This is a genomic window from Kitasatospora sp. NPDC008115 (genome assembly GCF_042957205.1).
GTDB lineage: Bacteria > Actinomycetota > Actinomycetes > Streptomycetales > Streptomycetaceae > Kitasatospora.
The window spans coordinates 55,814-167,640 of record NZ_JBIBHU010000007.1 but is presented as its reverse complement, the minus strand read 5'-3'; the positions used below and the strand labels follow the sequence as shown (position 1 = coordinate 167,640).

At 71.7% G+C, this 111,827-nt stretch carries 108 protein-coding genes, 1 tRNA gene and 1 pseudogene (1 of these 110 cut by a window edge); 19 read left to right on the top strand and 91 right to left on the bottom strand.

Going from position 1 to position 111,827, the window contains the following annotated elements; all coding sequences use genetic code 11:
- Both ACFZBX_RS11990 and ACFZBX_RS11985 read left to right on the top strand, forming a co-directional pair.
- On the top strand, window positions 1–534 hold the 3' portion of the coding sequence (locus ACFZBX_RS11990; protein ID WP_391533272.1) for a PspC domain-containing protein. Its footprint begins 981 nt before the window's first position; 534 of the gene's 1,515 nt are visible here — the last part of the coding sequence; its start codon lies off the left edge, out of view; its stop codon occupies window positions 532–534.
- Window positions 531–746, top strand: coding sequence for a hypothetical protein (locus tag ACFZBX_RS11985; protein ID WP_391533271.1), 216 nt, complete (start codon window positions 531–533; stop codon window positions 744–746). Before ACFZBX_RS11990 ends, ACFZBX_RS11985 begins: the two co-directional genes overlap by 4 nt.
- A 159-nt stretch (window positions 747–905) precedes the next feature.
- On the opposite strand, the gene ACFZBX_RS11980 is transcribed toward ACFZBX_RS11985, so the two are convergent.
- The 8 genes and pseudogenes from ACFZBX_RS11980 to ACFZBX_RS11945 all read right to left on the bottom strand — a co-directional run bounded on the left by ACFZBX_RS11980 (window position 906) and on the right by ACFZBX_RS11945 (window position 13,279).
- Window positions 906–1,346 carry a ubiquinol-cytochrome c reductase iron-sulfur subunit gene (locus ACFZBX_RS11980; protein WP_391533393.1) on the bottom strand — a complete coding sequence of 147 codons (441 nt, stop codon included), beginning with the start codon at window positions 1,344–1,346 and terminating at the stop codon, window positions 906–908.
- A 33-nt stretch (window positions 1,347–1,379) separates the two neighbouring features.
- A pseudogene (locus ACFZBX_RS11975) lies at window positions 1,380–1,979 on the bottom strand (DoxX family membrane protein); the annotation flags it as partial.
- 202 nt (window positions 1,980–2,181) lie between these two features.
- The gene (gene guaA / locus ACFZBX_RS11970) at window positions 2,182–3,777 is read right to left on the bottom strand and encodes a glutamine-hydrolyzing GMP synthase (RefSeq protein WP_391533270.1); all 1,596 of its coding nucleotides are present in this window, start codon (window positions 3,775–3,777) and stop codon (window positions 2,182–2,184) included.
- A 1,029-nt stretch (window positions 3,778–4,806) separates the two neighbouring features.
- Window positions 4,807–6,384: a hypothetical protein gene (locus tag ACFZBX_RS11965; protein ID WP_391533269.1), complete on the bottom strand. Its 1,578-nt coding sequence runs from the start codon at window positions 6,382–6,384 to the stop codon at window positions 4,807–4,809.
- Between the two features lie 305 nt (window positions 6,385–6,689).
- Complete coding sequence (locus ACFZBX_RS11960; protein ID WP_391533268.1) at window positions 6,690–8,480, bottom strand: GMC oxidoreductase; 1,791 nt, start codon at window positions 8,478–8,480, stop codon at window positions 6,690–6,692.
- A 68-nt stretch (window positions 8,481–8,548) separates the two neighbouring features.
- A complete protein-coding gene (locus tag ACFZBX_RS11955; protein ID WP_391533267.1) occupies window positions 8,549–10,192 on the bottom strand; it encodes a succinic semialdehyde dehydrogenase in 1,644 nt (547 codons plus the stop codon).
- Between the two features lie 78 nt (window positions 10,193–10,270).
- A complete protein-coding gene (locus ACFZBX_RS11950) occupies window positions 10,271–12,004 on the bottom strand; it encodes a serine/threonine-protein kinase (RefSeq protein WP_391533265.1) in 1,734 nt (577 codons plus the stop codon).
- A 174-nt stretch (window positions 12,005–12,178) separates the two neighbouring features.
- The gene (locus ACFZBX_RS11945) at window positions 12,179–13,279 is read right to left on the bottom strand and encodes a protein kinase (protein WP_391533263.1); all 1,101 of its coding nucleotides are present in this window, start codon (window positions 13,277–13,279) and stop codon (window positions 12,179–12,181) included.
- Window positions 13,280–13,364: 85 nt separating this feature from the next.
- Between ACFZBX_RS11945 and ACFZBX_RS11940 the strand changes: the two genes are divergently transcribed.
- Window positions 13,365–13,901, top strand: coding sequence for an SHOCT domain-containing protein (locus tag ACFZBX_RS11940; RefSeq protein WP_391533262.1), 537 nt, complete (start codon window positions 13,365–13,367; stop codon window positions 13,899–13,901).
- Window positions 13,902–13,933: 32 nt separating this feature from the next.
- Here the strand turns inward: ACFZBX_RS11940 and ACFZBX_RS11935 are convergent, their stop codons facing one another.
- Window positions 13,934–15,820, bottom strand: a complete 1,887-nt coding sequence (locus ACFZBX_RS11935; RefSeq protein WP_391533261.1) for a serine/threonine-protein kinase — start codon at window positions 15,818–15,820, stop codon at window positions 13,934–13,936.
- Window positions 15,821–16,073: 253 nt separating this feature from the next.
- Between ACFZBX_RS11935 and ACFZBX_RS11930 the strand changes: the two genes are divergently transcribed.
- Window positions 16,074–16,697, top strand: a complete 624-nt coding sequence (locus ACFZBX_RS11930; RefSeq protein WP_391533260.1) for a hypothetical protein — start codon at window positions 16,074–16,076, stop codon at window positions 16,695–16,697.
- A 72-nt stretch (window positions 16,698–16,769) separates the two neighbouring features.
- Here ACFZBX_RS11930 and ACFZBX_RS11925 read toward each other — a convergent pair whose 3' ends face one another.
- The 4 genes from ACFZBX_RS11925 to ACFZBX_RS11910 form a co-directional block, all read right to left on the bottom strand.
- Window positions 16,770–17,897 carry a GuaB3 family IMP dehydrogenase-related protein gene (locus tag ACFZBX_RS11925; RefSeq protein WP_391533259.1) on the bottom strand — a complete coding sequence of 376 codons (1,128 nt, stop codon included), beginning with the start codon at window positions 17,895–17,897 and terminating at the stop codon, window positions 16,770–16,772.
- A gap of 182 nt (window positions 17,898–18,079) precedes the next feature.
- On the bottom strand, window positions 18,080–19,585 hold the full coding sequence (gene guaB, locus ACFZBX_RS11920) for an IMP dehydrogenase (protein ID WP_391533258.1): 1,506 nt from the start codon (window positions 19,583–19,585) through the stop codon (window positions 18,080–18,082).
- A 257-nt stretch (window positions 19,586–19,842) separates the two neighbouring features.
- Window positions 19,843–20,511, bottom strand: coding sequence for an RNA polymerase sigma factor ShbA (gene shbA / locus ACFZBX_RS11915; RefSeq protein ID WP_391533257.1), 669 nt, complete (start codon window positions 20,509–20,511; stop codon window positions 19,843–19,845).
- A 317-nt stretch (window positions 20,512–20,828) separates the two neighbouring features.
- Window positions 20,829–21,440 carry a response regulator transcription factor gene (locus ACFZBX_RS11910; protein ID WP_014136228.1) on the bottom strand — a complete coding sequence of 204 codons (612 nt, stop codon included), beginning with the start codon at window positions 21,438–21,440 and terminating at the stop codon, window positions 20,829–20,831.
- 568 nt (window positions 21,441–22,008) lie between these two features.
- Between ACFZBX_RS11910 and ACFZBX_RS11905 the strand changes: the two genes are divergently transcribed.
- The gene (locus ACFZBX_RS11905) at window positions 22,009–22,335 is read left to right on the top strand and encodes a WhiB family transcriptional regulator (RefSeq protein ID WP_391533256.1); all 327 of its coding nucleotides are present in this window, start codon (window positions 22,009–22,011) and stop codon (window positions 22,333–22,335) included.
- Window positions 22,336–22,440: 105 nt separating this feature from the next.
- Here ACFZBX_RS11905 and ACFZBX_RS11900 read toward each other — a convergent pair whose 3' ends face one another.
- From ACFZBX_RS11900 to groES, 3 genes are all read right to left on the bottom strand, one after another.
- Complete coding sequence (locus ACFZBX_RS11900; protein WP_391533254.1) at window positions 22,441–23,445, bottom strand: LysR substrate-binding domain-containing protein; 1,005 nt, start codon at window positions 23,443–23,445, stop codon at window positions 22,441–22,443.
- Between the two features lie 131 nt (window positions 23,446–23,576).
- Entirely contained in the window at window positions 23,577–25,211 is a 1,635-nt protein-coding gene (gene groL / locus ACFZBX_RS11895; protein WP_391533252.1) for a chaperonin GroEL, read from the bottom strand.
- 116 nt (window positions 25,212–25,327) lie between these two features.
- Window positions 25,328–25,633, bottom strand: a complete 306-nt coding sequence (groES, locus tag ACFZBX_RS11890) for a co-chaperone GroES (RefSeq protein ID WP_014136232.1) — start codon at window positions 25,631–25,633, stop codon at window positions 25,328–25,330.
- A 247-nt stretch (window positions 25,634–25,880) separates the two neighbouring features.
- Here groES and ACFZBX_RS11885 point away from each other — a divergent pair, with 247 nt between their 5' ends.
- Window positions 25,881–26,189 (top strand): hypothetical protein, encoded by a 309-nt coding sequence (locus tag ACFZBX_RS11885; RefSeq protein WP_391533250.1) that lies wholly within the window; start codon window positions 25,881–25,883, stop codon window positions 26,187–26,189.
- A 25-nt stretch (window positions 26,190–26,214) separates the two neighbouring features.
- A complete protein-coding gene (locus ACFZBX_RS11880; protein ID WP_391533249.1) occupies window positions 26,215–27,423 on the top strand; it encodes a methyltransferase domain-containing protein in 1,209 nt (402 codons plus the stop codon).
- Here the strand turns inward: ACFZBX_RS11880 and ACFZBX_RS11875 are convergent.
- The 5 genes from ACFZBX_RS11875 to tsaB form a co-directional block, all read right to left on the bottom strand.
- Window positions 27,399–28,325 carry a polysaccharide deacetylase family protein gene (locus ACFZBX_RS11875; protein WP_391533247.1) on the bottom strand — a complete coding sequence of 309 codons (927 nt, stop codon included), beginning with the start codon at window positions 28,323–28,325 and terminating at the stop codon, window positions 27,399–27,401. The two genes, ACFZBX_RS11880 and ACFZBX_RS11875, sit on opposite strands and share 25 nt — an antisense overlap.
- Window positions 28,326–28,423: 98 nt before the next feature.
- Window positions 28,424–28,687: a hypothetical protein gene (locus ACFZBX_RS11870; protein ID WP_391533246.1), complete on the bottom strand. Its 264-nt coding sequence runs from the start codon at window positions 28,685–28,687 to the stop codon at window positions 28,424–28,426.
- Window positions 28,684–29,772, bottom strand: a complete 1,089-nt coding sequence (tsaD, locus tag ACFZBX_RS11865) for a tRNA (adenosine(37)-N6)-threonylcarbamoyltransferase complex transferase subunit TsaD (protein WP_391533245.1) — start codon at window positions 29,770–29,772, stop codon at window positions 28,684–28,686. Before tsaD ends, ACFZBX_RS11870 begins: the two co-directional genes overlap by 4 nt.
- Window positions 29,765–30,295 carry a ribosomal protein S18-alanine N-acetyltransferase gene (rimI, locus tag ACFZBX_RS11860; protein WP_391533392.1) on the bottom strand — a complete coding sequence of 177 codons (531 nt, stop codon included), beginning with the start codon at window positions 30,293–30,295 and terminating at the stop codon, window positions 29,765–29,767. The genes tsaD and rimI overlap by 8 nt, the downstream gene beginning before the upstream one ends.
- A gap of 59 nt (window positions 30,296–30,354) precedes the next feature.
- Window positions 30,355–31,011 (bottom strand): tRNA (adenosine(37)-N6)-threonylcarbamoyltransferase complex dimerization subunit type 1 TsaB, encoded by a 657-nt coding sequence (tsaB, locus tag ACFZBX_RS11855; protein WP_391533243.1) that lies wholly within the window; start codon window positions 31,009–31,011, stop codon window positions 30,355–30,357.
- Between the two features lie 185 nt (window positions 31,012–31,196).
- Here tsaB and ACFZBX_RS11850 point away from each other — a divergent pair, with 185 nt between their 5' ends.
- Window positions 31,197–31,829, top strand: a complete 633-nt coding sequence (locus ACFZBX_RS11850; protein ID WP_391533391.1) for a hypothetical protein — start codon at window positions 31,197–31,199, stop codon at window positions 31,827–31,829.
- 25 nt (window positions 31,830–31,854) lie between these two features.
- On the opposite strand, the gene ACFZBX_RS11845 is transcribed toward ACFZBX_RS11850, so the two are convergent.
- The 5 genes from ACFZBX_RS11845 to ACFZBX_RS11825 all read right to left on the bottom strand — a co-directional run bounded on the left by ACFZBX_RS11845 (window position 31,855) and on the right by ACFZBX_RS11825 (window position 37,109).
- Window positions 31,855–32,073, bottom strand: a complete 219-nt coding sequence (locus ACFZBX_RS11845; RefSeq protein ID WP_391533241.1) for a hypothetical protein — start codon at window positions 32,071–32,073, stop codon at window positions 31,855–31,857.
- A gap of 124 nt (window positions 32,074–32,197) precedes the next feature.
- On the bottom strand, window positions 32,198–32,695 hold the full coding sequence (tsaE, locus tag ACFZBX_RS11840) for a tRNA (adenosine(37)-N6)-threonylcarbamoyltransferase complex ATPase subunit type 1 TsaE (RefSeq protein ID WP_380760343.1): 498 nt from the start codon (window positions 32,693–32,695) through the stop codon (window positions 32,198–32,200).
- A 118-nt stretch (window positions 32,696–32,813) separates the two neighbouring features.
- The gene (locus tag ACFZBX_RS11835) at window positions 32,814–34,061 is read right to left on the bottom strand and encodes an alpha/beta fold hydrolase (protein WP_391533240.1); all 1,248 of its coding nucleotides are present in this window, start codon (window positions 34,059–34,061) and stop codon (window positions 32,814–32,816) included.
- Window positions 34,058–35,230 carry an alanine racemase gene (gene alr, locus ACFZBX_RS11830; protein WP_391533390.1) on the bottom strand — a complete coding sequence of 391 codons (1,173 nt, stop codon included), beginning with the start codon at window positions 35,228–35,230 and terminating at the stop codon, window positions 34,058–34,060. Before alr ends, ACFZBX_RS11835 begins: the two co-directional genes overlap by 4 nt.
- Before the next feature lie 373 nt (window positions 35,231–35,603).
- Window positions 35,604–37,109: an NAD(P)H-hydrate dehydratase gene (locus tag ACFZBX_RS11825; protein WP_391533238.1), complete on the bottom strand. Its 1,506-nt coding sequence runs from the start codon at window positions 37,107–37,109 to the stop codon at window positions 35,604–35,606.
- Window positions 37,110–37,289: 180 nt separating this feature from the next.
- On the opposite strand from ACFZBX_RS11825, the gene ACFZBX_RS11820 reads away from it, so the two are divergent.
- Window positions 37,290–37,520, top strand: coding sequence for a hypothetical protein (locus ACFZBX_RS11820; RefSeq protein WP_391533237.1), 231 nt, complete (start codon window positions 37,290–37,292; stop codon window positions 37,518–37,520).
- 41 nt (window positions 37,521–37,561) lie between these two features.
- Here ACFZBX_RS11820 and glmS read toward each other — a convergent pair whose 3' ends face one another.
- On the bottom strand, window positions 37,562–39,418 hold the full coding sequence (gene glmS / locus ACFZBX_RS11815; RefSeq protein ID WP_391533235.1) for a glutamine--fructose-6-phosphate transaminase (isomerizing): 1,857 nt from the start codon (window positions 39,416–39,418) through the stop codon (window positions 37,562–37,564).
- A gap of 99 nt (window positions 39,419–39,517) precedes the next feature.
- Here glmS and coaA point away from each other — a divergent pair, with 99 nt between their 5' ends.
- A complete protein-coding gene (gene coaA / locus ACFZBX_RS11810) occupies window positions 39,518–40,513 on the top strand; it encodes a type I pantothenate kinase (protein ID WP_391533233.1) in 996 nt (331 codons plus the stop codon).
- 74 nt (window positions 40,514–40,587) lie between these two features.
- Here coaA and glmM read toward each other — a convergent pair whose 3' ends face one another.
- From glmM to rfbB, 42 genes are all read right to left on the bottom strand, one after another.
- The gene (glmM, locus tag ACFZBX_RS11805) at window positions 40,588–41,952 is read right to left on the bottom strand and encodes a phosphoglucosamine mutase (RefSeq protein WP_391533232.1); all 1,365 of its coding nucleotides are present in this window, start codon (window positions 41,950–41,952) and stop codon (window positions 40,588–40,590) included.
- Between the two features lie 170 nt (window positions 41,953–42,122).
- Window positions 42,123–42,626, bottom strand: coding sequence for a 30S ribosomal protein S9 (rpsI, locus tag ACFZBX_RS11800; protein ID WP_030300426.1), 504 nt, complete (start codon window positions 42,624–42,626; stop codon window positions 42,123–42,125).
- 46 nt (window positions 42,627–42,672) lie between these two features.
- On the bottom strand, window positions 42,673–43,116 hold the full coding sequence (rplM, locus tag ACFZBX_RS11795; protein ID WP_030055846.1) for a 50S ribosomal protein L13: 444 nt from the start codon (window positions 43,114–43,116) through the stop codon (window positions 42,673–42,675).
- Between the two features lie 239 nt (window positions 43,117–43,355).
- Complete coding sequence (locus ACFZBX_RS11790) at window positions 43,356–45,029, bottom strand: ABC-F family ATP-binding cassette domain-containing protein (protein ID WP_391533231.1); 1,674 nt, start codon at window positions 45,027–45,029, stop codon at window positions 43,356–43,358.
- Between the two features lie 41 nt (window positions 45,030–45,070).
- Complete coding sequence (gene truA / locus ACFZBX_RS11785; RefSeq protein ID WP_391533230.1) at window positions 45,071–45,973, bottom strand: tRNA pseudouridine(38-40) synthase TruA; 903 nt, start codon at window positions 45,971–45,973, stop codon at window positions 45,071–45,073.
- A gap of 80 nt (window positions 45,974–46,053) precedes the next feature.
- Complete coding sequence (rplQ, locus tag ACFZBX_RS11780) at window positions 46,054–46,536, bottom strand: 50S ribosomal protein L17 (protein ID WP_344338005.1); 483 nt, start codon at window positions 46,534–46,536, stop codon at window positions 46,054–46,056.
- 127 nt (window positions 46,537–46,663) lie between these two features.
- On the bottom strand, window positions 46,664–47,686 hold the full coding sequence (locus ACFZBX_RS11775) for a DNA-directed RNA polymerase subunit alpha (RefSeq protein ID WP_030232516.1): 1,023 nt from the start codon (window positions 47,684–47,686) through the stop codon (window positions 46,664–46,666).
- 131 nt (window positions 47,687–47,817) lie between these two features.
- Complete coding sequence (rpsK, locus tag ACFZBX_RS11770; protein WP_014136257.1) at window positions 47,818–48,225, bottom strand: 30S ribosomal protein S11; 408 nt, start codon at window positions 48,223–48,225, stop codon at window positions 47,818–47,820.
- A 72-nt stretch (window positions 48,226–48,297) separates the two neighbouring features.
- Window positions 48,298–48,678 (bottom strand): 30S ribosomal protein S13, encoded by a 381-nt coding sequence (rpsM, locus tag ACFZBX_RS11765; RefSeq protein ID WP_344338008.1) that lies wholly within the window; start codon window positions 48,676–48,678, stop codon window positions 48,298–48,300.
- A gap of 173 nt (window positions 48,679–48,851) precedes the next feature.
- On the bottom strand, window positions 48,852–48,965 hold the full coding sequence (rpmJ, locus tag ACFZBX_RS11760) for a 50S ribosomal protein L36 (RefSeq protein WP_003956441.1): 114 nt from the start codon (window positions 48,963–48,965) through the stop codon (window positions 48,852–48,854).
- Between the two features lie 33 nt (window positions 48,966–48,998).
- Window positions 48,999–49,220, bottom strand: a complete 222-nt coding sequence (gene infA / locus ACFZBX_RS11755; RefSeq protein ID WP_003956442.1) for a translation initiation factor IF-1 — start codon at window positions 49,218–49,220, stop codon at window positions 48,999–49,001.
- Window positions 49,221–49,392: 172 nt separating this feature from the next.
- On the bottom strand, window positions 49,393–49,818 hold the full coding sequence (gene mscL / locus ACFZBX_RS11750) for a large conductance mechanosensitive channel protein MscL (protein WP_391533227.1): 426 nt from the start codon (window positions 49,816–49,818) through the stop codon (window positions 49,393–49,395).
- Between the two features lie 131 nt (window positions 49,819–49,949).
- Complete coding sequence (gene map / locus ACFZBX_RS11745) at window positions 49,950–50,789, bottom strand: type I methionyl aminopeptidase (RefSeq protein WP_380763493.1); 840 nt, start codon at window positions 50,787–50,789, stop codon at window positions 49,950–49,952.
- Window positions 50,790–50,917: 128 nt separating this feature from the next.
- Complete coding sequence (locus ACFZBX_RS11740) at window positions 50,918–51,571, bottom strand: adenylate kinase (protein ID WP_391533226.1); 654 nt, start codon at window positions 51,569–51,571, stop codon at window positions 50,918–50,920.
- Window positions 51,571–52,881 (bottom strand): preprotein translocase subunit SecY, encoded by a 1,311-nt coding sequence (gene secY / locus ACFZBX_RS11735; RefSeq protein WP_344338016.1) that lies wholly within the window; start codon window positions 52,879–52,881, stop codon window positions 51,571–51,573. The genes ACFZBX_RS11740 and secY overlap by 1 nt, the downstream gene beginning before the upstream one ends.
- A gap of 326 nt (window positions 52,882–53,207) precedes the next feature.
- Window positions 53,208–53,660 carry a 50S ribosomal protein L15 gene (gene rplO / locus ACFZBX_RS11730; protein WP_391533225.1) on the bottom strand — a complete coding sequence of 151 codons (453 nt, stop codon included), beginning with the start codon at window positions 53,658–53,660 and terminating at the stop codon, window positions 53,208–53,210.
- Between the two features lie 2 nt (window positions 53,661–53,662).
- On the bottom strand, window positions 53,663–53,845 hold the full coding sequence (gene rpmD / locus ACFZBX_RS11725; protein ID WP_030055835.1) for a 50S ribosomal protein L30: 183 nt from the start codon (window positions 53,843–53,845) through the stop codon (window positions 53,663–53,665).
- Complete coding sequence (gene rpsE, locus ACFZBX_RS11720) at window positions 53,845–54,465, bottom strand: 30S ribosomal protein S5 (RefSeq protein ID WP_391533223.1); 621 nt, start codon at window positions 54,463–54,465, stop codon at window positions 53,845–53,847. The genes rpmD and rpsE overlap by 1 nt, the downstream gene beginning before the upstream one ends.
- A gap of 48 nt (window positions 54,466–54,513) precedes the next feature.
- The gene (gene rplR, locus ACFZBX_RS11715) at window positions 54,514–54,897 is read right to left on the bottom strand and encodes a 50S ribosomal protein L18 (RefSeq protein WP_329885379.1); all 384 of its coding nucleotides are present in this window, start codon (window positions 54,895–54,897) and stop codon (window positions 54,514–54,516) included.
- Window positions 54,898–54,900: 3 nt separating this feature from the next.
- Window positions 54,901–55,440: a 50S ribosomal protein L6 gene (gene rplF, locus ACFZBX_RS11710; protein WP_391533221.1), complete on the bottom strand. Its 540-nt coding sequence runs from the start codon at window positions 55,438–55,440 to the stop codon at window positions 54,901–54,903.
- Between the two features lie 22 nt (window positions 55,441–55,462).
- On the bottom strand, window positions 55,463–55,870 hold the full coding sequence (rpsH, locus tag ACFZBX_RS11705) for a 30S ribosomal protein S8 (RefSeq protein ID WP_030232489.1): 408 nt from the start codon (window positions 55,868–55,870) through the stop codon (window positions 55,463–55,465).
- A gap of 268 nt (window positions 55,871–56,138) precedes the next feature.
- On the bottom strand, window positions 56,139–56,324 hold the full coding sequence (locus ACFZBX_RS11700; RefSeq protein WP_030393303.1) for a type Z 30S ribosomal protein S14: 186 nt from the start codon (window positions 56,322–56,324) through the stop codon (window positions 56,139–56,141).
- A gap of 4 nt (window positions 56,325–56,328) precedes the next feature.
- On the bottom strand, window positions 56,329–56,898 hold the full coding sequence (gene rplE / locus ACFZBX_RS11695) for a 50S ribosomal protein L5 (protein ID WP_030300393.1): 570 nt from the start codon (window positions 56,896–56,898) through the stop codon (window positions 56,329–56,331).
- The gene (gene rplX / locus ACFZBX_RS11690; protein ID WP_030232484.1) at window positions 56,898–57,209 is read right to left on the bottom strand and encodes a 50S ribosomal protein L24; all 312 of its coding nucleotides are present in this window, start codon (window positions 57,207–57,209) and stop codon (window positions 56,898–56,900) included. The genes rplE and rplX overlap by 1 nt, the downstream gene beginning before the upstream one ends.
- 15 nt (window positions 57,210–57,224) lie before the next feature.
- Entirely contained in the window at window positions 57,225–57,596 is a 372-nt protein-coding gene (gene rplN, locus ACFZBX_RS11685; protein ID WP_030393301.1) for a 50S ribosomal protein L14, read from the bottom strand.
- Between the two features lie 102 nt (window positions 57,597–57,698).
- Entirely contained in the window at window positions 57,699–57,971 is a 273-nt protein-coding gene (gene rpsQ / locus ACFZBX_RS11680) for a 30S ribosomal protein S17 (RefSeq protein ID WP_030055826.1), read from the bottom strand.
- Window positions 57,971–58,195, bottom strand: coding sequence for a 50S ribosomal protein L29 (rpmC, locus tag ACFZBX_RS11675; protein WP_049649042.1), 225 nt, complete (start codon window positions 58,193–58,195; stop codon window positions 57,971–57,973). The genes rpsQ and rpmC overlap by 1 nt, the downstream gene beginning before the upstream one ends.
- Window positions 58,195–58,614 carry a 50S ribosomal protein L16 gene (gene rplP, locus ACFZBX_RS11670; protein WP_391533218.1) on the bottom strand — a complete coding sequence of 140 codons (420 nt, stop codon included), beginning with the start codon at window positions 58,612–58,614 and terminating at the stop codon, window positions 58,195–58,197. The genes rpmC and rplP overlap by 1 nt, the downstream gene beginning before the upstream one ends.
- 5 nt (window positions 58,615–58,619) lie before the next feature.
- Window positions 58,620–59,444, bottom strand: coding sequence for a 30S ribosomal protein S3 (gene rpsC / locus ACFZBX_RS11665; protein WP_188301636.1), 825 nt, complete (start codon window positions 59,442–59,444; stop codon window positions 58,620–58,622).
- The gene (gene rplV / locus ACFZBX_RS11660) at window positions 59,444–59,791 is read right to left on the bottom strand and encodes a 50S ribosomal protein L22 (RefSeq protein WP_391533216.1); all 348 of its coding nucleotides are present in this window, start codon (window positions 59,789–59,791) and stop codon (window positions 59,444–59,446) included. The genes rpsC and rplV overlap by 1 nt, the downstream gene beginning before the upstream one ends.
- A gap of 59 nt (window positions 59,792–59,850) precedes the next feature.
- The gene (gene rpsS, locus ACFZBX_RS11655; protein ID WP_030055821.1) at window positions 59,851–60,132 is read right to left on the bottom strand and encodes a 30S ribosomal protein S19; all 282 of its coding nucleotides are present in this window, start codon (window positions 60,130–60,132) and stop codon (window positions 59,851–59,853) included.
- A gap of 11 nt (window positions 60,133–60,143) precedes the next feature.
- Window positions 60,144–60,980, bottom strand: coding sequence for a 50S ribosomal protein L2 (gene rplB / locus ACFZBX_RS11650; RefSeq protein WP_391533215.1), 837 nt, complete (start codon window positions 60,978–60,980; stop codon window positions 60,144–60,146).
- A 36-nt stretch (window positions 60,981–61,016) separates the two neighbouring features.
- Window positions 61,017–61,334 (bottom strand): 50S ribosomal protein L23, encoded by a 318-nt coding sequence (gene rplW / locus ACFZBX_RS11645; protein ID WP_391533213.1) that lies wholly within the window; start codon window positions 61,332–61,334, stop codon window positions 61,017–61,019.
- Window positions 61,334–62,011, bottom strand: coding sequence for a 50S ribosomal protein L4 (rplD, locus tag ACFZBX_RS11640; RefSeq protein ID WP_045937810.1), 678 nt, complete (start codon window positions 62,009–62,011; stop codon window positions 61,334–61,336). Before rplD ends, rplW begins: the two co-directional genes overlap by 1 nt.
- A 4-nt stretch (window positions 62,012–62,015) precedes the next feature.
- Window positions 62,016–62,663, bottom strand: coding sequence for a 50S ribosomal protein L3 (rplC, locus tag ACFZBX_RS11635; protein WP_030055817.1), 648 nt, complete (start codon window positions 62,661–62,663; stop codon window positions 62,016–62,018).
- Between the two features lie 14 nt (window positions 62,664–62,677).
- Window positions 62,678–62,986: a 30S ribosomal protein S10 gene (gene rpsJ / locus ACFZBX_RS11630; RefSeq protein WP_012785157.1), complete on the bottom strand. Its 309-nt coding sequence runs from the start codon at window positions 62,984–62,986 to the stop codon at window positions 62,678–62,680.
- A gap of 405 nt (window positions 62,987–63,391) precedes the next feature.
- Window positions 63,392–65,194 carry a hypothetical protein gene (locus ACFZBX_RS11625; RefSeq protein ID WP_391533211.1) on the bottom strand — a complete coding sequence of 601 codons (1,803 nt, stop codon included), beginning with the start codon at window positions 65,192–65,194 and terminating at the stop codon, window positions 63,392–63,394.
- Window positions 65,195–65,386: 192 nt separating this feature from the next.
- The gene (locus ACFZBX_RS11620) at window positions 65,387–67,012 is read right to left on the bottom strand and encodes a hypothetical protein (RefSeq protein WP_391533209.1); all 1,626 of its coding nucleotides are present in this window, start codon (window positions 67,010–67,012) and stop codon (window positions 65,387–65,389) included.
- Window positions 67,013–67,083: 71 nt separating this feature from the next.
- On the bottom strand, window positions 67,084–67,473 hold the full coding sequence (locus ACFZBX_RS11615; RefSeq protein ID WP_391533207.1) for a DUF2304 domain-containing protein: 390 nt from the start codon (window positions 67,471–67,473) through the stop codon (window positions 67,084–67,086).
- Window positions 67,470–68,159 carry a glycosyltransferase family 2 protein gene (locus ACFZBX_RS11610; protein ID WP_380755220.1) on the bottom strand — a complete coding sequence of 230 codons (690 nt, stop codon included), beginning with the start codon at window positions 68,157–68,159 and terminating at the stop codon, window positions 67,470–67,472. The genes ACFZBX_RS11615 and ACFZBX_RS11610 overlap by 4 nt, the downstream gene beginning before the upstream one ends.
- A gap of 85 nt (window positions 68,160–68,244) precedes the next feature.
- Window positions 68,245–69,594 carry a lipopolysaccharide biosynthesis protein gene (locus ACFZBX_RS11605; RefSeq protein WP_391533205.1) on the bottom strand — a complete coding sequence of 450 codons (1,350 nt, stop codon included), beginning with the start codon at window positions 69,592–69,594 and terminating at the stop codon, window positions 68,245–68,247.
- Complete coding sequence (rfbB, locus tag ACFZBX_RS11600; protein WP_380292229.1) at window positions 69,591–70,568, bottom strand: dTDP-glucose 4,6-dehydratase; 978 nt, start codon at window positions 70,566–70,568, stop codon at window positions 69,591–69,593. The genes ACFZBX_RS11605 and rfbB overlap by 4 nt, the downstream gene beginning before the upstream one ends.
- Before the next feature lie 117 nt (window positions 70,569–70,685).
- Between rfbB and rfbA the strand changes: the two genes are divergently transcribed.
- The 5 genes from rfbA to ACFZBX_RS11575 all read left to right on the top strand — a co-directional run bounded on the left by rfbA (window position 70,686) and on the right by ACFZBX_RS11575 (window position 75,533).
- Entirely contained in the window at window positions 70,686–71,561 is an 876-nt protein-coding gene (rfbA, locus tag ACFZBX_RS11595; protein WP_391533204.1) for a glucose-1-phosphate thymidylyltransferase RfbA, read from the top strand.
- Entirely contained in the window at window positions 71,558–72,157 is a 600-nt protein-coding gene (locus tag ACFZBX_RS11590) for a dTDP-4-dehydrorhamnose 3,5-epimerase family protein (protein WP_391533202.1), read from the top strand. Before rfbA ends, ACFZBX_RS11590 begins: the two co-directional genes overlap by 4 nt.
- 47 nt (window positions 72,158–72,204) lie before the next feature.
- Window positions 72,205–73,101, top strand: a complete 897-nt coding sequence (locus tag ACFZBX_RS11585; protein WP_391533201.1) for a glycosyltransferase family 2 protein — start codon at window positions 72,205–72,207, stop codon at window positions 73,099–73,101.
- Window positions 73,102–73,149: 48 nt separating this feature from the next.
- Entirely contained in the window at window positions 73,150–74,124 is a 975-nt protein-coding gene (locus ACFZBX_RS11580) for an NAD-dependent epimerase/dehydratase family protein (protein ID WP_391533199.1), read from the top strand.
- Window positions 74,125–74,324: 200 nt separating this feature from the next.
- The gene (locus tag ACFZBX_RS11575; RefSeq protein WP_391533198.1) at window positions 74,325–75,533 is read left to right on the top strand and encodes an acyltransferase family protein; all 1,209 of its coding nucleotides are present in this window, start codon (window positions 74,325–74,327) and stop codon (window positions 75,531–75,533) included.
- Between the two features lie 144 nt (window positions 75,534–75,677).
- Here the strand turns inward: ACFZBX_RS11575 and ACFZBX_RS11570 are convergent, their stop codons facing one another.
- From ACFZBX_RS11570 to ACFZBX_RS11535, 8 genes are all read right to left on the bottom strand, one after another.
- On the bottom strand, window positions 75,678–76,088 hold the full coding sequence (locus ACFZBX_RS11570; protein ID WP_391533197.1) for a GtrA family protein: 411 nt from the start codon (window positions 76,086–76,088) through the stop codon (window positions 75,678–75,680).
- Window positions 76,089–76,134: 46 nt separating this feature from the next.
- The gene (locus tag ACFZBX_RS11565) at window positions 76,135–78,546 is read right to left on the bottom strand and encodes a hypothetical protein (RefSeq protein ID WP_391533195.1); all 2,412 of its coding nucleotides are present in this window, start codon (window positions 78,544–78,546) and stop codon (window positions 76,135–76,137) included.
- A 51-nt stretch (window positions 78,547–78,597) separates the two neighbouring features.
- The gene (locus ACFZBX_RS11560; protein WP_391533194.1) at window positions 78,598–79,548 is read right to left on the bottom strand and encodes a glycosyltransferase family 2 protein; all 951 of its coding nucleotides are present in this window, start codon (window positions 79,546–79,548) and stop codon (window positions 78,598–78,600) included.
- Between the two features lie 347 nt (window positions 79,549–79,895).
- On the bottom strand, window positions 79,896–81,089 hold the full coding sequence (gene tuf / locus ACFZBX_RS11555; protein ID WP_391533193.1) for an elongation factor Tu: 1,194 nt from the start codon (window positions 81,087–81,089) through the stop codon (window positions 79,896–79,898).
- A gap of 198 nt (window positions 81,090–81,287) precedes the next feature.
- On the bottom strand, window positions 81,288–83,393 hold the full coding sequence (fusA, locus tag ACFZBX_RS11550; RefSeq protein WP_391533191.1) for an elongation factor G: 2,106 nt from the start codon (window positions 83,391–83,393) through the stop codon (window positions 81,288–81,290).
- 39 nt (window positions 83,394–83,432) lie between these two features.
- Window positions 83,433–83,903 (bottom strand): 30S ribosomal protein S7, encoded by a 471-nt coding sequence (rpsG, locus tag ACFZBX_RS11545; RefSeq protein ID WP_148644378.1) that lies wholly within the window; start codon window positions 83,901–83,903, stop codon window positions 83,433–83,435.
- Window positions 83,904–83,905: 2 nt separating this feature from the next.
- On the bottom strand, window positions 83,906–84,277 hold the full coding sequence (gene rpsL, locus ACFZBX_RS11540) for a 30S ribosomal protein S12 (protein ID WP_014144289.1): 372 nt from the start codon (window positions 84,275–84,277) through the stop codon (window positions 83,906–83,908).
- Window positions 84,278–84,711: 434 nt separating this feature from the next.
- Entirely contained in the window at window positions 84,712–85,320 is a 609-nt protein-coding gene (locus ACFZBX_RS11535; protein ID WP_391533189.1) for a DUF1707 and DUF4190 domain-containing protein, read from the bottom strand.
- A 296-nt stretch (window positions 85,321–85,616) separates the two neighbouring features.
- Between ACFZBX_RS11535 and ACFZBX_RS11530 the strand changes: the two genes are divergently transcribed.
- Window positions 85,617–86,426, top strand: coding sequence for an ABC transporter ATP-binding protein (locus tag ACFZBX_RS11530; protein WP_391533188.1), 810 nt, complete (start codon window positions 85,617–85,619; stop codon window positions 86,424–86,426).
- Entirely contained in the window at window positions 86,423–88,096 is a 1,674-nt protein-coding gene (locus ACFZBX_RS11525; RefSeq protein ID WP_391533186.1) for a transporter, read from the top strand. The genes ACFZBX_RS11530 and ACFZBX_RS11525 overlap by 4 nt, the downstream gene beginning before the upstream one ends.
- A gap of 53 nt (window positions 88,097–88,149) precedes the next feature.
- Here ACFZBX_RS11525 and ACFZBX_RS11520 read toward each other — a convergent pair whose 3' ends face one another.
- Both ACFZBX_RS11520 and ACFZBX_RS11515 read right to left on the bottom strand, forming a co-directional pair.
- Window positions 88,150–90,366: a hypothetical protein gene (locus ACFZBX_RS11520; protein WP_391533185.1), complete on the bottom strand. Its 2,217-nt coding sequence runs from the start codon at window positions 90,364–90,366 to the stop codon at window positions 88,150–88,152.
- Between the two features lie 176 nt (window positions 90,367–90,542).
- Window positions 90,543–91,199 carry a hypothetical protein gene (locus ACFZBX_RS11515; protein WP_391533183.1) on the bottom strand — a complete coding sequence of 219 codons (657 nt, stop codon included), beginning with the start codon at window positions 91,197–91,199 and terminating at the stop codon, window positions 90,543–90,545.
- A gap of 503 nt (window positions 91,200–91,702) precedes the next feature.
- Between ACFZBX_RS11515 and ACFZBX_RS11510 the strand changes: the two genes are divergently transcribed.
- Window positions 91,703–92,944 carry a DUF2786 domain-containing protein gene (locus ACFZBX_RS11510; protein ID WP_391533388.1) on the top strand — a complete coding sequence of 414 codons (1,242 nt, stop codon included), beginning with the start codon at window positions 91,703–91,705 and terminating at the stop codon, window positions 92,942–92,944.
- 67 nt (window positions 92,945–93,011) lie between these two features.
- A complete protein-coding gene (locus ACFZBX_RS11505) occupies window positions 93,012–94,127 on the top strand; it encodes an ADP-ribosylglycohydrolase family protein (protein ID WP_391533181.1) in 1,116 nt (371 codons plus the stop codon).
- Window positions 94,128–94,142: 15 nt separating this feature from the next.
- Here the strand turns inward: ACFZBX_RS11505 and ACFZBX_RS11500 are convergent, their stop codons facing one another.
- The 12 genes from ACFZBX_RS11500 to rpoB form a co-directional block, all read right to left on the bottom strand.
- Entirely contained in the window at window positions 94,143–95,462 is a 1,320-nt protein-coding gene (locus tag ACFZBX_RS11500; RefSeq protein WP_391533180.1) for a serpin family protein, read from the bottom strand.
- A gap of 91 nt (window positions 95,463–95,553) precedes the next feature.
- Window positions 95,554–96,558 (bottom strand): ADP-ribosylglycohydrolase family protein, encoded by a 1,005-nt coding sequence (locus ACFZBX_RS11495; protein ID WP_391533179.1) that lies wholly within the window; start codon window positions 96,556–96,558, stop codon window positions 95,554–95,556.
- A gap of 18 nt (window positions 96,559–96,576) precedes the next feature.
- Window positions 96,577–97,791, bottom strand: coding sequence for a cytochrome P450 (locus ACFZBX_RS11490; protein ID WP_391533177.1), 1,215 nt, complete (start codon window positions 97,789–97,791; stop codon window positions 96,577–96,579).
- Between the two features lie 163 nt (window positions 97,792–97,954).
- The gene (locus tag ACFZBX_RS11485) at window positions 97,955–98,941 is read right to left on the bottom strand and encodes a hypothetical protein (protein ID WP_391533176.1); all 987 of its coding nucleotides are present in this window, start codon (window positions 98,939–98,941) and stop codon (window positions 97,955–97,957) included.
- A complete protein-coding gene (locus tag ACFZBX_RS11480) occupies window positions 98,938–100,161 on the bottom strand; it encodes a protein phosphatase 2C domain-containing protein (RefSeq protein ID WP_391533175.1) in 1,224 nt (407 codons plus the stop codon). Before ACFZBX_RS11480 ends, ACFZBX_RS11485 begins: the two co-directional genes overlap by 4 nt.
- A gap of 14 nt (window positions 100,162–100,175) precedes the next feature.
- Window positions 100,176–100,835, bottom strand: a complete 660-nt coding sequence (locus tag ACFZBX_RS11475) for a VWA domain-containing protein (protein ID WP_391533174.1) — start codon at window positions 100,833–100,835, stop codon at window positions 100,176–100,178.
- A 47-nt stretch (window positions 100,836–100,882) separates the two neighbouring features.
- Window positions 100,883–101,407: a hypothetical protein gene (locus ACFZBX_RS11470; protein WP_391533173.1), complete on the bottom strand. Its 525-nt coding sequence runs from the start codon at window positions 101,405–101,407 to the stop codon at window positions 100,883–100,885.
- On the bottom strand, window positions 101,404–102,792 hold the full coding sequence (locus tag ACFZBX_RS11465) for a methyl-accepting chemotaxis protein (protein ID WP_391533172.1): 1,389 nt from the start codon (window positions 102,790–102,792) through the stop codon (window positions 101,404–101,406). Before ACFZBX_RS11465 ends, ACFZBX_RS11470 begins: the two co-directional genes overlap by 4 nt.
- 188 nt (window positions 102,793–102,980) lie before the next feature.
- The gene (locus ACFZBX_RS11460; RefSeq protein WP_391533171.1) at window positions 102,981–103,721 is read right to left on the bottom strand and encodes an NAD-dependent deacetylase; all 741 of its coding nucleotides are present in this window, start codon (window positions 103,719–103,721) and stop codon (window positions 102,981–102,983) included.
- 119 nt (window positions 103,722–103,840) lie between these two features.
- Window positions 103,841–103,914, bottom strand: a tRNA-Met gene (locus tag ACFZBX_RS11455).
- Window positions 103,915–104,038: 124 nt separating this feature from the next.
- The gene (locus ACFZBX_RS11450; protein ID WP_391533170.1) at window positions 104,039–107,932 is read right to left on the bottom strand and encodes a DNA-directed RNA polymerase subunit beta'; all 3,894 of its coding nucleotides are present in this window, start codon (window positions 107,930–107,932) and stop codon (window positions 104,039–104,041) included.
- Between the two features lie 101 nt (window positions 107,933–108,033).
- Entirely contained in the window at window positions 108,034–111,510 is a 3,477-nt protein-coding gene (gene rpoB / locus ACFZBX_RS11445) for a DNA-directed RNA polymerase subunit beta (RefSeq protein ID WP_391533168.1), read from the bottom strand.
- Between the last annotated feature and the right edge of the window lie 317 nt (window positions 111,511–111,827).

The following is a 111,827-nucleotide window of genomic DNA, read 5'->3' as shown; positions in this document are numbered from 1 at the left end:
GACGGCGGGGCGACGGTGCGGGCCAGTAGCGTGCTCGCCACCGCGCTGCTGGTGATCGGGCTGACCCTGCTGCTCGGCGCCAAGTTCGGCCGGGCCCGCCGGCTGGTGGTCCCGGGCCTGCTGCTCACCATCGCGCTGACCGCGGTCGGCGGGTCCTCGGTCTCGGCGCGCAACATCGCCGGCGACCGCACCTGGACCGTCGCCGCGGCCGCCGAACTGCAGCCGAAGTACGCACTGGGGGTCGGCTCGGCGCACCTGGACCTCCGTGCGCTCGACCCGGCCGGCGCGGCCCTGGCCACCACGGTCGAGCTGGGCGTCGGCGACCTGACCGTGACGGTGCCATCGAGCATCACGGTCAACGTGCGCAGCGAGACCGGCCTGGTCGAGGTCCGCCTCGCGGACCGCGAGGCCGCCAACGACGGCCCGGGAGACCGCACCTACCAGCTGCTCCCGGCGAACGGACAGACATCCAAGGGGACGCTCGACCTCACGCTGAAGGTCGGGCTCGGCAACATCAAGGTGGTCCAGCAGTGAGGAAGCACCAGCTCGACCTGTTCTCGCTGATCGCCGGGGGGCTGTTCACCGCGATCGCGGTGCTCTACCTGGTGGCGGCGGTGAACGACGTCTCGGTGAACGGCCGGATCGTCATCCCGGTGACCTTCATCGTCCTGGGCGTGGGCGGCCTGGCCGGGGCGGTGGCGGCGGCGGTCCGCCGCTCCCGGCCGGAGGAGCCCAGGCAGGACTAGGGCGTGTCTTGCGGATCTTGTCGGATCAGGCCGCGGCGTTGGGGTGCGTGCATCGCAAGGCGGAGGAGGGAGCCACTGCGGAGCATTGGCGACCGACGACAACGCGGCGAGGTGCGTGCCCCGGCGCCGCGGACCCGGCAAAGATCCGCAAGACACGCCCTAGCCCTCCAGCGGTCCCAGGTGGAGGCTGTCGCCCTCCTTGGTGACCCGGTACTTCGGCAGCGGCCTGGTGGCCGGGCCGTTCAGCACCGCGCCGGTGGCCGCGTCGAACCGGGAGCCGTGGCAGGGGCAGTACAGCTGCCCGTCCTTGGGCGCGTCGACCGCGCAGCCGGAGTGGGTGCAGACCGAGGAGAACGCGCAGTACTGGCCCGCCTTGGGCTGCACCACGTAGACCGCGTCGCCGCTGGCCGGGTCCTTGACCTGGGCCGAGCCGCCGACCGGGACGCTCGCGGCGGCCACCGTGACCGGCGTGCCGGCCGGCGCCGGGGCGGCGGACTGCCTGGCCTTCGCGGTGGGCCTGTCCCGCCCGAAGCTCGCGGTCAGCGAGCCGGTGAGCAGCCCGGCGCCGCCCAGCGCGACGGCCGCGATGCCGCCGTCCATCAGGGCCCGGCGCCGGACGTGGTCCTCGCTCAGGCCGCGCCGGCGGTCCCGGGCGGAGCGCCGGGCGAGGTAGCCGTCCACCGAGAGGGACGGGGTTCCGGCCAGCAGCAGCGGCGTCCAGGCCATCAGGTAGGCGAGGTCGCTGCCGAGGTAGTACGGCGAGACGTTCCAGCTGACGGTGAGCCAGAGGGTGAGGCTGATCAGGGCCCCGCCGGCGGCGGCGAGCCGGCCCCAGAGGCCGAGCAGGGTGCCCAGGCCCACCGCGAGCTCGCCGAAGGCGACCAGCAGGGCGAACGGGGTGGGGTGGCCCAGGGCCGGGCCGAGCAGGAAGCCGACCGGGCTGGAGCCCTCGACGGCCCGGGTCTGCGAGACGAACGAGGCCGGGTCGCCGGAGCCGGCCAGGTAGTGGCCGTCGGAGAGCTTGTCGAGCGCCGCGAAGACGAAGGTGACGCCGAGGAAGAGCCGCAGCGGCAGCAGCGCCGAGCGCGATCCGGCCGCCTTCCACCCGGCGATCCGCCCGGCCCGGCCCGCGCCGTCCGGGGTGCCCTGGGCCGGTCCGGCCGCGCCGTCGCCGATCGCCCCCGATCCGGTGGCGCCCGGCCCGGCCGCCACGGAGCTGCTGGCCTCCGCCATTCCCCAACACCTTCCCTCACCGGCCCGTCACCGCCTGACAGGTCCGGACGCATTCTGCCCGCTCGTGAGCGCTTTCGGTGGGAGGGCCCACCCGGGGCCGGCAAACCCGGGGCCGACGAACCACCCGCGCCGCCGACCCCTGGGACGGGGTCGGCGGCGCGGGTGTTCGGAACCGGTCAGGACCGGCCGGGGCGGGGAGTGCTCACTCCCACTCGATGGTGCCCGGCGGCTTGCTGGTGCAGTCCAGCACCACGCGGTTGACGTCACGGACCTCGTTGGTGATCCGGGTGGAGATGCGGGCCAGCACGTCGTACGGCAGGCGCGACCAGTCGGCGGTCATGGCGTCCTCGGAGGACACCGGACGCAGCACGATCGGGTGACCGTAGGTGCGGCCGTCGCCCTGGACGCCGACGCTGCGGACGTCCGCGAGCAGGACCACCGGGCACTGCCAGATCTCGCGGTCCAGGCCGGCCGCGGTGAGCTCCTCACGGGCGATCGCGTCGGCCTCGCGCAGCAGGTCCAGGCGCTCCTTGGTGACCTCGCCGACGATCCGGATGCCCAGGCCCGGGCCCGGGAACGGCTGGCGCTGGACGATCTCCTCCGGCAGGCCCAGCTCCTGGCCGACCATCCGGACCTCGTCCTTGAACAGCTTGCGCAGCGGCTCGACCAGCTGGAACTGGAGGTCCTCGGGCAGGCCGCCGACGTTGTGGTGGGACTTGATGTTGGCGGTGCCGGTGCCGCCGCCGGACTCCACCACGTCCGGGTACAGGGTGCCCTGGACCAGGAAGTCGACCGACTCGCCCTGCTCGCCGGCCTCGGCGATGATCTCGGCCTGCGCCTGCTCGAAGACCCGGATGAACTCCCGGCCGATGATCTTGCGCTTCTCCTCCGGGTCGCTGACGCCCTTCAGCGCGTCGAGGAAGCGCTCCTGCGCGTCGACGACCTTCAGCTGCACGCCGGTGGAGGCGACGAAGTCCTTCTCGACCTGCTCGCTCTCACCCTTGCGCATCAGGCCGTGGTCGACGTAGACGCAGGTCAGCCGGTCGCCGATGGCCTTGTTGACCAGGGCGGCGGCGACCGCCGAGTCCACACCGCCGGACAGGCCGCAGATCGCGCGCTTGGTGCCGACCTGGGCGCGGATCGCCGCGACCTGCTCCTCGACCACGTTGCCGGTCGTCCAGGTGGGGGCGAGGCCGGCGCCGCGGTAGAGGAAGTGCTCCAGGACCTGCTGGCCGTGGTCGGAGTGCAGCACCTCGGGGTGGTACTGGACGCCGTAGAGGCGCGCCTCGTCGTTCTCGAAGGCCGCGACCGGGACCACGTCGGTGGAGGCGGTGACGGTGAAGCCCTCGGGGGCCGCGGAGCAGGCGTCGCCGTGCGACATCCACACCGAGTGCTGCGCCGGGACGCCCTCGAACAGGGTCGAACCGGTGCGCGAGACGGCCAGCGGGGTGCGGCCGTACTCCCGGGCGCCGGTGTTGTCGACGGTGCCGCCGAGCACGGTGGCCATCAGCTGGAAGCCGTAGCACATGCCGAAGACCGGCACGCCGGCCTCGAAGATCGCGCGGTCGAGCCGCGGCGCGCCCTCCTCGTAGACCGACGAGGGACCACCGGAGAGGATGATCGCCTTCGGGTTCTTGGCGAGCATCTCGGCGACCGGCATGCTGCTCGGCACGATCTCGCTGTAGACCCGGGCCTCACGCACCCGACGGGCGATGAGCTGGGCGTACTGGGCACCGAAGTCGACGACCAGGACGGTGTCGGTCTCAGGTGCGGACTGGACGGGGGTAGCAGAGGACACAGACGGCCTTCCGGCAGCGGTACGAAAGGTGTCGCGCGGCGCGCCCTACGGAGGGTGTGCGGCGGGCGACGGGCGGGGGTCTGCCACCGAGTCTACCGGGCTGGCCGGTTTCACTCGTCTGCCCGCCCCGGCGGCCGTGACCGTCGCGGCGCCCGGTTCGTTGCTCCGGGCGGACCGTACGACCCGCGCCGCGCCCGCCAGACGCGCCGCCCAGCCCAGGCCAGGGCCCCGTACGGCACTGCAGGACCACGCGTGGAGCTCACCCCAGTCCACCGGCGCGCGTGGCGTCGTCGCGGAGAACCGGCCCCGGGCCGGGGAGCGGCGCGCCGTGGGACCGCGCACCGGTGCTGCGGCCGGTCAGCAGGGGACAGCGACCCCGGCCGCGACTGGACCAAGGAGGTGGGGCGGCCGGCCGCCGGGGACGCCCGGAGCCGGCCGCCGCACCCGCCGCGATCCCGCCGCGATCCCGGCGCACCCCGTCCGCCGTCCCCGCGCCGCTGTGCACGTCCCCGGTGCGCTCCGGCCAGCGCCATTACGCACCGTGATCATCACTGTCGCGCCTTCGCCGGCCGCCCCGGGCCCGGCACGGCGGGCCCGGCCGCGGGCCGGCCACCGGCCAGGCCGGAAACGGCCTGTACCGAATCATGCCGAATCGGTTGCAGAGCAAGCCCTTCGTCCAGGACGATGCTGAGTGGAGAGGTTCTCCCGGTGGCCGAAGGGTCGCCTGTGGCGTACCGTCCCCATGCCGCCGAGACCCACGGTGGCAACGATTATCACCTCACGCTCCGTGAGCGATGGTCGGACGCGAACATGCGCGCCGGACCGCCGCCGCGACACTGTGCGCCCGCGCGCGCCGGCCCATCCCCGCCGGAGCGACGCCGTGGCGCCATCCACCGGCCACCCTTCCGGACGGCGCCCCTCCCCCGGCGCCGTCACCCAGCACCGGCGCGGCCCTGACGCCGAGTGCTGAGCGACAAAGGGCCCCGTTCCCCCGCGGGGCCCTTTGCCCTGTCCGGGGCCGACCGCACGCTACGGCCGGCGGCTCCAGACGCTGGGGTCCACCGGACCGTCGTCCTCCGGCCGCCGCCCGGCGGGCCGCGGCTCCACGCCCGAACCGATCACGTCCGAACCGATCACGTCCGAGACGACCACCTCCGGGACCGTCGGCGCGCCGGCCGGGAACTCCTCCCCGGCCGGCGCCGGCGCCTCGCCCGGCATCGTCCGCGCCCGGCGGTCGCGGGCCGCCAGCAGCGGCGGCACCGCCAGCGCGCCGACCGCCGCCCAGGCCGCGTTGGCCACCAGCAGCGTCCACGGCACCAGCGCGACCGAGCTCTCGAACCCCGCGTCGCGGCTCCGGCCGAGGTAGTGGACGGTGGCCTCCGAGGAGTCCAGCATCCCGGAGACGAGCATCAGCAGGCTCAGCCCCACCGTGTACACCGCCGCCAGCCGGAGCCGGTCCGCGGCGTCCAGGCGCCGCCGGTACGCCGTCCAGCCGAGCACCGCGGCGGCGGCCAGCGCGAGCAGCCCGGTCCAGCGCCAGTCACCGCCCGCGTCGTGCAGGTCGAAGAAGGAGTACTCGTCCACCTCCCGCGGCCCCCGGTACCAGTCCCCGTCGTCGACCGCCGGGGTGTCGCTGCTGGTCCGGAAGACCGCCCCGGAGCCCAGCCCGAGCAGCATCAGGCCGACGTTGGGCAGGAAGGCCAGCGCGGCGCCGGTCAGTCCGCCGACGGCGTCCTCCTCACCGCTCTGGACCGCGACCACCACCAGTCCGGCCGCCGCCGCGAGCCCGACCGAGAGCGCCAGCGCCCGGCCGGCCGCCAGCCCGGCGACCGCCCAGCCGCGCACCACGCGGTTGCGCCAGGCCGCCCAGCGCAGCGCGTCCGTCCCGTGCACCGCGAACGCGAGCAGACCGGCGAGCAGCGCCGTCCAGCCGGCCCCCTCGGCCCAGCCGGCCGAGGACTCGAAGGTGGTCGCCCGCATCGCCCCGGGGATCAGGTCGATGGCCGCGAATCCGCCCGGGTGCCAGCGGGCGCCGCCGATCAGGCCGAACAGCACCGTCACCGCGGCCGCGACCACGGCGGTGCGCACGGCCTCGCCGGCCGCCTGCCGGCGGGTCTGCTGTTCGCCGGTCCGCTCCTGGCGGCGGCGCGCCCCGACCCGCAGGCCGAGCCAGAGCGCGAGCAGCCACAGCACGGTGACGGTCATCGGCACCGCGCGGATCAGCGTGGCGCTGGTGCCCGCCGACTCGACCGGGCCGCCGGTGTCGACGCCCAGCCGGAACGGCGTGCCGAGGGCGCCGAGGACGATCGCCAGCGCGGTGCCGAAGCGCTCGCCGTAGGAGGGCGGGTCGGCGACGACGGTGTAGGGGAAGAAGCCCCCCGGGGCCGCGACGACGAGTGCGGCCAGCAGCAGTACGGCGGTGGGCGCGACGGCCGCGCGCAGCGCCGGGCGCCAGTCGGCGCCGGTCAGCCAGGTGAGCGCGGCGGGCCGGTCGGCGGCCGGGTCGTACGGCCGCCCGGCGCCCCAGTTCCCCCCGATCGGCGGGGTGGCCGGCGGGGCCGGGGGCAGCACCGGCGGCGGCAGGTCCGCGGGCGCCGCCGGCTTCATGAACGGCGGGGCCGCCGGAACCGGCGGAGCCGGCGGTGGCGGCGGTGGCGGCGGTGGCAGGACGGGCGGCGGAAGCAGCGCTCTCCCGCAGGACGCGCAGCCGAGCGCCCCCTCCGCCGAAGCCGCGCCGCAGGATGCGCAGATGGCCATGGACCGCGTCCCCCCGTCCGAACGAACGATCTCCTGGTCCCCCCAGGGCGCCCCTTTTCTCCCATCGGGTACGGACGGCTGTCAACCGGTCACACGCGTCCGGGGCGCCTGCGGGACATTCCCGGAGGCGCCCCGGAAGGCGTCCGCCGACCGGGTCAGGCCCGCTTCCTCGGCACCTCCGGCACCGCGAGCAGCGGCAGCCGCAGCGCGCCGAACGCGTCCTCCGGCACCGCCGGGGCGGCCGGCGCGACCGGGACGACCCGGCGGTACTCCTCGCCGGGCGCCGGGCGGGTGTCCGGCTCGCCCTTGTTCGGCCACATCGACATGGCCCGCTCGGCCTGCGCCGTGATGGTCAGCGACGGGTTGACGCCGAGGTTGGCGGAGACCGCGGCGCCGTCCACCACGCTGATCCCGGGGTGCCCGTAGAGCCGGTGGTAGGGGTCGACGACGCCGGTCAGCGGGGAGTCGCCGATCGGGCAGCCACCCAGGAAGTGCGCGGTCATCGGGATGTCGAAGATCTCGCCGACGGTGCTGCCGGCGAAGCCGTTGATCTCCTCGGCGAGCGCCCGGGCGCCGCGCTCGGCGGCCGGGATCCAGGTCGGATTGGGCTCGCCGTGGCCCTGGCGGGAGGTCAGCGCGCCCTTGCCGAGGCCCTTCTCCTTCAGCGAGACGGTGATCGAGTTGTCCAGCGACTGCATCACCAGGCCGATGATCGTCTTCTCCGACCACCGGTGCTGGTTCATCGACCGGGCGAAGGTCACCGGGTGCTTCACCGAGTTGCCGAGGTAGCGCAGCCAGCGCGGGACCCGCCCGCCGCCCGGGACCTGGGCGATCGACAGCGCGCCCATCGCGTTGGAGCCCTTGCCGTAGCGGACCGGCTCGATGTGGGTGTTCCCGTCCGGGTGGATCGAGGAGGTGATGGCCACGCCCTTGGTGAAGTCCGCGCGGGCGCCGTACCGCCGGTCGGTGGTCTGCGCGCCCACCAGCGCCTCGGAGTTGGTCCGGGTCAGCTCGCCCAGCCGGACCGAGATCCGGGGCAGGTGGCCGGCCGCCCGCATCCGGTGCAGCAGGCTCTGGGTGCCGTAGGTGCCGGCCGCGACCACCACCCTGGCCGCGGTGACGGTCCGCGCCCCGGCCTTGACCGGGTCGGTGGTCGAGCGGCTGTCCGTGCGCCGGACGTCCACCGCGAAGCCCCCGTCCAGCTCGCGGATCCGGGCCACCGTGGTGAGCGGGTGGATCTCGGCGCCGCCCCGCTCGGCCAGGTACAGGTAGTTCTCGGTCAGCATGTTCTTGGCGCCGTGCCGGCAGCCGGTCATGCATTCGCCGCACTCGACACAGGCCCGGCGGGCCGGACCGGCGCCGCCGAAGTACGGGTCGGCCACCTCGCCGCCGGGGGCCGCCTTCGCCGTGCCGTCGCCGTCCTCGCCGTCACCGAAGAAGACCCCGACCGGCGCCATGTGGAAGGTGTCGCCGACACCCATCCGCTCGGCGGCGGCCCTCAGGTGGACGTCGGACGGGGTGAGGGTCGGGTTGAGCCGCACCCCGAGCATCCGCCGCGCCTGGTCGTAGAACGGCGCCAACTCCTCCTGCCAGTCGGTGATGTGGCGCCACTGGCGGTCCTCGAAGAACGCCTTCGGCGGCACGTACAGGGTGTTGGCGTAGTTCAGCGAGCCGCCGCCGACCCCGGCGCCGGCCAGGATCATCACATTGGCCAGCAGGTGGATGCGCTGGATGCCGTAGAGGCCGAGCTTCGGCGCCCACAGGTAGTTGGCGACGTCCCAGGAGTTCCTGGGCAGCTCGTCGCGCTCGAAGCGGCGCCCGGCCTCCAGGACGGCGACCCGGTACCCCTTCTCGGTCAGCCGCAGCGCCGAGACCGAACCGCCGAAACCGGAGCCGACCACGACCACGTCGTAGTCGAACTCCCGGTCCTCAGTCGAACCCACCATCTGCGCTGCTCCTTCGGAAGTCGTTCACAGGTCCACACAACAGAGGGCCGGCCGCCGCCGGAGGCGCGCTACCGGACGCGCAGCGCCTTCAGCAGCCGCAGCCCGGCGGTCATCACCGCCGCGTACTGGCGGTCGTCCTGGCCGAACGCAGGCGCGATCGGCAGCAGCCGCTGGCCGGCGATCGTCTGCGCCTCGGTGAACCGCAGGATGCCCTCGGCGCCGTGCCGCCGGCCGAGCCCGGAGTCGCCCATGCCGCCCATCGGCGAGCCCGCCGAGCCGTACGCCGCGCCGTAGGCCTCGTTGACGTTGACGGTGCCGGTGCGCAGCCGGGCCGCGACCGCCCGCCCGCGCCGGACGTCCCTGGTCCAGACACTGGAGTTGAGGCCGTACGGGGTGGAGTTGGCGGCGGCCACCGCCTCCTCCTCGGTGTCGAAGCGGTAGACCGAGACCACCGGGCCGAAGGTCTCCTCGCCGCACACCGCCATGTCCGGGGTGACGCCGTCCAGGATGGTCGGCTCGAAGAAGAACGGGCCGAGGTCCGGCCGGGCCTTCCCGCCGGCCACCACGGTGGCGCCGGCCTTGACCGCCTCCTCGACGTGCCGGGTGGTGGTCTCCAGTTGCCGGGCGGAGACCAGCGAGCCCATGTCGGCCCCGTAGGCGAGGCCGCCGCCGAGCCGCAGCGCTCGGGTGCGGGCGGCGAACTTGGCGAGGAACTCGTCCGCCACCGAGCGGTGCACCAGCAGCCGCTCGATCGAGATGCAGAGCTGGCCGGCCGAGGAGAAGCAGGCCCGGACGGCGCCCTCGGCGGCCCGGTCGAGGTCGGCGTCGGCGAGCACCAGCATGGCGTTCTTGCCGCCGAGTTCGAGCGAGACGCCGACCAGCCGCTCGGCGGCGCGCCGGGCGACGTCGCGGCCGGTGCGGGTGGAGCCGGTGAACGAGACGTAGTCGCCGTGCTCGACCACCGCCGGGCCGATCACCGGGCCGTCGCCGATCACGATCTGCCACAGGTCGGCCGGCAGCCCGGCCTCGACCAGCAGCTCGCGGGCCCAGAGCGCGGTCAGCGCGGTCTGCGTGTCCGGCTTGTTGACCACCGCGTTGCCCGCCACGAAGGCCGGCAGGGCGTCGCCGACGGACAGCTCCAGCGGGTAGTTCCACGGCGAGATGTGACCGATCACGCCCTTGGGACGGCGGGCCTCGACGGTCTGGGTGAGCAGCGGAACCGCCCCGAGGTGCCGCTTGTCGCGCAGGTAGGCCTGGGCGGAGCGGCCGTAATGGCGGGCGGCGATGGCGACGGCGAGGACCTCCTCGAAGGCGTGCAGCCGGGCCTTGCCCGTCTCCGCCTGGATGAGGTCGAGCACCTCGTCCTGCCGCTTGATCAGCAGGTCGTGGAAGCGCAGCAGCACGGCGGCGCGGCGGCGGACCGGCAGCGCCGCCCAGGCCGGCTGGGCGCGCCGGGCCAGCTCGTAGGCGACCTCGACGTCCGCCGGGGTGGACCTCGGCAGGCCGGCCAGCCGTTCGCCGGTCAGCGGCGCGACGGTCTCCACCAGGCTGGGCTCACCGGTGGCGGTGATCCCGGAGACGAGCCGGGCGATCAGTGACGGGGGCACGGCCGAGGCGACGGTGCGCCCGCCGCCGGGCGCGGCGGGGTTGCAGCCCGGCGAGCCGGGGCCGGCGGGGTCATGGGCCGTGGTGGCCGCTGTGAGGTCCGTCATAGGGCGCAGCCTAGGCGCTCGGCACCCGCTTCGGTACCCGTCGGTAACTACAAACCGGGCCGGCGGCGGCCCACCGGGTCAGCGGGTCGGGGTGAAGTAGTGCAGCACCGCGTTGAACCGCTGCTCGGCCTCGTTCCACTCGTTGCCCCGCTCCGGGCTGGACGAGTAGATCGCGTAGCTGGTGCCGTCCTTGTCGATGAACTCGGCCTCGATCGCCCGGCGGCGGCCGCCCTCCTTGGCCAGGTAGCTGAACTCCCAGACCGCCCCCTCGTGGCCGTTCACCGCCACGCCGGTCATCCGGTGCTGCTTGTAGTCCTTGCGCGTGGAGACGGTGGTCTCCATCTGCCGCATGTGGTCCAGCGGTCTGACCGACTGGCCCACGGTGACCGCGAACTGCAGGTAGTGCACCTTGTTGTCGGGGCTGTAGTAGATCTGGTTGTCGGACGTGGTGGTGCGCTGCCAGACCGGGGTGGACGCGGGCAGCGGGAAGCGGAAGCCCGCCGGGTCGTCCACCCAGCGGTAGCCCTCGGGCGGTGCGGGCAGGTTGTCGCCGGGCGCGTTCGAGCCGGCCTGGGTCGGCCGGACCACGTCCGTCCCGTTCTCCTGGTCCGCCAGGTAGAGCGCCCCGCCGGCGACCCCGGCGACCAGCACCGCCAGCACCACCCCCAGGACCAGCAGCACTCGCCGGCGTCTGGCCGGCCCGCGCACCGGCGCGTCGGCGTACGCCACCGGCGTGCCCGGAGCGGTGGGCGCCCCTTCGACGCCCTCCCGCACCCCCACGGACGGCACGGTCGACGCCTCCTCGGCCGCGGCCGCCGCCTGACGCGGCACCGTGACCGCCTCGGCCGAAGCGTCCGGGCCGTCCGGACCGTCCGAATCGTCCGGCGCACCCGGCTCGCCCGACCGGTCCACCACGGGCACCGACTGGGTCGGCACCCGCACCGGCGTGACCGGCTTGAACCCCATGGTGTGCCCGGCCTGCACCTCGGCCAGCATCCGGGCCGCCTCGTCCGCGGTCGGCCGGTCCGCCGGGTCCTTGGCCATCAGCGCGGCCAGCACCGGCCCCAGCGGGCCCGCCCGGCGCGGCTCCGGCAGGGGATCGCCGACCACCGCGGCCAGCGTGGTCAGCGGCGAGGTGCGGCGGAACGGCGAGTCGCCCTCCACCGCCGCGTACAGCGTCGCCCCGAGCCCCCACAGGTCGGAGGCCGGGCCCGGCCGCTCGCCCTGCGCCCGCTCCGGCGCCAGGTAGTCCGGCGAGCCGACCAGGTCGCCCGGCCGGGTCAGCTCGGCCGAGCCCTCGTACGTCGCGATCCCGAAGTCCAGCAGCACCGCCCGCCCGGTCCCGTGCTCCAGCAGCACGTTGGCCGGCTTCACGTCCCGGTGCAGCACGCCGAGCTGGTGGCCCCGGTGCAGCGCGGCCAGCACCTGGCCGCCCACCTCGGCGGCGGCGCGCGGCGGCAGCGTGCCGTCCTGGCTGATCACATCGGCCAGCGAGCGGCCGTCGACCAGCTCCATGACGATCCACGGCCGGCCGTCCTGCTCCAGCACGTCGTGCACGGTGATCACGCCGGGGTGCTTGATCCGGGCGGCCGCGGAGGCCTCCCGCTTCATCCGGGCGTGCAGGATCTCCAGTTCCTCCTCGGGGAGGTGGCTGACGGTCAGCTCCTTGACCGCGACCTCGCGGTCCAGCATCCGGTCCCGGGCCCGCCACACCGTGCCCATACCGCCGCGGCCCAGCCGCTCACCCAGCTCGTAGCGCCCGGCCAGCAGCCGCTCCGCCTCGGCCGACTCCGGCCGGTCCTGCGCGCCCATCCGCGACCGCTCCCCCTCATCCACCTGCCGTCACCGCGACGGAGGGCCCGGCGCAGACCACTCGGTGCAGACCACTGAATCGAACAAATCCCACGGACACATTAGGCGCCCCGTCCGCACCCCGGTAACCTCCCCCACCCGCCACGGTGGCGACCATGCTCCCACCAGGCCCCGTCAGCCTGCGAACAGCACCACGGCCACCACCCCGAGGACCAACAGCAGGAATACCCCGCCGACCAGCAGCGGACCCAGCAGCGACGGCGGAACCCGCGGCGGCCCGGCCGGACCGGACGCCTCCGCCCCCGGCCGCTCCGCGTCCGGCGCACCGTCACGTCCGGCCGTCCGGCGCCCCCGGGCCGGTCGGCGCGGCTGCGGCAGCGGCTGCGCCACCCGCTCCTCGGCCACCCGCTCCTCCGCCGTCGGCTCCGGCGCTCCCGCCAGCAGCTCCGCCAGCTCCAGCCGGATCTCCGCCGCGGTCGGCCGCCGCGCCGGGTCGGGCTGCACCAGCCGCTCGACCAGCGGTCCCAGCGGTCCGCAGGCCTCCGACGGCACCCGCCGGCCCTCCCGCACCGCCGTCACCAGCTCCGGCACCCCGCTCTCCGGGTACGGCGCGCGGCCGGTCGCCATCCGGTGCAGGAGCACCCCGAGCGCCCAGCAGTCGCCGGCCGGACCGCCGTCCAGCGGCCAGCGCTCCGCCACCGACCCGACCAGCTCGGCCCTGACCTCGTAGCGGCGCCTGCCGCCGGGGCCGCCCAGCTCCTCGGCCAGCACCTCCTCGGCCACCCCCGGGAGCAGCCCGCCCAGCAGCGCCGCGCCGTCCTCGCAGACCAGCACCGACTCGGCGGTCAGGTTCCCGTGCGTCAGTCCCGCGTCGTGCAGCGCCCGCAGCGCCGCGGCGAGGTCCGCCGCGATCTCCGCCGCCCGGTACGGCGGCAGCGGGCCCTCGGCGAGCACCGCGGCCAGCGGGCGCCCGGCCGGCCGTTCCTCGACCGTCCAGAGCAGCTCGCCCTCGACGAACGCCCCGGCCCCCTGGAGGATTCGCGGATGCCCCGGCGCGGCGGCACCGACCGCCGCCACCCGGCGCACCAGCCGCTCGCCCCGCTCGGACCCGGCGCCGTCCGCGTCCTGATCATCGGTCAGCGGCGCGGGCAGCTCCCACCCGCGCAACCGCACGACGTCGCCGCTGCGCTCGTCCACGGCGACCGTACTCAGCGCCTCCGGACGGTCCGTCAGCCGGTAACGCCCCGCCAGCACCTGCCCCGGGCCCGCTCGCATGCGTGTTCCTCTCCGCTCACCGCCCAAGCCTAGGCCCTGCCCGGCCGCGGGAGACGCCGCGCGTACCCCGGACTACCCTCGGTCCATGGACTGGACCGATCTGATCGACGCGGCCTTCGACGTGGCCGGCAACAGCAGCAGTGACAACCGGGCCGCAGCCCTGCGCTCCGTCCAGGCGAGCGTCGCCCCCGACGAGAAACCGATCGCCTCCACCGCCGGGCGCCACCCCGACCACTTCCGCAAGGGCGTGCTGGTCCTGACCACCCACCGGCTGCTCTTCCTCAAGGACGGCAAGCCCCCGGTTCCGGTTCCGCTCGAAGCGGTCACCGATGCGACCGTCACCAGGACCCGGATCAACGGCGAGGTGCTGCTGGTGGTTGCGCTCACCGGCTCGCACCGTTTCGAGGACGTGGTCAAGGCGGAGGTCTTCGCCGAACAGCTCCGCGCCGCCGCCCGGCTGGCCCGCGAGGCCTCCCGGAAGGCCCTCGCCGCCCCGGCTCCGGCCCCCGCCACCCCTGGCGCCGACCTGCTGGACCAGCTGGAACGCCTCGCCGCCCTGCGCACCGCGGGCGCCCTCACCGACGACGAGTTCACCCGTGCGAAGCAACGCCTGATCGGCTGACGGCCGGGGCCGCTCGGCCCCCTGGGGTCGGTCTACGGAGCCGGCTGGAAGGTGTCGAACGCGGTCTGGCGGACCTCGGCGTTCGCGGCCCAGTCGGCGTCCGGCGTCGTCCAGTAGATCGCGTAGCCGTACTTGGCCGGGGAGCCGGTGACGAAGCCCCGGTTCAGCGAGTGCATCCGCGGGTTGCCGCTGATCCACTCCCAGTCGGCGGCGTTGGTCCACTCCCGGTAGGCGACGGACTGCAGCTGCACCTGCTGGTAGTTGCTCACCTGGCCGCGCAGCCCCGGCTCGGCCTCCTGCCAGGCGCCGAGCGCGCTCGCCCCCGGGGTGGTCGTCCACTCGATCCGCAGGGTGCTGCCGTTGCCCTTGAAGGTGCGGCGGATCGACTCCGAGCTCGACAGCTGGAGCCAGTCGGGCAACACGATCGAGAAGCCGGCCGGGTCCTTGTACTCGTGGTACCCGGCCGGCACGACGGCCCCGGTCGGCGTCGGAGTCGGCGTCGGCGTGGGGGTCGGCGTGGGCGTGGGTGTCGGCGTCGGCGTGTCGCCCGGCGTCGGGGCGGGCTCGGGCGCCACGCTCTCCGCCGGGCCCGATCCCTCCGCAGCCGGGTCCGCCGGGGCGTCGCCCGGCGTGGTGGTGTCCGTGGCCGCCGCCACCGGACCGGTGTTGTTCGTGCCCGCCGCCGTGCCGTCGCCGGACCCGCCGAGCGCCTGGACCAGCGCGACCACGCCCGCGATCAGCAGCAGCACCACCACGACCGTCGCCACGGCCAGCCGCCGCCGGCCGGTGCGCGGGTCCGCGCCGGCCGCCTGGGTGGCGCCCAGCGTCCACTCACTGGTCACCGGCCGGGCCGCCTCGGTGTCCGGTCCCGACGGTCCGGACGGTCCCGACAGCTCCGACGACTCCGACGACTCCGACGGCTTCGCGGCCTCCGCCGCCTCCGCGGGCGCCACCGGCGACTCCCCGCTCCCGGCGTCCCCGGCCCGGCTGCCCACCCGGACCGTCCCGAGCAGCCCGCCGAGCGGCGGCTTCCCGCCGCCCTCCGCGACCGGCACCGCCTGCTCGGTGGTCGACTCGGCCCGCGCGGTCGACTCCGCGACCACCCGCTTGAGCATCGACCGGGTCTGCGAGGCGGTCAGCCGCTTCGCCGGGTCCTTGGCCAGCAGCCCCTCGATCACCGGCCCCAGCGCCCCGGCGTTCGCCGGGGTGGCCAGCTCCTCCGTCATCACCGCCGTCAGGGTGGCCAGCGCCGAGCCCCGGTCGTACGGCGGCCGGCCCTCGATCATCGCGTACAGCGTGCCGCCCAGCGACCACAGGTCGGCCGGCGGTCCGGGCTTCTGCCCCTGGGCCCGCTCCGGGGAGATGTAGGAGGGCGCGCCGACCAGCATGCCGGTGGAGGTCACCGAGGTGTCGCCCTCCACGCTGGCGATGCCGAAGTCGGTGAGCACCACCCGGCCGTCCTCGCCGATCAGCACATTGGACGGCTTGACGTCCCGGTGCAGGATGCCGAGCGCGTGCGCGGCGCTCAGCACGCCGAGCACGTCCAGCGCGATCTCCGCCGCCCGGGCCGGCGCCAGCGGGCCGTCCTCCCGGACCACGTCCGCCAGCGACCGGGACTCGACCAGCTCCATGACGATCCACGGCCGGTCGTCCTCCTCGACCACGTCGAAGACGGTGACCGCCGAGCTGTGCCGGATCCGTGCCGTCGCCTTGGCCTCGCGCAGGGTCCGGACGATCAGCCGGTGCTTCTCGTCCTCGTCCACGCTGGCGTTCATCCGCAGTTCCTTGACCGCGACCGTCCGGCCCAGCATCTCGTCCTCGGCGCGCCAGACGGTGCCCATGCCGCCGCGCCCGAGCACCGCGTTCAGCCGGTAGCGGCCGGCCAGGAGGCGGCCGGTGGAACCCTGCGCCTGGGTCATTCGGAACGTTCCCCCATGTGCTGCTGGCGGTCGTGATGACGGAACGTCGGACCGGCCTCGGGCCCGAACGCCCAAGCCTCCATCATCCCCTGTCCCGCGCGCCCCCGACCACCCGGCCCCCGGCCACCCTGGCACAGGTCCGGCCGGGGGCTGCGGTCCGTGCCCGATCCGTGATCGAAAACTCTGTCGATCCCGCTCCGGGCCCTGCTACCGTGCGGCAGCTCACCGTCTTTCCGGGGGGAACACGACGTCCATGACCGCATCCGCACCGGGCGCTGACGGCCAGTCGGTCCGGCCGCCCACGGCCCCGCACTTCTCGGTCGCACCGGAACCGGAGATCCCGGAGGGGTACGCGGCACCCGGCATGCCCGGCGCCCCGGTGGCCGGTTACCGCCCCGCCGACCCGGCCGCCGCCACCGACCCCGCCACCGCCACCGACGCGGCCGACGGCGCCGGACACGCCCCGGGAGGCCGTCGCCACCGGCACCGCACCGGCCCGGCCGTGGCGCTGGCCGTCCTCGCGATGCTGGCCGGCGCCGCGGCGTTCGGCTGCGCGCCGGCCCGGGCGGAGGCCACCGTCGGCTGGCTGGCCATCGCCCCGGCGGCGGCGGTCGCCTGGCCGCTGGGCCGGCTCGGCGGCCCGAACCGGCTGCTGCCGCCGCTCGGCGCCCTGCTGGCGTCCGGCGCGCTGCTCCTCGGCCAGTTACTGGGGCAGACCCGCAGGCTGCACGCACTGGCCGGCACCGGCTACGGGGAGCTGCTGCACGACGCCCTCCCGCTCTGGCGCGACGGCCGCCGCCCGCTGGACCTGGTCTTCTACGGCATCGCCGTGATCGGCGGCTTCCTCCTCACCCGCCGCGCCGCCACCCGCCAGTAGCCGCCCCGCACGGTTCGGGGCCCCCGCCGCATCGCGCGACGAGGGCCCCGGACCGGAGACGGCAAGGCCGGCTCAGCGGTGGTTGAGCGCCGGGTTGACGGTCACCTCGACCCGCTGGAACTCCTTGAGCTCGGTGTACCCGGTGGTCGCCATCGCCCGGCGCAGCGCGCCGAACAGGTTCATGGTGCCGTCCGGGGTGTGCGACGGGCCGGCGAGGATCTCCTCGGTGGTGCCGACGGTGCCGAGGTCCACCCGCTTGCCGCGCGGCAGCTCCTCGTGGACGGCCTCCATGCCCCAGTGGTAGCCCTTGCCGGGCGCGTCGGTGGCCCGGGCCAGCGCGGCGCCGATCATCACCGCGTCGGCGCCGCAGGCGACCGCCTTCGGGATGTCGCCGCTGTAGCCGACGCCACCGTCCGCGATGACGTGCACGTAGCGGCCGCCGGACTCGTCCATGTAGTCGCGGCGGGCGGCGGCCACGTCGGCGACCGCGGTGGCCATCGGCACCTGGATGCCGAGCACGTTGCGGGTGGTGTGCGCGGCGCCGCCGCCGAAGCCCACCAGCACGCCGGCCGCGCCGGTGCGCATGAGGTGCAGCGCGGCGGTGTAGGTGGCGCAGCCGCCGACGATGACCGGGACGTCCAGCTCGTAGATGAACTGCTTCAGGTTGAGCGGCTCGGCCGCACCGGAGACGTGCTCGGCGGAGACGGTGGTGCCGCGGATGACGAAGACGTCGACCCCGGCGTCCACGACGGCCTTGGAGAACTCGGCGGTGCGCTGCGGCGAGAGCGCGGCGGCGGTGACCACGCCGGAGTCGCGGACCTCCTGGATCCGCTGCTTGATCAGCTCGGCCTTGATCGGCTCGGCGTAGACCTCCTGGAGGCGGCGGGTCGCGGCGGACTCGTCGGTGATCGAGGCGATCTCGTCGAGCAGCGGCTGCGGGTCCTCGTAGCGGGTCCAGAGTCCTTCCAGGTTCAGCACGCCCAGGCCGCCGAGGCGGCCGATGGTGATGGCCTGCTGCGGGGAGACCACGCTGTCCATGGGAGCGGCCAGGAACGGCAGCTCGAAGCGGTAGGCGTCGATCTGCCAGGCGATCGAGACCTCCTTCGGGTCACGCGTACGGCGGCTGGGGACGACGGCGATGTCGTCGAAGGAGTACGCCCGACGGCCGCGCTTGCCTCGCCCGATCTCGATCTCAGTCACTTCGAGCCCTTCTGGTGGTGTTGCTCATGCCCGCCGGGTCACCCCGGCCGCCCCCCAGTATCCCGCACCCGCCTGCCGCCGCACGGCGCCGCCCGCCCCCCGGTCCCCCGGCGGGTGCCGTTCCGGACAGCCCGCGGGGCCCGCCACCCCTCGGTGGCGGGCCCCGCGGCGCGGTACCGGGATCAGCGGCGGGCGCTGTAGTTCGGCGCCTCGACGGTCATCTGGATGTCGTGCGGGTGGCTCTCCTTGAGGCCCGCCGAGGTGATCCGGACGAACCGGCCCTTGCTCTCCATCTCGGCGACGGTGGCCGCGCCGACGTAGCCCATGGTCTGGCGCAGGCCGCCGACCAGCTGGTGCAGCACCGCGGAGAGCGGGCCGCGGTAGGGCACCTGGCCCTCGATGCCCTCGGGGACGAGCTTGTCGTCCGAGGCGACCTCGGCCTGGAAGTAGCGGTCCTTGGAGTAGGACCGGCCCTGGCCGCGGGACTGCATGGCGCCCAGCGAGCCCATGCCGCGGTAGGACTTGAACTGCTTGCCGTTGATGAACATCAGCTCGCCCGGGGACTCCTCGCAGCCGGCCAGCAGCGAGCCGAGCATCACGGTGTCGGCACCGGCGGCGAGCGCCTTGCCGATGTCGCCGGAGTACTGCAGGCCGCCGTCGCCGATGACCGGGACGCCGGCCGCCTGACAGGCCACGGCGGCCTCGTAGATCGCGGTGACCTGCGGGACGCCGATGCCGGCGACCACGCGGGTGGTGCAGATGGAGCCCGGGCCGACGCCGACCTTGACGCCGTCCACGCCGGCGTCGATCAGCGCCTGGGCGCCGTCACGGGTGGCGACGTTGCCGCCGACCACGTCGACCTTGACGGCCGACTTGATCTTCTCGATCCAGGCCAGCGCGTTGTGGCTGTGGCCGTGCGAGGTGTCGACGACCAGGAAGTCCACGCCCGCCTCGACCAGGGCCTGGGCGCGGTCGAAGGCCTCGGCGCTGGCGCCGACGGCGGCACCGACCAGCAGCCGGCCCTCGGAGTCCTTGGCCGCGTTCGGGTACTGCTCGGCCTTGACGAAGTCCTTGACGGTGATGAGGCCCTTGATCCGGCCGTCGTCGTCGACCAGCGGCAGCTTCTCGATCTTGTGGCGGCGGAGCAGCGCCATGGCGTCGACGCCGGAGATGCCGACCTTGCCGGTGATCAGCGGCATCGGGGTCATGATCTCGCGGACCTGGCGGGTGCGGTCCGTCTCGAAGGCCATGTCGCGGTTGGTGACGATGCCGAGCAGCTTGCCGCTCTCGTCGGCGATCGGCACACCGGAGATCCGGAACTTGGCGCAGAGCGCGTCGGCCTCGGCGAGGGTGGTCTCCGGGCCGACCGTGATCGGGTCGGTGACCATGCCGGACTCGGAGCGCTTGACCAGGTCGACCTGGTTGGCCTGGTCCTCGACCGAGAGGTTGCGGTGCAGGACGCCGACGCCGCCCTGACGGGCCATCGCGATCGCCATCCGCGACTCGGTGACCTTGTCCATCGCCGCGGAGAGCAGCGGAATGTTGACGCGCACGTTGCGGGAGACCCGCGAGGAGGTGTCGACCTGGTTCGGCAGCACCTCGGACGCCCCCGGCAGCAGCAGGACGTCGTCGTACGTGAGTCCGAGCATCGCGAACTTCTCGGGTACGCCTGCGGCGTTGTAAGACATTTCGGGGGTACCTTCCGTGGCCGGCTCGATCAGCTCGCGCCCTGGGGGTGGGGGCGCTGTCATCAGCTCACTCGCTCGGACCGCCGAAAGCCCGGTGGCCGTTGGAGGATCCTCCAGGGGAAACCCGTGCGCACCTTCGAAACTTTGGCGACCCGCCCAGGCGCCGATACCCCATGGTACTGGCACCGCGAACGCGCTCTCGTGTGCCCTTGACAACAAAGGCCGGCCGTGAGCCATTCCGCTCGCCGGGGCCTGCCCTAGGAGGACTCCTCGGCGAGCGCCCGCAGCCGGCTCAGCGCGCGGTGCTGGGCGACCCGGACGGCCCCCGGCGACATCCCGAGCACCTCCCCGGTCTCCTCCGCCGAGAGCCCGGCGGCCACCCGCAGCAGCACCAGTTCGCGCTGCCGGGCCGGCAGGTTGGAGAGCAGCTCCTTCGCCCAGGCCGCGTCGCTGCTGAGCAGCGCCCGCTCCTCCGGGCCGAGCGCGTCGTCCGGCACCTCCGGCAGGTCGTCCTGCGGGATCACCGTCGAACCGGGCCCGCGCATCGCGGCCCGCTGCAGATCGGCGATCTTGTGCGCGGCGATCCCGTAGACGAAGGCCTCGAAGGGGCGCCCCTGGTCCTTGTACCGGGGCAGCGCGCAGAGCACCGCGACGCAGACCTCCTGCGCGATGTCGTCCACGTGGTGCCGGGCGCCGCCGGGCAGCCGGACGAGGCGGCCGCGGCAGTAGCGCAGGGCCAGCGGGTGGACGTGGGCGAGCAGCGCGTCGATCGCCGGCCCCTCGCCGCGGACGGCGGCCGCGACCAGTGCGGCGAGCGCGCCGGGCCCGTCGGCCGGATCCGCGTACGCCGGGTCGGGCCCGGGCGCGGAGGGCTCGGCCTCCACCGGGTCCGCCTCACCGGGAGCCCCGGCCACGTCGTCACGCATCGGTCCATGGTGCCTGGTCGCGCGGGAAAACGCGGCACCGCGTCCGGAGTTGTGCACCGGAACGTTATGCGGTGCCGCACCGGTCCGCACCACCGGCCACTCCTGCACCGTCCCGCCTCCCGCCCCACCGCCCGGGGTGGTCCCGTCCGCGGCGCCGTCCGCCGAGTCTCCTGCGGCTGCGTGGTTCGCCGCAGTTCCTGTCCGCTGGTCCCCGAGGTGCTCCACTCCTCCATGGTGCAACCTCGGGACCGTAACGTCACACGCCCCCGCGCGGACAATCGCGCGGAGCGTGCCGGAACCGGCGGCGCCGGCGGCGGTCAGCGGACCAGGCCCCAGCGGAAGCCCAGCGCCACCGCGTGCGCGCGGTCCGAGGCGCCGAGCTTCTTGAACAGGCGCCGGGCATGGGTCTTGACGGTGTCCTCGGAGAGGAACAGCTCACGACCGATCTCGGCGTTGCTGCGGCCGTGGCTCATGCCTTCGAGCACCTGGATCTCACGCGCCGTCAAGGTCGGCGCCGCGCCCATGTCGGGGCTGCGCAGCCGGCGGGGGGCGAGCCGCCAGGTCGGGTCGGCGAGCGCCTGGGTGACGGTGGCCCGCAGTTCGGCGCGCGAGGCGTCCTTGTGCAGGTACCCGCGGGCGCCCGCGGCGACCGCGAGGGCGACACCGTCGAGGTCCTCGGCGACGGTGAGCATGATGATCCGGGCACCCGGGTCGGCGGACAGCAGCCGCCGGACCGTCTCCACCCCGCCGAGGCCGGGCATCCGGACGTCCATCAGGACGAGATCGGATCGGTCGGCCACCCAGCGGCGGAGGACCTCCTCCCCGTTCGTCGCGGTGGTGACCCGGTCGACACCGGGTACGGTCGCGACCGCGCGGCGAAGCGCCTCGCGGGCGAGCGGGGAATCGTCGCAAACGAGAACGGAAGTCATGACCGTCGTCCTCCGCAGCTGATCCGCGTCACGTTGAGCCTCCTGGCTGGTACGAACCTCTCCGACACGGCCGATCGGCGACAGACTCCGTGCTGATCGCCTGAGATTCCCCGCGATCGTTCCCGACGTCCGGCGTCCGCTAACCGCCTCCGCACTTCCAACGACCATCACTCGAATGAGTTACGGCCTTCGGAGTCACCTCCACCACTGTACGTGGCCGACCCGTTACCGATCAGCCGCATCGCGGTGCACACGCCGCACTTTTGCGCAGCTCGCGCGCGGTCGGCGTACAACCCGCACACCCGCGCGGCTCCGCACGCGCCCGTCGGCCACCCGAATGCCACATCCGCGCCCGGCGGTCACCGGCCCGGCGGCCACGCCCACTTTGCCCGTTTTTCGAGCTTTTGTATGGTCATTGACTGTTGTGCCACTCTGTGGGTGACTTGTCCATGGAGTTGCCGTAAGTCATATTTCCAGGTGTCCACACCGCGCCGGACGCCCGCTGCGCCACCGCCGACGCAATCCGTCGGCGAGGCCCGCGGTCGACGACCTCTGAAGGGAATGAGCCATGGCAGATTTCTCCCGACTCCCCGGCCCCAACGCGGACCTCTGGGACTGGCAGCTCTCCGCGGCCTGCCGTGGCGTGGACAGCTCGCTCTTCTTCCACCCCGAGGGCGAGCGGGGTGCGGCCCGCAGTTCGCGCGAGGCGAGCGCCAAGGAGGTCTGCATGCGCTGCCCGGTACGCACCGAGTGCGCCGCGCACGCACTGGCCGTCCGCGAGCCGTACGGCGTCTGGGGAGGCCTGACCGAGGACGAACGCGAGGAGATGATGGGCCGTTCGCGCCACCGCCTGGTGGAGGTGCCGCTCGCCGCGCCGGGCGTGGTCCAGCAGTAGGACACCGGCTTCGCCCCACCGGGGAGAAACGTTTCTTCCCGGGGTGAGGCGCGCCCGGAGCCCGGCCGGGAGCCCGCGCCACCGCGGGCCCGGCGCGCCGACGGGTCAGCGCCCGGCCGCCGCCCCCGCCAGCCGCTCCAGCATCAGCGCCACCGCCGGCACCTCGGCGAGGTCCGGCAGGGTCAGCGCGACCACCTGCCGCACCGCCGGCGCTCCCGAGACGGCGTGCACCGCCACCGGCGCCACCCCGTCGGGGCGCACCGACTCCAGCGCCAGCCCGGGCAGCACCGCCACCCCGAGGCCGGCGGCCACCAGCCCGACCACCGCCGGGTAGTCGTCGGTCGCGAAGTCGATCCGCGGCTCGAAGCCGGCGCCCGCGCACAGCTCCACCAGGTGACCCCGGCACTGCGGGCAGCCGGCGATCCACTGCTCCCCCGCCAGCTCGGCCAGTTCCACCGGCCCGCCGCGCCCGGCCAGCCGGTGTCCCGCGGGCAGCAGCCCGACGAGCGGGTCGTCCAGCAACGGGGTGACCACCAGATCGGACCAGTCGGCTCCCGCGCTCAGCTGCTGGGCCTCCAGATTGGCCTCGGCGCGCGCCTCCCGGGGCATGCCGTGCGCGGGCGCGGGCGCCGGCGCGAGGGCGGATCCGGGGGCCTGCGGGTAGCGGAAGGCGAGCGCGACCTCGCACTCGCCGCCGCGCAGCATCGCCAGCGACTCCGGCGGCTCCGCCTCGACCAGCGACACGCGCACCCCCGGATGGCTGTCCCGCAGCCGGGCGACCGCCGGTGGCACCAGGGTGGAACTGGCGGTCGGGAAGGACACCAGCCGGACCCGTCCGGCCCGCAGCCCGGCGATCGCCGCGACCTCCTCCTCCGCGGCGGAGAGCCCGGCGAGGATCCCGGTGGCATGCTTGAGCAGGACCTTCCCGGCCTCGCTCAGCTGCATCCCGCGGCCCGAACGGACCACCAGCGGGGTGTCCACGGACTTCTCCAGCGCCTTCATCTGCTGGCTGATGGCGGGCTGGGTGCAGCCCAGCTCGCGGGCGGCCGCGGAGAAGGAGCCGGTGCGGGCGACGGCACGCAGGACGCGCAGGTGGCGGGCCTCGATCATGCCCCCAAGATATAAGGGATTCTTTGCAACACGCAAAATTCAACTGATAGTTGAAGAGTGGAACACGCCGCAGGCCCGGCCCGCCACCCCTCGCGGGGCGCGGACCGGGCCTGCGGTCAGTGGCTGCGGCCTCAGTGCGAGTGGCCGTGACCGCCGTGCGAGTGGCCGTGACCGTTGTCGGCCTCCTCCTCCTTCTTCTCCACCACGAGGGTCTCGGTGGTGAGCAGCAGGGAGGCGATCGAGGCGGCGTTCTCCAGGGCGGAGCGGGTGACCTTGACCGGGTCGATGACGCCGGCCTTCACCAGGTCGCCGTACTCGCCGGTGGCGGCGTTGTAGCCCTGGCCCTGCTCCAGATCGGCGACCTTGGAGGTGATGACGTAGCCCTCCAGGCCGGCGTTCTGGGCGATCCAGCGCAGCGGCTCGTGCAGCGCCTTGCGGACGACCGCGACACCGGTGGCCTCGTCGCCGGACAGGCCGAGGCCGTCGTTCAGCACCTTGGCGGCGTGGACCAGGGAGGCGCCACCACCGGCGACGATGCCCTCCTCGACCGCGGCGCGGGTCGCCGAGATGGCGTCCTCCAGGCGGTGCTTGCGCTCCTTGAGCTCCACCTCGGTGGCGGCACCGACGCGGATGACGCAGACGCCGCCGGCCAGCTTGGCCAGGCGCTCCTGCAGCTTCTCGCGGTCCCAGTCCGAGTCGGTGTTGGCGATCTCGCCCTTGATCTGGGCGACGCGGCCGGCCACGGCCTCGGACTCGCCGGCACCGTCGACGACGATCGTGTCGTCCTTGGTGACGGTCACGCGGCGGGCCGAGCCCAGCACGTCCAGACCGGCCTGGTCGAGCTTGAGGCCGACCTCCTCGGAGATCACGGTGCCGCCGGTCAGGACGGCCAGGTCGCCGAGGATCGCCTTGCGGCGGTCGCCGAAGCCCGGGGCCTTGACGGCCACCGCGTTGAAGGTGCCGCGGATCTTGTTCACCACGAGGGTGGACAGCGCCTCGCCGTCGACGTCCTCGGCGATGATCAGCAGCGGGCGGGAGGTGCCGCCCTGGAGGATCTTCTCCAGCAGCGGCAGCAGCTCCTGGATGGAGGAGATCTTGCCCTGGTTGATCAGGATGTACGGGTCCTCGAGGACCGCCTCCTGACGCTCCGCGTCGGTGACGAAGTACGGCGACAGGTAGCCCTTGTCGAACTGCATGCCCTCGGTGAAGTCCAGCTCCACACCGAAGGTGTTCGACTCCTCGACGGTGATGACACCGTCCTTGCCGACCTTGTCGATCGCCTCGGCGATCAGCTCGCCGACCTGGGCGTCCTGGGCGGACAGCGTGGCGACGGCGGCGACGTCGTCCTTGCCCTCGATCTCGCGGGCGACCGACAGCAGGTGCTCGGAGACGGCGGCGACGGCCTTGTCGATGCCCTTCTTCAGGGCGGCCGGGCCGGCGCCGGCGGCGACGTTGCGCAGACCCTCGTTGACCAGGGCCTGGGCCAGCACGGTGGCGGTGGTGGTGCCGTCACCCGCGACGTCGTTGGTCTTGGTGGCGACCTCCTTGACGAGCTGCGCGCCAAGGTTCTCGTACGGGTCGTCGAGCTCGACCTCACGGGCGATGGTGACACCGTCGTTGGTGATGGTCGGGGCGCCGAACTTCTTGTCGATGACGACGTTGCGGCCCTTGGGGCCGATGGTCACCTTGACGGTGTCGGCCAGCTTGTTGACACCGCGCTCCAGCGAGCGGCGGGCGTCCTCGTCGAACTGCAGGGTCTTCGCCATGTTCCCTATTCCCTCGGGGGTGCGGCCGTCGCGGCGGCCGCTCGACTACGTGAACCAACAGCCACGCCCCGGTCCCCTGTCACTAGGGACACGGATCCGGGGCGTGGCAGGACGCTTTACTTCTCGATGATGGCGAGAACGTCGCGGGCGGAGAGCACCAGGTACTCCTCGCCCTGGTACTTCACCTCGGTGCCGCCGTACTTCGAGTACAGGACGATGTCACCCACGGCGACGTCGAGCGGCAGACGCTGGCCGTCCTCGAAGCGGCCCGGGCCGACGGCCAGGACGACGCCCTCCTGGGGCTTCTCCTTGGCGGTGTCCGGGATAACCAGGCCGGAGGCCGTGGTGGTCTCGGCGTCGAGCGGCTGGACCACAATGCGGTCCTCGAGCGGCTTGATGGCAACCTTGCTGCTGGTGGTCACGTCCGAGCTCCCCTTCGGAGATTACGGGGTTTTCTAACGGGTAGGGGCGAACTCGCGCATCTGCCGTCGCGGGGGTCAGACACGCATTCTCGCGTTAGCACTCCCCCGGTGGGGAGTGCTAGGACGACCATAGGCCGCGGTTAGCACTCAGTCAACCAGAGTGCCAACGACGCGCCCGGCGGACCCGTGTTGCGGATGAGTAGCCGTACTCATGTGCGAGGGCGAGCGCGGACCGCAGACTCGGTCCATGACCGAGACCACCGCGCACGCCGTCCCGTCGCGCCACCGCGACCTGCTGCTCGCCCTCGTCACCCTGCCCCTGGTCGGCGGTGTCACCGCCCTGATGGGCTTCGCCGCCTTCGCCGTGCTGCTGGGGATGGCCATGAGCGACGCCTCCGAGCCGCTCATGCTGCTCGCCTCACTGGGCCTCGTCCTTCCACTGGCGCCGGCCGTCGTCGTCGCCCGGCTCACCTGGCGGGCCGGCCGGCGGCTGACGCCCCTCGCCGCGCTGCTCGCCCCGTTCACCGCGCTCCTCTGGTTCCAGCTGCCGGTCTGACGGTCCGGGCGGCGAGAATGGGCCCGTGGAGAACGACGACCTGCGGCCCCTGCTGACCGACCGGGGCCAGGCCCTGCTCGCCGAACTGCGCGACTTCGCGCCCGGGGAGGAGCTGGCATTGGCCACCCGGCTGCGCAAGGAGCACCCCGCCGAACTGGTGTCGGCCGCCTTCGGGCAGGCCCGGCTGCGGCAGCGGGCCCGGGCCAAGTTCGGCGCCGACGCCGACCTCATGTACTTCACGCCCAACGGCGTCGAGCAGTCCACCCGGCGCGAGGTCGCCGAGTGGCGGGCCCGCCGGTTCGCGGACCTCGGGGTGAAGCGGCTGGCCGACCTCTGCTGCGGGATCGGCGGGGACGTGCTGGCGCTGGCCCGGGCCGGCGTCGAGGTGCTCGCCGTCGACAAGGACCCGGCCGCCTGCGCCGCCACCGCCGCCAACGCGGCCGCCCTGGGCCTGGCCGACCGGGTCGAGGTGCGCTGCGCGGACGTCGCCGACGTGGACGTCACCGGCTTCGACGCGGTCTTCACCGACCCGGCCCGGCGCACCTCGCGCGGCCGGGTCTTCGACCCCGAGGCGTACGCGCCGCCGCTCTCCTGGGCGATCGAGGCCGGCCGGCGCACCCCGGTCGGCGCGCTGAAGGTGGCCCCCGGCATCCCGCACGAGGCGGTGCCCGCCGACGCCGAGGCCGAGTGGGTCTCCGACCACGGCGACGTCAAGGAGGCGGTGCTCTGGTTCGGCACCCGGGCCGAGCGCCCGCACCGCGCCACCCTGCTGCCGCAGCGGGCCAGCCTCACCGGCGGCGACCTGCCCGACCCGCCGGCCGGGCCGGTCGGCCGCTACCTGTACGAGCCGGACGGCGCGGTGATCCGCGCCCACCTGGTCGCCGAGGTGGCGCAGCGGGTGAACGGGCGGCTGATCGACCCGAAGATCGCCTACGTCACCTCGGACGAGCTGGTCGACACGCCCTACGCACACGGCTTCGAGCTGACCGACGTGCTGCCGTTCCACATCAAGCGGCTCAAGGCGCTGCTGCGCGAGCGGGGCGTCGGCACGGTGGTGATCAAGAAGCGCGGGATGGCGATCACCCCGGAGGAGCTGCGCCGCCAGCTGAAGCCGGCCGGCCCGAACACCGTCACGGTGATCCTCAGCCGCACCGACCACGGCCCGCTGATGATGCTCGGCCGGCCGGTGACCGGCCCGGCCGCGGCCGTTCAGGCGGCCGGCGCCTCGATGTAGTCCTCCAGCCGGGCCACCGCGAAGCCCTGCTCCTGGATCCTGGCCAGCAGCTCGCCGAACATCTGCGTCATCGTCTCGCCCTTGAGGTCCTTCGGGCCCCGGAAGTGGGCGAGCACGATGTCGCCGGGCCGCAGCTTCCGGTCCGCCGCCTGGTACTGCATGTCGTGGATCTGCATCGACTCGCGCCACAGCACGATCGCCCCCGGCCCGCACTGCCGCACCACGGCGTTGAGCGCCGGCGTGTGGGCGCCGTCGCCGTACGGCGGGCGGAACAGCAGCGGCGGGGTGCCGTACTGCCGGGTGAGCGCGTCCTGGGCGTCGCAGACCTCGGCCTTCTGCTTCTCCGGGGCCGCCCTGCTCAGCTGGGCGTGGCCCGAGGTGTGGTTGTGGACGTGGTTGCCGAGCGCCTGGAGCCGCTTGAAGTAGCCGTAGTCGTCCTTGACGATGTCGCGGGTCAGGAACATCGAGACCGGCACCTTGAGGTCGGTCAGCATCTCGACGAACGCCGGGTCCTTCTCGGCGCCGTCGTCGATGGTGAGGAAGACCACCTTGTCGTCGGTCCTCACCTCGCTGAACACCGGGACCGGTCCGGTCCGCCGGAGCTTCACCGGCTTGTCGGCGGGCGCGGGGGGCGCCGGCGGCAGCGGTGTGAGGTTCCACTTGGCCCAGGCGGCGGCGTCGCCGGCGGCCGGGGCGGGGGGCGCGCTCGGCGGCGGGGTGGGCGCGCCCTGCGGCCGCGACGGGGCGGCGGACCGGGCCGGGTCGGCGGTGCCGCCCGGTGCCGTCAGGGCGGCGGAGGCGGCGCCGCTGTCACCCCCGCCCGCGCACCCGGTGGCGGTGGCCAGCAGGACCGCCGCCCCCACCGCGTACGCCGTCGTCCTGCTCCACCCGTAGCTGTTCACCGCGCCGTGCTCCCCGTTCCGTCCAGCGATCGCGCTGGTTAGCACGGTAACGGTCGGGCGTTCGGTTCCCGGTCGGGCGTGCGAACGACTACGGCGGGCTACTCCACGTGCTCGCTGGTGAAGGACCAGCGGTGCACCGGACGGCCCAGCAGGTCGGCGGGCGGATCGGCGACCGGCACCGGCTCGCCGGACCACCAGGTGATCAGCAGCACCCTCTCGCCGGGGGCGGCGAACAGCTCGGCGCGCAGCAGTCCGGGGCGGCCGCGCAGCGCGGGCAGCGCGGTCTCCCTGGCCCAGGCGGAGAGCTCGGCGCCCCGCCCGTCGGCGGCCCGGGCCTCCCACATCGCGGCGGTGGTGGTCACGCCTGCCCGCCCAGCGCCAGGTAGGCCTGCCCGTGGAAGTCGGTGTGCGGGACGTGGACCTCGGTGACGGGCAGCGAGGAGTCCGCCGACAGGTCGAGGGAGGACGGCGCGCGGTCGCGCCAGACCATCTCGGAGCCGAGCGCGGCGACCATCGCGCCGTTGTCGGTGCACAGGCCGGGGCGCGGCACCCGCAGCCGGATGCCGGCCTTGTCGCAGCGCTGCTGAGCCATCTCGCGCAGCCGCGAGTTGGCCGCGACGCCGCCGCCGATCATCAGGTGGTCGACGCCGTTGTCCTTGCAGGCCTTGACCGCCTTGCGGGTCAGCACATCGGTGACCGCCTCCTGGAAGGACGCCGCGACGTCGGCGACCGGCACGTCCTCGCCGGCCCGGCGCCTGGCCTCCACCCAGCGGGCGACGGCGGTCTTCAGGCCGGAGAAGGAGAAGTCGTACTCCGGGTCCTTGGGGCCGGTCAGGCCGCGCGGGAAGGCGATCGCCTTCCGGTCGCCCTCGCGGGCGGTGCGGTCCACCACCGGGCCGCCGGGGAAGCCGAGCCCGAGCACCCGGGCCACCTTGTCGAAGGCCTCGCCGGCCGCGTCGTCGATGGTCGCGCCGAGCGGGCGCACGTCGCTGGTGATGTCCTCGCTGAGCAGCAGCGAGGAGTGCCCGCCGGAGACCAGCAGGGCCATCGTCGGGGAGGGCAGCCGGCCGTGCTCCAGCTGGTCCACGCAGATGTGCGAGGCGAGGTGGTTGACACCGTACAGCGGCTTGTCCAGGGCCCACGCGTACGCCTTGGCGGCGCTCACGCCGACCAGCAGCGCCCCGGCCAGGCCGGGGCCCGCGGTGACCGCGATGCCGTCCAGGTCGCTCGCCTTGACGCCCGCGGTGTCCAGGGCGCGCTCGATGGTGGGGACCATCGCCTCCAGGTGCGCCCGGCTGGCGATCTCGGGAACGACGCCGCCGAACCGGGCGTGGTCGTTGACGCTGGAGGCCACCGCGTCGGCGAGCAGCGTGGTGCCGCGCACGATGCCGACGCCGGTCTCGTCGCAGGAGGTCTCGATGCCGAGAACGAGCGGTTCGTCAGCCATGGGGGGTGTCCTTCTTCACGTCCGGTCGCGGGTCGTCCGCGGGTTCGTCGAGGTCTTCGGGGGCGGCACCGTCGACGGCGGCGGCCGCGGGGTCGAGGCGCATCACCAGCGCGTCGATGTTGGCGGGCTGGTAGTAGCCGCGCCGGATGCCGACCGGCTCGAACCCGAAGCGCTCGTAGAGCCGCTGGGCGCGGAGGTTGTCCACCCGCACCTCCAGCAGCAGGTCCGCGCAGCCGCGCCGGGCGGCCTCCCGGACCAGGTCGGCGAGCAGCGCCGCGCCGAGCCCGGCGCCCTGGTGGCGGCCGTTCACCGCGATGGTCTGCACATCGCCCTCGCCGGCCACCGCCATCAGCCCGGCGTAGCCGACGACCGTGCCGTCCGGGGTGACGGCGACGGTGTAGTGGCGGGTGCCGCCGGGGCGGGCGTCGGCCAGCTCGGACCAGAACATGCCGGCCGACCAGGCGTCCTCGGGGAACAGCTCCAGCTCCAGCGCCAGCACCGGAGCGATGTCCCACCAGCGCATCGGGCGCAGCGTGGCGGCGGGGACGGCGGTGCGCACGGCCCCGTCGGTGCTCGGGCCGGTCACGCCGGGAGCACCGCCTTGTAGCCGGCCGGCACCTGGGCGTCCGGGCGGCGCAGGTAGAGCGGGGCGTTGGGCAGCAGGGCCCGGCCGGCGGCCAGTTCGGCGGCGGCGAAGCCGGCGAGCGCGCCGGCCGAGACGTGCTCGGGGCCGTGCGCGCCGGGGAAGGCGTCCGGGTAGAGCAGCGCACCGGCGCCGACCGAGCGCGCCGGCGGCGTCAGCTCGCCCGGGCGGTCCACCGAAGGACCCTCGGTGCGGCGGCCCTCGGCGTCGTACGCGGCCCAGTAGACCTCCTTGCGGCGCGCGTCCGTGGCCACCGTGAACGGCTCGCCGGCCAGGCCCTCGGCGCGGGCCCGGTGGGCGATCGCGTCCAGGGTGCAGACGCCGTGCACCGGCAGGCCCAGGGCGTGGCCCAGCGCGGCGGCGGTCACCAGGCCGACCCGCAGGCCGGTGTACGGGCCCGGGCCGACGCCCACGGCGATGTCGGTCAGCCGGTGCTTGTCCACACCGGCCGCCCGCAGCACCTGGTCGATCGCGGGCAGCAGCAGTTCGCCGTGGCGCCTGGCGTCGACCTGGTCGGTCTCGGCGAGGACGGCCGTGCCGTCGTGGACGGCGGCGGTGACGGCGGGGGTAGCGGTGTCGAACGCGAGCAGCAGCACGGGTCAAGGTTAGACCGGTCGGGCGGTGGCCCGTCGTGGCCCGTGCCCGGGGCGGGTGTGCGCCGCCCGATCGAAAACCGGTCCCACGGCGGAACACACGTCCGACGCGATGCGGACCGGACGGGCGAACCTGGCACGATGGGGCCGACGGTTTTGGGACGGCGGTGGGAGCACACGTGGCGAAGATGGGTCCTGGAGTGGTGGTCACGGGGCTGACCCTGGGGGCCCTGGCGGTGGTGAGCCTGCTGGCGTTCCAGGCCAACGGCGCGCAGGACCGCGCGGTCGCCGCCGATCCCGGCGCGAGCACCTCCGCCTCGGCCAGCGGGCCGGCCGCCTCGGCCACCCCGACCACCACGCCCACGCCGACCGTCCCGCCGCTGCCCACCGCGGGCACCGGCACCGGGCTGCGGGTCGTCTACTCCGTCAGCACGCACTACGTCTGGCTGATCGACCCGAAGAAGACCCCGCAGGTGGTGGCCGCCTTCCCGGTCGCCCCGGGCACGGTCGAGCCGGCTCCCGGCAGCTACCCCGTGTACAGCCGCACCCAGTCCGGCACCGGCACCGACGGCAAGCAGATCGAGCACGTGGTGCGGTTCGCCCAGCAGAACGGCGTGGTGTTCGGCTTCAGCGCGGCCGTCGACGGCGCCACCGGCACGCCGGGCGCCGCGCCGACGACGTCCGCGTCGAGGACGCCGTCCGCGATCGGGGGCGGCGGCGACGCCAAGGCCAAGACCGGCGGCATCCGCAGCAGCCGGGCCGACGGCCAACTGCTCTGGGACTTCGCGCCGAAGGACACCAAGGTGGTCGTGATCGCCTGACCCGCAGGCGTCCGGGGGCTCCTGGTTACGCGGCGCGGCGGGTGTCGTGCGCGCCGCCGTCCACCGGCGGCTCCTCGGGCCGGGCGTTCCCGGCCGGGCGGCGCCCGGGCGGGGTGGAGACCGCCTCCGCCGCCGCACAGGCGGCCAGCAGGGCCCGCATCGGCTCCCCCGCGGCACTGCGGTCGGGCCCCTCGGCCCCGGTCCCGCGCGGTTCGCGCTCCGGGGCGGGCGTGGTGCTCGGCATGGCGCCTCCCTAGTTAGGCAGACCTAACCTCAAAACCCATCCCACCACGCCCGGGACCCCGACCGCAACACCTTCCCGACAGCCTGTCGGCAAACCGTGACCCGGTCGGCGGCGGCCGGCTCCGTCAGGCCAGCACCGACAGGTCGACGCCGTCCCAGCGGGGGCCGATCCCGGTCAGGCTCACCTGGCGCGGGTCCAGGTCGCCGCCCGCCGCCTCGGCGCCGACGGCCCGCTCGATCCGGACCTCAAGACGGTCCTCCGAGAGCCGCTCGACCTTGCCCTCGCCCCACTCGACCACCACCACCGACTCGGGCAGCGAGACGTCCAGGTCGAGGTCCTCCATCTCGTCGAGGTCCCCGCCCAGCCGGTACGCGTCGACGTGCACCAGCGCCGGACCGCCGACCAGCGACGGGTGCACCCGGGCGATCACGAAGGTCGGCGAGGTGACCGCGCCGCGCACCTGGAGCCCCTCGCCGAGGCCCCGGGTCAGCGTGGTCTTCCCCGCGCCCAGCTCGCCGGAGAGCAGCACCAGGTCACCCGGTCGCAGCAGCGCGGCCAGCTCCCGGCCGAGCCGGCCCATCCGGTCGGGGGTGGCGGCGGTCAGAGTGGCGTGCGAGCCCATGCGCGAATCAAGCCCTTCGGTCCGTACGGCGGCGCACCGGCCCTCGGGCGCCCCCGCTACCGTGCCACATCCCCGTCCCCGGCCCGCACCCGATCCCGGGCCCGGGCCCGCCGGCCGGCTACGTCCGCTCGACGGCCGGGGGCGCCGGGGGCGGGGCGGCGCCGCGGAAGCGGGCGGCGTGCTCGAAGAGGGTGGCCAGGTGGCCGTCGACCACGTCGGGGCGCTCCAGCATCACCAGGTGCCCGGCGTCCTCGACCAGGACCAGCTCGGCGCCCGGCAGCTGTTCGGCCATCACCTCGCCGTGACCGGGCGGGGTCAGCAGGTCCTTGGTGCCGGTCAGCACCAGGACCGGGATGCCGCGCAGGGCGGCGAGGGCCGCGGTCTTCTCGTGCGCCGAGAACACCGGGTAGAACTCGGCCACCACGTCGATCGGGGTGGCGTCCAGCATCTGTTCGGCGAACCGGACCACGCCCGGGTCGACGTCCTTCCCGCCGAAGGAGAACCGCCGGTAGAAGACGGCGCTGACGTCCGTGCCCAGCCGGCGGGTCGCCTCCACCAGGTCGACCTGACGGCCGAGCAGCTTCACCATCCCCGGCGCGACCCGGCGGAACAGCCGGGCGCCGGCCTGGGGCAGGCCGAAGGTGACGGCGTCCCAGTTCCCGGCCAGGGTGCCGATCAGCGCCACGCCGGCGACCCGCTCGCGGAACAGTTCGGGGTGCTGGTCGGCCAGCGCCATCACCGTCATGCCGCCCATCGAGTGGCCGACCAGCACCAGCGGCCCGGTCGGCGCGACGGCGTCGAGCACGGCCTTGAGGTCGCCGCCCAGCTGGTCGATGCCCGCGGGCTCGCCCGCCAGGAAGGAGCGGGAGCGCTCGGAGCGGCCGTGGCTGCGCTGGTCCCAGAAGACCAGGCGCACACCGTCGCGGAAGGCGGCGCGCTGGAAGTGCCAGCTGTCCTGGTTCAGGCAGTAGCCGTGGCAGAAGACCACGGTCAGCGGCTCGGGCGCGCCGTCGGGCTCGGCTTCGTCGGGCTCGGCTTCGGCCGGGTCGGCTTCGTCCGCCGCGGCCAGTCCGTCCAGTTCGACGTACAGCCCGGTGCCGTCGGGGGCGGCAACGGTGCGGGGGCGGCCGCGCAGCGAGCCGTACGGGGCGTTGGCGTCCAGTTCGGCGCGGGCCCGGCGGCGCATCGTCCGGCCGACCGTCAGCCGTTCGATCGCCACCCCGGCGGCTGCGCCGGCCGCGAGCACGCCGACCGAGATGCCGATCAGGCCGGCCCGGCTCACCCCGGTGGCCGTCCCGGCCGCCTTGACGGCACGGGCCACGCCGCTCACCGCCTCGACCGGGTCGGCGCCGGGCTGCCCGCTCATCCGAGCGGGTCCCCGTCCAGGGCGCCGACGTAGCGGCGCGGCACCCGGGAGCCGATCCGGGTGACGATCTCGTAGGAGATGGTGCCGCAGGCGCGGCCCCAGTCCTCGGCGGTGGGCTCGCCGCGGTCGCCGTTGCCGAAGACCAGCACCTCGTCGCCGATCGGCGGGGTGTCTCCGCCGAGGTCGACGACGAACTGGTCCATCGCCACCCGGCCGGCCACGGTGCGCCACTTGCCGTCGATCTGCACCGGGCCGATGCCGCTGGCGTGCCGGGGGATGCCGTCGCCGTAGCCGACCGGGACCAGGCCCAGGGTGGTCGGGCCGGGGGTGGTGTAGTGGTGGCCGTAGCTGACGCCGTGGCCGCCGGGCACGTGCTTGACCAGGGCCAGCCGGGCGGTCAGCGACATCACCGGGCGCAGGCCGAAGTCGGCCGGCGAGCCGACGTCCGGGACCGGCGAGAGCCCGTACATCGCGAGGCCGGTGCGGACCATGTCGAAGTGCGACTGCGGGAGCAGCAGGGTGGCCGGCGAGTTGGCCAGGTGCCGTACCTCGGGGCGCAGGCCGGCCGCCTCGGCGGTGGCCAGGGCGGCGCGGTAGGCGTCCAGCTGGGCCTGGATGGAGGGGTGGCCGGGCTCGTCGGCGGCGGCGAAGTGCGACCAGACGCCGGCGACGGTGAGCAGTCCGTCCAGCTCGGCGCGGCGGGCGGCGGCGACCAGCTCGGGCCAGTCGTGCGGCTGGCAGCCGTTGCGGCCGAGGCCGGTGTCGGCCTTCAGGTGCACCCGGGCCGGTATGCCGGTGGAGCGGACGGCGGCGAGCAGTTCGGTGAGCGCCCACTGGCCGCTGACCGAGAGGTCGAGGTCGGCGAAGAGGGCCTCCCGCCAGGGGCCGCCGGGGGTCCACAGCCAGCAGAGGATGCGGGCCTGGTCCGGGCGGATGCCGGCGGCGCGCAGCGCGAGCGCCTCGTCCGGCGTCGCGGTGCCCAGCCAGCGGACTCCTGCGGCGACCGCCTCCCGGGCGCACCGGGCGGCGCCGTGCCCGTAGGCGTCCGCCTTGACCGCGGCCATCACCGTGGCCCCGCCGATACGCTCGCGCAGCGCGTCGAGGTTGCCGCGCAGGGCGGCGAGATCGATGGTCGCCTCGGCTCGCGCGCCTTCGGTGAGAGTGGCCATAACGGTGGTCTTCGCAGTTGTCATCAGGGTCAGTCTCCCAGACGTCCCAGGGTCCTCGCCGAACGGCCCGTCGGCACACCGCCCCCCGCATCCCCCCACCTCCTCCCGGACGCCCACGAATCACCCCCCGGTTCCCACCCGCCCCACGCGCCGGCACAGAAATATGCAGACCGGTCTACATAGCTCCCCGCACCCAGCCATCCCTCCATCCCTGCGGAGTGGAAAGTCAGCCGGGCCGACTTTCCACTCCAAGCCCCGTGAAATATGCAGACCGGTCTACTGATTCGGCCCGGCCCCACCGTTCGCCGGAGTAGGAAGTCGGTCCGGCCGACTTCCTACTCCAGCGACCCTATGTAGACCGGTCTGCATATTCCTAGGCTCCGGGCCGCGCCGCGGCCGAGCGGACGTCGTTCCAGGCGGTGGAGAGGGCGGCCGCCACGTCGAGGGCGGTGACGGGGGCGCCGGGGGCGGCGGCGGTGCGGCGGGCGGCGAGGCCGTGCAGGTAGGCGGCCACCGAGGCGGCGTCCAGCGGGGAGAGGCCCGCGGCGAGCAGCGAGCCGGCCAGGCCGGCCAGAACGTCCCCGCTGCCGGCCGTCGCCAGCCACGAGGTGCCGGTCGGGTTCACCCGGACAGCGCCGCCCGGATCGGCGACCACCGTGGTCGAGCCCTTCAGCAGCACCGTCGCCCGGTACACCGCCGCGAGCCGCCGCGCCGTGGCCAGCCGGGCGGCCGCCAGCTCATCGGCGGCCGGCGGCCGGGCCGCTCCCCCGCCGTCCTGCGCCCCGGCGAGCAGCCGGGCCGCCTCCCCCGTGTGCGGGGTGAGCAGGGTGGGCGCCGTCCGCCCCGCCAGCGCGCCCGGCCCGAGCCGGGCCAGCTCGGTCAGCCCGTCCGCGTCGACCAGCACCGGCACATCGGCGGCCAGCGCCTCCGCGAGCGCCCGTTCGGCCCCCTCGCCGCCACCCGGCCCGACCACCCAGGCCTGCACCCGCCCCGCCCCCGCCGGCCCGCCCTCGGTGACCAGCGCCTCCGGGAACCGCCGCACCACCTCCTCGGCCGCCGTCCCCACGTACCGCACCGCGCCCGCGCCGCCGCGCAGCGCCCCGGCGACCGCGAGCAGCGCCGCCCCCGGGTAGCGCGCCGACCCGGCCGCCACCCCGACCACCCCGCGCCGGTACTTGTCGCTCTCCGCCGCCGGCACCGGCAGCAGCCCGGCCACGTCCGCGTGCTGCAATGCGGAGACCTCCGCCGCCGGCAGTTCCAGCCCGATCCCCACCAGGTGCACCGCCCCGGCGTACGAGGCGCCCGGGTCGACCAGCAGCCCGGGCTTGTACGTGCCGAAGCACACCGTGACGTCCGCCCGCAGCGCCACGCCCGCCACCTCGCCGGTGTCGGCGTCCACCCCGCTGGGCACGTCGACGGCCACCACCACCCCGGACCGCCCGGCTTCCGCGTACGGCCGGGCCTCCGGCCGCAGCCCGCCCTTCCCCCCGATGCCCACGATGCCGTCCAGCACCAGGTCCGCGCGCGAGAAGTCGGCCAGGCCGACCTCCTGATCCGGCGCCACCCGCCCGCCGGCCGCCCGCAGCGCCGCGAGCCCCGCGGCGTGCGCCCGCTCGGGGGCCGTCAGCACCGCCGACACCCGCGCCCCGCGCCGCGCCAGCGCCGCACCGGCGTACAGCGCGTCACCCCCGTTGTCCCCGCTGCCCGCCAGCACCACCACCCGGCTGCCGTACACCCGCCCGCGACGGCGGGTCAGCAGCCGCGCGCAGGCCGCGGCGAGCCCGGTGGCGGCCCGCTGCATCAGCGTGCCCTCCGGAAGCCGCGCCATCAGCGCGGCCTCGGCGGCACGGACGACTTCGACGCGATGGGCGTGACGCATGCGGGAGGCTCCTTCGGCGGTCGGCTACCGCCGACGCTAGCCCGCGTCACCGCCCCGCGGCAGCCCGGCCTGCGGCACACTTTCGGGTGTCACCCACTTCGATCCCCCGCCGGTGTCGGTCCGGATCCCTACCGTGTGGCTCGGCACGGACCCACAGGAGGGAGAAGGGCCCTGGTCGCCATGCCGGCAGTCGAGCACCCGCTGGGCGAGGGCAGCCTCCTCCAGGCGTTCCTGGAGCTGGACACCCCATTGGGGAGCAAAGCCGAGTTCATCGAAGGGGAGATCGTCGTGACGCCGCTGCCGGACGGACAGCACGAGGGCGCCGCCTCCAAGCTCGCCAAGCAGTTCGGCAAGCCGATCGACCTGCCCCCGCCGTTCTCGTTCGCGCTCGACACGGCGCCCCTGCGGTAGGACGCAGCCACCGCAGGGACGCCGGGACGCACCCGGCCGGGCTACTCGACGGTGACCGACTTGGCGAGGTTGCGCGGCTGGTCGACCTCGTGGCCCTTGGCCGTGGCGAGCTCGCAGGCGAAGACCTGGAGCGGCACGGTGGAGACCAGCGGCTGGAGCAGGGTCGGCGTGACCGGGATGCGGATCAGGTGGTCGGCGTACGGGACGACCGCCTCGTCGCCCTCCTCCGCGATCACGATGGTCCGCGCGCCACGGGCCCGGATCTCCTGGATGTTGGAGACGATCTTGTCGTGCAGGATCGAGCGCCCGCGCGGCGACGGCACGACGACCACGACCGGCAGACCCTCCTCGATCAGCGCGATCGGCCCGTGCTTCAGCTCGCCGGCCGCGAAGCCCTCGGCGTGCATGTAGGCGAGCTCCTTGAGCTTGAGCGCGCCCTCCAGGGCCACCGGGAAGCCGACGTGCCGACCCAGGAACAGCACCGAGCGCGCGTCCGCCAGGGAACGGGCCAGCTCGCGCACCGGCTCCATGGTCTCCAGCACCTGCTCGACCTGCTTCGGCGCGTCGCCGAGCTCCTTGATGACGGCGAGGATCTCGTCGCCCCACTTGGTGCCGCGCACCTGGCCCAGGTACAGCGCCACCAGGTAGCAGGCGACCAGCTGGGTGAGGAACGCCTTGGTCGAGGCGACGGCCACCTCGGGACCGGCGTGGGTGTACAGCACCGCGTCCGACTCGCGCGGGATGGTCGAGCCGTTGGTGTTGCAGATCGCCAGCACCTTGGCGCCCTGCTCGCGCGCGTGCCGCAGCGCCATCAGGGTGTCCATGGTCTCGCCGGACTGCGAGATGGCGATGACCAGCGTGCCCGGGCCCATGATCGGGTCGCGGTAGCGGAACTCCGAGGCGACCTCCACCTCGCACGGGATCCGGGTCCAGTGCTCGATCGCGTACTTGGCGATCATGCCCGCGTGGAAGGCGGTGCCGCAGGCGACGATGACGACCTTGTCGACCGAGCGCAGGTCGGCGTCGGACATCCGCAGCTCGTCGAGGGTGAGCCGACCGTCGGTGCCGATCCGGCCGAGCAGGGTGTCCGCGACGGCCTTCGGCTGCTCGGCGATCTCCTTGAGCATGAAGTAGTCGTAGCCGCCCTTCTCGGCGGCCGAGGCGTCCCAGTCGACGTGGTACTCGCGGACGTCCGCGGGCGTGCCGTCGAAGTTCGTGACGGTCACGCCGTCCCGGCGCAGCTCGACGACCTGGTCCTGGCCCAGCTCGATCGCCTCGCGGGTGTGCGCGATGAACGCGGCCACGTCGGAGGCGAGGAAGTTCTCGCCCTCGCCGCGCCCGACCACCAGCGGCGAGTTGCGGCGGGCGCCGACCACCACGTCCGGGGCGTCGGCGTGCGCCGCGACCAGGGTGAACGCACCCTCCAGCCGGCGGCAGACGGCGCGCATGGCCTCGGCCAGGTCGCCCCGGTACTCCTCGCCGAGCAGGTGCGCGACGACCTCGGTGTCGGTCTCCGAGCGCAGCGTGTGGCCGCGCTCGGCCAGTTCGGCACGGAGCAGGGCGAAGTTCTCGATGATGCCGTTGTGGACGACCGCCACCCGGGCGGCGTCGTCCAGATGGGGGTGGGCGTTGGCGTCCGTCGGGCCGCCGTGGGTGGCCCAGCGGGTGTGGCCGATGCCGGTGGTGCCGCCGGGAAGAGGGGTCTCGGCGAGCGACTTCTCCAGGTTCGCGAGCTTCCCTGCCCGCTTGTCGGTGGCGAGGCTCCACTGCCCGTCGGAGCCCTGCACCTGCACCGCGACACCGGCCGAGTCGTAACCCCGGTACTCCAGTCGCTGCAGGCCTGCGATTACTACGTCAAGGGCGGGCTGGGAGCCCACGTATCCAACAATTCCGCACATGCGTGCCAGCATAAGGGCGCTTTGAGGGCCGTTTTCGCACGGTTCGCCCGCGGGCCGTGACCGACACCACAACCACCCCGAACGGCGCTACGGCCCACAATGGAGCATGTGCTGACCGAACTCTGTACGCGGGGCGACACAACGCCCGGCCCCTCACCGTCCCCCTACGTGGACCTCAGCCGGGCCGAGTGGAGCGCACTGCGCGAGCGTACGCCGCTGCCGCTGACCGCCGAGGAGGTGGAACGGCTGCGCGGCCTCGGCACCGCCCTCGACCTCGACGAGGTCCGGGACGTCTACCTTCCGCTGTCCCGGCTGCTGAACCTCTACATCCACGCCACGCACGAGCTGCGCGGCGCACTGGGCACCTTCCTGGACACCCCGGACACCGAGCGCACCCGCACCCCGTTCATCATCGGCGTGGCCGGCTCGGTCGCGGTCGGCAAGTCCACCACGGCCCGTCTGCTCCAGGCCCTGCTGGCCCGCTGGCCGGAGCACCCCCGGGTCGAGCTGGTCACCACCGACGGCTTCCTGCTGCCCAACGCCGAGCTGCGCCGGCGCGGCCTGATGGCCCGCAAGGGCTTCCCCGAGTCCTACGACCGCCGGGCGCTGATGCGCTTCGTCGCGGACGTGAAGGCGGGCAAGGAGCGGGTCACCGCGCCGGTCTACTCGCACCTGGTGTACGACATCGTGCCGGACCAGCGGCTCACCGTGGAGCGCCCGGACATCCTCATCGTCGAGGGCCTGAACGTGCTCCAGCCGGCCCTGCCCGGCACGGACGGCCGCACCCGGCTCGCGGTGGCCGACTACTTCGACTTCTCCATCTACGTCGACGCCCGCACCGACGACATCGAGAGCTGGTACCTGGACCGCTTCCGCAAGCTGCGGCAGACGGCCTTCCAGGACCCGAACTCCTACTTCCGCCGCTTCACCGAGGTGCCGGAGGAGGAGGCGATGGAGTACGGCCGCCAGGTCTGGCGCACCATCAACCGGCCCAACCTGCTGGAGAACGTGCTGCCGACCCGCGGCCGGGCCACCCTGATCCTGCAGAAGGGCCAGGACCACAAGGTCCGCCGGGCGCTGCTGCGCAAGCTCTGACGGCACGGCAGGACGACGGCACGACGAAAGGGCCCCTGCCACGTGGCAGGGGCCCTCGCCGTTTCCGGGACGGGTCAGCCCAGGTGGGTGCGGACCGCCTCGGCCAGCTTCTCCGCGACGGACTGGGCCTGCGCCTCGTCGGCCGCCTCGACCATCACCCGGACCAGCGGCTCGGTGCCCGACGGGCGCAGCAGCACCCGCCCGGTGGCGCCCAGCTCGGCCTCGGCCGCGGCGACCGCGGCGGCCAGCTCCTCGCTGGTGCGCACCCGGCTCTTGTCGACGCCCTTGACGTTGATCAGCACCTGCGGCAGCCGGGTCATCACGGCGGCCAGGTCGGCCAGCGGCTGCTTGGTCGCCGCCAGCCGGGCGCCCAGCATCAGACCGGTCAGCGTGCCGTCGCCGGTGGTCGCGTGGTCCAGCAGGATGACGTGGCCGGACTGCTCGCCGCCCAGCGCGAAGCCCTGCTCCTTCATCGCCTCCAGCACGTACCGGTCGCCGACGGCCGTCTCGACCAGCTCGACGCCCTCGCGCTCCATCGCCAGCTTGAAGCCCAGGTTGGACATCACGGTGGCGACCGCGGTGTTGCGGCGCAGCGTGCCGGCCTCCTTCATGGCGACGGCCAGGATCGCGATGATCTGGTCGCCGTCGACCTCGTTGCCGTCCGCGTCGGCGGCCAGGCAGCGGTCGGCGTCGCCGTCCAGCGCGATGCCCAGGTCGGCCTCGTGCTCGCGCATGGCGGTGCGCAGCCGGTCCAGGTGGGTGGAGCCGACGCCGTCGTTGATGTTGAGGCCGGTGGGCTCGGCGCCCAGGGTGTGCACGACCTCGGCGCCGGCCCGGGCGAAGGCCTCGGGGGCGACGTACGCGGCCGCGCCGTGCGCGCCGTCGATGACGACCCGGATGCCGTCCAGGCGGTTGGGCAGCACGCCGATCAGGTGGGCGACGTACTTGTCGAAGCCCTCGGTGTACTCGCGGACCCGGCCGACGGCCTCGCCGGTCGGACGGTTCCAGTTCTCGCCGCCCGCCGCGTGCTTGGCGTAATGGGCCTCGATGGCGTCCTCGATCCGGTCGTCCAGCTTGTGGCCGCCGCGGGCGAGGAACTTGATGCCGTTGTCCGGCATCGCGTTGTGGCTGGCGGAGAGCATCACGCCGAAGTCGGCGCCGAGCACGCCGGTGAGATAGGCCACCGCAGGGGTGGGCAGCACACCGACCCGCAGGACGTCGACACCCGCGCTGGCCAGCCCGGCGATGACCGCGGCCTCCAGGAACTCGCCCGAGGCGCGCGGATCGCGGCCGACCACCGCGACCGGCCGGTGGCCGTCGAAGGCCCCCGCCTCACCGAGCACGTGCGCCGCCGCGACCGAGAGGCCGAGCGCCAGCTCCGCCGTCAGTCCCTCGTTGGCCACACCGCGCACGCCGTCCGTACCGAAGAGTCGTCCCACTGTCCCGTCCTCCATCGCCGCAATGCCTTGCAGTGAATCCGATCGAATCCCCGGGCTCCGCACAATGGCCGGGGAACACGACGCCCCGGAGTACACGGGGTACTCCGGGGCGTGTAGAGCGCATCCGGGGGCGTGCACCACCAGGGCGGTACGCACCCCCGGGGGCACAATTAGCGCTTGCTGTACTGCGGCGCCTTGCGGGCCTTCTTCAGACCGGCCTTCTTGCGCTCGACGGCGCGGGCGTCACGGGTCAGGAAGCCGGCCTTCTTGAGGGCGCCGCGGTTGTTGTCCACGTCGGCCTCGTTCAGGGCACGGGCCACGCCGAGGCGCAGCGCGTAGGCCTGGCCGGAGACGCCGCCGCCGGTGATGCGGGCGACGACGTCGTAACGGCCGTCCAGCTCAAGGAGCTTGAAGGGCTCGTTCACGGTCTGCTGGTGCACCTTGTTGGGGAAGTAGTTCTCCAGGGTGCGACCGTTGATCTTCCACTGCCCGGTGCCCGGGACGATGCGCACGCGGGCGATCGCCTCCTTGCGACGGCCGAGGCCGGCGCCGGGGACGGCCTCGCCGAAGCGGCCGGCCAGGGACTCGGAGGTGTAGCTCTCCTCGGAGGTGTACTCGCCCTCGACGACGGTCTCGTCGAAGTCGACCTCAAGGGTTTCGGTGGTCTCGGCCACGGTGTTCCTCAGCTCTTTTCAGTGATGGGGGGCTTGGTGGCCGGAATTACTGCGCGACCTGGGTGATCTCGAACGGCACCGGCTGCTGGGCAGCGTGCGGGTGCTGGTCGCCCGAGTAGACCTTCAGCTTGGAGAGCATCTGACGGCCCAGGCTGTTCTTGGGGATCATGCCCTTGATGGCCTTCTCGACGGCCTTCTCCGGGTTGTTGGCCAGGAGGTCGTCGTAGCGGACCGAGCGGAGACCGCCCGGGAAGCCGCTGTGGCGGTACGCCAGCTTCTGGGTCTTCTTGTTACCCGACAGGTGCACCTTGTCCGCGTTGATGATGATGACGAAGTCACCGGTGTCAACGTGCGGCGCGTAGATCGCCTTGTGCTTGCCCCGGAGGAGGTTGGCGGCCTGGGAGGCCAGGCGGCCGAGCACGACGTCGGTCGCGTCGATGACGTGCCACTGACGCTGGACGTCGCCGGGCTTGGGGCTGTACGTACGCACGGTCGTAGCCTTCGCTTTTCAGTGAGTGAGTCCTGACAGGAGCACCTGGAGGAGGGATCAGCCTGGCCGCCTTGGACGCAATTCAAGGGGGAGCCGCTGGTCGTCGACCTGATGTCTCCGGCGTACCGACCTCTCACGTGAGATAGAGCGAGCCAATACGCACATCAAGCGCCCAGGTTACCGGGAGGCGAGGGGAGGGTCAAAACCGCCCGTCGACCAGCCGCTCGTGACCGGACCGCTCAGCGGTCCCGCTCGACCCGGGTGACGTCCCAGACCGGCTCGGACGACTCGTAGACCCGGCCGTCGGCGCCGAACACCAGGAAGCGGTCGAAGGTCCGGGCGAACCAGCGGTCGTGGGTGACGCACATCACCGTGCCGTCGAACGCCTCCAGGCCGGCCTGCAGCGCCTCGGCGCTCTCCAGGTCCAGGTTGTCGGTCGGCTCGTCGAGCAGCAGCGCGGTGACGCCGGACAGCTCCAGCTTGAGGATCATCAGCCGGGCCTGCTGACCGCCGGAGAGCGACTCGAACTTCTGCTCCTCCTGGCGGTCCAGCTCGTAGCGGCGCAGCGCGCCCATCGCGGCCCCGCGGCTGAGCGCGTGCTCCTCCTCGACGATCGAGCGGACCGTGCGGCCGAGCAGCTCGGGGTGGGCGTGGGTCTGCCGGAAGTGGCCGGGCACCACGCGGGCGCCGAGCTTCCAGGAACCGGTGTGGGCCACCGTCGTGTCACCCGCGAGCAGCCGCAGCAGGTGCGACTTGCCGGCGCCGTTGGCACCGAGCACGCCGATCCGCTCGCCGTAGAAGACCTCCAGGTCGAAGGGCTGCATCAGGCCGGTGAGCTCCAGCCGCTCCATGGTGAAGGCGCGCACGCCGGTGCGCCCGCCCTTGAGCCGCATGGTGATGCTCTGCTCGCGCGGCGGCGCCTCCGGCGGGCCGGCGTCCTCGAACTTCTTCAGCCTGGTCTGCGCGGCCGAGTAGCGGGAGGCCATGTCGTGGCTGACCGAGGCGGCCTGGCGCAGGGTGACGACCAGCTTCTTGAGCTTGGCGTGCTCCTCGTCCCAGCGCCGGCGCAGCTCCTCGAAGCGCTCGAAGCGGGCCTTGCGGGCCTCGTGGAAGGAGTCGAAGCCGCCGCCGTGCACCCAGACGCTGGAGCCGGCCGCGCCGGACTCGACGCTGATGATCTTCTCGGCGGTGCGGGAGAGCAGCTCGCGGTCGTGCGAGATGAACAGCACGGTCTTCGGGGTGGCCTTGATGGCCTCCTCCAGCCAGCGCTTGCCGGGGACGTCCAGGTAGTTGTCCGGCTCGTCGAGGAGCAGCACCTCCTCCGGGCCGCGCAGCAGCGCCTCCAGCACCAGCCGCTTCTGCTCGCCGCCGGAGAGGGTGTTCAGACCGCGCCACTGGGCCTTGTCGAAGGGCACGCCGAGGGCGGCCATGGTGCAGACGTCCCAGTCGGTCTCGTAGTCGTAGCCGCCGACGTCGGCCCAGTCGGAGAGCGCCTGGGCATAGGCCATCTGCGTCTTCTCGTCGTCCTGGGCGATCATCGCCAGCTCGGCGGCGTCGACCGCGCGGGCGGCCTTGGCGATCCGCTCGGGGGCGACGGAGACCAGCAGGTCGCGGACCGAGGCGTCGGCGGGCAGCGCGCCGGGGCCGCCCTCGTCGTCGGCCCGGCGCTCCTCCTCGCGGCCGGTGGTGCCGACGAACTGGCGCATCACGCCGAGGCCGCCGCTGATCGTCACCGAGCCGCCGTGCGGCTGGAGGTCACCCGCGATCATCCGCAGCAGGGTGGTCTTGCCCGCGCCGTTGGCACCGACCAGCGCCACCGCCGCGCCCTCCCCCACCCGGAAGGACGCGTCGTCGAACAGCACCCGCCCGTCCGGCAGGTAGTACTCCAGGTGCGAAATCTCGACGTGTCCCATGCGGCCGATTGTCCCAAGCGACCGCCCCGGACCAAAACCGATTAACCGGCGCCCGGCAGGGTGCGCATCCGGCGGGCGGCCCGGTTGCGCTCGGCGAGCCGGTCGTCCGGCGGGTAGCCGACCTCCTCCAGGGTCAGCCCGTACGGCCGGATCACGTTGACGGCCGAGTTGCGCACGCCGCCGGCCAGCACCTCGCCGGGGAACTCCACCGGCCGGTGGCCGTCGCCGACCAGCAGCATCGCGCCGACCAGCGCCCGCACCATGTTGTGGCAGAAGGCGTCGGCCCGGACGGTGGCGACCGCGAGCGAGCCCTCCTGGGCGGCGTAGGCGTCGACCGGGACCCGGTCCCAGCGCAGCTCCAGCAGGGTGCGGATGGTGGTGGCGCCCTCGCGCTTCTTGCAGTACGCGGCGAAGTCGTGCTCGCCGAGCAGCAGCCGCGCGGCGGCGTTCATCTTCTCCAGGTCGAGCGGCCGGTCGTGCCAGAGCACATGGCCGCGCAGCAGCGGGTCGACGCCGCCGGGATGGTCGGCGACCCGGTAGGCGTACCGGCGCCAGACCGCCGAGAAGCGGGCGTCGAAGCCGGCCGGGGCCTCGGCCGCCCGGTAGATCCGGACGTCGCCCGGCAGCCGCCCGGCCAGCCGGCGCAGCAGCTTCTCGCCGTGCTGGGCCCACAGCCCGGCCGGCAGGTCGACGTGGGCGACCTGGCCGCGGGCGTGCACGCCGGCGTCGGTGCGGCCGGCCACGGTGAGCGGGAAGTGCTCGGAGCTGCGGGTGACGACCTGGAGGGCGGTCTCGATCTCCTCCTGGACCGTCCGCCGGCCGCCCTTCTGCCGGGCCCAGCCCGAGAACCCGGCCCCGTGGTAGGCGAGGTCGAGGCGGATCCGGACGTACCCGTCGGCCGGGCCGTCCTTGACCGGCGGCCGCTCGGCGCAATCGTTGACCACTGCTCTTCACTCCCTGGACATGAGGAACGGGCCCGCTCCCCCACGGATGGGGAAGCGGGCCCGCGACACACCTAGTGGTGTCAGGCCTGCTCGGCGGCCTCGGCCTCGTCGGCCTTGGTCTCGGTGGCCTCGACCTTGGCGTCGGCCTCCTTGACGGCACGCTTGGTGGCGGCCTCGGCCTCGCCGACGGCGGTCTGCGCGACGGTCAGCGCCTCGACCAGCTCGATCACGGCCATCGGGGCGTTGTCGCCACGACGGGGACCGATCTTGGTGATGCGGGTGTAGCCACCCGGGCGGTTCTCGTAGCGCGGCGCGATCTCGGTGAAGAGGGTGTGCAGCACCGAGATGTCGGTGATGGTCTTGCGCACCAGGCGACGGTTGTGGATGTCGCCCTTCTTCGCCTTGGTGATCAGCTTCTCCGCCAGCGGGCGCAGGCGGCGGGCCTTGGCCTCGGTGGTGGTGATGCGGCCGTACTGGAACAGCTCACGGGCCAGACCGGCGAGCAGCAGGGGCTCGTGGTGCGGGCCGCCGCCGAGGCGGGCACCCTTGGTGGGACGCGGCATGGAATTACTCCTCGAATCTCCGACTGCGGCCGTACCAGGTACCGCAGCGGGCGTACGGGCACTGTGCCCGCACGACTTTCACGACGACGGGGGCGGTTCCGGGGAACCGCCCCCGCGGTCAAGTCTCTCAGTACTGCTCGGTCTCCGCGTAACCCGCGTCGTCCAGGTCGTCGGCGCCGAAGGCGTCGGCGGCGGCGGTCGGGTCGAACCCGGGCGGGCTGTCCTTGAGGGCCAGGCCCATGCCGGCCAGCTTCGCCTTGACCTCGTCGATCGACTTCGCACCGAAGTTGCGGATGTCGAGCAGGTCGGCCTCGGAGCGGGCGACGAGCTCACCCACGGTGTGGATGCCCTCGCGCTTGAGGCAGTTGTAGGAGCGGACGGTGAGCTCCAGCTCCTCGATCGGCAGCGCCAGGTCGGCGGCCAGGGCGGCGTCCGTCGGGGACGGGCCCATGTCGATGCCCTCGGCGTCGATGTTCAGCTCGCGGGCGAGGCCGAACAGCTCCACCAGGGTCTTGCCGGCCGAGGCCATGGCGTCGCGCGGACGCATGGCGGGCTTGGTCTCGACGTCGACGATCAGCTTGTCGAAGTCGGTCCGCTGCTCGACACGGGTGGCCTCGACCTTGTAGGTGACCTTCAGCACGGGGCTGTAGATCGAGTCGACCGGGATGCGGCCGATCTCCTGGCCGGAGGCCTTGTTCTGCACGGCGGAGACGTAGCCGCGACCGCGCTCGACGGTCAGCTCCATCTCCAGCTTGCCCTTGCCGTTCAGGGTGGCGAGGACCAGCTCGGGGTTGTGCACCTCGACACCGGCCGGGGGCGCGATGTCGGCGGCGGTGACCACACCCGGGCCCTGCTTGCGCAGGTACATCACGACCGGCTCGTCGTGCTCCGAGGAGACGACCAGCTGCTTGATGTTGAGGATGAGGTCGGTCACGTCCTCCTTGACGCCCGGCACGGTGGTGAACTCGTGCAGGACGCCGTCGACGCGGATGCTGGTGACAGCGGCACCCGGGATCGACGACAGGAGGGTACGACGCAGGGAGTTGCCGAGGGTGTAGCCGAAGCCCGGCTCCAGCGGCTCGATCACGAACCGCGAGCGGAACTCGTCGACGACCTCTTCGGTCAGCGAAGGACGCTGAGCGATAAGCATGTTTTCTGATCCTCCAGTGATCTTCGGCACCCACTATTTGATGCCGAACAGAACCAGCGTACGGGCTCCCGCAAGAAACGGGAGCCCGTACGAGGTTTAAAGCAGAACCCAGCGTGCCCGAAGGCGCTGCGTCAGACGCGGCGGCGCTTCGGCGGACGGCAGCCGTTGTGCGGGGTGGGGGTGACGTCCTGGATCGAGCCGACCTCCAGGCCGGTGGCCTGGAGCGAACGGATCGCGGTCTCGCGGCCGGAGCCCGGACCCTTCACGAAGACGTCGACCTTGCGCATGCCGTGCTCCTGCGCGCGACGGGCAGCGGCCTCGGCGGCCATCTGCGCGGCGAACGGGGTGGACTTGCGCGAGCCCTTGAAGCCGACGTGGCCGGCGGAGGCCCAGGAGATCACGTTGCCCGACGGGTCGGTGATCGAAACGATGGTGTTGTTGAACGTGCTCTTGATGTGCGCGTGGCCGTGAGCGACGTTCTTCTTTTCCTTGCGGCGGATCTTCTTCGCGCCGGCAGCCTGACGACCCTTGGGGGGCATAAGTCTGTTCTCCTACTGAGGTGGTCGGTCCGCTGACCCGCGGGCCGGAGGGATGTCCGGTTACGGGACGGACTACTTCTTGCCCGGCTTCTTCTTACCGGCGATCGCGCGACGCGGGCCCTTGCGGGTACGCGCGTTGGTGTGGGTGCGCTGGCCGCGGACCGGCAGGCCGCGGCGGTGACGCAGACCCTCGTAGCAGCCGATCTCGACCTTGCGGCGGATGTCGGCGGCCACCTCGCGGCGGAGGTCACCCTCGACCGTGAAGTTGGCGTCGATGTACTGGCTCAGCTTGACCAGGTCTTCCTCGGCGATGTCGCGAACGCGGACATCCGGGTTGACGCCGGTCTCGGCGAGGGTCTGCTGGGCGCGGGTACGGCCGATGCCGTACACGTAGGTGAGGGCGATCTCGATCCGCTTCTCACGGGGGAGATCAACGCCGGCGAGGCGTGCCATTCAAGGCTCCTGTGGTTCTTCAGAGGTCTGGCGTGCCACCTACTCCAACACCTCACGGTGAGGGAGCCCCGGCCTCTGACCGGGGGCGGCAGTCCGTCCCTGGGACGGATCGGGTGGCCCACTTATGACGTTTTCGCGTCGCGCGAAGTACTACGAGAAATGCTGAGGAGAGATCAGCCCTGGCGCTGCTTGTGGCGCAGGTTGTCGCAGATCACCATGACCCGGCCGTGACGGCGGATCACCTTGCACTTGTCGCAGATCTTCTTGACGCTCGGCTTGACCTTCATGCTTCAGGTTCTCCGGGTCTAGATCTGACGTTCTTACTTGTAGCGGTAGACGATCCGGCCGCGCGTGAGGTCGTAGGGGCTGAGCTCCACCACGACCCGGTCGTCCGGCAGGATGCGGATGTAGTGCATGCGCATCTTGCCACTGATGTGCGCGAGGACCTTGTGACCGTTCTGCAGCTCGACCTTGAACATCGCGTTCGGAAGAGACTCGATCACGGTGCCCTCGATCTCAATGGCGCCTTGCTTCTTAGCCATGAACTGCGAGATCCACCTTCCGGGACCGGCTACCGTATGCGGAACGCTCGTGCGAACCTGGGTCCACCCCGACCCCGACGAGGGGGAAGAGGGCGTGCTGGAGCACGCTACGAGTGAGCCGACGGTCCATCCTACGCCAGCGCACGGGCTGCTCCAAAACGGGGGTACCCGATCAGCGGGCGGCCGGAGCGGTCAGCGGCTCGACGTGGGCGGTGCAGGCCGAGCAGCGGCGGGCGGCCTCGGGGATCTCGGTCAGGCACTCCGGGCACGGGCGCTTCGGGGTCTTCGGCTTCTTCGGCATGTAGCGGGCGGTGGCCTTGGTCACCGGCAGGACGACGCAGAAGTACAGCACGGCCGCGGTCATCAGGAACGCGATCAGCACGTTGAAGAACTGCCCGTACGGGAAGGTCACGCCGGCGATGGTCGCCTTGTAGGAGCTGAAGTCGCCCGCGGCGCCGACCACCACGCCCACCAGCGGGGTGAGGAAGGCGGCGACGAATCCGGTGACCACCGCGGTGAAGGCGGAGCCGATCACCACACCGACCGCCATGTCGACCACGTTGCCGCGCATCATGAAGTCGCGGAATCCCTTGAGCACTGCACTCTCCTGCCGATCGAAGCCACTACCGGCGCATAAAAATAGGACAAAAGCCCTGGAAGTCCAAACCTCCAGGGCCCTGATCCCTTGTCAGCGACGGAAGTTGGCCACTCCCGGCGGCTCCCCCGCGACTACGCCAGCGGGTCCGGCGCGGCCGTCACACCCAGCCTGGCCAGCATCTCCTTGCCGCCGTCGAAGGCGGTCAGCACGACCGGGCCCTGCTCGGTGACGGCCACCGAGTGCTCCCAGTGCGAGGCCCAGGTGCCGTCGTTGGTGACGACGGTCCAGTCGTCCTCCAGCACCGCGGTGTGCGGGGTGCCGAGCGAGACCATCGGCTCGATCGCCAGCACGGTGCCGGGGATCAGCTTGGGGCCCTTGCCCCGGCCGCGCTCGACGTAGTTCAGCACGTGCGGCTCCATGTGCATCGCGGTGCCGATGCCGTGGCCGCCGTAGCCCTCGGTGATGCCCCACTTGCCCTTGGGGGGCAGCGGCTGGCGGCGGATGAAGCCCTCGATCGCCTTGGAGACGTCGACCAGGCGGTTGCCCTTCTTCATCTGGGCGATGCCGGCCCACATCGAGCCCTCGGTGACCCGGCTCAGCATCTCCACCTCGGGGGCGACCTCGCCGACCGCGACGGTGATCGCCGCGTCACCGTGCCAGCCGTCCAGGATCGCACCGCAGTCGATCGAGATGAGGTCGCCCTCCTGGAGCACCCGGTCACCGGGGATGCCGTGCACGACCTCGTTGTTCACCGAGGCGCAGATCACGCCCGGGAACCAGAGGCCGCCGTGGTGGGCCCGGAAGTTGGAGGTGGCGCCGTGGTCGGTGATGACCTTGTCGGCGATGTCGTTGAGCTCCTGGGTGGTGATTCCCGGGGCGACCGCCTCACGGCACGCCTTGAGCGCCTCGGCGACGACCAGCCCGGCCGCTCGCATCTTCGCGATCTGCTCGGGGGTCTTGATCTCCACCATCTGGTCACGCCTTCCTTGGATTCCCGCCCGGTCCTTGCCGGGCGGCCGTGCACTCGTTCCACCGTACGACGCCGTACGGCCGCGCTGCCCAGGAGCGGGCAACGCGGCCGTACGGCGTCGCGAAAAACTCAGCTGTCCTGCTTCAGCGCCTCGATCGCGCGCTGCGTGACCTCGTCCACCTTGCCGAGGGCCGGGATCGTGGCGATCAGGCCCTGCTGGCGGTAGTAGTCGATGATCGGCTCGGTCTCCGTGTGGTAGACCTCCAGCCGGGTCCGCACGGCCTCCTCGGTGTCGTCCGAGCGCTGGTACAGCTCGCCGCCGCACTCGTCGCAGACGCCCTCGGTCTTCGGCGCGTTGTAGTCCACGTGGAAGACGTGGCCGCCGTCGTTGCGGCACAGCCGGCGGCCGGCGATCCGGCGGACGACCTCGTCCTCGGGGACCTCCAGGTCCAGCACGCCGTCCAGCTTGATGCCCTGCTCGGCGAGGAACTCGTCCAGCGCCTTCGCCTGGCCCAGGTTGCGCGGGAAGCCGTCGAGCAGGAAGCCGCCGGCGGCGTCCTCCTGGAGCATGCGGTCCTTGGCCATCCCGATGGTGACCTCGTCGGGCACCAGGCGGCCCGCGTCCATGTAGCTCTTGGCCTCGACACCCAGCGGGGTGCCCTGACCGATGTTGGCGCGGAACAGGTCGCCGGTGGAGATGTGGGGGATGGACAGGGTCTTGGCGAGCAGGTGCGCCTGAGTACCCTTCCCGGCCCCGGGGGGTCCGACGAGGACGATACGCATCAGCGGAGGAACCCTTCGTAATTGCGCTGCTGGAGCTGGCTCTCGATCTGCTTCACAGTTTCGAGTCCGACGCCGACGACGATGAGCACGCTGGTGCCGCCGAACGGGAAGTTGGTCTGCTGTCCGAAGGCGACCAGGGCGATCATCGGGATCAACGCGATCAGGCCCAGGTAGAGCGAACCCGGCCACGTGATGCGGGTGAGCACGTAGTTCAGGTACTCGGCCGTCGGGCGGCCGGCCCGGATACCCGGGATGAACCCACCATACTTCTTCATGTTGTCGGCCACTTCCTCGGGGTTGAAGGAGATGGCGACGTAGAAGAAGGCGAAGAAGACGATCAGCAGGAAGTAGGTGGCCATGTAGATCGGGTGGTCACCGCGCACGAAGTGCTGGTTGATCCACACCGCCCAGCCCGCCTGGCTGTTGGTCAGCTGGACCACGAGGGCCGGGATGTACAGCAGCGACGAGGCGAAGATGACCGGGATGACACCGGCCTGGTTCACCTTGAGCGGGATGTACGTCGAGGTTCCACCGAAGGCCCGGCGCCCGATCATGCGCTTCGCGTACTGGACCGGGATCCGGCGCTGGGCCTGCTCGACGAAGATGACGAGCATCACAACGATGACGCCGACCGCGATGACCGAGAAGAACTCGACCCAGCCGCCGCCGATGGTGCCGGAGCCCTTGATGGCCCACATCGAGGACGGGAACTGCGCGGCGATCGAGGTGAAGATCAGCAGCGACATGCCGTTGCCGATGCCGCGGTCGGTGATGAGCTCACCGAGCCACATGATCACCGTGGTGCCGGCGGTCATGGTCAGCACCATCACGGCGATCCGGAACACGCCGGTGTCCGGCACGATCTGGTTGGCGTAGACGCAGCCCGAGAACAGCGCGCCGCTGGAGGCCGTCGCGACGATGCCGGTGCCCTGGAGCACGGCGAGCGCGATGGTCAGGTAGCGGGTGTACTGGGTGATCTTCGCCTGGCCGGCCTGCCCCTCCTTCTTCAGCGCCTCAAGCCGTGGGATCACGACGGTGAGGAGCTGCAGGATGATGCTCGCCGTGATGTACGGCATGATGCCGAGGGCGAAGATCGTCAGCTGGAGGAGCGCGCCACCACTGAACAGGTTGACGAGCCCGAACAGGCCGTTGTTCTCGTTGTCCTTCAGGCAGGCGTGCACCGCCTGGAAGTCCACCCCGGGGACGGGGACATGTGAGCCCAGCCGGAACAGCACCATGATGCCCAGCGTGAACAGCAGCTTCTTGCGCAGGTCGGGCGTCTGGAACGCCCGCGCGAACGCACTGAGCACGGTGCCTCCTGCGCCTCCCGCGCGTCGTCGGCGGGAGGGTCGGTCCTGAATGGGAGTTTGCGGAACGGGCTCCGTTACAGACGGCACAGGCGAGCCTATGCGCAGCCTACAAGGGAACTCCACGGACTCTAACAGTGCACGGCCACTCGAAAGAAGCGCGTACCGCCGGTCCCCCACTCATGGGGTACGGGATGCCCGGTTTTGCCACACAAAAGAACGAGGGCCGGATCGCGCCGCGCGGACGGCCTCCGCGCGGCGGGCGGGAAAAGGCGCGAGCCCCGCGCCTCCCGAAGCGGGAGACGCGGGGCTCGCGGAAGTCAGCGGGCTCAGACGAGCTCGGTGACGGTACCGCCGGCGGCGGTGATCTTCTCGGCGGCCGGGCCGGAGACGGCGTCCACCGTCACCTGCAGCGCAACCGAGATCTCGCCGGTGCCGAGCACCTTGACGAGGGAGTTCTTGCGAACCGCGCCCTTGGCGACCAGGTCCTCGACCGTGACCGCGCCACCCTGCGGGTAGAGCTCGGCCAGCTTGTCGAGGTTGACGACCTGGAACGTGATCTTGAACGGGTTCTTGAAGCCCTTCAGCTTCGGCAGACGCATGTGGAGCGGCATCTGGCCACCCTCGAAGCGCTGCGGAACCTGGTAGCGGGCCTTGGTGCCCTTGGTACCACGACCCGCGGTCTTACCCTTGGAGCCCTCACCACGACCCACGCGGATCTTGTCGGTCTTGGCACCCGGGGCGGGACGCAGGTTGTGGATCTTGATCGGGTTGTCGCCCATGATCAGTCCACCTCCTCAACCGTCACCAGGTGACGGACCGTGTGGGCCATCCCGCGGATCTCGGGACGGTCCTCCTTCACCACGACGTCGTGCATCCGCTTGAGGCCAAGCGAGCGCAGGGTGTCACGGTGGTTCTGCTTGCTGCCGATGTACGACTTGGTCTGCGTGATCTTCAGGCGAGCCATCAGGCACTCACCCCGGCAGCACGCGCCCGCAGCAGAGCGGCGGGGGCCACGTCCTCCAGCGGCAGGCCACGACGGGCGGCGATCTCCTCGGGGCGAACGAGGCCCTTCAGAGCAGCCACGGTGGCGTGCACGATGTTGATCGCGTTGTCCGAGCCGAGCGACTTCGACAGGATGTCGTGAATGCCGGCGCACTCCAGGACGGCGCGCACCGGACCACCGGCGATAACACCGGTACCGGGGGCGGCGGGCTTCAGCAGCACGACGCCGGCGGCCTTCTCACCCTGGATGGGGTGCGGGATGGTGCCCTGGACACGGGGGACCTTGAAGAAGTTCTTCTTGGCCTCCTCAACGCCCTTGGCGATGGCGGCCGGAACCTCCTTCGCCTTCCCGTAACCGACACCCACGGTGCCATCGCCATCGCCCACCACGACCAGCGCGGTGAAGCTGAAACGACGACCACCCTTGACAACCTTGGCGACACGGTTGATCGCAACGACGCGCTCGACGTAAGCGGTCTTCTCGACGGCGGGGGCGTTACCCCGGTCGTCACGCTTACGGTCGCGCCGCTCGCCACCGGTGCCGCCGCCGGCGCCGCTACCGCGGCGCTGGGGTCCAGCCATTGGAATTACCTCTCTCGATTACGTCCGTCGACTGAGCCGACGAGCGGCTTAGAAGTCGAGCCCGGCCTCACGGGCAGCATCGGCCAAAGCGGCGATGCGGCCGGCGTACCGGTTGCCCGCGCGGTCGAAGACGACCGACTCGATGCCGGCGGCCTTGGCGCGCTCGGCGACCAGGCTCCCGACCTTCTTGGCCAGCTCGGTCTTGTCGCCCTCGGCGCCCTTGATGGACACGTCGAGGGTGGACGCCGACGCCAGGGTGTGACCCTGCGCGTCGTCGATGACCTGGGCGACCATGTGGCGGTTCGAGCGCGTCACGACGAGGCGCGGACGCACCTCGGTGCCGACGACGCGCTTGCGAACGCGGATCGCGCGGCGCTTGCGAGCGGCGCTCTTGTAGGCGTTGCCCTTGCCGATCTTGACAGAGACGCTCATCGCTTACTTACCACTCTTTCCGACCTTGCGGCGGATGACCTCGCCCGCGTACTTGACACCCTTGGCCTTGTACGGGTCGGGCTTGCGCAGCTTGCGGATCTTCGCGGCGACCTCGCCGACCTTCTGCTTGTCGATGCCGTCCACGTGGAACTTGGTGGGCGACTCGACCACGAAGGAGATGCCCTCCGGGGCCTCGACCAGGATCGGGTGGCTGTAGCCGAGCTGGAACTCCATGTCGGAGCCCTTCGCCAGGACTCGATAGCCAACACCGCTGATCTCCAGCGACTTGCGGTAGCCCGCGGTCACGCCGGTGATCATGTTCGCCACCAGCGTGCGGGAAAGGCCGTGCAGGGCCTTCGACAGACGCTCGTCGTTGGGGCGGGTGACGACCAGCGTGCCGTCCTCGCCCTTGCCGATCTCGATCGGCGCGGCGACGAGGTGGGTGAGCGAGCCCTTCGGGCCCTTCACCGAGACCGCCTGGCCATCGATGGTGACGTCCACGCCGGCGGGAACCGGGATGGGCAGCCGTCCAATGCGCGACATTGCTGTACCTCCGTTTCCCGAATTACCAGACGTAGGCGAGAACTTCTCCGCCTACGCCCTTCTTGGCAGCCTGCTTGTCGGTGAGGAGACCCGAGGACGTGGAGATGATCGCCACGCCCAGGCCGCCGAGCACCTTCGGCAGGTTGGTGGACTTTGCGTAGACCCGAAGGCCCGGCTTGCTGATCCGCTTGATGCCGGCGATCGAGCGCTCACGGTTGGGGCCGAACTTGAGCTCGATGGTCAGCTTCTTGCCGACCTCGCCCTCAACGGGCTCCTCAACCTTGTAGGAGGAGATGTACCCCTCCTGCTGCAGGATCTGGGCGACGTGCGCCTTGATCTTGCTGGCCGGCATCGCCACGGTGTCGTGGTACGCCGAGTTCGCGTTACGCAGACGCGTGAGCATGTCTGCGATGGGGTCGGTCATGGTCATGATGGCCTCAGGCCTCTCTCGCCGTGGTTTCTCCGCGCCAGGTCCCCCCGCCGCACTCCGAGGAGTGCGGCGGGGGCACAGACGCAGGGGACCTGCGGCGTCGTAAGACTGGGTGCGAGCCCTCCGAAGAGGGTCGGCGGCGGCTATGGAGCCACCGCGACAGGGGCCCGACCTCACTACCTTACGGGATTCCGTACGCAGCCCCCAAAAGGGGCTCTGTGGGATCGGGCACACCTGCCTCGCTATGGCGCTACCGCGAGGTCCTGAATTACCAGGAGCTCTTGGTCACGCCCGGCAGCTCACCGCGGTGGGCCATCTCACGGAGGCACACACGGCAGAGGCCGAACTTGCGGTACACCGAGTGCGGACGGCCGCAGCGCTGGCACCGGGTGTAGGCCCGGACGCCGAACTTCGGCTTCCGCTCGGCCTTCGCGATGAGGGACTTCTTCGCCATTGGCTCACGCCTCCTTGAACGGGAAGCCCAGAGCGCGCAGGAGCGCCCGGCCCTCGTCGTCGGTCTGAGCGGTGGTCACGACGGTGATGTCCATACCGCGCTGACGGTCGACCTTGTCCTGGTCGATCTCGTGGAACATAACCTGCTCGGTCAGACCGAAGGTGTAGTTGCCACGGCCGTCGAACTGCTTGGGGGAGAGACCCCGGAAGTCACGGATACGCGGCAGGGCCAGCGACACCAGACGGTCCAGGAACTCCCACATGCGGTCACCACGGAGGGTGACGTGGGTGCCGATCGGCTGGCCCTCGCGCAGCTTGAACTGCGCGATGGACTTGCGAGCCTTGGTCACAGCCGGCTTCTGGCCGGTGATCGCGGTGAGGTCGCGGATCGCGCCCTCGATCAGCTTGCTGTCACGGGCGGCCTCGCCGACACCCATGTTGACGACGACCTTGACCAGGCCGGGCGTCAGCATGACGTTCTCGTACGAGAACTGCTCCTGCAGCTGACCCTTGATCTCGGAGTTGTAACGCTCCTTGAGACGGGGGGTCACCTTCTCAACAGACGTCTCAGACATCAGATGTCCTCACCGGTTCGCTTGGCAACGCGGATCTTGTTGCCCTCGTCATCGAAGCGGTAGCCAACGCGGGTGACGACCTTCTTGCCGTCCTTCTCCACGACCAGCTGGACGTTGGAGACGTGCACCGGGGCCTCGACGGTGACGATGCCACCCTGAGTACCCGGACCCGGCTTGGTGTGCTTCTTGACCCGGTTCACACCCTCGACCAGGACCTTGTTCTCAGCCGGCATGGCCTGGATGACCTTGCCCTGCTTGCCCTTGTCCTTGCCGGTGATGACCTGGACCAGGTCACCCTTCTTGATCTTCATGCTGTTCGCCATGAGTTAGAGCACCTCCGGCGCAAGCGAGATGATCTTCATGAACTTCTTGTCGCGCAGCTCGCGGCCCACCGGGCCGAAGATGCGGGTACCACGGGGGTCACCGTCGGTGTTCTTGAGCACGACGGCGGCGTTCTCGTCGAACCGGATGTACGAACCGTCGGGACGACGGCGCGACTTCACGGTACGGACGACGACGCACTTGACGACGTCACCCTTCTTCACCGAACCGCCGGGGATCGCGTCCTTGACGGTGGCGACGATGACGTCCCCGATACCGGCGTAGCGGCGACCGGAGCCACCGAGAACGCGGATGCAAAGGATTTCCTTCGCGCCCGTGTTGTCGGCGACACGCAGTCGCGACTCCTGCTGGATCACAGCTTTCTCCTGATCGTCAACGAGAGCTGACGGGCCGGCCGCTGCTCACACCAGCGCCCGCAAGGGGCCTGGTGCACATACGGCCGTACCGCATCAACTTCGTTACTTGGCCTTCTCGAGGATCTCGACGACGCGCCAGCGCTTCGTCGCGGACAGCGGGCGGGTCTCCGCAAGGAGAACCCGGTCGCCGATGCCGCAGGCGTTCGCCTCGTCGTGCGCCTTCAGCTTGTTCGTACGGCGGATGACCTTGCCGTACAGCGCGTGCTTGACGCGGTCCTCGACGGCGACGACGACGGTCTTGTCCATCTTGTCGCTGACGACGAGACCCTCACGGGTCTTGCGGAAACCGCGCGTCTCGTTGGTGTTCTCAGTCATCAGGCGCTCTCCACCGTCTCGATGCCCAGCTCGCGCTCGCGCATCAGGGTGTAGATCCGCGCGATGTCCTTACGGACGAGCTTGAGCCGTCCGTGGTTGTCGAGCTGCCCGGTCGCCGCCTGGAAGCGGAGGTTGAACAGCTCCTCCTTGGCCTCACGGAGCTTGGCAACGAGACCCTCGTTGTCCAGCTCGCGGAGGTCAGCAGCCTTGGTGCCGGCCGACATCAGCTCTCACCTGCCTCGCGCCGGATGATCCGGCACTTCATCGGGAGCTTGTGAGCTGCGCGGGTCAGCGCCTCACGAGCCACCTTCTCGTTGGGGTACGACAGCTCGAACATGACCCGACCCGGGTGCACGTTCGCGATCCACCACTCGGGCGAACCCTTACCGGAACCCATGCGGGTCTCGGCCGGCTTCTTGGTCAGCGGGCGGTCCGGGTAGATGTTGATCCAGACCTTGCCGCCACGACGGATGTGACGGGTGATCGCGATACGAGCGGACTCGATCTGACGGTTCGTCACGTAGGCCGGGGTGACGGCCTGGATGCCGTACTCGCCGAAGGCGAGCTCGGTGCCACCCTTGGCAGCGCCACGGCGCTTCGGGTGGTGCTGCTTGCGGTGCTTGACCCGACGGGGGATCAGCATGGGGGTCAGGCCTCCGTTCCGGTGTTCTCGGCTGCCGGAGCCTCGGCCGCCGCGGCCGCGGGGGCCTCGGCAGCGGCGGGACGACGGCCACGGCCACCGCGCTCGCCACCACGACGCTCGCCACCGCGGGCGGGACGACCACCCTCGGGACGGGCCGGGCGGTTGCCCGAGCGGGCAGCGGCGTTCTCAGCGCGGACCTCGGCGATGTTCTTGACGTCGCCCTTGTAGATCCAGACCTTCACGCCGATGCGGCCGAAGGTGGTCTTGGCCTCGAAGAAGCCGTAGTCGACGTTCGCGCGCAGGGTGTGCAGCGGCACACGGCCCTCGCGGTAGAACTCCGAACGGCTCATCTCGGCGCCGCCGAGACGACCGGAGCACTGGACCTTGATGCCCTTGGCGCCGGACTTCATGGTGCCCTGCATCGACTTGCGCATGGCACGGCGGAAGGACACGCGGGAGGACAGCTGCTCCGCGACGCCCTGAGCCACGAGCTGGGCGTCCAGCTCGGGGTTCTTGACCTCGAGGATGTTCAGCTGGACCTGCTTGCCGGTCAGCTTCTCGAGGTCGCCGCGGATGCGGTCGGCCTCGGTGCCGCGGCGGCCGATGACGATGCCGGGGCGAGCGGTGTGGATGTCAACGCGGACGCGGTCGCGGGTGCGCTCGATCTCGACCTTGGAGATGCCGGCGCGCTCCATGCCCTTCGTCATCATGCGACGAATGGCGACGTCTTCCTTGACGTAGTCCTTGTACAGCTTGTCGGCGTACCAGCGGGACTTGAAGTCCGTGCTGATGCCGAGGCGGAACCCGTGCGGGTTAACCTTCTGGCCCATTACCGGGTCCCTTCCTTGCTGCTGACGACCACGGTGATGTGGCTGGTCCGCTTGCGGATCCGGTAGGCACGGCCCTGGGCGCGCGGACGGAACCGCTTCAGGGTCGGGCCCTCGTCAACGTACGCCTCGCTGATGACGAGGTCGTCCACGTTGGAGTGGTTGTAGTTGTGCGCGGCGTTGGCAATGGCGCTGTCGAGCACCTTGCCGACCGGCACGGTGGCAGCCTGCGGAGCGAAACGCAGGACGGCCTGAGCCTCCGTGGCGTGCAGGCCACGGATGAGGTCCACCACGCGGCGGGCCTTCATGGGCGTGACGCGGATGTACCGCGCCTGGGCCCTGGCTTCCATGGTTGTCCCCTTAATGGAGTAAGTCATTGAGTCGTTCTGGCGCTTAAAGCTCAGGCGACTTAGCGACGCTTCGACTTGCGGTCGTCCTTGACGTGACCGCGGAAGGTACGCGTCGGCGCGAACTCGCCGAGCTTGTGGCCGACCATCGACTCGGTGACGAACACCGGGACGTGCTTGCGGCCATCGTGCACCGCGATCGTGTGGCCGAGCATGGCCGGGAAGATCACGGAGCGACGGGACCAGGTCTTGATGACGTTCTGGGTACCCGCCTCATTCTGCGCGTCCACCTTCTTGAGAAGGTGGCCGTCGATGAAGGGGCCCTTCTTGAGACTGCGCGGCATCTGACCTGCTCCTAGCGCTTCTTGTTGGTCTTGCGGCGGCGCACGATGAGAGCGTCCGACGCCTTCTTCGGGCGACGGGTGCGACCCTCCTTCTGGCCCCACGGCGAGACCGGGTGGCGACCACCGGAGGTCTTACCCTCACCACCACCGTGCGGGTGGTCGATCGGGTTCATGGCGACACCACGCACGGTCGGGCGAACGCCCTTCCAGCGCATACGGCCGGCCTTGCCCCAGTTGATGTTCGACTGCTCGGCGTTGCCGACCTCGCCGACGGTCGCGCGGCAGCGCGCGTCCACCAGGCGGATCTCACCGGAGGGCATGCGCAGGTGCGCCATCTTGCCCTCACGCGCCAGCAGCTGGATGCCGGAGCCGGCGGAGCGGGCCAGCTTGGCACCGCCACCGGGACGCAGCTCCACCGCGTGGATGGTGGTACCGACCGGGATGTTGCGCAGCGGCAGGTTGTTGCCGGGCTTGATGTCGGCGCCGGCGCCGTTCTCAACCCGGTCGCCCTGCGCGATGCCGCGCGGCGCGATGATGTAGCGCTTCTCGCCGTCCGCGTAGTGCAGGAGCGCGATGCGCGCGGTGCGGTTCGGGTCGTACTCGATGTGCGCGACCTTGGCCGGCACGCCGTCCTTGTCGTGACGACGGAAGTCGATCACGCGGTAGGCGCGCTTGTGACCGCCACCCTGGTGGCGAACGGTGATCCGACCGGCGTTGTTACGGCCGCCCTTGCTGTGCAGGGGGCGAACCAGCGACTTCTCCGGCGTGGACCGCGTGATTTCGACGAAGTCGGCCACGCTGGAGCCACGACGGCCCGGCGTAGTCGGCTTGTACTTGCGGATACCCATTTTCGTCCTCGTCCTTATCGACGATCACGGCCTCCGTCAGGAGGTCGGACCACCGAAGATGTCGATGCGGTTGCCCTCGGCCAGCGTCACGATGGCGCGCTTGGTGTCCTTGCGCTTGCCAAAACCCGTCTTGGAGCGCTTGCGCTTGCCCTGACGGTTGATCGTGTTGACAGCCTCGACCTTGACCGAGAAGACGGCCTCGACGGCCTGCTTGATCTGGGTCTTGTTGGCGCCCGGCGACACGATGAACGTGTACTTGTTCTCGTCGAGAAGGCTGTAGCTCTTCTCGGAGATAACCGGCTTCACCAGGACGTCACGGGGGTCCGTGAACGTCTTGCTCGTAACCTCGCTCATCAGGCGGCGCTCCCTTCGAGCTCGCCCTCAGCAGCCACGGCCTTGGCGGACGCGGCGGGACCCGCCACGAAACGCTCGAAGGCGGCCTGGGTGAAGACCACATCGTCGGAGACGAGCACGTCGTAGGTGTTCAGCTGGCCGGCGTCCAGGATGTGCACGTGCGGCAGGTTGCGGGCGCTCTTGAGACCCAGCTCGTCGGCACGCTCGACGACGAGGAGGATGTTCTTGCGCTCGGTGATCTTGCCGAACAGGCCCTTGGCGGCCTTGGTCGACGGCACCTCGGCCGCGATCACGTCGGTGACGACGTGGATGCGGTTGTGGCGGGCCCGGTCGGTGAGCGCACCGCGCAGGGCGGCGGCGATCATCTTCTTCGGGGTCCGCTGCGAGTAGTCGCGCGGCACGGGACCGTGCACGACGCCACCGCCGGCGAACTGCGGCGCACGGGTCGAGCCCTGACGGGCGCGGCCGGTGCCCTTCTGGCGGTACGGCTTCTTGCCGCCACCGCGGACCTCACCGCGAGTCTTGGTCTTGTGGGTGCCCTGACGGGCCGCAGCGAGCTGCGCCACGACGACCTGGTGCATCAGCGGAACGCTGACCTTCGCGTCGAAGATCTCGGCCGGGAGCTCAAGGCTGCCGGTCTTGTCGCCCGAGGGCGACAGGATGTCAATGGTGCTCATATCCTCACAGCCCCTTCGCCGCAGTGCGGACGAGGACGAGGCCGCCGTTCGGGCCCGGGATTGCGCCCTTGATCAGGAGCAGCCCCTTCTCCGCGTCAACGGCATGGATGGTCAGGTTCTGGGTGGTCACGCGCTCGTGGCCCATCCGGCCGGCCATCCGTACGCCCTTGAACACACGACCCGGGGTGGCGCAGCCACCGATCGAGCCGGGCGAGCGGTGCTTGCGCTGCACACCGTGACCGGCGCCGAGGCCCCGGAAGTTGTGGCGCTTCATGACACCGGCGAAGCCCTTGCCCTTGGAGGTGCCGGTCACGTCGACCTTGACACCCGCCTCGAACAGCTCGGCGGTGATCTCCTGGCCCAGGGTGTACTCGGACGCGTCCGAGGTACGGAGCTCGACCAGGTGGCGGCGCGGGGTGACACCGGCCTTGGCGAAGTGGCCCGCGAGGGGCTTGTTCACCTTGCGGGGGTCGATCTCGCCGAAGCCGATCTGCACGGCGTCGTAGCCGGCCGGGCTGTCAGCGGTGTGGACCTGGGTCACGACATTCGGCCCAGCCTTGACGACGGTCACCGGAACGACCCGGTTGTTCTCGTCCCAGACCTGGGTCATGCCGAGCTTCTCGCCCAGGATGCCCTTAATCTGCTTAGCCATCTTCGGTGCGCCTCTCAGAGCTTGATCTCGATGTCGACGCCCGCCGGCAGGTCGAGACGCATGAGCGAGTCAACCGTCTTCGGCGTGGGGTCGAGGATGTCGATCAGACGCTTGTGAGTACGCATCTCGAAGTGCTCGCGCGAGTCCTTGTACTTGTGCGGCGAGCGGATGACGCAGTACACGTTCTTCTCAGTGGGCAGCGGCACCGGGCCCGCGACCTGCGCACCAGTACGGATCACCGTCTCGACGATCTTCTTCGCCGAGGAGTCGATGACCTCGTGGTCGTAGGCCTTGAGCCGGATGCGGATCTTCTGTCCCGCCATGGCTACTCAGTAGTCCTTTGTCATAGTTACTGCACGGCCCCCATCCGACCCCCGCGCTCGGGCGTGTCGCACTCGCGCTTGCAAAAAACCGGCGATCAAATCGTCGGTTTCAAACTTTCGGGGTGGGGGGAGCCGGGTCGAGGCCCCGCACACGCTTCCCGGAAGATTCCCGTACTTCCGCCCCGCAGCTGCCGTGGCGTAACACTCACGCTTGACGGCCATCACGGGAACGACGAGTACATGGGACTCGCTTCCAGTCCTCCCGGCGGGAGGCGCGCAGCATCGGCACTCAACCGAGCAACTTGGACATACTGCCACAGCCGTGAGCCGGAAAGCCAATCGGGACCGGTGAGGCGTACCTCACCGGCCCCGACGGGCCGGACCTGCCGGTTTCCCGGCGGCGGGCTACTTCTGCGCGCCGTTGTCCCACGGAGCGCGGCGGCCGCAGACCTCCTGCCACTCCTCGGTCGCGACGCCGGCGCACCAGACGAACTTCTTGTCGTCCTTGTCCGGCTCCCAGTCCTTGATGATGATGTCCGCGCAGGTCGACACCGGCGCGTACTTCGGACAGTCGCCGTTGGCCTTCTTGATCGTGTGGGCGCGCCAGGCGTCCAGGCCCATCCGCCCGTACTTCTCGTGCTCCGGCATGTAGCGGTTGACCGACCAGGAGGCGCCCATGGTGCCGAACAGGGCGAGCGCGCAGACCAGGCCGGCGGCGAGCTGGCGCTGGGTGCGGCCCGGGATCACCGTGGTGCCGGCCGGCGCGTCCTCCTTGCGGAACGTCCGCTCCACCCAGCCGCCGCCGCGGTGGTAGGCCGCCATCAGGCCCAGCACGGCGAGGATCATCAGGCAGTACATGATGATCCAGGTGGTCCGGGGGTACAGCGCGACGGTCCCGCTCTGCGCCATCGAGCCGGCGAAGGTGAACCGCATCAGCCAGGCGCCGGCCAGTACCGCGGCGGCGGTCCGCACGGCGAGGCTGCGCAGCCCCAGCCCGAGGCCGAGCCCGACGCCGGCGAGCAGCAGGATGGTGAAGCCGCTCTGCCCGGCGAGGTCACCCGTGTCCGGGTAGTCGTGGTAGGTGGTCTGGCCGACCCGGTCGGACAGCCAGCCCATCACGTAGGCCGGGTCGGTGTAGGTCATGATGTAGCCGTACCGGTCCGGGACGTCCGAGCCCACCTTGGCCAGCTGGTACAGCAGCGGCGAGCCGACGACGCCGGCGCTCACCACGGTGGTGCCGATCAGGGCCAGCCCGTTGCGGACCGCCTCCTTCCCCCCGCGCCACGGGAAGACGAAGAGCGTCAGCACGGCGATGCCGGGGGCCGACCACAGGTACCAGCCGGAGTACCAGAGGAACAGCAGGCCGAAGACGACGCCGAACCCGAGCCCGCGCAGCAGGGCGGTCGGCATCCTCAGCTCGCCGGCCCGGCGCACCTCGCGCAGGACCGCGGTCAGCAGCGGGACCAGGACGATCATCACCACGTGGCTGTACGGGCGGATCGGGTCCAGGAAGACCACGGCGGCCGGGACCGCGATCAGCAGGGCCCAGAACGGGCGCAGCAGCAGCCGCCAGGCCAGGTAGCTCATCGGGCCGACCAGCGCGCTGAAGAAGATCTGCAGGTCTTGCAGGGCGAAGCCCTCGCTGCCGACGCCGTTGTAGCGGTACTTCGCCCAGAGCGCGATCAGCGCCGGGAAGCCGGGCGGGTAGACGCCGGGCAGGCCCTTGCCGTCCAGCATGCCGGTGGCCATGTGGACCAGGACGCTCGGGTCGCCCTCCTGGCCGCCGAGCGGCCAGGGCGTGCCGTGCAGGGCCACCACGATGCCGCCGGCCACCACACCGGTGGACAGGCCGGCCAGGGCGGAGCAGACCAGCCGCTGGGTGAGCCGGTGCCGGCGCAGGGTGCCCCGGTAGGCGGTGAACAGCAGCACCGCGAGCATCGGCAGGCCGACGATCGTGACGTACTGCTGGATCTTGGCCAGCCCGCTGACCTGGCCGATCCGGTTCAGCGGGTTGATGTCGATACGGGTGCAGAGCAGCGTGAAGCCCAGCGCCGCGACGACCCCGACCACGACCTCGGCGGTGATCTGGGCCCAGCGGCGGGTCATCAGCCCGGGCTTGTCCGCCGCCGGGGCGACGGGTGGCGCCGCGGCTCCGGCTTCGCGCGAGGGGCCCTTCTCACGGACCACGTCCGGGGCCAGATCTGTCATCTCGGTCCACTTCCGTGAGGCGGCGCCGCCACGTCCGGGGGGCGCCGGCCGCAGGTTCGATCCACTGCGGCGTTCGGTTGGAACAGGCCATGGGGGCGGTGCGCCCCGAGGCGTTCGGGATTCTTCCACGCCGCACAACACCCACGCCAACCGCCGATCCTCCGCCGAACCCCCGCAGCGGGCGGATGGTGCTTACCCGCACTTGCCCTCGGGGGCAAACACGGGGCACTTGCCGTCCGGCTGCGTGGTGATGTGCGCGAACCACGCGAACGAGCCCCACGAGCCCTGGTTGGCGGGCATGAAACGGTCGACGGTGGAGGAGCCGGCCATCGAGAAGAAGAACGCCAGCGCGCAGAGCACCGCTCCCCCGGTCCGCAGCGCGGGAACGCGGACGGTGCGGGCGAAGGACTCCGCCCGCTCCCCCTCCCCGGTCTCCTCGCGGGCGGCGAACTTCCGGCTGAGCAGGTAGCAGGCCATGCCGCAGAGCACGATGCCGCAGTACAGCAGCTCGGCGGAGGTGCGGGGGTACAGCTGCACCAGCTGGTCGCGCTCCATGTGCGAGGCGAACCAGTAGCGCATCAGGAAAGCGCCGAGCATGCAGAACGCGGCGACCTGGACCACCGGCAGGGCCGGGCCGAGCCAGAGCGCGACGCCGACGCCGACGATCAGCAGCAGGACGAAGACGCCGACCCCGCCGAGCTCCCCGGGCAGCGGCCAGGCGCCGTTGGCGATCACGCCGGGCGAGTCCCCCTGCCACATCGCGAAGTACGCGGGGTCCACGTTGGTGTCGAAGTACATGTAGGTGTCGGGGGTGTCCGACCCGGCGAGCAGCCGCTGCAGGTAGGTGCCGGCCACCAGCAGGAAGACCGCCCCGGTCGCGCCCAGCAGGGCGGCGGCCCTCAGCACGGCGGCCTTCCCCCGCTTGGCGATCTTGACCAGGGTGAGGACCGTCACCGCCAGCGCACCGGGCGCCGACCAGACGAACCAGCCGGAGTACCAGAGGAAGAGCAGCGCCAGGGCGAGCCCGTAGGCGGCGCCGGTGAGCAGCGCGGTCCGCACGCTCTTGCCGGTGGACCTCAGCACGCTGGTGACCAGCCGGGCCAGGACGGGGATGAGGACCAGCAGCGCCACGTCCACGTACGGCTTGGCCGCGTGGACGATCGGGAAGACCGGCACCACGCCGATGGCGAGCGCCCACAGCGGCGGGAGCAGCAGCCGCCACGCCAGGTAGACCACCGGCCCGGTCAGCGCGATCAGCACCAGGCCGAGCATCTTCAGGCCCAGGCCGGGCCGGTCGGGGTAGAGGAGGTCGGTCCAGCGGGCCAGCAGGTGCGGGAACAGCGGCGGGTAGACGCTGGAGATCGGGCGGCCCGCGAGGATGTCGCCGACCCACAGCTGCAACTGCCCGGAGTCGCCGCGCCTGCCGTTGAGCGGCCAGACCGTGCCGCGCAGCGCGACGGCGACCCCGCCGGCGTACAGCCCGGTGGCGAGGCCCGACAGGGAGGCCGCGGCGGTCCGCAGCGCGATCGGGCGCGAGAACCAGCGGCTCGCCGCCCACCACAGCAGGGCGATGGCGATGAAGACCAGGATGAACCGCAGCTGGAGCGCGGCCAGGCCGCTGACCTGGCCCACCCGCTGCATCGGGTTGACCCGGATGAATGTGCAGATCCAGGTGAACCCGAGGGCAACGAGAACACCCGCCGCTGCCTCGACGGCCCCGGGCAGCAGCCGCCCGAGCAGGGACGGCCGGGCATCGTCGGCACCGGAGACGTGCCGCTGACGCGCGATTATTCGAGGCCCGGTGGCCGTCGCAGACATGATTCCCGTTCTTCAGAAACGTTGGGGAACCCGGCGTGGCCCGCCGTGGGGTTCCCGGGACCGGAGCGCCGTCAGAGCTGCGGGACCCGCTCGTCGGCGGCCGAGGTCTCGAAGCGGTCGGTGTTCACGCGCTGGCCGTCGTTCACCGCGACGGTGCGGGCCAGGTCGGTGAGCTTCTTCTCCAGCGAGCGGAAGCGCATGAAGGTGTTCAGGGTCATGAACGCCATCGCGACGACCAGCAGGTAGAGCACCAGGTCGGTGCCGCGGCCGACGCCGAGCTTGTTGGCGATCCAGGTCACGTCCTGCGGCCGCAGGACCGCGTAGACGTTGGCGACGACGAAGGCGAAGAACGCCATCCGCTTCCAGGCGCGGGTGTGGGCGGCGTCCCAGCGGCGGACGAAGGCGAGCACGAGCACACCCGTGCCGACCATGAGCAGCAACTGGATCCAGATGTACTTCACTTGCGGCCACGCTCCCTGAGCGAGATGTCGAAGAGGATGTTGACGCCGTTAATCAGCGACTGGCCCTTGGAACGGGAGTAGTCGGTGTACAGGATGTCCACCGGCACCTCCATGACCCGCAGGTCCGAGGCCGCCAGGAAGGCGACGATCTCGGAGGCGTGGGCCATGCCGTTCATGGTGATGCGGAGCTTGGTCGCGGCCTCGCGGTTGATGACGCGGAGTCCGTTGTGGGAGTCCGTCAGGTTGAGCTTGCGTGCGGTGGGGCTGATCGTCGCGGCGGTCCGCAGGACCACCCGCTTGATCCACGGCACCTCGCCGGTCTGCTCGATGAACCGGGAGCCGAGGACCACGTCGGCCTCGTCGGCCCGGAGCAGGGCGACCATCTTCTCGACGTCGTGCGTCTGGTGCTGGCCGTCGGCGTCGAAGGTCGCGAAGTACTTGGAGCCGGGCTGCTTGAGCGCGTAGTTCAGGCCGGTCTGCAGCGCGGCGCCCTGGCCGAGGTTGACGGGGTGCTGGACCAGGTGCGCGCCGGTGGTCATGATGTGCTCGGCCGAGTTGTCCGTGCTGCCGTCGTCGACCACGACGATGTTCGGGAAGGTCTTCCGAGCCCCCTCGATCACGTCGGCGATGACGGTTCCCTCGTTGTAGGCCGGGATGACCAGCCACACGTCGTCGTAGTCGGACATCATGACTCCATGCCGCGGCCGCCGGCCGCGAGTTTCAGGGTGCGAAGAGAGACGGGCTGCGGACCTCGGCGACAGTGGCGGGTGGTCATACCGAGTCCACGAGTGAGGGACGGGCGGACTCGGGCGAACCGGCCTCGGATGTCGGCGGCTTCCGCAGGAAGGTGAGCCAGACCGCGGCGAACATGCATGCGACAGCGGCGAGCGAACCAACAGTGTAGGCGAGGCAGACCCGGGTCGCGATCGGCCCCGGTACCAGAGTGGTCACGATCAGCGCAACAACACCCGACGCCCAGCCGAGCAGTTGGAGACGGTGACGGTGCAGCACCAGCAGCGCCTGGCCGAGCACCATCGCGAGCATGTAGCAGAGCGTACCGGCCGACATGAAGAGGAAGTCGAGCGAGCCGAGCACGTCGTCGGCCTTGAAGAGCACCTGGATCAGCCACGGGCCGAGGACGGTGGCGGGGATGCCGCCGGCCACGCCGAGCACCGTGACGACCGCGCAGGTGCGCACCAGCAGCTTGGAGAACCCGGCCCGGTCGCCGGCCGCCGCGGTGCTCGACAGGCCGGCCAGCAGCGAGGCCTGGAGCGAACCGAAGACGAACAGCGGGACCCGGGCCAGCACCACGGCGTTCAGCAGGCCGGCCACCAGGGCGGCGTCGTCCGGGGCGAGCAGCTGGGTGGAGACCACCGCGGCGTTGACCACCACCTGCGAGAGCAGGGTGGAGGCGACCAGCGGGGCCAGACCGGAAGTGAGGCTCCCCCAGCCGGCCGCCGGCCCGCCCTGCACGCCGGAGAGCAGCGGCCGGGCCGTCGCCACCACGCCCACCAGCGGGGCGACGGTGAGGATCAGCGCGAACGCCAGCGGCGAGCGGACGCCGGCCAGCGCGCAGCCGCCCGCCAGCACGATCCGCAGCGCGCCGTCCACCGCCAGCTGGGCGCCGTACGCGCCGAACCGGTTGAGGCCGGCCAGCACGCCGCGGCTGACGTTGCTGGCAGCCATCGCGGCGAAGGAGACGCCCAGCGCCATCACCATGTCGGTGCGGCCGTCGAAGAAGGTGCGGGCCAGCGGGCGCGCCGCGACCGCCATGCCGACCGCCATCACGGCCAGCATCCCGAGGGTGATCAGCAGGATCCGGCGCACCACCGGCGCCGCGCCCTGGCCGCCGACCGCCCGGGCGGCGACGATCCGGGTCAGCTCCTGCTCGACCGGGAAGAAGAGCCCCAGGCCGACCGACATGAGGATCGTCCAGAGCAGCGAGACCGAGGCCATCTCCGGCTTGCCGAGGCTGTAGCCGGCCGCCATCAGGTGGACGTAGGAGGCGGCACCGAGCAGCACCGTCCCCCCGATCACCAGCTGGGTGCCCGGGGGGAGAGCGCTGACGACCTTGGCCAGCGGGGAACGGCGCGCGGGCGCCGGGCTGCCCTCGTGGTTCACGACTGCTGCGCGGCCCTCACCTTGAGCGGCTCCCACCAGGCGCGGTTCTCGCGGTACCAGGCGATGGTCGAGGCGAGGCCCTCCTCGAAGGTGACCTGCGGCTCGTAGCCGAGCTCCTCGCGGATCTTGCTGATGTCCAGCGAGTAGCGCAGGTCGTGGCCCTTGCGGTCCTCGACGCGGTCGACCATGTCCCAGCCCTGGCCGGCGGCCTCCAGCAGCAGGCCGGTGAGCTCCTTGTTGGTGAGCTCGACGCCGCCGCCGATGTTGTAGACCTGGCCGGCCCGGCCCTTGCGCAGCGCGAGGTCGATGCCGCGGCAGTGGTCCGAGACGTGCAGCCAGTCGCGGATGTTGCCGCCGTCGCCGTACAGCGGGACGCGCTTGCCATCGATCAGGTTGGTGGTGAAGAGCGGGATGACCTTCTCGGGGAACTGGTACGGCCCGTAGTTGTTGGAGCAGCGGGTGACCACCACGTCCATGCCGTGGGTGCGGTGGTAGGCCAGGGCGAGGAGGTCCGAGCCGGCCTTCGAGGAGGAGTACGGGGAGTTCGGCGCGAGCGGCCACTCCTCGGTCCAGGAGCCCTCGGTGATGGAGCCGTAGACCTCGTCGGTGGAGACGTGCACGAAGCGGCCGACGCCGTGCTTGCGGGCCGCGTCCAGGAGCACCTGGGTGCCGACGACGTTGGTCATGACGAACGGGCCGGCGCCCGCGATGGAGCGGTCGACATGCGACTCGGCCGCGAAGTGCACGACGGCGTCGTGGCCCGGCATCGCCTGGTCGACGGCGTCGATGTCGCAGATGTCACCGCGGACGAAGGTGTAGCCCGGGTGGTCCGCGACCGGCGCGAGGTTCTCCTCCACGCCCGAGTAGGTCAGCTTGTCGAAGACGGTGACGCGGGCCGCGGGATCCGCCGACAGCAGCGCGCGGACGAACTGGGACCCGATGAATCCGGCGCCGCCGGTGACGAGGATACGCATAGTGCGGCTGAGTATAGTGCGCGCGCGGGGACGCTCCGTCCCGGGTCCGGGCGATGCTGCGTGGGCGTCCGAAGGCTGGTTGCCGCGCGGTCGGGCAGGCCACGTAAGGTGTCCGCCATGCGCGGCATTCTTCTTGCGGGCGGCACCGGTTCCCGCCTCTGGCCCCTCACGCGGGCAGTCTCGAAGCAGCTCCTCCCGGTCTTCGACAAGCCGATGATCTACTACCCGCTCTCCACGCTGATCATGGCGGGGATCCGCGAAATCCTGATCATCACCACGCCCCAGGACAAGGAGCAGTTCGAGCGGCTGCTCGGCGACGGCTCGCAGTTCGGCCTGGAGCTCCAGTACGCCGTCCAGGAGCGCCCGGAGGGCATCGCCCAGGCGTTCGTGCTGGGCGCGGACTTCATCGGCGACGAGCCGGTCGCGCTGATCCTCGGCGACAACATCTTCCACGGCAGCGGCCTCGGCACCCGGCTCGCCCAGCGCACCGACCCCAAGGGCGGCATGGTCTTCGCCTACCCGGTCGCCGACCCGACCGCCTACGGCGTGGTCGAGTTCGACGAGTCCGGCCAGGTCATCTCGATCGAGGAGAAGCCGGAGCGGCCGAAGTCCCGCTACGCGGTGCCCGGCCTGTACTTCTACGACAACCGCGTGGTGGAGATCGCCCGCACGATCACCCCGAGCGCCCGCGGCGAGCTGGAGATCACCGCCGTCAACGACTCCTACCTCCAGCGCGGCGAGCTCCAGGTCACCGTCCTGGACCGCGGCACCGCCTGGCTGGACACCGGCACCTTCGTCTCGATGGTGCAGGCCTCGGAGTTCGTCCGGGTCATCGAGGAGCGCCAGGGCTTCAAGATCGGCTGCGTCGAGGAGGCGGCCTGGCGGGCCGGCTTCCTGACCTCCGACCGGCTGCGCGAGCTGGCGCAGCCGCTGCTGAAGAGCGGCTACGGCCAGTACCTGGTGAACCTGCTGGACGAGGAGGACGCCCGATGAAGTTCCGCGAGCTGTCGATCGAGGGCGCCTGGGAGATCACCCCGCAGCAGCACGGCGACCCGCGCGGCCTGTTCATGGAGTGGTACCGCTTCGACCGGCTGTCCGAGGTGGTCGGCCACCCGCTGCGGATGGCCCAGGGCAACCTCTCGGTCTCCTCGAAGGACGTCGTCCGCGGCATCCACTTCGCCGATGTCGCGCCCGGCCAGGCCAAGTACGTCAGCTGCGTGCGCGGCGCCGTGCTGGACGTGATCGTCGACCTGCGGGTCGGCTCGCCGACCTTCGGCCGCTGGGAGTTCGTCCGCCTCGACGACGTGGACCGCCGCTCGGTCTACATCTCCGAGGGCCTGGGCCACGGCTTCTGCGCGCTGAGCGACGACGCGACGCTCTCCTACGTCTGCTCGGAGACCTACAACCCGACCGGCGAGCACGCGGTGCACCCGCTCGACGCCGACCTGGGCATCGAGTGGCCGGCCGAGGTCCCGCAGCTGTCCGCCCGGGACGCCGCCGCCCCGACGCTGGCCGAGGCCATCGAGACCGGCCTGCTGCCGGACTACGAGGAGTGCCTGCGCTACCGGCGCTCGCTCAGCGGCCAGTAGCCTTCTCGCCGTCCCCTCCTACCCGGAAAACACCTGGTGCGCCGCTCATGACAACTCTTGACATCATGCTGCCCTACTACGGCAACGTCGCCCTGATGCAGGCGGCCGTCCGCAGCGTCCTGGCCCAGAGCGACCCGGACTGGCGCCTCACCGTGGTGGACGACGGCAAGGAGCCGGACGTCCCGGGCTGGTTCGCCGAACTCGGCGACGAGCGGGTCTCGTACCAGCGCAACGAGCAGAACCTCGGCGTCACCGGCAACTACCGCAAGTGCCTGGGCCTGGTGCGCGAGCAGCACTTCGTCATGATGGGCACCGACGACATCATGCTGCCCAACTACGTCGAGACCGCCCGGGCCATCCTCAAGGACAACCCGGACATCGGCATGGTCCAGCCGGGCGTCCAGGTGATCGACGGCGAGGGCACGCCCACCGAGGGGCTGGTGGACCAGGCGAAGAAGCGCATCTACGCGCCCAAGGTCCAGGGCCGCAAGCTGATGAGCGGGGAGGAGCTGGCCATCAGCCTGCTCCGCGGCAACTGGCTGTTCTTCCCCTCCATCTGCTGGCGCACCGAGGCCGTGAAGGCGGTCGGCTTCCGGGACAACCTGGAGGTGACCCAGGACCTGGCGCTGGTCATCGACCTGCTGCAGACCGGCGAGCAGATGATGATCACCGACCGGGTCACCTTCCAGTACCGCCGGCACGCCGTCAGCATCTCCTCCGCGCAGGCCTTCACCGGCGTCCGCTTCGAGGAGGCCAACCGCTTCTTCCGGGACGTCGCCGACCGCCTGGACGCGCACGGCTGGTCCCGCGCCGCCAAGGCCTCCCGCCTGCACCTCTCCTCCCGGATCCACGCGCTCACCATGGTCCCGGGCGCGGTCAAGAACCGGCACGGCGACGGCGCCAAGACCCTGCTGCGGCACGTCGCCGGCACCGACCGCTACTGAGCACGCGCACCGCCCCACCCCGTAACCGACCTACCGGAACCAGAGGCCATGGCCGCTAGCAGCACCGCTCTCCCCCGGGTCGCCGTCCTCGGCGGCACCGGCTTCATCGGGCGCACCATCCTCGCCACCCTCGCGGAGCGGGGCCACCACCTGCTCACCATCGCCCGCAAGGAGCCGGCCGACGCCCTGCCCGGCGACTTCGCCCGGCTGGACCTCACCGAGGACCCGCCGGCCTCGCTGGCCGATCTGCTGGCCGAGCACCGGATCGACGTGGTGGTCAACGCGGCCGGCGGCATGTGGGGCCTGACCGACGAGCAGATGGTCGGCGCCAACGTCGGCATGGTCACCCGGCTGCTGGAGGCCCTGCGGTCGATGGCCGCTCCCCCGCGCCTGGTCCACCTCGGCACCGTGCACGAGTACGGCCTCTGCCCGATCGGCGTCAGCCTCGCCGAGGACTCCGAGCCCCACCCGTCGATGGTCTACGGGCAGCTCAAGCTGCGGGCCACCGAGCTGATCGCGGACGCCGTGCGCCAGGACGGGCTGGACGCCGTCGTCCTGCGGCTCGGCAACGTCGTCGGCGCGGGCCAGCCCTCGCACAGCCTGCTCGGCGTGATGGCCGGCAAGCTGGCCGAGGCCCGGGCCGCCGGGACCGAGGCCGAGCTGGCCCTGCAGCCGCTCACCGCCCAGCGGGACTTCGTGGACCTCCAGGACACCGTCGACGCCATCGTCGCCGCCCTGCCGACCGACCCGAAGGCCCCGGCCGTCCTCAACGTCGGCCTCGGCCGGGCCAGTTCGGCCCGCGAGCTGGTCGAGCTGCTGATCGAGGTCAGCGGGGTGCCGACCAGGATCACCGAGGTGCCGGCGCCGGACGGCAGCGGCCCGGAGACCGAGTGGCAGCAGCTGGACGTCACCGCCATCGAGCGGGCCTTCGGCTGGACGCCGCGCCGCAGCCTGCGCGAGGCCGTCCGCACCCTCTGGGAGCACGCGGCCAAGGACGGTTCGTCCCCGGACACCGGCCGCTAACGATTCGACCGGCGCGGTGAAGGCCTCCGGCCGGCTCGATAGGATCCCCCGGGGGTTCGATCGGACCCCTCCGCCGGAGGCCTCCTCCGCGTCTCCACTTCCGGAAAGCATGAACCGCTCTCATGTCTCCTAGGCTCTCTCTGCCTGGCCGTCGCGGAACCCTGGCCGAGCTGTACTCCTCCCGGGCCAACAGCTTCGGTGTGCTCCGGCTTGCACTCGCCTGCGCCGTCGTCGTCTCCCACCTCTACCCGATCGCCTGGGGACGCCTCGACCCGCTGTGGCTCCGCAGCGGCCAGCAGACGGATATCGGCAAGATGTCGGTCATCGGCTTCTTCGTCCTGTCCGGCTTCATGATCAGCGGAAGTGGCGCGCGCAGCACCGTCGGCCGCTACGCCTGGCACCGCGCCCTGCGCATCCTGCCCGGGCTCTGGGGGTCGCTGCTGGTCTCCTCCCTGGTGATCGTCCCGCTGCTGTACCACTGGCAGCACGGCACCTTCGACGGCTACTGGGACCACCCGCAGGGTCCGGTGAACTACCTCAAGGGCACCTGGAACACCGCGATCAGCACCGGCTGGGACATCTCCGGCGTGATGGCGGAGGGCCGGGCCACGGGCACCAACTACGACCCCGGCGTCAACGGCGCCCTCTGGTCGCTGAAGTACGAGATCCTCTGCTACGTCCTGATCGGGCTGCTCGCCGCCGGCGGCGTGCTCCGCAAGGCCCGGCGGTTCATACCGCTGCTGACCCTGGCGCTCGGCGGGCTCATCCTGCGCGACTGGGCGAACGCGCCCACCCTGCGCGGCATCCCCGGTGACCAGCAGTCCTTCGTCATGGTGCCGTTCCTGGACGCCATGTCGGTGCACATGCTGATCCACCTGGTCTTCGTCTTCATGATCGGCGCGACCTTCCAGCTGTACCGGGAGAAGCTGGTCATCCACGACGGCCTGGCGGTGCTCTGCGCCGTCGTCCTCGGCCTCACCCTCTGGGGCGGCGGCCTGTTCGTCTTCGGCTACCCGGCCTTCGCCTACCTGCTGCTCTGGCTGGCCATCCGGCTGCCCCGGCCGTTCCACAAGATCGGCCGCAAGCGCGACTACTCGTACGGCATCTACATCTACGGCTTCACCGTCGAGCAGGCGCTGGCGGTGCTCGGCTACGCCAAGTACGGCAAGCCGGTCTACCTGGCGCTGGCCATGGCGGGCACGGTCGTCCTGGCCGCGCTCTCCTGGCACCTGCTGGAGTCCCCGGTGATGAAGGCGAAGAACTGGACCCCGTGGCCGGTGCGCCGGCTCAAGGAGCGCGCGGCCGTCCGGGCCGCCCGGCGGGGCGGCACCGACGGGTCCGACGGGTCCGACGTCGCCGCCCACCCGCAGTCGCCCGCCGAGTCCGCCCCGCCGAGGGTCTCGGCCTGACCCCCGCCGGCGCCGGCCCCCGGCGCCGGCCCGGTCGCTGCCGGCCCTGTCGGCACCGGAACGCGAGAGTGCCTGGTCCGCCGCCCCTTCCGGGGCCGGCGGGCCAGGCACTCGGTCGTTGTGGCCCCCGCGGGAGGCCGCCGCTCAGCGGGTCCGGAAGACCCAGACCTTCATCAGCAGGAAGCGCACCACCGTGGCGAGGCCGTTCGCGACGACCAGGCCGCCCACCTCGACCACCCGGGAGGCGTCCGGCGCGGCGAGGTCGAGCAGGGCCAGCACGCCCGCGCTCAGCCCCAGGCCGATGAGGAAGGCCACCGCACCCTGGAGCTGGTGCCGCAGCGCGCCCTCCGAGCCGGTGATGCCGAAGGTGAAGCGGCGGTTGGCGGCGGTGTTGGCCACCGCGCTGATCGCCAGCGCGATCAGATTCGCCACCTGCGGATCGGTGAAGGCCCGGGCGGCGACGAAGAGCCCCAGGTAGAAGAGGGTGCTCAGGACACCGATCACCAGGAAGGACGGCAGCTGCCGTTTGGCCGGCGGCGCCGTCTGCGGGGCCACACCGTGATCGTCCGTGGAAAGCATGCGGAATTACCCGTTCATCCGGTCAGGCCAGCTCGTACACGACGGTCCGGCCGTTGTCGAAGACCTTGCTGGTGAGAGTGCCGAGCAGCGGTGACTCGGCGCCTGCCTTGCGGTCCACCACCAGGAACCGCACCCGGTGCTCCCGGCGGAGACCGTCGAGCAACTCCTCGGTGGGCTGGTAGACCGCGTTCTCGTTGCGCTGGAACAGCTCCTCGTCCCAGAACGGACCGCCGTAGGCGACCCCGCCGCCGCTCTTCGCGATCATGCGCGGCGCGTAGGCCCACCCCTCGACCAGGACCGAGCGCTCGGAGTAGGCGCTGAGCCACTGGGAGCGGCGGTTGATGGTGCAGTGGTCGGTGGTGGTGTAGTTCTCCGGCTCCCAGCAGTGGCTGTTGGTCGCGAGGACGTCCTGCGGGTCACTGTGGTCGCGGACCCAGCGGGCCGCCTCGACCTGGCTCTTCGGCAGGATCCAGGTGCCGTCCCACGCGTACTCCCGGGACTGCAGGAGGTCCAGCGCCGTCCCCGGCACGCCGACCGCGAGCGTCGCCGTCAGCAGGACGATCCCGCCCCGGCCCCGCAGCCGCGGCCAGATCCGGCTCGCCCCCCACCAGAGCAGCGCGCCGACGGCCGCCAGCGCGGCCAGCGCGACGGCGCCGCCGAGCACCGGCAGCAGCGGGGCGTACGACCGCCACACGTTGTAGATGCCGGCCGCCTTGGACACCACCGTCATCCAGTCCACGGTGTGGTGGTACATGCCCCAGCTGAGCCCGGCCACCAGGACCAGCACGCCGGCGGACAGCAGGACCTTGGCCCGGACGGACAGGGCCGCCCGTTCCGCGGCCTCGCAGTAGCCCCAGCCGGCGAGCAGCGCGCCGAACGGCGCCGCGGCGATGGTGAAGTAGCTGGAGTTGAAACCGTTGACCACCAGGTAGGCGGCCGGGCCGGCCACCGCGCCGCCCAGCAGGAACCACTGCGCCGGCTCCAGGTTCAGCCGCCGGTGGCGGAACAGCGGGAGCGCACCGGCCAGCCGCACCTGATGGGTGATCACGAACGCGGCCAGGGTGCCGCCGACGACGAGCAGCTGGGACGCGGTGCCGCGCAGCTCCGGGGTGTTGTACCAGTACTGCTGGACGTTCCCGAAGGGCACGATCTCCAGGCCGTAGCTCTCGAAGTCGAAGATCACGGCGGTGGCGAAGAGCTGGGCTCCGGCGATGATCGCCCCGAGCCCGACCACCGTCCAGGGGATCCGGCGGCTGGTGATCAGCATCGCCAGTCCGGCCACCGCGAGCCCGGCCAGGGTGACCGGGAGCGTACTGGCCTTGGCCGCGCTGGAGGCCAGCGCGAACCCCGCCGCCAGGACGAAGGCGCCGCGCCCGAAGGCCGGCACCCCGCTCCCGCCGTCCGGCTCCTCCCCCGCCGGGTCCCGGGACGCCTTGCGGCCGATCAGCGCCCCGACCACACCGACCAGGGCCACCAGCAGCGGCTGGCTGTAGGTGAGCGAGAGGCTTCCCCAGGACATCAGCCGGATCGGCGGGAAGCCGAAGGTCCAGGAGCTGACGTTGTTCGGGTAGATGGCGGTGAACTCGCCCACGGCGAAGAACAGCAGCGCCGCGGCCGGGCCGGCCCACGCCCTGCCGCTCAGCCGCTGCGCCACCACCGCGATGATCAGGACGGTCAGCGCGCTGAGCGCCGGGACCATCAGCCGCATCGCCACCGACACCAGGTCGACGTGGCCGACGAGGTCGGTCATCGCCATGTGCGCGAAGGTGAACCAGTGGTAGTGCAGGGGCTCGCCCGCCGCCTGCGGGAACGTCGGCGGCATGTTCTGCTTGGCGTTCCCGGCGAGCGAGAGCATGTACGGCAGGTCGCCGAAGATCCTCGTCGACTCGTCGTCCGGCAGCACGGGGAACCGCGAGAGGGTCGCCGCGTAGTAGTAGACGACGGTCAGCGAGACCGTGCCGGCCAGGGCCCAGGACCGCCCGGGCGAAGAGGCCCGGTAGCCCCGCGGCCGCCAGTGCCGCCGCAGCCGGGGCACCAGCGCGAACGGGAGCACCACGGCCAGCGGCCAGAACGTCGCCACCGACTGGAGGCCCAGGCCGACCAGCACCACCCAGGCCGCCAGCTCCAGCACGAGGCCGGTGACGGCGCCGAACGCCAGGTCCTCCAGCAGTGTGTAGGGGCGGCGGCGCAGGCTGCGGAAGACCAGCGTGCCGGGCAGCAGCACGCCCCAGAGCACGTAGAAGGTGTAGCGGGCGATGTCCGTCGCCGGTGTGTCGGAGGCGAGCAGCGCCGCCACCAGCACCAGGTAGGCCGCGAGGGCCGGGAGGAAGCGCACCGCCGTTCGGCCGGGGGTGGCCGGTGCCGGTTCGCCGGGCGACCCGCCCGCCCCCCGGGCGGGGCGGGACGCGGCCACGGTCGTGTCGGTGCTTTCCAAGGTTCCCGTCTCTCTGCCGGCCCGCCTCGCGGTGCCTGGGTCGTGTACGCGCTAGCGGGCGGAAGCGGCCGGCTCGCGCCGGGCCGCCCGCACCTCCTCCTCGGCCGAGTCGTAGCCCACGAAGTAGGCCGGACGGGCCTGCGCGGCGGAGTAGATCCGCCCGACGTACTCACCCAGCAGACCGATGCAGACGAGTTGGACCGCACCGAGGAACAGCATGCCGATGAAGAGCGAGGACCAGCCGGGGACGGTCTCCCCCAGGGCGTACTCGACCGTGGTGTAGACGCCCAGGGCGAAGCAGAGCACCAGGCTCAGCAGACCGAGCCAGGTGGCGAGCCGCAGCGGCGCCGCCGAGAAGTTGGTGATGCTGTCGATGGCCAGCCGGAGCATCTTGGAGAGCGGGTAGTGCGTCGCGCCGGCGACCCGCTCCTCGCGCACGTAGACGACCTCGCCGCTGGGGAAGCCCAGCCACGGGACCAGCAGCCGGTAGACCGGCTGGTGCTCGGGCATCGCCTTGAGCGCGTCGACCGCGGCCCGGCTCAGCAGCCGGAAGTCACCGGCCTGGTTCGGCATCTTCTTGCCGACCAGACGGCGCATCAGCCAGTAGTAGGCGCCGGCCGTGCGGCGCTTGAAGACGGTGTCGGTGCCGCGGTCGCCGCGCACGCCGTAGACGATGTCGAGGCCCTGCTCCCGGGCGAGCGAAAGCATTTCCGGAATCTTCTCCGGCGGGTCTTGCAGGTCGGCGTCGATGGAGACGACGTAGTCTCCGTACGCACGGTGGATTCCGGCCGTGAGCGCCGCCTGGTGCCCGGAGTTGCGCGCGAACCGCACGATCCGGAACTCCGGCCAGTCCTGGTGGACCTTCTGCATGATCGCCGGAGTGGCGTCCGTGCTGCCGTCGTCGATCCCGACGACCTCGTAGTCGATCCCCAGTTCGTCCAGAATCGGCCGCAGGCGCTCAACGGTCAGGGGCAGCGCCTCCTGCTCGTTGTAGATCGGCATGACGACCGACAGAAGCGGCGCCGGCCTTCCGGCCGCCGGCGCCTGGTCGTGCCCTGCTGCGTTGAACATCGTTTCTCGCCTGTCCCCATGTGTCCACGAACGGTCTGGCGGCACGGACCGACCGGGACGCCCCCACCAGTCGGCACCCTTCACCCATCGTGCCCGAAGTGATCGCGGACAGCGACGGGGAGAGCCCCAATGAGCGGTCAGAATAGCAGGCGGTGATGAAGCCCAAGGACGGCCGCCGCCCCGCTCGTCACGCCGACACGCCGAAGGGCCCCGCACATCTTTTCGGATGCGCGGGGCCCTTCGGCTCGCCTGGGTCGACAGGCAGGTCAGAACGTCAATTACTTGATGATCTTGGTGACCTGGCCGGCGCCGACGGTGCGGCCACCCTCACGGATGGCGAACTTCAGGCCCTCCTCCATGGCGATCGGCTGGATCAGCGCGACCGTCATGGCGGTGTTGTCGCCCGGCATGACCATCTCGGTGCCCTCGGGGAGGGTCACGACGCCGGTCACGTCCGTGGTACGGAAGTAGAACTGCGGGCGGTAGTTGTTGAAGAACGGGGTGTGACGGCCACCCTCGTCCTTCGACAGGATGTAGGACTGGGCCTCGAAGTCGGTGTGCGGCGTGACCGAACCCGGCTTGATGATGACCTGGCCGCGCTCGACGTCCTCGCGCTTGATGCCACGGAGCAGCAGACCGACGTTCTCACCGGCCTGGCCCTCGTCGAGCAGCTTGCGGAACATCTCGATGCCGGTGACCGTGGTGGTGGTCTTCTCGGTCTTGATGCCGATGATGTCGACGGTCTCGTTGACCTTGAGGATGCCACGCTCGATACGACCGGTGACGACGGTGCCACGACCGGTGATCGTGAAGACGTCCTCGATCGGCATCAGGAACGGCTGGTCCACGGCGCGGGCCGGGGTCGGGATGTTCTCGTCGACCGCGTGCATCAGGCTGAGGAGCTTCTCGCCCCACTCCTTGTCGCCCTCCAGCGCCTTCAGCGCGGAGACGCGGACGACCGGCAGGTCGTCGCCCGGGAACTCGTACTCGGAGAGCAGCTCGCGGACCTCGAGCTCGACGAGCTCCAGGATCTCCTCGTCGTCCACCATGTCGGCCTTGTTCAGGGCGACGACGATGTACGGAACGCCGACCTGGCGGGCCAGGAGGACGTGCTCCTTGGTCTGCGGCATCGGGCCGTCGGTGGCGGCGACCACCAGGATGGCGCCGTCCATCTGGGCGGCACCGGTGATCATGTTCTTGATGTAGTCCGCGTGACCCGGGCAGTCGACGTGGGCGTAGTGGCGCGCCTCGGTCTGGTACTCGACGTGCGCGATGGAGATGGTGATACCGCGCTGCCGCTCCTCCGGCGCCTTGTCGATCTGGTCGAACGGCGTGAAGGGGTTGATCTCCGGGTACGCGTCGTGCAGCACCTTGGTGATGGCCGCGGTCAGCGTGGTCTTACCGTGGTCGATGTGACCGATGGTGCCGATGTTGACGTGGGGCTTCGTCCGCTCGAACTTCGCCTTCGCCACTGAGTCCTCCTGAGGACAGTTCCTGTACGCCGTGCTGACGCCAGTTGGTCTTTGATCGGTTTTGGTGCGGGTTGTCCGGAGGACACCCCGTGCCGTCCCGCTGGTGGGGGGCCGGAGGCCCCGGGAGGATCCGACCGGATCCTCCCGGGTTGCCTCCTAATAGCCTAAGGGTTGGTTATCGTCCCGAAAGTCGGGACGTCACTCGCCCTTGGCCTTCGCGATGATGTCGTCCGCGACGTTCCTCGGAACCTCGGCGTACGAGTCGAACTGCATCGAGTAGCTCGCGCGACCGGAGGTCTTGCTGCGCAGGTCACCGACGTAGCCGAACATCTCGGAGAGGGGCACCAGCGCCGTGACGACGCGGGCACCGTGACGCTCGTCCATGGACCGGATCTGGCCACGGCGAGAGTTGATGTCGCCGATCACGTCGCCCATGTAGTCCTCGGGCGTGGTGACCTCGACGGCCATCATCGGCTCGAGGAGGACCGGCTTGGCCTTCCGCGCGCCTTCCTTGAACGCCATCGAGCCGGCGATCTTGAACGCGAGCTCGGACGAGTCGACGTCGTGCGCCGCACCGTCGAGCAGCTTCACGCGGACACCCTGGAGCGGGTAGCCGGCGAGGATGCCGAACTCCATGGCCTCCTGGCAGCCGGCGTCGACCGACGGGATGTACTCGCGCGGCACGCGGCCACCGGTGACCAGGTTGACGAACTCGTAGCCCTCGGCCTGCTCGAGCGGCTCGATCGCGATCTGCACCTTGGCGAACTGACCGGAACCACCGGTCTGCTTCTTGTGGGTGTAGTCGATGCGCTCGACCGCCTGGCGGATGGTCTCGCGGTACGCGACCTGCGGCTTGCCGACGTTGGCCTCGACCTTGAACTCACGGCGCATACGGTCGACCAGCACCTCGAGGTGCAGCTCGCCCATACCCGCGATGATGGTCTGGCCGGTCTCCTCGTCCGTGTTGACCTGGAAGGACGGGTCCTCCTCGGCGAGACGCTGGATGGCGACACCCAGCTTCTCCTGGTCACCCTTGGACTTGGGCTCGATCGCGACGCGGATGACCGGGGCCGGGAAGTCCATGGACTCCAGGATGACCGGGTTCTTCTCGTCGGACAGCGTCTCACCGGTGGTGGTCTGCTTCAGGCCCATGACGGCGATGATGTCGCCGGCGCCCACCGACTCGATCTCCTCACGCTTGTTCGCGTGCATGCGGTAGATCTTGCCGATGCGCTCCTTCTTGCCCTTGACGGCGTTCAGCACCGAGGTGCCGGACTCCAGGCGGCCCGAGTAGACCCGGACGAAGGTGAGCTTGCCGAGGTGCGGGTCCGACATGATCTTGAACGCGAGCGCGGCGAGCGGCTCGTCGTCCGAGGCCTTGCGGGAGATCTTGACGGTGTCGTCGCCCGGCTTGGTGCCCTCGATGGACTCGATGTCCAGCGGGGACGGCAGGTACTTGACGACGGCGTCGAGCAGGGGCTGGACGCCCTTGTTCTTGAACGCGGTGCCGCAGAAGATCGGGGTGAACTCCGAGTTCAGCGTGCCCTTGCGGATCGCCGCCTGCAGCAGCTCGACCGGGATGTCCTCGCCCTCGAGGGCGAGCTCCATGATCTCGTCGCTGACGTTCGACACGGTGTCGATCAGGGCCTCGCGGTACTCGTCCGCCTGCTCCTGCAGCTCGGCCGGGATGTCGACGATGTCGTACATCTCGCCCTTGGCGGCCTCGGCCGACCAGACCAGCGCCTTCATGCGGACCAGGTCGACAACGCCCTGGAAGTCCGACTCGGCACCGATCGGCAGCTGCATGACCAGCGGGGTCGCGCCGAGGCGGTCCACGATGGTCTGGACGCAGAAGAAGAAGTTGGCGCCCGTGCGGTCCAGCTTGTTGATGAAGCAGATGCGCGGGACGCCGTAGCGGTCAGCCTGCCGCCACACGGTCTCGGACTGGGGCTCGACACCGGCGACACCGTCGAACACGGTCACGGCACCGTCGAGGACGCGCAGCGAACGCTCCACCTCGACGGTGAAGTCGACGTGACCCGGGGTGTCGATGATGTTGATGGTGTGGTCGGCATCGTCGACGGTCCAGTGACAGGTCGTCGCGGCCGACGTGATCGTGATGCCGCGCTCCTGCTCCTGCTCCATCCAGTCCATGGTGGCAGCGCCATCGTGGACCTCACCGATCTTGTACGACACGCCGGTGTAGAACAGGATCCGCTCGGTGGTGGTGGTCTTGCCCGCGTCGATGTGCGCCATGATCCCGATGTTGCGGACCTTGGCGAGGTCAAGGGAGGTTGCAGCCATGGTGGCTCGTTCTCTCTCTGTCTAGTGACGGGGTACGGACTACCAGCGGTAGTGCGCGAAGGCCTTGTTGGACTCGGCCATCTTGTGGGTGTCCTCGCGACGCTTCACGGAAGCGCCCAGGCCGTTGCTGGCGTCGAGGATCTCGTTCATCAGGCGCTCGGTCATGGTCTTCTCGCGACGGGCGCGCGAGTAACCGACCATCCAGCGCAGCGCCAGGGTGCTGGCGCGGCCCGGACGGACCTCGACCGGAACCTGGTAGGTCGCGCCACCGACACGGCGGGACTTGACCTCGAGGGCCGGCTTGACGTTCTCCAGCGCGCGCTTCAGCGCGACGACCGGGTCCGAGCCGGTCTTCTCACGGACGCCCTCAAGGGCGCCGTAGACGATCCGCTCGGCGGTGGAGCGCTTGCCGTGCAGCAGGATCTTGTTGACCAGCTGGGTGACGACCGGGGAGCCGTAGACCGGGTCGATGATGACCGGGCGCTTCGGGGCGGGGCCCTTACGAGGCATTCTTACTTCTCCTTCTTGGCGCCGTAGCGGCTGCGGGCCTGCTTGCGGTTCTTGACACCCTGGGTGTCAAGCGAACCGCGGATGATCTTGTAGCGGACACCAGGAAGGTCCTTCACACGACCACCGCGAACCAGCACGATGGAGTGCTCCTGCAGATTGTGGCCCTCGCCCGGGATGTAAGCGGTGACCTCGATCCCGCTGGTGAGGCGCACACGGGCGACCTTACGAAGCGCCGAGTTCGGCTTCTTCGGGGTGGTCGTGTACACACGCGTGCAAACCCCACGGCGCTGCGGGGAGCCCTTCAGCGCGGGAGTCTTGTTCTTCTCGACCTTGTCCTGCCGGCCCTTTCGGACCAGCTGCTGGATCGTAGGCACCGTTTCTCCGTTTTCTGTGTGCCAAGGCTTGGTGGAACTAACCTGCGGTGATTCCCTCGCACACGGCCCCGTGGTCGACCCACGCGGTCGGGTGTGTTGGGCTTTTTCCGGCACGGAATCCCGTGAGCTGATGTACAGCGACGGCGCTCTACGCGCGGCGCGCTGGGAGGCGCTCCGGCTCGGCGCGGCGACCGGTGTGCATGCACGCACAAGGACCCGGGGACACCCCAGGCACAAGGTCAGAGCGTACCTAGCGCATCGGGCGCGGTCAAAACAAATGCAACGCCGCAGGTGGCGGCCGTCGGCCGGGTGTCGCGCGGGTGTCCCGCGCGCGGCCGCCCGGTGTCGGACCGCCCTCCTACCGCCCTACCACACCGGGCAGGCCGTCGCCACCCGAACGGGGCCGGACCGGAGCGGGCCCCGGCCCGGGACGCTCAGCCGCCGCTGGTGCCGGCCACCAGCACGAGCAGCATGAACAGGGTCCAGGCCACGGACTCCACGTACCCGAGGACCAGGCCGACGGTGGCCATCGCGTCGCCCTCCTCGTTGCGCCGGCGGATCTGCTTCTTGGCGACGTGGCCGGCGATCACCGCCGGCAGGCCCATGCCCAGCAGGCTGAGCACCAGGGAGGCCACGGCCGCGCCGTTGGTCGGCCGCGGCGGCGGCACCAGGACCGGCGGCGGCAGGAAGGTCTGCGGCACCGCCATCTGCGGGGTCACCATCTGGGGCGCCACCATCGGGCCGGCCGGCAGGTCCGCGACCAGCCGGGCCAGCTGGCCGTAGGTCTGCGCCCCGCTCGCCGCCTCGAACCGCTCGCCGTACTCGGTGGCGCTCAGCCGGCCCTCGGCGAAGGCGGCCTTCAGCACGTCGACCGTGCGCTCGCGGTCCGCGGTCGCCGCGCGCATCGCGGACTGGGGCACCGCCGCCTGGGGCGCCGCGCCGTACGCCACCGCGCCGTGCGGGGGCATCGCCGGCACGGGCGGGGTGGACGCGGGCGGCTTCGCCGTCCCGTAGCCCTGCTCGCCCCACGGCTGAACGGCCATCCGCCACCTCCCGGTACCCCCGCGCGAACACGGTCGTCGCCCGTCCATCTGGACTCTCATAGTGCAGGACGAACGGGAGTCCTGAGTAGTTGCCGATTCCGCCGATCCGGCGGCATTCCGGCCCCCTACGGGCCACCACCGCCGCGGCCGTCACCCGTTTGGCCCGGACACTCCCGGGGCATCGGGCCTGCAAGACAGGCCGAGCCGGGCGGTGGCAGGCTGTCGTTCAAGCCGTTTGGATCATGGAACGATCATCGGCCCGACCGGTCCGACTCCCAGTGGAAAGAGCCGCCATCATGCAGGCGTCAGCGCCGTCGCCGTTCCCCGAGCCCGCCGCCCCCGTGCCCTCCGCCGTGTCCATCCAGGGCCTGTGGAAGCACTTCGGCACCCAGGCCGCCGTCGCCGGGCTCAGCCTGGAGCTACCGGCCGGGGCGTTCGTCGGGCTGGTCGGCCCCAACGGCGCCGGCAAGACGACGACGCTGTCGATGGTCACCGGCCTGCTCCGGCCCGACCAGGGCACCGTGCTGATCCACGGCGCCGACGTCTGGGCCGACCCGGTCGCCGCCAAGGCCCGGATCGGCATCCTCCCCGAGGGCCTGCGCATGTTCGAACGGCTCAGCGGCCGCGAACTGCTCCAGTACAACGGCCGACTGCGCGGCCTGCCCGGCGCCGAGGTCGACCGCCGCGCCGAGGAACTGCTCGCCGTCCTCGACCTCGCCGGCCACGCCGACAAGCTGGTCGCCGACTACTCCACCGGCATGCGCAAGAAGATCGGCCTCGCCGCCGCCCTGCTGCACAACCCGGACGTGCTGTTCCTCGACGAGCCCTTCGAGGGCGTCGACCCGGTCTCCGCCCAGACCATCCGCGGCGTGCTCAAGCGCTACGCGGCGGCCGGCTCCACCGTCGTCTTCTCCAGCCACGTCATGGAACTCGTCGAGCAACTCTGCGACTGGGTCGCCGTCATCAGCACCGGCCGGGTCATCGCCCAGGGCCCGCTCGGCACCGTCAGCGGCGGGCGCAGCCTGCACGAGGCGTTCCTGGAGCTGATCGGCGTCCGCGAGGACGACGGCCAGGCGCTCGGCTGGCTCGGCGGGGGCGACCGATGAGCGCCGCCACGGCGCGGGGCGGAGGCGTCCCCGGCCCCGGCCCCGCCCCCGGCCCCGGAATGCCCGACGACCGCACGGTCGTGCGCACCCTCGTCTCGCTCAAGATCCGGCTGCTGCGCAACGGCCTGCGGCGCAGCCGCGGCCGCGCCGCCCTCTACGTGCTCGGCGCCGTCGTCGGCGTGCTGTTCGCCGCCGGGATCGCGCTCGCGATGGCGCTGCTGGAGCACGCCGTCGACACCGGGTCCGCCGCCGACGCGGGCGTCGTCCTCACCGGCGCGCTCACCCTCGGCTGGGCCGCGATACCGCTCTTCCTGTTCTCCAGCGACGAGAGCGCCGACCCGACCCGGCTCACCATGCTGCCGCTGCGGCCCGCGCCGCTGCTGCGCGGCTCGGTGCTCGCCGCGCTGATCGGGCCCGGGCCGCTGATCAGCCTGGTGCTGTTCACCGGCGCCGCGCTCTCCGGCGCCCTCGGCGGCGCCTCGGCGGCAGCCGGGGTGGTCGGTGTGCCGCTCGCCGTACTGACAGTCGTCGTGCTCTCCCGCGCGGTCGCCGCCGGCAACGCCCGGCTGCTCTCCAGCCGGCGCGGCAAGGACTTCGCCATCTTCGGCGGCCTGCTGTTCGCGCTGCTGGTGCAGATCGCCAACGTCGGCTCGCAGAGCGTCTTCGGCAAGCCCGGCACCGACGGCCTCGACCTCGAACCGCTCGCCCCGATCGCCTCCGTGCTGCGCTGGGTCCCGCCGGTCTCCGCCGTCGACGCCGTCCGCACCGCCGGCGAGGGACAGTACCCGCTCGCACTGCTCCAGCTCGCCGCGACCGGCGCGCTGCTCGTCCTGCTGCTGCGCTGGTGGCGGGCCAGCCTCCAGCAGCTGATGGTCACCGCCGACGCCTCGACGGTGGAGGTGGTGCGCGGCGTCCAGGAGTCCGGGCGCGGCTGGCGCTTCCTGCCGGACGGCCGGGTCGGCGCCGTGATGCAGCGTCACCTGCGGTACGCCTGGCGCGAGCCGCGGGCCAAGGCCGCCGTCTTCACCAGCATCGGCATGACGCTGGTGGTCTGCGTGCTGTCGATCGTCCAGGGCTGGTCCACGGTCTACCTGGTGGCGATGACCGGGATGTTCCTCGGTCTGCAGATGCTCAACCTGTTCGGCATGGACGGCTCCGCGTTCTGGATGGTCGCCGCCACCCTGCTCACCCCCGCCGACGCCCGCGACGAACTGCGCGGCCGCGCGTTCGCCGTGCTCTCCTACGCCGTCCCGGTCACCCTGGTGCTCGCCGTCGTCCTTGCCGCCGCCACCGGCGAGTGGTCCGGCCTGCCCTCGGCCGTCGGCGTCGCCTTCGCCCTGCTCGGCAGCGGCATCGCCATCGGCGCCGTGCTCAGCGTGCTCGCGCCGTACACCATGCCGGCCGACAACAACCCGATGCGCAACGCCGCCCCCGGCCAGGGCGGCCTGGTGATGCTCAACAGCTTCGGCTCGATGTTCGGCAGCGTCGTCGTCGCCTCCCCCGCCATCGCCTACCTCGCCTGGGCCCTCGCCACCGACTCCCCCACCTGGCCCCTCCTCCTCGCCGGCCCCCTCTACGGCACCCTCATCGCCACCCTCGGCCTCCGCCTCGCCGCCGGCCGCCTCCTGGAACGCCTCCCGGAGATCCTCACCAAGGCCGTCGAACGCTGACCAGGTGGGGCGGGTGCTGGCAGCCTCGGCACCCGCCCCATCTGGAACCACCGCTACTCGTCCTCGTCGCCCCCTGGCTCCTCGCCCACGAACACGTCGGTACCGGGCAGAGTGATCCCGCCGCTGTAGATCGCGTTCTGGATCTTCAGGGAAAGCTTGTAGAGCGGGTCCCATTCGGCCGCGGACCCGAATGCCTCCAGTGTGGTGCCCTGGGTGAGCGCGAGCAGATTGTCCAGCCGATCGTTGGCCCTCTGCAACGCCTGCAGCAGGCCTGCCCGCTCAGCCGCCGCCCGTTCGCCGGGCGACAGCTCCGTCCCCGCACCTTCCGTTTCCTGCCGGTCCTGCTCGGCCTTCACGGCCCTGTCCACGTCGGACATCGCCACGACGTGGTACTGGTCGAGCGCGATCTCGGCCCCGCTCGCGTCCCGTGCCACCCCGTCGGGTGCCGACACATCGACCGCGACATGCGTGTAGTACGGCGTCAGATCGGTGACCCGGCCCAGCTGCGCGTCGGTGAGCGAGTTCTTCGCCTGGCGGCCGGCCTCGAACCGGTCGGCCGCGTGTGCCAGCAGCCAGAGCCCCGCCTCGTTCCCTGGCCGGGACAGGTCCGCGATCACGGTGTGGACGTCGGCCCGGAACGGCACGGTTCGGCCGACGGCCGAACCGACGTTGCGAGTCAGCAGCTTGTCCGTGATCAGCGCGGTTCCTCCGCCGACCGCTATCGTCATCCGGGCGTCGAGGTCGCCCGCCAGGGCGGCCGGAACCAGGTCGACGAAGTGCTGCGCCGGCACGGGGTCCCACGGGCCACGCACCTCCGGAGTCAGCACCCCGCCGTTGGCCCAGGCGTTGCGGGCCTGCTGGAGAACAGCTTTCTTCGCCCCCCGCCATGGCAGGTCGACTATGGGCCCCAACAGTTCGGCATACCCCAGGAACTTCATCGCCCGGGTGCCCTTGATGTCCATGGCGTGCCTCTTGACCTCGCGGTACAGCGCCTGCCTGGTCAGCGCATGGACCAGGTAGACCGCCCGCCACAGCGGCGTCGGCGGGATCGCTCGGTCCTCGAACACCTCCGGAAGAGCGTCGGGGGCGGTGCGCCCCACCGCGAGATCCACGATGTCCGCGAGGTTCACGGTTCCCATCTCGCTCTGGACCGAGCGGGCGAGGACCACCCGGCGCAGCGCACGGGAGCCCACCTCGACGTTCTGTGCGGCGGCGTCCCACCCCTTGAACTCCACGTGCACCGAGGCGAGGATGCTGCGCATCGCGTCGTCGAAGAGTTCGTCCGTTGGAAGCGCACCACCTGGGTAGGCCTGGAGGCCGACCGCGATCTGCGCCGGCACGACCAGGGTCTGCCCAATCCGGACCGCCCGGTCCGATGGCGGCTCGCCGAGACCGCGCAGGAAGTCCGACCTCAGCTGGTCGAGCTCCTCTTGGCGCCCCAGCGACCGGCGCTGGCTCAGGCTGCGCTCCGCAGCACCTCGCCTAGTGGGTTTCTCGGCGAGGAGGGAGTCGGCGGCGACCCGCGCGATCTCATCCGGAGTCGCGTCGTCACCCGCGAGCAGCGCCCAGGCACTGGTGATTCGAGTGATGCCGTCACGGACGACCAGAACGTGGATCGGCTCGGTGCCGTCCGCGAACTCCAGTCGGCACGGGTGGGCAATCACCGCTCGAGTGATCCGCCGGGCCAGGATGGACTGGTCGTAGGGGTTCGGATTGGCGCGCCGGGTGAAGGCGATGGTCTGCTGCAGGTGGGCCCGCAGATGCTGCAGATCCCGGTAGACATACGACACGGTGGCGAGCGGACCACCGTCGGCGCTCTGGGCCCCTCGGACGACCGGGTCGGCCACGGGCAGAGCCTCCTGGCCCGTCCTCGGCTGGAGACCAGGGAAGAGTTCGGTAAGCCAGGCCCGGGCATGGATAGAGCGCAGCGTCGCCCCCTCGACGTGCTCCTCGATCAGGGCGGAGGCGAGACCGGTCTGTGTCCGCAACTGTGCGGCGACGCCCTCGGGATGGACGACCGCACGAGCGACCGCGTGCCATCCGTCCTCGTCCAGGGCCGTCCCCGGGTCGGAGAGACCGGCCCGGACCAGCTTCCCCCGGTCGCCCGCGGAGGAGAACTCCGGAAGCTGGCGTTCAAAGCCGCTGATGGTGAGTTCCTCACCCCGGAGGATGAACTGCAGGCTCTCCGGGCCTCGCTGCCCTGGCAGCGAGGCCCGAGCAACCTGCCCCTGACCCTCGCCCGGCTCCTTGAATTCGATGGGGACGGTCACAGTTTTCCCTTCATTATTGGGACTGATGAGCTTGATTCCTGAGGTCTATGGCATGGCCTTTCCCGCTCAGCGGCGGTAGAGTGGCAATGCGGTCCTGGCGACTTCGTAGGTTGTGGTCAGGTCTGCTCTTACGAACCCCGGCCCCGCGCCGGGGTTTCGTCGTTCCGGGTGAACGCTCAGACCCGCTCGGGGCCGTGCGCCTTGGGCAGGTGGGTCGGATACCAGTAGTGCATGAAGGTGCGCTTCGGGGCCCGCATGACCCACTGGAACGCGGCGTATGCCACCAGGTCGACGAACTGGAGAAACTGGCTCTCGTGTGCCGGGGCGAACCCGAGCCCGACGATGCGCGCCGGCCTGACGTCGGCGAGTACCGCTTCGTACATCGGGTCGGTCCCGTCGCCGTCGATCACCAGTCGGCCGTACTCGCCGACCGCCGAGAGCTGAGCGTCGATTCGCCGCAGCGTACCGGCGAAGGTGTCGGCGCGAAGCTGGCTGGACCTGATCGACTGCTGACTGTAGACGGCACCGACGGTGAGGTCGGGCCACTCCCCGAGGAAGTCGAGCATCCGCTGAGCGGTGTGCTTGCGGTCAAGCGGCGGGAGGTCTCGGCCGCCGGGACGCCCGCGGCCCACGACAAACTTGTGCGCGTGCAGCTCATAGTCGACCGGGATGCCGAAGTCCACCAGCAGTCCCACCCGGAACGCCTCGATGCCACAGCGCACCCCCGGTTCCGCCTCGACCGCCACCCCGAGGTAGCCGTAGAGCCAGACCCCTTGGTTGAGGTCGCCCGAGTCGTCGATGAAGAAAAGCCGGTCCACCGGCTGCGAGTACATGGCTGGAAGCCCCCACCATGAGCCTGTTGGTCCTCGATCGACAACGACTTGCTGTCGGACCCTCCCCCGCCAGAAGACACCTCAGGGGACACGTCGGCTCGTCGACGCGCTGCATCACCCCGGCGGCGACGCGATCGGACCCGCTCTCGATCGAACGAAGGCGTATGGACGCCGTTCACAGGATCAGCGCGGGGCCTGTGGACAGGGGGCGCCCGGGACGGTTCCCAGGCTCCGACCGTGCACAACTACCGGAGGGCTCGTACTACCGCTGATAGTAGCGATCAAGTACCGACCCCGTCCACCGCTCTATCCCCGGCTAAACCTCTACCCGGCAAAATGTCTGACGCCGAGTCACGACGATCCGTTTCCGCTCCATCGGGGTTCGGACATCCGCTCCGGCATCATGGGTGGGAGGTATGGGATCCCCGGAGGTAGGCGGCGTGGGTAGGCGGAAGCAGCAGGGCGGTGGTGGTGGCGGCGGGGAGGCCGGGGCGCTGCTGGAGATGGCGGTGCGGGAGGTCGTGACGGCTCCGGATGAGCGGCTGGACCTCGCGCTGGACACCGGGGCCTCCCTGCTGGCGGCCTCCGCCGGGCAGTGGCCGGCGGTGAGCCGGGCGGTGCTGGGGTACGCGGACACGGCGGTCGGGCGGTGCTGGTCGGCCGGGTGGCGGCCGGCGGACCTGGCGCGGGTGGTGCGCCGCGAGCTGAAGCCCGTGCACCTCGCGCTCGCCGTGGACCTGATCGCCGCCGAGGGCCGCCGCTACCCCGCGGCCGCGACGGACCGGCGCTGGCAGGAGCAGCTGCGCGAGCTGGAGGCCGAGACCTGGTGGCCGTCCGACGAGGGCTACCTGCCCGCGTTCGCGCAACGCCACCGCCTGGACCGCTTCGCGCTGGCCACCGCGCTGCTGGAGCTGCTGCGCAGCTGGGGCCGGCTGCCGCCGATCGCCCCGGTGGGGCCCGCCCCCGGGCACACGGCGCGCAGCGCGCCCGGCCCGCGCGGTCCGGCCGTCGGCGAGCCGCGGATGCTGTCGCGGATCCGCGCGCTGCTGGCGAAGGCGGAGTCCACCGGCTTCCCCGAGGAGGCCGAGGCGCTGACCGCCAAGGCCCAGCAGCTCATGGCCCAGCACAGCATCGACGAGGCCCTGCTCGCCGTCGACGGCGCCGACCCGCACGCGCCGGGCGCGCTGCGGATCGGCGTGGACAACCCGTACGAGGGCCCGAAGACGATGCTGCTGGACGCGGTCTCCGCCGCCAACCGCTGCCGTGTCGTGTGGGCGAAGGAGTTCGGCTTCTGCACCGTGATCGGCTTCGACGCGGACCTGGACGGCGTCGAGCTGCTCTACACCTCGCTCCTGGTCCAGGCGACGCACGCGATGCAGCAGGCCGGCGCCCGCCAGCACCTGGACGGCGCCTCCCGCACCAAGGCGTTCCGGCAGTCCTTCCTGGTGGCGTACGCCGCCCGGATCCGCGAGCGGCTGGCCGAGGCGACCGAGCGGACGACCAGCGACGCCGCGGCCGGCCGGCACCTGCGCGAGGACGGCACGGCGGAGCAGCTGGTGCCGGACGAGCGGCTGCTGCCGGCCCTGAAGGCGCGCACCGAGGCGGTGGACCAGGAGGTGGACCGGATGTTCCCCAAGCTGGTGTCGCAGCGCGTGCGGGTGAGCGACGGCGAGGGCTGGGCGGCGGGCCGCGCCGCGGCGGACCGGGCGTCCCTGCGCGGACGCTCCGGGGAGATCCGCCGCTGAGTTCCGGAGCCCCGGTCGGGCGGCCTGGTAGAACAGGTCGCGGGTCACGACGAGGGGCGGGCAGGCGATGACAAGGACGACGGGTACGGAGACGGGCTACCGGGACCGGGTGCGCGGGGCGCTGCTGGGCGGCGCGATCGGCGACGCTCTGGGCTGGCCGGTGGAGTTCCTGCAGCTGCACCAGATCCGCGAACGCTTCGGCCCGGACGGCGTGACGGGCCTGCCGGGCGGCGGCCTGGTCGCCGAGGTCACCGACGACACCCAGATGACGTTGTTCACCGCCGAGGGCCTGATCCGCGGCTTCGTCCGCGGCTGGTCGGGCGGCGGCGGTTCGGTGCCGGAGGCGGTGCACGGCGCGTACCGGCGGTGGCTGCTCACCCAGCAGCAGGGCGCGCCGGACCGCGAGCCGCTCCCCCGCCCGTACGACGGCTGGCTGCTGCGCGAGCCGTTCCTGTACGCGCGGCGGGCGCCGGGCAACGCGTGCCTGACCGGGGTGCAGTACCACCCGGCGTTCGAGCCGCCGGTGGCGCTGGGGCAGCCGGGGCCGATCAACGCGCACTCCAAGGGCTGCGGCACGGTGATGCGCTCGGCGCCGTTCGGGCTGGGGCGGCTGGGTGTGGAGCAGTCCTTCGGGCTGGCCGCGCAGTGCGCGCAGCTGACCCACGGGCATCCGACCGGCTACCTGGCGGCGGGCGCGTTCGCGGCGCTGGTGGAGCGGCTGGCGGCCGGGACGGAGCCCTGGGCGGCGGTCGGCGAGACGGTGGAGCAGACCCGGGAGTGGCCGGCTTCGCGGGAGACGGTGCAGGCGCTGGCCCGGGCGGTGCGGGTGGCCCAGGAGTCGGAGCCGTCGGCGGAGGCGGTGGAGCGGGTGGGGCTGGGCTGGATCGCCGAGGAGTGCCTGGCGATCGCGGTGTACTGCCTGCTCGCGGCGGCCGGCGGACCGCAGCCGGCCCGTACGGCGCTGCTGCTGTCGGTGAACCACTCCGGGGACAGCGACTCGACCGGCGCGGTCTGCGGCAACCTGGTCGGCGCGGCGTACGGCGCGAGCGCGCTGCCGGCCGACTGGGCGGAGGCCGTGGAGGGCCGGGAGGCGCTGCTGCGGACGGCGGACGATCTGCTGGTGCTGTTCGGCAGCCGCGAGCCGGGCCACCCGGCGCTCGGGGACCGCTACCCGGCCGGGTAGCGGCGCCTCCCCCGGCTACTTCGCGGCGGCCGCCGGGTCGGTGACCTGCCCGAGGAAGAGCGGCCGCCCGGTGCCGGTGTCCCGGATCAGGAAGAGGAACGGCCGGTCGATGTGCAGTTCGACGGGGTTCGCCCGGACGGGCGCGGCCATCGCCTCCACCCCGACGCCGCTGCCGGCCGCCGCGACCGTGCCCTGCTCGTCGACCTGGACGGTGGCCTTCTGCACCACGGTGCCGATGGCGAGCCGGTCGGAGTCGCCCGGCCCGGGGATGCCGGAGAGGTCGGCGGCGGGCCCGAAGGCGGCCTGGACGCCGAGGGCCTTCAGGGCGGGCGTGAGCTCGTTGGCGGTGTCGAAGTGGAACTTCGGCAGGGTGAGGTCGACGGTCCGCGGGGCGAGCGCGCCGAGGATCCGGTCCAGTTCCGCCTGGTCCAGACCCTTGCGGAAGGCGTCGAAGCCGCCCTGCGCGGGCACCACCAGGTCCATCGCCAAGGTGCTTCCGGCGTAGGGGAGTTCGACGGCCTGCCAGGGTTCGCCGAGGATGCCGCCGGAGCCGTCGGCGTAGCGCAGGGTGGTGGCCTGGGCCATGGTGGGGACGGCGGCGGTGGTGCCGTCGAGGCGGTGGAACGGCCGGTCGGCGGTCTTCCCGGCCTTGAACGGCTCGGCCCACTCGGCCTTGAGGTAGAGCGCGTCGGTGAGCGCCAGCCGGGTGTCCTGGTTGATCTGTCCCGCGCCGAAGAGGTCCTTGATCCGGCCCTCGGTGGCCTTCTCGACGGCCCCGTTGACGGCCTTGCGGGCGCCCTCCGGGTCCTTGCGGAAGTCCGCGGTGTGCACGCCGGTGCCGAAGGCGGCGGCCAGCACGCCGAGGTAGTGCCGGTCGAGCGGCTGGTCGCGCTGGGCCCAGAGGTCGTCGGACTGCCGGAGCACCGGCCCGCCCTTGGCGGTGGCCGTCGCGGGGCGGTTCAGGGCGCCGGTGGCGAGCGCGTACTGCTCGGGGGTCAGCGCGGTGTGCAGCGCCCCGGCGAGTTCGTCGGCGGTGGTGCCGCGGGCGCCGGGCAGCACCATCGCGAGGGCGGTGGCCAGGCCGGACGGCGAGAGCACCAGGTTGCGGCCGGCCGCGGCGGGGTCGGCGGTGAGGGTGTGCAGCAGGTCGAGGCCGAAGGCACCGGTGGCCGCGGCGGTGGCGGCGACCTGGGCGGGGTCGGCGGGCGGCAGTGTCACGGGGTCGGCCCGGACCACGGAGGTGGCGCCGCCGGAGGAGCCGCAGGCGGTGAGCAGGGCGGCGCAGCAGAGCAGGAGCACCGCCGGGCGGCGGGTGCGGACGGACGTCGCGGACATGGCCGGCCTCGCCTCTCGGGTCGCGGCGCGGGCCGGTGCCCGCGCCTCGGTGCCGGTTCGACGCGGCGCGGCGTCGACCGGTTCCCCGGCCTCAGTCCCAGAGCGCGCCGAACTCCAGCAGCTCGTCCCGGTGTTCGATCCGCTCCACCCAGTCGGCCGGCCAGGCGTCGGCGCCCAGGTGGGCGCCGGCGAAGGCACCGGTCAGGCAGGCGATCGAGTCGGAGTCGCCGGAGGAGTACGCGGCCCGGCGGACGGCGGCCACCGGGTCGTCCGGCAGCAGCAGGAAGCAGAGCAGCCCGGTGGCGAGCGCCTCCTCGGCGATCCAGCCCTCGCCGGTGGCCAGGCAGGGGTCGGCCTCGACGTCCGGCGCGGCGAGCGCGGCGTCCAGCCGGTCGAGCACCGCCAGGCACTCGTCCCAGCCCCGGGCGATGAACGCCTCCGGGGTGCGGTCCTGGGCGTGGTCGGCGAGGTCGCCGAGCCAGAACGCGTCGTACCGGGTGCGCCGGGCGAGCGCGTACGCCCGCAGCGCGGCGGGCAGTTCGGCCGGCGCCCGGCCGGTGGCGAGCTCGCGGACGGCGTACGCGGTGAGGTCACCGGCGGCGAGCGCGGTGGGATGGCCGTGGGTGAGCCCGGACTGGAGCTGGGCGGCTCCGGACAGTTGACCGTCCGTCAGCTCGCGGACCAGGCCGATCGGGGCGACCCGCATATTGGCGCCGCAGCCCTTGGAGTCGAGGTCGCTCGCCGCCTGCCAGCGGCGGCCGGGCGTGCTGAGCCGCTGGCAGGAGCGCATGCAGGTCATCCCGGGGGCGCGGTTGTTCTGCGGCGAGCGCCACCAGTCGACGAACTCCTCCCGTACCGGCCGTTCCAGCCGCAGCGGGGTGAGCGGGCCCCGGGCCAGGGCGGTGCGCAGTCCGCGGGCCAGGGCGAGCGTCATCTGGGTGTCGTCGGTGACCAGTGCGCGCTGCGGCAGCGGCAGTTGCCGCCAGTCCGGCCACTGCCACGCGATCGCCTCGATGTCGTCGAACTCGGTGTGCTTGCCGAGCGCGTCCCCGATCGCCAGCCCCAGCATCGCCCCCGTCGCCCTGCCGCCGCCCATGGCCCGCCCCCGCTTCCGCTACACCTCGACCAGCAGTTCCTTCAGCCCCCGGATCACATAGCCCGGCTGCCACTCGGGCTCGCGGACCAGCCGCAGGCCCGGGGCGCGGCGGAGCAGGGTGCCGTAGGACTCGGTGAGCTCCAGTCTGGCAAGCGGGGCGCCGAGACAGAAGTGAATTCCGGCGCCGAAGGTGATGTGCGGGTTGTCGGTGCGGCCGAGGTCCAGGCGGTCGGGGTCGGCGAAGCGCTCGGGGTCGCGGTTGGCGGAGCCGAAGAGCAGGGCGACCTCGGAGCCGCGCGGGATGGTGACGCCGCGGACCTCGATGTCCTCCAGCACCCAGCGCTCGAACATCTGCAGCGGGGTGTCCCAGCGCATCAGCTCCTCGACGGCGGTGGGCAGCAGCCCGTCGACGTCGGCGCGCAGCCGGGCCAGCTCCCCGGGGTGGCGGAACAGCGCCCACCAGCCGTTGCCGGTGGTGTTGACGGTCGCCTCGTGGCCGGCGTTGAGCAGCAGCACGCAGGTGGAGATCATCTCCTGCTCGCTGAGCGCGTCCGAGCCCTCCTGGGCCTGGATGAGCGCGCTGATCAGGTCCTCACCGGGGGCGGTGCGGCGCTCGCGGATGAGGGCGCGCAGGTAGTCGGAGAACTCGGTGCTCGCGGTGACGGCCCGGCGGGCGGCGTCCTCGGTCGGGTTGAGCTCGAACATCCCGGTGATGTCGGCGGACCACGGGCGCAGCAGGTGCCGGTCGGACTCCGGGACGCCGAGCATCTCGGCGATCACCGCGACCGGCAGCGGCTCGGCGACGGCGGCGATGAGGTCGCCGCCGCCGTCCGCGAGCAGTCCGTCGACGAGTTCCCCGGCGAGCCGGCCGACGGTGGGCCGCAGGCCCTCGACCATGCGCGGGGTGAAGGCCTTGGAGACCAGGCGGCGGATCCGGGTGTGGTCCGGGGCCTCCAGGTCGAGCAGGCCGTTGTCGTTGAGGGTGTGGAACGGCTCGTGCGCCGGGTCGGGCTCGGGGCGGCCGAACTCCTGGTGGCTGAACCGGTGGGTGTAGGTGCGGCCGAGCCGGCGGTCGCGGAGCAGCGCGCTGACGTCCTCGAAGCGCGAGACCAGCCACTGGTCGGTGGGTTCGAAGTACGTCACGGGGGCCTGCTCGCGCAGGGCGGCGTACGCGTCGTAGGGGTGGGCCACGAACGCCGCCGACCAGGGGTCGAACTTCGCCGTCGTCGTCATCGGTCGATCACTCCAGGCCATGAGGGGGGAGCCGGAAGGATCATCGTACGCATGCGCTCCGTCCGGCCCCGGCCCTGGCGGCTCGACTCCGTCGACTCGGGCCGCCTCGGCTCTCCCCCGTCGGGTCCGCCTCCGTCGACTCGACCCGTCGGCTCGGCCCCCGTCAGCTCGGCCGCTGCAACCGGATGCTCCCCCGGGCCGTCCGCCCGTCGAACAGCCGCTCGTCCGCCGGACGCGCCGGACGCGGCGGCGGCGCGGAGCCCGGCGCGAGCGGGATGCTGCCCCGGCCGCCGAGCGCCATCAGCCAGGCGGTCAGGTCCGGCCGGCTCCCGTACGGTCCGGCGGCCTGCTCCCAGATCCGGCGCACCAGCGCCAGCTGCCGGTCCGTCAGCATCCCCGGCAGCGGCTCCAGCGGCGCGCCCGGCGCCACGTACGGGTCCTGCGCCAGGGTCCGTCCGATCAGCAGCGCCGCCTTGTAGCGGTCGCTGTCCACCGAGGCGGCGCTGCCGTGCGGGGAGCGCGGGTCCGCCCAGTTGGGCGTGTCCGCCTGCTCCAGCACCGGGGAGGCGCCGACCAGGCGGATGCCGTCGCAGTCCAGCAGGTGCACGGCCGGCTCGGGCAGCACCGTCCACAGCACATTGGCGTGCGAGAGGTCGCCGATCACCAGCCCCCAGCGGTGCAGCCGGTCGATCAGCCCGGCCAGTTCCAGCACCAGGGCGAGGCGCTGCTCCCCGTCCGGACGGACGACGCCCTGGGTGGCGGACTTCTCCGGGTAGAGCAGGTGCTGCGCCTCGGTGAGCCTGCGCGCGCCAGTGGCCGTCCGCCAGGTCATCGCCTGCGGGGCCTCCCGCATCAGGAAGCCGACGCAGCGCGGGCCGTCCACCACCCGGCAGAGCGGCCAGGCGGCCTGGGTGTCCAGCCGGTCCCGCTCGGCCCGCGGCAGCCGGAGCCGCAGGCCGACCAGTTCCTCCAGCGCCCGGCCGTTGACCGCTCCGGCGTCCAGGTAGCGCTTGAACAGCAGGCCGGGGTAGCCGTCTAGGCGCTGCACCCGGCCCTGGCCGCCCCGGCCGGCCTCGTCGCCGACGGGCAGCAGCGCCAGGTCCGCGTCCCCGCCCTCGGCCAGCGCGGTGGCGATGTCCGAGGCGGTCACGGCGCGGCCTCCCAGAGGCAGACCACCGAGCGGTCGTCGTCGTAGCTGCGCACCCGGACCTGGGCCTGCCAGAGGAACTCCGCGAGACCGGGCACCTCCCGGCCCCAGCGCTCGCCGAGCCACGTCCGCAGCTCGGACTCCTTGAGCAGCGGCAGCGCGAGCCCGTCGGTGCAGAGCACCAGCAGGTCGCCGGGGAGGGTGTCGGTGATCAGCCGGGCCCTCGCGTGCTCGTACGCCTCGGGGAGGCAGTCGGTCCGAGTGCTGATCAGCGCGCCTTCCTCGCCGTCCGCGGCCGCTTCGAGGTTCTGCCAGTCGCCGTCGCGCAGCCGCAGCAGGCCGCCGTCGCCGACCGAGACGAAGCCCCGGAACGGGACGGCCGGGTCGGCCGGCACCAGCAGCGCGCGCAGGGTCGTCGAGTAGGACTTCGGCGACAGGCCCGCGCCCTCGGCCTGCTGGGCGAGTTCGGCGGCCGCCGTCCCGATCAGCCGGCTCATCAGGCTGGCGAAGTCGAGTTCGGCGCCGGAGCGCAGGAAGGCCAGCAGGGTCTCCGCCTTCTGCGCGACCTGCCGGGTCAGCAGCCGGACGATCCCGTGGGAGCCGTGGTGGGAGTGCGACTGCGAGCCGACGCCGTCGGCCACCGCGACCAGCAGCAGTTCCCCGGTGCGGACGACCAGGGCGGTGTCCTGACGGCACTCGGCCGCGTAGCGGTGGCCGTCGCCGCGGACCGAGGCGGCGCGGACGGTGACCGGGCCGAACCGTCCGCCGTCCACCACGGTGTCGGGCAGCAGGGCGCCGAAGAGGTCGCCGCCGGTGATGGCGGGGATGTCGGTCGGCTCGGCGGGGTAGGTCGGGGCCTTGCGGCCGACGTGCGTCAGCGGGCCGGTCTCCCGGAAGGAGGGCGGCCGGACGACCGGCCCGGTCCCTTCGAGAGGGCCTGCGACGGCCGGGCCGTCGGCGCCCCACGGCTCGCGGACCGCCGACGGCCCCGGGCCGATCGGGCGCGGCAGGAACCCCTCGGGGACCACCGGCCCGGAGACCACGGGCCGCGCCGCCTCGACCGGCGCCTCGACGGGGGCCGCGGCCGACGCCGGATCCGGGCCCCAGCCGTGCTCGTACACGGAGGCCGCGAGATCGATCGGGTCGCCCTTGCGGGTCGGCGCGTGCTCCGGCCCGGGCTCAGGCGCCCGCCCGGCCGGCGGCTGGTTGTCGTACGCGTTCATCCGGCGGCCCGGCCTCAGAGCTTGTCGAGCGAGACGGAGGTGAACCCGGGCACGTGGTCGTCGACCTGGAGGCTCATGCCCTGGCCGGCCTCGGTGGCCCCGCTCACCGAGCGGACGATCGAGCGGGTCAGGCTGGCCGCGAACTCCCGCAGCGCGACCGCCGGGTTGGCGGCGCCCTCGTCCTGCATGAAGGCCTTGAACGTCGCGACCCGCGCGATCACGCTCCGGTCGGCCTGGCCGATGCCGAAGGCGATGATGTGCGGCCGGAACGCGGCGGCCAGCAGGTCCTGGTAGGGCCGGTCCCAGTCGGAGTCGGTCGGCACGCCGTCGGAGAGGAAGAACACCACCGGGCGGTAGACGTCGTGGCCGTCCGCCTTCAGCGACCGCACATCCCGCTCGATCGCCTGGCGGAGCAGTTCGAAGGCGTTGCCGAAGGAGGTGAGGCCGGAGGCCTCCAGGGCGGGCAGTTCGTCGAGGTCGCTCAGGTCGACCAGCGGCTGGAGCTCATGCGCGTCGGTGGAGAAGCCGATCAGCCCGAACCGGGTCTTGTCGGCGATGGTCGGGTTGGTGCTGATCTCCTGGTGGAGGTCGAACAGGGCCTTGTTGAGGGTGTCGATGTCGGCGCTCATCGAGCCCGACTCGTCGCACACGGCGTAGAACGGGAGGATCTGCACTGCACTTCTCCTTCGATTGGCAGGGCGTTGGCGATCGGCGTTGGCGATCAGCCGGTGTAGAAGTAGATCTCCACCGAGGCGTGCCGGGGGTTGTCCGCGAGCGAGATGAAGTCCCGGGTGGTGGTGCCCCGGAACATCTCCGGACGGGCCTGCGCGAGCAGGCCGTTGACGGTGTGGGCGTAGGCCTGGCCGACGCCGGGGTCACGGTTGCTGCCGAAGGTGAGCACGACGGCGGCCTGCCGTCCGGCGTACCGCTCGGTGGCCGCGCGGATCTGCGCGACCAGGCCGGCCGTGTCCGAGGAGTCCCCGCCGACGTCGACGGTGACCGGGTCGTGCTCGACGCCGCGCGGACCGGTCGGGGTGGGCGTCGCGCTGGGCGCGGCACCGGTGGTGGCGGTGGCGCTCGCGTCCGGGGTGGCGGAGGGCGCGACCGTGGCCCGTTCGGCGGCCATCGGGTCCCCCTGGTCGCCCATCGCGACCAGGGCGAGCACCAGCAGCATGTCGGCGAACAGCCAGCCGGCCAGGTGCACGCCCCGGGCCCGCGGCCGTGCCCTGCGGAACCGGCCCCTCATCGGCCCTGCCCGTGCACCGGCACCTCGTCCAGCTCCAGCAGCGTCCGGTCGTCGATGTCGGCGGAACCGCCGGCCGCGGCCGCGTCGCTGACCCGGGACCGGGCAGCGCCGCCGTCGGGCCCGGGCCCGGACTCCGTCTTCACCATGACGATGCCGCCCTCACCGCGCCGCCCGCCCGGCGCGGACGCCTCCAGGCGCGCCGCCGCCGCGGTGGCCGCCGAGGCCGCCGCCGCGACCCGGTCGGCCAGCAGCGCGATCTCCCGGGCCACCCCGTCCAGCCGCTCCAGCACCTGCCCGTTGACGTCGGCCACGGTCTCCGCACCGGTGGTGAACCCGCGCTGGGCGACCGCGAGGTCGCGCACCGCCTCCTCGACCCGCTCGCCCGCGCCGGCGAGTTCGGCGCCGACCCGGTCGGTGGCCTGCCGGACCAGCTCGGCCGCGTCGGCGACCTGCCTCGCGCCCCGGTGGACGAGGCCGTCGGTGGCCGCCGCGCCGTCCCGGACCGTCTCGGCGAGCCGGTCGCCGCTGTCCCGCACCGCCCGGCCGACCCCGTCGACGGCCTTGCCGATCCCGTCGACCGCCTTCTCGACGCCGCCGACGGCCTGCCGCAGCGGGTCGACCGCCTCACCCGCCTCGGCGAGGCGGCGCTCGGCCCCGGCGACCGAGCGCTCGACGGCCAGCGCCGCCTCGCCCAGCTCCCGCTGGGTGTCGGCGGCCTGGCGGCCGAGCCGCTCCAGGGTCTCGGCCGCACCGGTCAGCTCGGCCACGAAGCGCTGCGGGGTGGCACGGCGGCGCTCGTTCAGCACCACCTGGGCACGGGTGAGCACCGGCGCCAGCTCGGCCAGCAGGTCCTCCGCCTCGCCCTCCGCCACCACCTCCCGGCGCTCGGCGCCGACCCGGCGCACACCGTGCGCGACCGAGAGCGCCAGCAGCAGCGCGATGAACAGGGTGGCGGACAGGGCGACGTCGCCGAAGGTCGCCCAGCCCGGCAGCCGGCCCTCGAAGCCGGTCTGCCAGAGCTGGAGGAACGGACGCGCGGCCTGCCGGGCGTCCGCGCCGATCAGCGCCCGGTAGGCGCTGGTGGCCTGCATCAGCCCGGCCCAGGTGACCAGCAGCGGGACGAACACCAGGGCGCCCAGGGCGACTTCGGTCCAGGCCCAGAACCTCGGCTCGGGGGCCGGCCGCACCGCGGCCCGCACGCTCTCCGGCCGGACGAAGCTGTGCACCAGGTCGAGTTCGGCCCACCGGTCCAGATCGCCGACGCCCGAGAGCGCCAAGCCAAGCTCCCTGAGCTCCTCCTGACGGTGCGCCAGGCCGGGCCGGTCCGCCAGCGCCCGCAGCTCGCCCCCGATCGCGTGCCGGTCCAGCAGTCGGCCTGAGGTCATGAGGGCTCCTTCGTACGCGCCGCCGCGGAGCCGGGGAGACCCGTGCGGCCTCCCCCGTGGCCGGAAGCCGACCACGCCGCTCCGCGCGGCAGCGTAGCGCAGAACCGGCCACCGGGAACGGCGAGTTCACAACGTCGCCGGCCGAACCGCCGGCGCACCGTCCGCCCGGGGAGGCCGCGCCCGGACGCTCAGGCGTACCGCGCGACCAGCCGTTTGACCAGGGCCGGCAGGGCGGTGGAGATCGGCTCGCGGACGACCTCCTCGGCGGCCTCGTCGAACGGCGTCGGCTCACCGTTCACGATGATCAGCCGGGAGCCGGTCTTCACCGCGTTGTACGGCAGCGCGGCCACCGGGAAGACCTGGAGGCTGGTGCCGACGGCGATGAACAGCTCGCAGGCCTTGCTGATCGCGTCGGCCTGCTGCAGCACGTCCGGGTCCAGGTTCTCGCCGAACATCACGGTGCGCGGCCGCAGGATCCCGCCGCAGTCCCGGCACTCCGGATCCGGCTCACCCGCCGCCACCCGCTTCAGGGCCTCCTCCATCGGCCCCACCGCCCGGCAGTCCACGCACTGCACCTCCCGCGCGGTGCCGTGGAGTTCGAGCACCTTGCGGGGCGTCTGCCCGGCCCGCTGGTGCAGCCCGTCGACGTTCTGGGTGAGCACCCGCACCGGCAGCCCGGAGCGCTCCAGCCCCACCAGCGCCCGGTGCCCGGCGTTCGGCTCGGCGGCGAGCGCCCCCGCTTCGGCCCGCATCCGCCAGGCCTGACGGCGGACCTCGGGGTCGGACAGGTACGGGCCGATGGTGACCAGCCGCTGTGCGTCGGGGTCGCGCTGCCAGAGCCCGTTCGGGCCGCGGTAGTCGGGGATGCCGGAGTCGGTGGAGATCCCGGCGCCGGTGAGAACGGCGATCAGCGGGCGCTTGGCGTTCATGCCCCGGACGGTACGGCCCCCGCGCCCCGCCCGCCACCGATAAATCGACCGCCCACGACCCGCCCCCCGGAAACGCCGAAAGGCCCGGAGGCGATAAGCCTCCGGGCCTTTCGATGCAGTAGCGGGGACAGGATTTGAACCTGCGACCTCTGGGTTATGAGCCCAGCGAGCTACCGAGCTGCTCCACCCCGCGTCGGTGAATATGACTCTACGCGAACTCTGCCGAGAAACCTAATCGGTTTCCCGGCCGCCCCCGGAACGCCGCAGGGCGGCCACCCCGGGAGGGGGTGGCCGCCCTGCGGACGGGGACCGTGGACTCAGCCGGTGTACGGGCCGTAGTCGTAGTCGTCCAGCGGGACCGCCTGGCCGGAGCCGGCGCCGAAGGGCGACAGGTCGTAGTCGTCGTAGCCGACGGCCGAGTACATGGCGGCCTTGGCCTCCTCGGTCGGCTCGACCCGGATGTTGCGGTAACGGGGCAGGCCCGTACCGGCCGGGATGAGCTTACCGAGGATGACGTTCTCCTTGAGGCCCAGCAGCGGGTCCGACTTGGCGTGGATCGCCGCGTCGGTGAGGACCCGGGTCGTCTCCTGGAAGGAGGCGGCCGACAGCCAGGACTCGGTGGCCAGCGAGGCCTTGGTGATACCCATCAGCTGCGGACGGCCGGAGGCGGGGTGACCGCCCTCGGAGACCACGCGACGGTTCTCCTGCTCGAAGCGGCCGCGCTCGACGAGCTCGCCCGGGAGCAGCTCGGCGTCGCCCGACTCGATGATCGTCACGCGGCGGAGCATCTGCCGGATGATGATCTCGATGTGCTTGTCGTGGATCGACACACCCTGCGAGTTGTAGACCTTCTGGACCTCGGCGACCAGGTGGATCTGGACGGCGCGCTGGCCCATGATGCGCAGGACGTCGTGCGGGTTGGTGGCACCCATGGTCAGCTTCTGGCCGACCTCGACCGCCTCGCCCTCGCTCACCAGGAGCTTGACACGCTTGGAGACCGGGTAGGCGATCTCGTCGGTGCCGTCGTCCGGGGTGACGACCAGCTTGCGGGTCTTCTCGGTGTCCTCGATGCGGACCCGGCCCTGGGCCTCCGAGATCGGGGCCACACCCTTGGGGGTACGGGCCTCGAAGAGCTCGACGACACGCGGCAGACCCTGGGTGATGTCGTCACCGGCCACACCACCGGTGTGGAAGGTACGCATGGTCAGCTGGGTACCGGGCTCACCGATGGACTGGGCGGCGATGATGCCGACCGCCTCACCGATGTCGACCAGCTTGCCGGTGGCCAGCGAGCGCCCGTAGCAGAAGGCACAGGTGCCGACGGCCGACTCACAGGTCAGGATCGAGCGGGTCTTGACCTCGCTGATGCCGTGGCGGATCAGCTCGTCGATCAGCACGTCACCGAGGTCGGTGTTGGCCGTGGCCAGCAGCTTGCCGTCGACGGTGATGTCCTCGGCGAGCATGCGGGCGTAGACGCTGGTCTCGACGTCGTCCGTCTTGCGCAGGACACCGTCCGCGCCGACGATGCCGATCGCCAGCTTCAGGCCGCGCTCGGTGCCGCAGTCCTCCTCGCGAATGATGACGTCCTGGGAGACGTCGACCAGACGACGGGTGAGGTAGCCGGAGTCGGCGGTACGGAGGGCGGTGTCCGCCAGACCCTTACGGGCACCGTGGGTGGAGATGAAGTACTCCAGAACGGTGAGGCCCTCACGGAACGACGCCTTGATGGGTCGCGGGATGGTCTCGTTCTTGGCGTTGGACACCAGACCACGCATACCCGCGATCTGGCGCATCTGCATCATGTTTCCACGGGCGCCCGAGTCGACCATCATGAAGATCGGGTTGGTCTTCGGGAAGTTCGCGGCCATGGCGTCCGCGACCTCGTTGGTCGCCTGGGTCCAGATGCCGACGAGCTCCTGCTTGCGCTCGTCGTTGGTGATCAGACCGCGCTCGTACTGCTTCTGGACCTTCTCCGCCTTCGCCTCGTAGCCCTCCAGGATCTGGGGCTTGCTCGGCGGGACGATGACGTCCGAGATCGAGACGGTGACACCCGAACGGGTCGACCAGTGGAAGCCGGCCGCCTTCAGGTTGTCCAGGGTCGCCGCGACGGTGACCTTGGGGTAGCGCTCGGCCAGGTCGTTGACGATCGCGGAGAGCTGCTTCTTGCCCACCTCGTAGTCGACGAACGGGTAGTCCTCGGGCAGCAGCTCGTTGAAGAGCGCGCGGCCCAGGGTGGTCTTCAGGCGGAAGGACTCGCCCTCGAACCAGTTGGACTGGCCCTCCTCGTCCAGCGGCGGGGTCCAGCCGCGGGGCGGGACGGTGCCGATGGGCAGGCGCAGCTCGATCGGGGCCTGGACGTCCAGCTCGCGGGCGTCGAAGGCCATGATCGCCTCGGCGGTCGACGAGAAGGTGCGGCCGGCGCCCTTCACGTTGTCGCGGTCCGAGGTCAGGAAGAACAGACCGAGCACCATGTCCTGGGTCGGCATGGTGACGGGGCGACCGTCGGCCGGCTTCAGGATGTTGTTCGAGGACAGCATCAGGATGCGGGCCTCGGCCTGCGCCTCCGCGGAGAGCGGCAGGTGGACGGCCATCTGGTCACCGTCGAAGTCCGCGTTGAACGCGGTGCAGACGAGCGGGTGGATCTGGATGGCCTTGCCCTCGACCAGCTGCGGCTCGAAGGCCTGGATGCCGAGGCGGTGCAGGGTGGGCGCACGGTTCAGCAGGACCGGGTGCTCGGCGATGACCTCTTCGAGGACGTCCCACACGACCGGACGGGCGCGCTCGACCATGCGCTTGGCCGACTTGATGTTCTGCGCGTGGTTCAGGTCGACCAGGCGCTTCATCACGAACGGCTTGAAGAGCTCCAGCGCCATGGCCTTGGGCAGACCGCACTGGTGCAGCTTGAGCTGCGGGCCGACGACGATGACCGAACGGGCCGAGTAGTCGACTCGCTTGCCGAGCAGGTTCTGGCGGAAACGACCCTGCTTGCCCTTCAGCATGTCGCTGAGGGACTTCAGCGGGCGGTTGCCCGGGCCGGTGACCGGACGGCCGCGGCGGCCGTTGTCGAACAGCGCGTCGACGGCCTCCTGGAGCATGCGCTTCTCGTTGTTCACGATGATCTCGGGCGCGCCGAGGTCGAGAAGCCGCTTCAGGCGGTTGTTGCGGTTGATGACGCGGCGGTACAGGTCGTTCAGGTCGGAGGTCGCGAAGCGGCCACCGTCCAGCTGCACCATCGGACGCAGGTCCGGCGGGATGACCGGGACGCAGTCCAGCACCATGCCGTTGGGCTTGTTGGTGGTCTGCAGGAACGCGGAGACGACCTTGAGGCGCTTGAGCGCGCGGGTCTTCTTCTGGCCCTTGCCGGTGCGGATGATCTCGCGCAGGCGCTCGGACTCCTCCGCCAGGTCGAAGGTCTCCAGGCGGTCCTTGAGGGCCGCCGCGCCCATCGAGCCGGAGAAGTAGGTGCCGAAGCGGTCGCGCAGCTCGCGGTAGAGCAGCTCGTCGCCCTCGAGGTCCTGGACCTTGAGGTTCTTGAAGCGGGCCCACACCTCGTCGAGGCGGTCGAGCTCGCGCTGCGCGCGGTCGCGCAGCTGCTTCATCTCGCGCTCGGCGCCCTCGCGCACCTTGCGACGCACGTCGGCCTTGGCGCCCTCGGCCTCCAGCTCGGCCAGGTCGGTCTCGGCCTTCTTGGCGCGGGCCTCGAGGTCGGAGTCGCGGCGGTTCTCGATCTGCTGGCGCTCGACCGAGACGTGCGCCTCCAGGGACGGCAGGTCGCGCTGGCGGCGCTCGTCGTCGACCCAGGTGATCATGTAGGCGGCGAAGTAGATGACCTTCTCGAGGTCCTTCGGCGCCAGGTCGAGCAGGTAGCCGAGGCGGGACGGCACACCCTTGAAGTACCAGATGTGGGTGACCGGGGCGGCCAGCTCGATGTGGCCCATCCGCTCACGGCGCACCTTGGCGCGGGTCACCTCGACGCCGCAGCGCTCGCAGATGATGCCCTTGAAGCGGACACGCTTGTACTTACCGCAGTAGCACTCCCAGTCCCGGGTGGGGCCGAAGATCTTCTCGCAGAAGAGGCCGTCCTTTTCGGGCTTCAGGGTGCGGTAGTTGATGGTCTCCGGCTTCTTGACCTCGCCGTGCGACCACTGGCGGATGTCGTCGGCGGTGGCCAGGCCGATGCGGAGCTCGTCGAAGAAGTTGACGTCAAGCACTGGTCGTCAAGCCCTCTTTCGTAAGTCGAGAGTCGTTCGTGTGGTCTGAGGGGGGCCTGGGGGCGGGCCGGCCCGGGGCTACCGGGCCGGCCCCACCTCCGTCAGACCTCTTCGACGCTGCTCGGCTCGCGCCGGGACAGGTCGATGCCGAGCTCCTCGGCGGCGCGGAACACGTCCTCGTCGGAGTCCCGCATCTCGATGGACTGGCCGTCCGAGGACAGCACCTCCACGTTGAGGCAGAGCGACTGCATTTCCTTGATGAGGACCTTGAAGGACTCGGGAATGCCGGGCTCGGGGATGTTCTCGCCCTTGACGATGGCCTCGTAGACCTTCACGCGGCCGAGAACGTCGTCGGACTTGATGGTGAGGAGCTCCTGCAGCGCGTAGGCCGCGCCGTATGCCTCAAGGGCCCACACCTCCATCTCACCGAAGCGCTGACCACCGAACTGCGCCTTACCACCGAGCGGCTGCTGGGTGATCATCGAGTACGGGCCGGTCGAACGGGCGTGCAGCTTGTCGTCGACCAGGTGGTGCAGCTTGAGGATGTACATGTAGCCGACCGAGACCGGCATCGGGAACGGCTCGCCGGAGCGGCCGTCGAACAGCCGGGCCTTGCCGGTGGAGTTCACCAGGCGCTCACCGTCGCGGGTGAGGGTGGTGTTGTCCAGCAGGCCGGTGATCTCGTCCTCGCGGGCGCCGTCGAAGACCGGGGTGGCGAGGTTGGTGCCGCCCTCGACCGTGTCGGCGCCGATCGCCTGGAGGCGCTGGGCCCACTCGTCGGCGAGGCCGGAGACGTCCCAGCCCTGCTTGGCGAGCCACCCGAGGTGGATCTCCAGGACCTGTCCCGGGTTCATTCGGGACGGGACGCCCAGCGGGTTGAGGATGATGTCGACCGGGGTGCCGTCCTCCAGGAACGGCATGTCCTCGACCGGCAGGATCTTGGAGATGACGCCCTTGTTGCCGTGGCGGCCAGCGAGCTTGTCACCGTTGGTGATCTTGCGCTTCTGGGCCACGTAGACGCGGACCAGCTGGTTGACGCCCGGGGGCAGCTCGTCGCCCTCTTCGCGGTCGAAGACGCGCACGCCGATGACCTTGCCGGACTCACCGTGCGGCACCTTCAGCGAGGTGTCGCGGACCTCACGGGCCTTCTCGCCGAAGATCGCGCGGAGCAGGCGCTCCTCCGGGGTCAGCTCGGTCTCGCCCTTCGGGGTGACCTTGCCGACCAGGATGTCGCCGGTGACGACGTCGGCGCCGATGCGGATGATGCCGCGCTCGTCGAGGTCGGCGAGGACCTCCTCGGAGACGTTCGGGATGTCCCGGGTGATCTCCTCGGGGCCGAGCTTGGTGTCACGGGCGTCGACCTCGTGCTCCTCGATGTGGATCGAGGAGAGGACGTCGTCCTGCACGAGGCGCTGCGACAGGATGATCGCGTCCTCGTAGTTGTGACCCTCCCACGACATGAACGCCACGAGCAGGTTCTTGCCGAGGGCCATCTCGCCCTCGTCGGTGCACGGGCCGTCGGCCAGGACCTGGCCGGCCTCGACCCGGGCGCCCTCGTCCACGAGCACCTTCTGGTTGAAGGCGGTGCCCTGGTTCGAGCGGGTGAACTTGGCGGCGCGGTACGTGGTGTACGTGCCGTCGTCGTTGGCCACGGTGACGTAGTCGGCCGAGACCTCCTGGACGACACCCGGCTTCTCGGCGGTGATGACGTCCGCGGCGTCGACGGCGCAGCGGTACTCCATGCCGGTGCCGACCAGCGGGGCCTCGCTCTTCAGCAGCGGCACCGCCTGGCGCATCATGTTCGAGCCCATGAGTGCGCGGTTGGCGTCGTCGTGCTCGAGGAACGGGATCATGGCGGTCGCGACCGACACCATCTGGCGCGGCGAGACGTCCATGTAGTCGATCTCGGTGCCCGGGATGTAGTCGATCTCGCCACCACGGCGGCGGACCAGGACGCGGGGCTCGGCGAAGTGCAGGTCCGCGGTCAGCGGGGCGTTCGCCTGGGCGATGACGTAGCGGTCCTCCTCGTCGGCGGTGAGGTAGTCCACCTGCTCGGTGACCACACCGTCGACGACCTTGCGGTACGGGGTCTCGATGAAGCCGAACGCGTTGACCCGGCCGTACGAGGCCAGCGAGCCGATCAGACCGATGTTCGGGCCTTCGGGGGTCTCGATCGGACACATGCGGCCGTAGTGCGAGGGGTGCACGTCACGGACCTCGAAGCCGGCGCGCTCACGGGAGAGACCGCCGGGGCCGAGGGCGGACAGACGGCGCTTGTGGGTCAGGCCCGACAGCGGGTTCGTCTGGTCCATGAACTGCGACAGCTGGCTGGTGCCGAAGAACTCCTTGATGGAGGCGACGACCGGCCGGATGTTGATCAGGGTCTGCGGCGTGATCGCCTCGACGTCCTGGGTGGTCATGCGCTCGCGCACGACGCGCTCCATACGGGCGAGACCCGTACGGACCTGGTTCTGGATGAGCTCGCCCACGTTGCGCAGGCGGCGGTTGCCGAAGTGGTCGATGTCGTCGACCTCGACCACGATGTCGCGGCCGGTCTCGTCACGCCAGTCGACCTCGCCGGCGTGCAGCTTGACCAGGTACTTGATCGCGTTGATGATGTCGGGCTCGGTGAGCACACCGGAGTCCAGCGACTCGGCGTTGCCGAGCTTGCGGTTCACCTTGTAGCGGCCGACCTTGGCGAGGTCGTAGCGCTTCGGGTTGAAGTACAGGTTCTCCAGCAGCGTCTGCGCGGCCTCGCGCGTCGGCGGCTCGCCCGGACGCAGCTTGCGGTAGATGTCCAGCAGCGCGTCGTCCTGGCCCTGGGTGTGGTCCTTCTCCAGGGTGGCGCGCATCGACTCGTACTCGCCGAACTCCTCGAGAATCATCTCGTTGGTCCAGCCGAGCGCCTTGAGCAGCACGGTGACCGACTGCTTGCGCTTGCGGTCGATGCGGACGCCGACCATGTCGCGCTTGTCGATCTCCATCTCCAGCCAGGCACCACGCGAGGGGATGACCTTGCAGGAGTAGATCTCCTTGTCGGAGACCTTGTCCAGGGTGGAGTCGAAGTACACACCCGGGGAGCGGACGAGCTGCGACACGACGACACGCTCGGTGCCGTTGATCACGAACGTGCCCTTGTGGGTCATGAGCGGGAAGTCGCCCATGAAGACCGTCTGAGACTTGATCTCACCGGTCTCGTTGTTGGTGAACTCGGCCGTGACGAAGAGCGGGGCCGCGAACGTGAAGTCGCGGTCCTTGCACTCGTCAATGGAGTTCTTCGGCGGCTCGAAACGGTGGTCGCGGAAGGTCAGGGACATCGACCCGCTGAAGTCCTCGATCGGCGAGATCTCCTCGAAGATCTCCTCCAGACCGGACTTGGTGGGGACGTCCAGACCGTTCTCCAGCGCCTCCTCGACCCGGGTCTTCCAGGCCGCGTTGCCGAGCAGCCAGTCAAAGCTCTCGGTCTGCAGGGCCAGGAGGTTCGGGACCTCGAGGGGCTCCTTGATCTTCGCGAAGGAGACGCGGAGCGGGGCGGTGGATGCGGCGGAATTGTTCGAGGCGTTGCGCGGCGCGGCCAAGAGGGGGGTCCTTCCGAGGGCTCGGAGCTCACTACGCGCGTACCAGCCGGGCCTTCACGGGCTTGGTCCCGCCTCCCTCGCCACTGGCCTCTGCCGGGGATCGAAACCCCTGGTCAAAGCCGCTTTGCGGAGGTGGTGCCAGACCCCTTCGGGGCAACGCAAACTCCGGGCGACGAGTCACGGAGCAGCTAACAGGCAGCGCAAAGGGACAGTGTAGCCAAAGGCGACACTGCTGTCCAGCTCTGATTCGGAGACCGAATCGGAGACTCCTCCCGGTAGCCGTCGGGCGCGGGCGCCCGCCGGGTACTGCACCGGCC

Bases quoted from the DNA above. Each gene is read 5' to 3' on its own strand.
- ACFZBX_RS11620 (WP_391533209.1), bottom strand. From the start codon at position 67,012: ATGTCTGCGACGGCCACCGGGCCTCGAATAATCGCGCGTCAGCGGCAC.
- tsaD (WP_391533245.1), bottom strand. From the start codon at position 29,772: ATGGCTGACGAACCGCTCGTTCTCGGCATCGAGACCTCCTGCGACGAG.
- rplP (WP_391533218.1), bottom strand. From the start codon at position 58,614: ATGCTGATCCCCCGTCGGGTCAAGCACCGCAAGCAGCACCACCCGAAG.
- rplF (WP_391533221.1), bottom strand. From the start codon at position 55,440: ATGTCGCGCATTGGACGGCTGCCCATCCCGGTTCCCGCCGGCGTGGAC.
- ACFZBX_RS11465 (WP_391533172.1), bottom strand. From the start codon at position 102,792: ATGACCTCAGGCCGACTGCTGGACCGGCACGCGATCGGGGGCGAGCTG.
- rfbA (WP_391533204.1), top strand. From the start codon at position 70,686: ATGCGCGGCATTCTTCTTGCGGGCGGCACCGGTTCCCGCCTCTGGCCC.
- ACFZBX_RS11495 (WP_391533179.1), bottom strand. From the start codon at position 96,558: ATGGGCGGCGGCAGGGCGACGGGGGCGATGCTGGGGCTGGCGATCGGG.
- ACFZBX_RS11930 (WP_391533260.1), top strand. From the start codon at position 16,074: ATGACCGCATCCGCACCGGGCGCTGACGGCCAGTCGGTCCGGCCGCCC.
- infA (WP_003956442.1), bottom strand. From the start codon at position 49,220: ATGGCTAAGAAGCAAGGCGCCATTGAGATCGAGGGCACCGTGATCGAG.
- rpsH (WP_030232489.1), bottom strand. From the start codon at position 55,870: ATGACCATGACCGACCCCATCGCAGACATGCTCACGCGTCTGCGTAAC.
- shbA (WP_391533257.1), bottom strand. From the start codon at position 20,511: ATGCGTGACGACGTGGCCGGGGCTCCCGGTGAGGCGGACCCGGTGGAG.
- alr (WP_391533390.1), bottom strand. From the start codon at position 35,230: ATGGCCACTCTCACCGAAGGCGCGCGAGCCGAGGCGACCATCGATCTC.
- ACFZBX_RS11910 (WP_014136228.1), bottom strand. From the start codon at position 21,440: ATGACTTCCGTTCTCGTTTGCGACGATTCCCCGCTCGCCCGCGAGGCG.
- fusA (WP_391533191.1), bottom strand. From the start codon at position 83,393: ATGGCTGCAACCTCCCTTGACCTCGCCAAGGTCCGCAACATCGGGATC.
- ACFZBX_RS11820 (WP_391533237.1), top strand. From the start codon at position 37,290: ATGCCGGCAGTCGAGCACCCGCTGGGCGAGGGCAGCCTCCTCCAGGCG.
- ACFZBX_RS11480 (WP_391533175.1), bottom strand. From the start codon at position 100,161: ATGAACGCGTACGACAACCAGCCGCCGGCCGGGCGGGCGCCTGAGCCC.
- ACFZBX_RS11460 (WP_391533171.1), bottom strand. From the start codon at position 103,721: ATGAACGCCAAGCGCCCGCTGATCGCCGTTCTCACCGGCGCCGGGATC.
- ACFZBX_RS11500 (WP_391533180.1), bottom strand. From the start codon at position 95,462: ATGTCCGCGACGTCCGTCCGCACCCGCCGCCCGGCGGTGCTCCTGCTC.
- ACFZBX_RS11945 (WP_391533263.1), bottom strand. From the start codon at position 13,279: ATGCGAGCGGGCCCGGGGCAGGTGCTGGCGGGGCGTTACCGGCTGACG.
- rpmC (WP_049649042.1), bottom strand. From the start codon at position 58,195: ATGTCGGCCGGCACCAAGGCTGCTGACCTCCGCGAGCTGGACAACGAG.
- rplQ (WP_344338005.1), bottom strand. From the start codon at position 46,536: ATGCCGCGTCCCACCAAGGGTGCCCGCCTCGGCGGCGGCCCGCACCAC.
- ACFZBX_RS11590 (WP_391533202.1), top strand. From the start codon at position 71,558: ATGAAGTTCCGCGAGCTGTCGATCGAGGGCGCCTGGGAGATCACCCCG.
- ACFZBX_RS11535 (WP_391533189.1), bottom strand. From the start codon at position 85,320: ATGGCCGTTCAGCCGTGGGGCGAGCAGGGCTACGGGACGGCGAAGCCG.
- rplX (WP_030232484.1), bottom strand. From the start codon at position 57,209: ATGAAGATCAAGAAGGGTGACCTGGTCCAGGTCATCACCGGCAAGGAC.
- ACFZBX_RS11530 (WP_391533188.1), top strand. From the start codon at position 85,617: ATGCAGGCGTCAGCGCCGTCGCCGTTCCCCGAGCCCGCCGCCCCCGTG.
- coaA (WP_391533233.1), top strand. From the start codon at position 39,518: ATGGAGCATGTGCTGACCGAACTCTGTACGCGGGGCGACACAACGCCC.
- ACFZBX_RS11900 (WP_391533254.1), bottom strand. From the start codon at position 23,445: ATGATCGAGGCCCGCCACCTGCGCGTCCTGCGTGCCGTCGCCCGCACC.
- ACFZBX_RS11940 (WP_391533262.1), top strand. From the start codon at position 13,365: ATGGACTGGACCGATCTGATCGACGCGGCCTTCGACGTGGCCGGCAAC.
- rplD (WP_045937810.1), bottom strand. From the start codon at position 62,011: ATGAGCACCATTGACATCCTGTCGCCCTCGGGCGACAAGACCGGCAGC.
- ACFZBX_RS11905 (WP_391533256.1), top strand. From the start codon at position 22,009: ATGGCAGATTTCTCCCGACTCCCCGGCCCCAACGCGGACCTCTGGGAC.
- ACFZBX_RS11825 (WP_391533238.1), bottom strand. From the start codon at position 37,109: ATGCGTCACGCCCATCGCGTCGAAGTCGTCCGTGCCGCCGAGGCCGCG.
- ACFZBX_RS11610 (WP_380755220.1), bottom strand. From the start codon at position 68,159: ATGTCCGACTACGACGACGTGTGGCTGGTCATCCCGGCCTACAACGAG.
- ACFZBX_RS11580 (WP_391533199.1), top strand. From the start codon at position 73,150: ATGGCCGCTAGCAGCACCGCTCTCCCCCGGGTCGCCGTCCTCGGCGGC.
- ACFZBX_RS11935 (WP_391533261.1), bottom strand. From the start codon at position 15,820: ATGACCCAGGCGCAGGGTTCCACCGGCCGCCTCCTGGCCGGCCGCTAC.
- guaB (WP_391533258.1), bottom strand. From the start codon at position 19,585: ATGTCTTACAACGCCGCAGGCGTACCCGAGAAGTTCGCGATGCTCGGA.
- ACFZBX_RS11560 (WP_391533194.1), bottom strand. From the start codon at position 79,548: ATGCCGATCTACAACGAGCAGGAGGCGCTGCCCCTGACCGTTGAGCGC.
- rplR (WP_329885379.1), bottom strand. From the start codon at position 54,897: ATGAGCGTCTCTGTCAAGATCGGCAAGGGCAACGCCTACAAGAGCGCC.
- rpsS (WP_030055821.1), bottom strand. From the start codon at position 60,132: ATGCCGCGCAGTCTCAAGAAGGGCCCCTTCATCGACGGCCACCTTCTC.
- rplE (WP_030300393.1), bottom strand. From the start codon at position 56,898: ATGTCTGAGACGTCTGTTGAGAAGGTGACCCCCCGTCTCAAGGAGCGT.
- rplC (WP_030055817.1), bottom strand. From the start codon at position 62,663: ATGGCTAAGCAGATTAAGGGCATCCTGGGCGAGAAGCTCGGCATGACC.
- rplW (WP_391533213.1), bottom strand. From the start codon at position 61,334: ATGAGCGAGGTTACGAGCAAGACGTTCACGGACCCCCGTGACGTCCTG.
- rplV (WP_391533216.1), bottom strand. From the start codon at position 59,791: ATGGAAGCCAGGGCCCAGGCGCGGTACATCCGCGTCACGCCCATGAAG.
- ACFZBX_RS11740 (WP_391533226.1), bottom strand. From the start codon at position 51,571: ATGCGTATCGTCCTCGTCGGACCCCCCGGGGCCGGGAAGGGTACTCAG.
- ACFZBX_RS11775 (WP_030232516.1), bottom strand. From the start codon at position 47,686: ATGCTTATCGCTCAGCGTCCTTCGCTGACCGAAGAGGTCGTCGACGAG.
- ACFZBX_RS11525 (WP_391533186.1), top strand. From the start codon at position 86,423: ATGAGCGCCGCCACGGCGCGGGGCGGAGGCGTCCCCGGCCCCGGCCCC.
- ACFZBX_RS11835 (WP_391533240.1), bottom strand. From the start codon at position 34,061: ATGAGCGGGCAGCCCGGCGCCGACCCGGTCGAGGCGGTGAGCGGCGTG.
- rpmJ (WP_003956441.1), bottom strand. From the start codon at position 48,965: ATGAAGGTCAAGCCGAGCGTCAAGAAGATCTGCGACAAGTGCAAGGTG.
- ACFZBX_RS11845 (WP_391533241.1), bottom strand. From the start codon at position 32,073: ATGCCGAGCACCACGCCCGCCCCGGAGCGCGAACCGCGCGGGACCGGG.
- ACFZBX_RS11585 (WP_391533201.1), top strand. From the start codon at position 72,205: ATGACAACTCTTGACATCATGCTGCCCTACTACGGCAACGTCGCCCTG.
- rimI (WP_391533392.1), bottom strand. From the start codon at position 30,295: ATGCGCTGGTGGGACATCGCTCCGGTGCTGGCGCTGGAGCTGGAGCTG.
- ACFZBX_RS11515 (WP_391533183.1), bottom strand. From the start codon at position 91,199: ATGTACTCGCAGCCGGTGGACCGGCTTTTCTTCATCGACGACTCGGGC.
- rplO (WP_391533225.1), bottom strand. From the start codon at position 53,660: ATGGGCGACAACCCGATCAAGATCCACAACCTGCGTCCCGCCCCGGGT.
- ACFZBX_RS11980 (WP_391533393.1), bottom strand. From the start codon at position 1,346: ATGGACGGCGGCATCGCGGCCGTCGCGCTGGGCGGCGCCGGGCTGCTC.
- rpsQ (WP_030055826.1), bottom strand. From the start codon at position 57,971: ATGACTGAGAACACCAACGAGACGCGCGGTTTCCGCAAGACCCGTGAG.
- map (WP_380763493.1), bottom strand. From the start codon at position 50,789: ATGGTGGAGATCAAGACCCCCGAGCAGATCGCGAAGATGCGAGCGGCC.
- rpsG (WP_148644378.1), bottom strand. From the start codon at position 83,903: ATGCCTCGTAAGGGCCCCGCCCCGAAGCGCCCGGTCATCATCGACCCG.
- ACFZBX_RS11850 (WP_391533391.1), top strand. From the start codon at position 31,197: ATGGGTCCTGGAGTGGTGGTCACGGGGCTGACCCTGGGGGCCCTGGCG.
- rpmD (WP_030055835.1), bottom strand. From the start codon at position 53,845: ATGGCTCGCCTGAAGATCACGCAGACCAAGTCGTACATCGGCAGCAAG.
- rpsC (WP_188301636.1), bottom strand. From the start codon at position 59,444: ATGGGCCAGAAGGTTAACCCGCACGGGTTCCGCCTCGGCATCAGCACG.
- ACFZBX_RS11790 (WP_391533231.1), bottom strand. From the start codon at position 45,029: ATGGGACACGTCGAGATTTCGCACCTGGAGTACTACCTGCCGGACGGG.
- ACFZBX_RS11885 (WP_391533250.1), top strand. From the start codon at position 25,881: ATGACCGAGACCACCGCGCACGCCGTCCCGTCGCGCCACCGCGACCTG.
- ACFZBX_RS11965 (WP_391533269.1), bottom strand. From the start codon at position 6,384: ATGAAGCCGGCGGCGCCCGCGGACCTGCCGCCGCCGGTGCTGCCCCCG.
- ACFZBX_RS11470 (WP_391533173.1), bottom strand. From the start codon at position 101,407: ATGAGGGGCCGGTTCCGCAGGGCACGGCCGCGGGCCCGGGGCGTGCAC.
- ACFZBX_RS11490 (WP_391533177.1), bottom strand. From the start codon at position 97,791: ATGACGACGACGGCGAAGTTCGACCCCTGGTCGGCGGCGTTCGTGGCC.
- rpsE (WP_391533223.1), bottom strand. From the start codon at position 54,465: ATGGCTGGACCCCAGCGCCGCGGTAGCGGCGCCGGCGGCGGCACCGGT.
- ACFZBX_RS11505 (WP_391533181.1), top strand. From the start codon at position 93,012: ATGACAAGGACGACGGGTACGGAGACGGGCTACCGGGACCGGGTGCGC.
- ACFZBX_RS11625 (WP_391533211.1), bottom strand. From the start codon at position 65,194: ATGACAGATCTGGCCCCGGACGTGGTCCGTGAGAAGGGCCCCTCGCGC.
- glmS (WP_391533235.1), bottom strand. From the start codon at position 39,418: ATGTGCGGAATTGTTGGATACGTGGGCTCCCAGCCCGCCCTTGACGTA.
- ACFZBX_RS11510 (WP_391533388.1), top strand. From the start codon at position 91,703: ATGGCGGTGCGGGAGGTCGTGACGGCTCCGGATGAGCGGCTGGACCTC.
- rplB (WP_391533215.1), bottom strand. From the start codon at position 60,980: ATGGGTATCCGCAAGTACAAGCCGACTACGCCGGGCCGTCGTGGCTCC.
- rpsM (WP_344338008.1), bottom strand. From the start codon at position 48,678: ATGGCACGCCTCGCCGGCGTTGATCTCCCCCGTGAGAAGCGGATCGAG.
- groL (WP_391533252.1), bottom strand. From the start codon at position 25,211: ATGGCGAAGACCCTGCAGTTCGACGAGGACGCCCGCCGCTCGCTGGAG.
- rpsJ (WP_012785157.1), bottom strand. From the start codon at position 62,986: ATGGCGGGACAGAAGATCCGCATCCGGCTCAAGGCCTACGACCACGAG.
- tsaE (WP_380760343.1), bottom strand. From the start codon at position 32,695: ATGGGCTCGCACGCCACTCTGACCGCCGCCACCCCCGACCGGATGGGC.
- ACFZBX_RS11950 (WP_391533265.1), bottom strand. From the start codon at position 12,004: ATGGGCGCGCAGGACCGGCCGGAGTCGGCCGAGGCGGAGCGGCTGCTG.
- rpsK (WP_014136257.1), bottom strand. From the start codon at position 48,225: ATGCCCCCCAAGGGTCGTCAGGCTGCCGGCGCGAAGAAGATCCGCCGC.
- ACFZBX_RS11960 (WP_391533268.1), bottom strand. From the start codon at position 8,480: ATGGTGGGTTCGACTGAGGACCGGGAGTTCGACTACGACGTGGTCGTG.
- rfbB (WP_380292229.1), bottom strand. From the start codon at position 70,568: ATGCGTATCCTCGTCACCGGCGGCGCCGGATTCATCGGGTCCCAGTTC.
- ACFZBX_RS11955 (WP_391533267.1), bottom strand. From the start codon at position 10,192: ATGACGGACCTCACAGCGGCCACCACGGCCCATGACCCCGCCGGCCCC.
- ACFZBX_RS11700 (WP_030393303.1), bottom strand. From the start codon at position 56,324: ATGGCGAAGAAGTCCCTCATCGCGAAGGCCGAGCGGAAGCCGAAGTTC.